General features: G+C 62.6%; 122 protein-coding genes, 2 tRNA genes, 2 pseudogenes and 1 riboswitch. Of the genes and pseudogenes, 68 read left to right on the forward strand and 58 right to left on the reverse strand.

What is annotated here, in order from left to right; all coding sequences use genetic code 11:
* The 6 genes and pseudogenes from AC0L2C_RS19450 to gmk all read left to right on the forward strand — a co-directional run.
* Positions 1 to 79, forward strand: a pseudogene (locus AC0L2C_RS19450) (beta-ketoacyl-ACP reductase); the annotation flags it as partial.
* Between the two features lie 189 nt (positions 80 to 268).
* Positions 269 to 505, forward strand: coding sequence for an acyl carrier protein (locus AC0L2C_RS19455; protein ID WP_006203723.1), 237 nt, complete (start codon positions 269 to 271; stop codon positions 503 to 505).
* 34 nt (positions 506 to 539) lie between these two features.
* Positions 540 to 1,802, forward strand: a complete 1,263-nt coding sequence (fabF, locus tag AC0L2C_RS19460) for a beta-ketoacyl-ACP synthase II (RefSeq protein ID WP_287214306.1) — start codon at positions 540 to 542, stop codon at positions 1,800 to 1,802.
* 102 nt (positions 1,803 to 1,904) lie between these two features.
* On the forward strand, positions 1,905 to 3,143 hold the full coding sequence (mltG, locus tag AC0L2C_RS19465; RefSeq protein WP_473524176.1) for an endolytic transglycosylase MltG: 1,239 nt from the start codon (positions 1,905 to 1,907) through the stop codon (positions 3,141 to 3,143).
* 178 nt (positions 3,144 to 3,321) lie between these two features.
* On the forward strand, positions 3,322 to 4,212 hold the full coding sequence (locus AC0L2C_RS19470; RefSeq protein WP_287053642.1) for a YicC/YloC family endoribonuclease: 891 nt from the start codon (positions 3,322 to 3,324) through the stop codon (positions 4,210 to 4,212).
* Positions 4,213 to 4,217: 5 nt separating this feature from the next.
* Positions 4,218 to 4,892 (forward strand): guanylate kinase, encoded by a 675-nt coding sequence (gene gmk / locus AC0L2C_RS19475; protein WP_027152668.1) that lies wholly within the window; start codon positions 4,218 to 4,220, stop codon positions 4,890 to 4,892.
* A 12-nt stretch (positions 4,893 to 4,904) separates the two neighbouring features.
* Here the strand turns inward: gmk and rsmA are convergent, their stop codons facing one another.
* The 7 genes from rsmA to AC0L2C_RS19510 all read right to left on the reverse strand — a co-directional run bounded on the left by rsmA (position 4,905) and on the right by AC0L2C_RS19510 (position 12,957).
* Positions 4,905 to 5,744: a 16S rRNA (adenine(1518)-N(6)/adenine(1519)-N(6))-dimethyltransferase RsmA gene (gene rsmA / locus AC0L2C_RS19480; RefSeq protein WP_473524177.1), complete on the reverse strand. Its 840-nt coding sequence runs from the start codon at positions 5,742 to 5,744 to the stop codon at positions 4,905 to 4,907.
* 22 nt (positions 5,745 to 5,766) lie between these two features.
* A complete protein-coding gene (gene pdxA / locus AC0L2C_RS19485; RefSeq protein WP_473524241.1) occupies positions 5,767 to 6,795 on the reverse strand; it encodes a 4-hydroxythreonine-4-phosphate dehydrogenase PdxA in 1,029 nt (342 codons plus the stop codon).
* Positions 6,792 to 7,724, reverse strand: coding sequence for a peptidylprolyl isomerase (locus tag AC0L2C_RS19490; RefSeq protein WP_027152665.1), 933 nt, complete (start codon positions 7,722 to 7,724; stop codon positions 6,792 to 6,794). The genes pdxA and AC0L2C_RS19490 overlap by 4 nt, the downstream gene beginning before the upstream one ends.
* 203 nt (positions 7,725 to 7,927) lie before the next feature.
* A complete protein-coding gene (locus AC0L2C_RS19495) occupies positions 7,928 to 10,216 on the reverse strand; it encodes an LPS-assembly protein LptD (RefSeq protein ID WP_473524178.1) in 2,289 nt (762 codons plus the stop codon).
* A 128-nt stretch (positions 10,217 to 10,344) separates the two neighbouring features.
* Positions 10,345 to 11,427 (reverse strand): LPS export ABC transporter permease LptG, encoded by a 1,083-nt coding sequence (gene lptG / locus AC0L2C_RS19500; protein ID WP_027152663.1) that lies wholly within the window; start codon positions 11,425 to 11,427, stop codon positions 10,345 to 10,347.
* A 16-nt stretch (positions 11,428 to 11,443) separates the two neighbouring features.
* Complete coding sequence (gene lptF, locus AC0L2C_RS19505; protein ID WP_473524179.1) at positions 11,444 to 12,646, reverse strand: LPS export ABC transporter permease LptF; 1,203 nt, start codon at positions 12,644 to 12,646, stop codon at positions 11,444 to 11,446.
* The gene (locus AC0L2C_RS19510) at positions 12,643 to 12,957 is read right to left on the reverse strand and encodes a hypothetical protein (RefSeq protein ID WP_473524180.1); all 315 of its coding nucleotides are present in this window, start codon (positions 12,955 to 12,957) and stop codon (positions 12,643 to 12,645) included. The genes lptF and AC0L2C_RS19510 overlap by 4 nt, the downstream gene beginning before the upstream one ends.
* Between AC0L2C_RS19510 and AC0L2C_RS19515 the strand changes: the two genes are divergently transcribed.
* The 3 genes from AC0L2C_RS19515 (at position 12,956) to AC0L2C_RS19525 (ending at position 15,188) form a co-directional block, all read left to right on the forward strand.
* Entirely contained in the window at positions 12,956 to 13,102 is a 147-nt protein-coding gene (locus AC0L2C_RS19515; protein WP_473524181.1) for a hypothetical protein, read from the forward strand. The genes AC0L2C_RS19510 and AC0L2C_RS19515 overlap by 2 nt on opposite strands.
* A gap of 105 nt (positions 13,103 to 13,207) precedes the next feature.
* Positions 13,208 to 14,719 carry a leucyl aminopeptidase gene (locus AC0L2C_RS19520; RefSeq protein WP_473524182.1) on the forward strand — a complete coding sequence of 504 codons (1,512 nt, stop codon included), beginning with the start codon at positions 13,208 to 13,210 and terminating at the stop codon, positions 14,717 to 14,719.
* Between the two features lie 19 nt (positions 14,720 to 14,738).
* Positions 14,739 to 15,188 (forward strand): DNA polymerase III subunit chi, encoded by a 450-nt coding sequence (locus AC0L2C_RS19525; RefSeq protein ID WP_091590560.1) that lies wholly within the window; start codon positions 14,739 to 14,741, stop codon positions 15,186 to 15,188.
* 38 nt (positions 15,189 to 15,226) lie between these two features.
* Here AC0L2C_RS19525 and AC0L2C_RS19530 read toward each other — a convergent pair whose 3' ends face one another.
* Both AC0L2C_RS19530 and AC0L2C_RS19535 read right to left on the reverse strand, forming a co-directional pair.
* Positions 15,227 to 15,973 (reverse strand): haloacid dehalogenase type II, encoded by a 747-nt coding sequence (locus AC0L2C_RS19530; protein ID WP_473524183.1) that lies wholly within the window; start codon positions 15,971 to 15,973, stop codon positions 15,227 to 15,229.
* A gap of 850 nt (positions 15,974 to 16,823) precedes the next feature.
* Positions 16,824 to 17,312: a RidA family protein gene (locus tag AC0L2C_RS19535; protein WP_473524184.1), complete on the reverse strand. Its 489-nt coding sequence runs from the start codon at positions 17,310 to 17,312 to the stop codon at positions 16,824 to 16,826.
* A 190-nt stretch (positions 17,313 to 17,502) separates the two neighbouring features.
* Between AC0L2C_RS19535 and AC0L2C_RS19540 the strand changes: the two genes are divergently transcribed.
* The 10 genes from AC0L2C_RS19540 (at position 17,503) to AC0L2C_RS19585 (ending at position 26,930) form a co-directional block, all read left to right on the forward strand.
* Positions 17,503 to 18,183 (forward strand): TetR/AcrR family transcriptional regulator, encoded by a 681-nt coding sequence (locus tag AC0L2C_RS19540; protein WP_473524185.1) that lies wholly within the window; start codon positions 17,503 to 17,505, stop codon positions 18,181 to 18,183.
* 230 nt (positions 18,184 to 18,413) lie between these two features.
* Positions 18,414 to 19,148 (forward strand): FadR/GntR family transcriptional regulator, encoded by a 735-nt coding sequence (locus AC0L2C_RS19545; RefSeq protein WP_091590567.1) that lies wholly within the window; start codon positions 18,414 to 18,416, stop codon positions 19,146 to 19,148.
* Positions 19,145 to 20,320, forward strand: coding sequence for a PLP-dependent transferase (locus AC0L2C_RS19550; RefSeq protein WP_473524186.1), 1,176 nt, complete (start codon positions 19,145 to 19,147; stop codon positions 20,318 to 20,320). The genes AC0L2C_RS19545 and AC0L2C_RS19550 overlap by 4 nt, the downstream gene beginning before the upstream one ends.
* A 27-nt stretch (positions 20,321 to 20,347) precedes the next feature.
* Positions 20,348 to 21,607: an ABC transporter substrate-binding protein gene (locus AC0L2C_RS19555; RefSeq protein ID WP_473524187.1), complete on the forward strand. Its 1,260-nt coding sequence runs from the start codon at positions 20,348 to 20,350 to the stop codon at positions 21,605 to 21,607.
* A gap of 118 nt (positions 21,608 to 21,725) precedes the next feature.
* Positions 21,726 to 22,661: a carbohydrate ABC transporter permease gene (locus tag AC0L2C_RS19560; protein ID WP_353682843.1), complete on the forward strand. Its 936-nt coding sequence runs from the start codon at positions 21,726 to 21,728 to the stop codon at positions 22,659 to 22,661.
* 13 nt (positions 22,662 to 22,674) lie between these two features.
* Positions 22,675 to 23,508: a carbohydrate ABC transporter permease gene (locus AC0L2C_RS19565; protein WP_287317005.1), complete on the forward strand. Its 834-nt coding sequence runs from the start codon at positions 22,675 to 22,677 to the stop codon at positions 23,506 to 23,508.
* A 10-nt stretch (positions 23,509 to 23,518) separates the two neighbouring features.
* On the forward strand, positions 23,519 to 24,619 hold the full coding sequence (locus AC0L2C_RS19570; RefSeq protein ID WP_473524188.1) for an ABC transporter ATP-binding protein: 1,101 nt from the start codon (positions 23,519 to 23,521) through the stop codon (positions 24,617 to 24,619).
* Between the two features lie 260 nt (positions 24,620 to 24,879).
* Positions 24,880 to 25,494: a hypothetical protein gene (locus AC0L2C_RS19575; RefSeq protein ID WP_473524189.1), complete on the forward strand. Its 615-nt coding sequence runs from the start codon at positions 24,880 to 24,882 to the stop codon at positions 25,492 to 25,494.
* A 3-nt stretch (positions 25,495 to 25,497) separates the two neighbouring features.
* Positions 25,498 to 26,343 carry a 23S rRNA (adenine(2030)-N(6))-methyltransferase RlmJ gene (locus AC0L2C_RS19580; protein ID WP_473524190.1) on the forward strand — a complete coding sequence of 282 codons (846 nt, stop codon included), beginning with the start codon at positions 25,498 to 25,500 and terminating at the stop codon, positions 26,341 to 26,343.
* 131 nt (positions 26,344 to 26,474) lie between these two features.
* Positions 26,475 to 26,930, forward strand: coding sequence for a hypothetical protein (locus tag AC0L2C_RS19585; RefSeq protein WP_473524191.1), 456 nt, complete (start codon positions 26,475 to 26,477; stop codon positions 26,928 to 26,930).
* Here the strand turns inward: AC0L2C_RS19585 and AC0L2C_RS19590 are convergent.
* Positions 26,900 to 27,238, reverse strand: coding sequence for a transcriptional regulator (locus AC0L2C_RS19590; RefSeq protein ID WP_473524192.1), 339 nt, complete (start codon positions 27,236 to 27,238; stop codon positions 26,900 to 26,902). The genes AC0L2C_RS19585 and AC0L2C_RS19590 overlap by 31 nt on opposite strands.
* Before the next feature lie 141 nt (positions 27,239 to 27,379).
* On the opposite strand from AC0L2C_RS19590, the gene AC0L2C_RS19595 reads away from it, so the two are divergent.
* On the forward strand, positions 27,380 to 27,511 hold the full coding sequence (locus tag AC0L2C_RS19595; RefSeq protein WP_268931698.1) for a hypothetical protein: 132 nt from the start codon (positions 27,380 to 27,382) through the stop codon (positions 27,509 to 27,511).
* Between the two features lie 149 nt (positions 27,512 to 27,660).
* Here AC0L2C_RS19595 and AC0L2C_RS19600 read toward each other — a convergent pair whose 3' ends face one another.
* A complete protein-coding gene (locus AC0L2C_RS19600) occupies positions 27,661 to 28,200 on the reverse strand; it encodes a hypothetical protein (RefSeq protein ID WP_473516027.1) in 540 nt (179 codons plus the stop codon).
* Positions 28,201 to 28,659: 459 nt separating this feature from the next.
* Between AC0L2C_RS19600 and AC0L2C_RS19605 the strand changes: the two genes are divergently transcribed.
* A complete protein-coding gene (locus tag AC0L2C_RS19605) occupies positions 28,660 to 29,256 on the forward strand; it encodes a glutathione S-transferase family protein (RefSeq protein ID WP_473524193.1) in 597 nt (198 codons plus the stop codon).
* A 74-nt stretch (positions 29,257 to 29,330) separates the two neighbouring features.
* Here the strand turns inward: AC0L2C_RS19605 and AC0L2C_RS19610 are convergent, their stop codons facing one another.
* The gene (locus tag AC0L2C_RS19610) at positions 29,331 to 29,981 is read right to left on the reverse strand and encodes an outer membrane protein (RefSeq protein ID WP_027152642.1); all 651 of its coding nucleotides are present in this window, start codon (positions 29,979 to 29,981) and stop codon (positions 29,331 to 29,333) included.
* A 408-nt stretch (positions 29,982 to 30,389) separates the two neighbouring features.
* On the opposite strand from AC0L2C_RS19610, the gene AC0L2C_RS19615 reads away from it, so the two are divergent.
* From AC0L2C_RS19615 to AC0L2C_RS19635, 5 genes are all read left to right on the forward strand, one after another.
* Positions 30,390 to 31,169, forward strand: coding sequence for an SDR family oxidoreductase (locus tag AC0L2C_RS19615; RefSeq protein WP_473524194.1), 780 nt, complete (start codon positions 30,390 to 30,392; stop codon positions 31,167 to 31,169).
* Positions 31,166 to 33,253, forward strand: a complete 2,088-nt coding sequence (uvrC, locus tag AC0L2C_RS19620; RefSeq protein WP_473524195.1) for an excinuclease ABC subunit UvrC — start codon at positions 31,166 to 31,168, stop codon at positions 33,251 to 33,253. Before AC0L2C_RS19615 ends, uvrC begins: the two co-directional genes overlap by 4 nt.
* A gap of 97 nt (positions 33,254 to 33,350) precedes the next feature.
* The gene (gene pgsA, locus AC0L2C_RS19625) at positions 33,351 to 33,947 is read left to right on the forward strand and encodes a CDP-diacylglycerol--glycerol-3-phosphate 3-phosphatidyltransferase (RefSeq protein WP_027152639.1); all 597 of its coding nucleotides are present in this window, start codon (positions 33,351 to 33,353) and stop codon (positions 33,945 to 33,947) included.
* Between the two features lies 1 nt (position 33,948).
* Positions 33,949 to 34,206: a molybdopterin converting factor subunit 1 gene (gene moaD / locus AC0L2C_RS19630; RefSeq protein ID WP_023800670.1), complete on the forward strand. Its 258-nt coding sequence runs from the start codon at positions 33,949 to 33,951 to the stop codon at positions 34,204 to 34,206.
* A 1-nt stretch (position 34,207) separates the two neighbouring features.
* On the forward strand, positions 34,208 to 34,696 hold the full coding sequence (locus tag AC0L2C_RS19635) for a molybdenum cofactor biosynthesis protein MoaE (protein WP_128169235.1): 489 nt from the start codon (positions 34,208 to 34,210) through the stop codon (positions 34,694 to 34,696).
* 62 nt (positions 34,697 to 34,758) lie between these two features.
* Here AC0L2C_RS19635 and AC0L2C_RS19640 read toward each other — a convergent pair whose 3' ends face one another.
* The 4 genes from AC0L2C_RS19640 to AC0L2C_RS19655 are packed head-to-tail and all read right to left on the reverse strand — an operon-like array spanning position 34,759 to position 37,326.
* Entirely contained in the window at positions 34,759 to 35,256 is a 498-nt protein-coding gene (locus AC0L2C_RS19640) for a DoxX family protein (RefSeq protein WP_473524196.1), read from the reverse strand.
* A 2-nt stretch (positions 35,257 to 35,258) separates the two neighbouring features.
* The gene (locus tag AC0L2C_RS19645; protein ID WP_473524197.1) at positions 35,259 to 36,059 is read right to left on the reverse strand and encodes an HvfC/BufC N-terminal domain-containing protein; all 801 of its coding nucleotides are present in this window, start codon (positions 36,057 to 36,059) and stop codon (positions 35,259 to 35,261) included.
* A complete protein-coding gene (gene bufB / locus AC0L2C_RS19650) occupies positions 36,046 to 36,975 on the reverse strand; it encodes an MNIO family bufferin maturase (RefSeq protein WP_473524198.1) in 930 nt (309 codons plus the stop codon). The genes AC0L2C_RS19645 and bufB overlap by 14 nt, the downstream gene beginning before the upstream one ends.
* Positions 36,976 to 37,002: 27 nt before the next feature.
* Positions 37,003 to 37,326 (reverse strand): BufA1 family periplasmic bufferin-type metallophore, encoded by a 324-nt coding sequence (locus AC0L2C_RS19655; protein ID WP_128172761.1) that lies wholly within the window; start codon positions 37,324 to 37,326, stop codon positions 37,003 to 37,005.
* Between the two features lie 282 nt (positions 37,327 to 37,608).
* Here AC0L2C_RS19655 and AC0L2C_RS19660 point away from each other — a divergent pair, with 282 nt between their 5' ends.
* Entirely contained in the window at positions 37,609 to 38,373 is a 765-nt protein-coding gene (locus tag AC0L2C_RS19660; RefSeq protein ID WP_473524199.1) for a YbaY family lipoprotein, read from the forward strand.
* 133 nt (positions 38,374 to 38,506) lie between these two features.
* Here the strand turns inward: AC0L2C_RS19660 and ndk are convergent, their stop codons facing one another.
* The 4 genes from ndk to AC0L2C_RS19680 form a co-directional block, all read right to left on the reverse strand.
* Positions 38,507 to 38,929: a nucleoside-diphosphate kinase gene (gene ndk / locus AC0L2C_RS19665; RefSeq protein ID WP_023800663.1), complete on the reverse strand. Its 423-nt coding sequence runs from the start codon at positions 38,927 to 38,929 to the stop codon at positions 38,507 to 38,509.
* 212 nt (positions 38,930 to 39,141) lie between these two features.
* Positions 39,142 to 39,438 (reverse strand): DUF1905 domain-containing protein, encoded by a 297-nt coding sequence (locus AC0L2C_RS19670; RefSeq protein ID WP_023800662.1) that lies wholly within the window; start codon positions 39,436 to 39,438, stop codon positions 39,142 to 39,144.
* A 133-nt stretch (positions 39,439 to 39,571) separates the two neighbouring features.
* Positions 39,572 to 40,207, reverse strand: coding sequence for a 5,6-dimethylbenzimidazole synthase (bluB, locus tag AC0L2C_RS19675; protein WP_023800661.1), 636 nt, complete (start codon positions 40,205 to 40,207; stop codon positions 39,572 to 39,574).
* 149 nt (positions 40,208 to 40,356) lie between these two features.
* Entirely contained in the window at positions 40,357 to 41,058 is a 702-nt protein-coding gene (locus AC0L2C_RS19680; RefSeq protein ID WP_473524200.1) for a glutathione S-transferase family protein, read from the reverse strand.
* Positions 41,059 to 41,149: 91 nt separating this feature from the next.
* Here AC0L2C_RS19680 and AC0L2C_RS19685 point away from each other — a divergent pair, with 91 nt between their 5' ends.
* The gene (locus AC0L2C_RS19685; protein WP_473524201.1) at positions 41,150 to 41,662 is read left to right on the forward strand and encodes a DinB family protein; all 513 of its coding nucleotides are present in this window, start codon (positions 41,150 to 41,152) and stop codon (positions 41,660 to 41,662) included.
* Between the two features lie 90 nt (positions 41,663 to 41,752).
* Here AC0L2C_RS19685 and AC0L2C_RS19690 read toward each other — a convergent pair whose 3' ends face one another.
* The 3 genes from AC0L2C_RS19690 to AC0L2C_RS19700 form a co-directional block, all read right to left on the reverse strand.
* Positions 41,753 to 42,055: a DUF982 domain-containing protein gene (locus AC0L2C_RS19690; RefSeq protein ID WP_473524202.1), complete on the reverse strand. Its 303-nt coding sequence runs from the start codon at positions 42,053 to 42,055 to the stop codon at positions 41,753 to 41,755.
* 158 nt (positions 42,056 to 42,213) lie between these two features.
* Positions 42,214 to 44,295, reverse strand: coding sequence for an ATP-dependent helicase (locus AC0L2C_RS19695; protein WP_473524203.1), 2,082 nt, complete (start codon positions 44,293 to 44,295; stop codon positions 42,214 to 42,216).
* Between the two features lie 94 nt (positions 44,296 to 44,389).
* Positions 44,390 to 44,560 carry a hypothetical protein gene (locus AC0L2C_RS19700; RefSeq protein WP_473524204.1) on the reverse strand — a complete coding sequence of 57 codons (171 nt, stop codon included), beginning with the start codon at positions 44,558 to 44,560 and terminating at the stop codon, positions 44,390 to 44,392.
* A 149-nt stretch (positions 44,561 to 44,709) separates the two neighbouring features.
* On the opposite strand from AC0L2C_RS19700, the gene AC0L2C_RS19705 reads away from it, so the two are divergent.
* The 5 genes from AC0L2C_RS19705 to AC0L2C_RS19725 all read left to right on the forward strand — a co-directional run bounded on the left by AC0L2C_RS19705 (position 44,710) and on the right by AC0L2C_RS19725 (position 50,746).
* A complete protein-coding gene (locus AC0L2C_RS19705; protein WP_287301617.1) occupies positions 44,710 to 44,895 on the forward strand; it encodes a hypothetical protein in 186 nt (61 codons plus the stop codon).
* A gap of 391 nt (positions 44,896 to 45,286) precedes the next feature.
* Positions 45,287 to 47,164: an ABC-F family ATP-binding cassette domain-containing protein gene (locus AC0L2C_RS19710; RefSeq protein WP_473524205.1), complete on the forward strand. Its 1,878-nt coding sequence runs from the start codon at positions 45,287 to 45,289 to the stop codon at positions 47,162 to 47,164.
* Positions 47,165 to 47,255: 91 nt separating this feature from the next.
* On the forward strand, positions 47,256 to 49,364 hold the full coding sequence (locus AC0L2C_RS19715) for a molybdopterin-containing oxidoreductase family protein (RefSeq protein WP_473524206.1): 2,109 nt from the start codon (positions 47,256 to 47,258) through the stop codon (positions 49,362 to 49,364).
* A 56-nt stretch (positions 49,365 to 49,420) separates the two neighbouring features.
* Positions 49,421 to 50,119, forward strand: coding sequence for a DUF2270 domain-containing protein (locus AC0L2C_RS19720; RefSeq protein WP_023800651.1), 699 nt, complete (start codon positions 49,421 to 49,423; stop codon positions 50,117 to 50,119).
* A 357-nt stretch (positions 50,120 to 50,476) separates the two neighbouring features.
* A complete protein-coding gene (locus tag AC0L2C_RS19725; RefSeq protein ID WP_473524207.1) occupies positions 50,477 to 50,746 on the forward strand; it encodes a DUF680 domain-containing protein in 270 nt (89 codons plus the stop codon).
* A gap of 77 nt (positions 50,747 to 50,823) precedes the next feature.
* Here the strand turns inward: AC0L2C_RS19725 and AC0L2C_RS19730 are convergent, their stop codons facing one another.
* The 6 genes from AC0L2C_RS19730 to purM are packed head-to-tail and all read right to left on the reverse strand — an operon-like array spanning position 50,824 to position 53,979.
* On the reverse strand, positions 50,824 to 51,339 hold the full coding sequence (locus AC0L2C_RS19730) for a SixA phosphatase family protein (RefSeq protein ID WP_473524208.1): 516 nt from the start codon (positions 51,337 to 51,339) through the stop codon (positions 50,824 to 50,826).
* Between the two features lie 9 nt (positions 51,340 to 51,348).
* Entirely contained in the window at positions 51,349 to 51,681 is a 333-nt protein-coding gene (locus tag AC0L2C_RS19735; protein ID WP_473524209.1) for a hypothetical protein, read from the reverse strand.
* A gap of 17 nt (positions 51,682 to 51,698) precedes the next feature.
* Positions 51,699 to 51,851, reverse strand: coding sequence for a type II toxin-antitoxin system RelE/ParE family toxin (locus AC0L2C_RS19740; protein WP_473524210.1), 153 nt, complete (start codon positions 51,849 to 51,851; stop codon positions 51,699 to 51,701).
* An 8-nt stretch (positions 51,852 to 51,859) separates the two neighbouring features.
* Positions 51,860 to 52,147 carry a type II toxin-antitoxin system ParD family antitoxin gene (locus tag AC0L2C_RS19745; protein ID WP_473524211.1) on the reverse strand — a complete coding sequence of 96 codons (288 nt, stop codon included), beginning with the start codon at positions 52,145 to 52,147 and terminating at the stop codon, positions 51,860 to 51,862.
* 60 nt (positions 52,148 to 52,207) lie between these two features.
* Positions 52,208 to 52,918, reverse strand: coding sequence for a phosphoribosylglycinamide formyltransferase (gene purN / locus AC0L2C_RS19750; RefSeq protein WP_287229910.1), 711 nt, complete (start codon positions 52,916 to 52,918; stop codon positions 52,208 to 52,210).
* The gene (purM, locus tag AC0L2C_RS19755; RefSeq protein WP_473524212.1) at positions 52,915 to 53,979 is read right to left on the reverse strand and encodes a phosphoribosylformylglycinamidine cyclo-ligase; all 1,065 of its coding nucleotides are present in this window, start codon (positions 53,977 to 53,979) and stop codon (positions 52,915 to 52,917) included. Before purM ends, purN begins: the two co-directional genes overlap by 4 nt.
* Positions 53,980 to 54,237: 258 nt before the next feature.
* Between purM and AC0L2C_RS19760 the strand changes: the two genes are divergently transcribed.
* The 3 genes from AC0L2C_RS19760 to hdaA are packed head-to-tail and all read left to right on the forward strand — an operon-like array spanning position 54,238 to position 56,676.
* Positions 54,238 to 54,795, forward strand: a complete 558-nt coding sequence (locus tag AC0L2C_RS19760; protein ID WP_023800643.1) for a CDP-alcohol phosphatidyltransferase family protein — start codon at positions 54,238 to 54,240, stop codon at positions 54,793 to 54,795.
* On the forward strand, positions 54,767 to 55,966 hold the full coding sequence (locus tag AC0L2C_RS19765) for an AI-2E family transporter (protein WP_128185526.1): 1,200 nt from the start codon (positions 54,767 to 54,769) through the stop codon (positions 55,964 to 55,966). Before AC0L2C_RS19760 ends, AC0L2C_RS19765 begins: the two co-directional genes overlap by 29 nt.
* 5 nt (positions 55,967 to 55,971) lie before the next feature.
* Positions 55,972 to 56,676, forward strand: a complete 705-nt coding sequence (gene hdaA / locus AC0L2C_RS19770) for a DnaA regulatory inactivator HdaA (RefSeq protein WP_473524213.1) — start codon at positions 55,972 to 55,974, stop codon at positions 56,674 to 56,676.
* 381 nt (positions 56,677 to 57,057) lie between these two features.
* Here hdaA and AC0L2C_RS19775 read toward each other — a convergent pair whose 3' ends face one another.
* On the reverse strand, positions 57,058 to 58,059 hold the full coding sequence (locus AC0L2C_RS19775) for a GlxA family transcriptional regulator (protein WP_473524214.1): 1,002 nt from the start codon (positions 58,057 to 58,059) through the stop codon (positions 57,058 to 57,060).
* Positions 58,060 to 58,187: 128 nt separating this feature from the next.
* On the opposite strand from AC0L2C_RS19775, the gene AC0L2C_RS19780 reads away from it, so the two are divergent.
* A complete protein-coding gene (locus AC0L2C_RS19780; protein WP_473524215.1) occupies positions 58,188 to 59,015 on the forward strand; it encodes an alpha/beta fold hydrolase in 828 nt (275 codons plus the stop codon).
* Between the two features lie 132 nt (positions 59,016 to 59,147).
* On the opposite strand, the gene AC0L2C_RS19785 is transcribed toward AC0L2C_RS19780, so the two are convergent.
* Positions 59,148 to 59,224: transfer RNA gene (locus AC0L2C_RS19785), tRNA-Pro, on the reverse strand.
* A 361-nt stretch (positions 59,225 to 59,585) separates the two neighbouring features.
* Between AC0L2C_RS19785 and AC0L2C_RS19790 the strand changes: the two genes are divergently transcribed.
* Positions 59,586 to 59,891: an ETC complex I subunit gene (locus AC0L2C_RS19790; protein ID WP_023800638.1), complete on the forward strand. Its 306-nt coding sequence runs from the start codon at positions 59,586 to 59,588 to the stop codon at positions 59,889 to 59,891.
* 60 nt (positions 59,892 to 59,951) lie between these two features.
* Positions 59,952 to 60,028 (forward strand) — tRNA-Arg (locus AC0L2C_RS19795).
* Positions 60,029 to 60,122: 94 nt separating this feature from the next.
* On the opposite strand, the gene AC0L2C_RS19800 is transcribed toward AC0L2C_RS19795, so the two are convergent.
* A complete protein-coding gene (locus AC0L2C_RS19800; RefSeq protein ID WP_023800637.1) occupies positions 60,123 to 60,545 on the reverse strand; it encodes a YidB family protein in 423 nt (140 codons plus the stop codon).
* Positions 60,546 to 60,822: 277 nt separating this feature from the next.
* On the opposite strand from AC0L2C_RS19800, the gene AC0L2C_RS19805 reads away from it, so the two are divergent.
* The 4 genes from AC0L2C_RS19805 to AC0L2C_RS19820 all read left to right on the forward strand — a co-directional run bounded on the left by AC0L2C_RS19805 (position 60,823) and on the right by AC0L2C_RS19820 (position 62,398).
* Positions 60,823 to 61,107: a DUF982 domain-containing protein gene (locus AC0L2C_RS19805; RefSeq protein ID WP_051407872.1), complete on the forward strand. Its 285-nt coding sequence runs from the start codon at positions 60,823 to 60,825 to the stop codon at positions 61,105 to 61,107.
* 498 nt (positions 61,108 to 61,605) lie between these two features.
* Positions 61,606 to 61,905, forward strand: coding sequence for a DUF1236 domain-containing protein (locus tag AC0L2C_RS19810; RefSeq protein ID WP_023800634.1), 300 nt, complete (start codon positions 61,606 to 61,608; stop codon positions 61,903 to 61,905).
* A gap of 68 nt (positions 61,906 to 61,973) precedes the next feature.
* Entirely contained in the window at positions 61,974 to 62,174 is a 201-nt protein-coding gene (locus tag AC0L2C_RS19815) for a hypothetical protein (protein WP_023800633.1), read from the forward strand.
* A gap of 14 nt (positions 62,175 to 62,188) precedes the next feature.
* Positions 62,189 to 62,398, forward strand: a complete 210-nt coding sequence (locus tag AC0L2C_RS19820; RefSeq protein ID WP_023800632.1) for a hypothetical protein — start codon at positions 62,189 to 62,191, stop codon at positions 62,396 to 62,398.
* A 93-nt stretch (positions 62,399 to 62,491) separates the two neighbouring features.
* Here AC0L2C_RS19820 and AC0L2C_RS19825 read toward each other — a convergent pair whose 3' ends face one another.
* A complete protein-coding gene (locus tag AC0L2C_RS19825) occupies positions 62,492 to 63,784 on the reverse strand; it encodes an Nramp family divalent metal transporter (protein WP_287363388.1) in 1,293 nt (430 codons plus the stop codon).
* A 455-nt stretch (positions 63,785 to 64,239) separates the two neighbouring features.
* Between AC0L2C_RS19825 and AC0L2C_RS19830 the strand changes: the two genes are divergently transcribed.
* Positions 64,240 to 65,466: an anion transporter gene (locus tag AC0L2C_RS19830; RefSeq protein WP_287363375.1), complete on the forward strand. Its 1,227-nt coding sequence runs from the start codon at positions 64,240 to 64,242 to the stop codon at positions 65,464 to 65,466.
* A 48-nt stretch (positions 65,467 to 65,514) separates the two neighbouring features.
* Here the strand turns inward: AC0L2C_RS19830 and AC0L2C_RS19835 are convergent, their stop codons facing one another.
* A complete protein-coding gene (locus AC0L2C_RS19835; protein WP_287053770.1) occupies positions 65,515 to 65,904 on the reverse strand; it encodes a YkvA family protein in 390 nt (129 codons plus the stop codon).
* A 110-nt stretch (positions 65,905 to 66,014) separates the two neighbouring features.
* Complete coding sequence (locus AC0L2C_RS19840) at positions 66,015 to 66,164, reverse strand: hypothetical protein (RefSeq protein WP_287053771.1); 150 nt, start codon at positions 66,162 to 66,164, stop codon at positions 66,015 to 66,017.
* Positions 66,165 to 66,214: 50 nt separating this feature from the next.
* On the opposite strand from AC0L2C_RS19840, the gene AC0L2C_RS19845 reads away from it, so the two are divergent.
* On the forward strand, positions 66,215 to 66,355 hold the full coding sequence (locus AC0L2C_RS19845) for a hypothetical protein (protein ID WP_287363376.1): 141 nt from the start codon (positions 66,215 to 66,217) through the stop codon (positions 66,353 to 66,355).
* A gap of 47 nt (positions 66,356 to 66,402) precedes the next feature.
* Here the strand turns inward: AC0L2C_RS19845 and AC0L2C_RS19850 are convergent, their stop codons facing one another.
* The 5 genes from AC0L2C_RS19850 to AC0L2C_RS19870 form a co-directional block, all read right to left on the reverse strand.
* Positions 66,403 to 66,732 (reverse strand): cupredoxin domain-containing protein, encoded by a 330-nt coding sequence (locus tag AC0L2C_RS19850; RefSeq protein ID WP_473524216.1) that lies wholly within the window; start codon positions 66,730 to 66,732, stop codon positions 66,403 to 66,405.
* Entirely contained in the window at positions 66,729 to 67,253 is a 525-nt protein-coding gene (locus tag AC0L2C_RS19855) for a DUF4142 domain-containing protein (RefSeq protein ID WP_287216651.1), read from the reverse strand. Before AC0L2C_RS19855 ends, AC0L2C_RS19850 begins: the two co-directional genes overlap by 4 nt.
* Positions 67,254 to 67,351: 98 nt before the next feature.
* Complete coding sequence (locus AC0L2C_RS19860; RefSeq protein WP_287053773.1) at positions 67,352 to 68,032, reverse strand: RNA polymerase sigma factor; 681 nt, start codon at positions 68,030 to 68,032, stop codon at positions 67,352 to 67,354.
* A 102-nt stretch (positions 68,033 to 68,134) separates the two neighbouring features.
* Complete coding sequence (locus tag AC0L2C_RS19865; RefSeq protein ID WP_287363378.1) at positions 68,135 to 69,223, reverse strand: HPP family protein; 1,089 nt, start codon at positions 69,221 to 69,223, stop codon at positions 68,135 to 68,137.
* Between the two features lie 264 nt (positions 69,224 to 69,487).
* Positions 69,488 to 70,654 carry a cystathionine beta-lyase gene (locus tag AC0L2C_RS19870; protein ID WP_473524217.1) on the reverse strand — a complete coding sequence of 389 codons (1,167 nt, stop codon included), beginning with the start codon at positions 70,652 to 70,654 and terminating at the stop codon, positions 69,488 to 69,490.
* Between the two features lie 429 nt (positions 70,655 to 71,083).
* Between AC0L2C_RS19870 and AC0L2C_RS19875 the strand changes: the two genes are divergently transcribed.
* The 5 genes from AC0L2C_RS19875 to AC0L2C_RS19895 all read left to right on the forward strand — a co-directional run bounded on the left by AC0L2C_RS19875 (position 71,084) and on the right by AC0L2C_RS19895 (position 76,140).
* Complete coding sequence (locus tag AC0L2C_RS19875; RefSeq protein ID WP_128169208.1) at positions 71,084 to 72,112, forward strand: amino acid ABC transporter substrate-binding protein; 1,029 nt, start codon at positions 71,084 to 71,086, stop codon at positions 72,110 to 72,112.
* Positions 72,113 to 72,175: 63 nt separating this feature from the next.
* Complete coding sequence (locus AC0L2C_RS19880) at positions 72,176 to 73,363, forward strand: amino acid ABC transporter permease (RefSeq protein ID WP_091590650.1); 1,188 nt, start codon at positions 72,176 to 72,178, stop codon at positions 73,361 to 73,363.
* Between the two features lie 4 nt (positions 73,364 to 73,367).
* Positions 73,368 to 74,525, forward strand: a complete 1,158-nt coding sequence (locus AC0L2C_RS19885) for an amino acid ABC transporter permease (RefSeq protein ID WP_128185496.1) — start codon at positions 73,368 to 73,370, stop codon at positions 74,523 to 74,525.
* Between the two features lie 21 nt (positions 74,526 to 74,546).
* Entirely contained in the window at positions 74,547 to 75,350 is an 804-nt protein-coding gene (locus AC0L2C_RS19890; protein ID WP_023800620.1) for an amino acid ABC transporter ATP-binding protein, read from the forward strand.
* A 103-nt stretch (positions 75,351 to 75,453) separates the two neighbouring features.
* Positions 75,454 to 76,140, forward strand: coding sequence for a TIGR02117 family protein (locus AC0L2C_RS19895; RefSeq protein WP_473524218.1), 687 nt, complete (start codon positions 75,454 to 75,456; stop codon positions 76,138 to 76,140).
* A gap of 238 nt (positions 76,141 to 76,378) precedes the next feature.
* Here the strand turns inward: AC0L2C_RS19895 and AC0L2C_RS19900 are convergent, their stop codons facing one another.
* The gene (locus AC0L2C_RS19900; RefSeq protein ID WP_473524219.1) at positions 76,379 to 77,605 is read right to left on the reverse strand and encodes an FAD-dependent monooxygenase; all 1,227 of its coding nucleotides are present in this window, start codon (positions 77,603 to 77,605) and stop codon (positions 76,379 to 76,381) included.
* Positions 77,606 to 77,620: 15 nt separating this feature from the next.
* Positions 77,621 to 77,866, reverse strand: a complete 246-nt coding sequence (locus AC0L2C_RS19905; protein WP_473524220.1) for a zinc-finger domain-containing protein — start codon at positions 77,864 to 77,866, stop codon at positions 77,621 to 77,623.
* A 317-nt stretch (positions 77,867 to 78,183) separates the two neighbouring features.
* Here AC0L2C_RS19905 and AC0L2C_RS19910 point away from each other — a divergent pair, with 317 nt between their 5' ends.
* Together AC0L2C_RS19910 and ppx are read left to right on the forward strand one after the other, a co-directional pair.
* Positions 78,184 to 80,385: an RNA degradosome polyphosphate kinase gene (locus AC0L2C_RS19910; protein ID WP_473524221.1), complete on the forward strand. Its 2,202-nt coding sequence runs from the start codon at positions 78,184 to 78,186 to the stop codon at positions 80,383 to 80,385.
* The gene (gene ppx, locus AC0L2C_RS19915) at positions 80,385 to 81,920 is read left to right on the forward strand and encodes an exopolyphosphatase (RefSeq protein WP_287241151.1); all 1,536 of its coding nucleotides are present in this window, start codon (positions 80,385 to 80,387) and stop codon (positions 81,918 to 81,920) included. Before AC0L2C_RS19910 ends, ppx begins: the two co-directional genes overlap by 1 nt.
* A gap of 63 nt (positions 81,921 to 81,983) precedes the next feature.
* On the opposite strand, the gene AC0L2C_RS19920 is transcribed toward ppx, so the two are convergent.
* The 4 genes from AC0L2C_RS19920 to AC0L2C_RS19935 form a co-directional block, all read right to left on the reverse strand.
* Positions 81,984 to 82,406 (reverse strand): DoxX family protein, encoded by a 423-nt coding sequence (locus AC0L2C_RS19920; protein WP_287241152.1) that lies wholly within the window; start codon positions 82,404 to 82,406, stop codon positions 81,984 to 81,986.
* Positions 82,407 to 82,557: 151 nt separating this feature from the next.
* Positions 82,558 to 82,992 (reverse strand): DoxX family protein, encoded by a 435-nt coding sequence (locus tag AC0L2C_RS19925; protein WP_287243980.1) that lies wholly within the window; start codon positions 82,990 to 82,992, stop codon positions 82,558 to 82,560.
* Positions 82,993 to 83,115: 123 nt separating this feature from the next.
* Positions 83,116 to 84,513: a class II fumarate hydratase gene (fumC, locus tag AC0L2C_RS19930; protein WP_287241154.1), complete on the reverse strand. Its 1,398-nt coding sequence runs from the start codon at positions 84,511 to 84,513 to the stop codon at positions 83,116 to 83,118.
* Between the two features lie 107 nt (positions 84,514 to 84,620).
* Entirely contained in the window at positions 84,621 to 85,391 is a 771-nt protein-coding gene (locus AC0L2C_RS19935; RefSeq protein WP_287241155.1) for an NIPSNAP family protein, read from the reverse strand.
* 95 nt (positions 85,392 to 85,486) lie between these two features.
* On the opposite strand from AC0L2C_RS19935, the gene AC0L2C_RS19940 reads away from it, so the two are divergent.
* Positions 85,487 to 86,152: a TetR/AcrR family transcriptional regulator gene (locus tag AC0L2C_RS19940; protein WP_287241156.1), complete on the forward strand. Its 666-nt coding sequence runs from the start codon at positions 85,487 to 85,489 to the stop codon at positions 86,150 to 86,152.
* A 37-nt stretch (positions 86,153 to 86,189) separates the two neighbouring features.
* On the opposite strand, the gene AC0L2C_RS19945 is transcribed toward AC0L2C_RS19940, so the two are convergent.
* Positions 86,190 to 86,777 (reverse strand): hypothetical protein, encoded by a 588-nt coding sequence (locus AC0L2C_RS19945; protein ID WP_287241158.1) that lies wholly within the window; start codon positions 86,775 to 86,777, stop codon positions 86,190 to 86,192.
* 120 nt (positions 86,778 to 86,897) lie between these two features.
* Here AC0L2C_RS19945 and AC0L2C_RS19950 point away from each other — a divergent pair, with 120 nt between their 5' ends.
* Positions 86,898 to 88,028: a metallophosphoesterase gene (locus AC0L2C_RS19950; RefSeq protein WP_287241159.1), complete on the forward strand. Its 1,131-nt coding sequence runs from the start codon at positions 86,898 to 86,900 to the stop codon at positions 88,026 to 88,028.
* Between the two features lie 69 nt (positions 88,029 to 88,097).
* On the opposite strand, the pseudogene AC0L2C_RS19955 reads toward AC0L2C_RS19950, so the two are convergent.
* Positions 88,098 to 88,276, reverse strand: a pseudogene (locus AC0L2C_RS19955) (CsbD family protein).
* Positions 88,277 to 88,502: 226 nt separating this feature from the next.
* A complete protein-coding gene (locus AC0L2C_RS19960; RefSeq protein WP_287363385.1) occupies positions 88,503 to 88,805 on the reverse strand; it encodes a hypothetical protein in 303 nt (100 codons plus the stop codon).
* Positions 88,806 to 88,848: 43 nt separating this feature from the next.
* On the opposite strand from AC0L2C_RS19960, the gene AC0L2C_RS19965 reads away from it, so the two are divergent.
* The 5 genes from AC0L2C_RS19965 (at position 88,849) to AC0L2C_RS19985 (ending at position 90,598) form a co-directional block, all read left to right on the forward strand.
* Positions 88,849 to 89,058 (forward strand): cold-shock protein, encoded by a 210-nt coding sequence (locus AC0L2C_RS19965; RefSeq protein ID WP_010915421.1) that lies wholly within the window; start codon positions 88,849 to 88,851, stop codon positions 89,056 to 89,058.
* Between the two features lie 347 nt (positions 89,059 to 89,405).
* Positions 89,406 to 89,633: a hypothetical protein gene (locus tag AC0L2C_RS19970; RefSeq protein ID WP_128248410.1), complete on the forward strand. Its 228-nt coding sequence runs from the start codon at positions 89,406 to 89,408 to the stop codon at positions 89,631 to 89,633.
* Positions 89,633 to 90,040, forward strand: coding sequence for a hypothetical protein (locus AC0L2C_RS19975; RefSeq protein ID WP_027155370.1), 408 nt, complete (start codon positions 89,633 to 89,635; stop codon positions 90,038 to 90,040). The genes AC0L2C_RS19970 and AC0L2C_RS19975 overlap by 1 nt, the downstream gene beginning before the upstream one ends.
* Position 90,041: 1 nt before the next feature.
* Entirely contained in the window at positions 90,042 to 90,209 is a 168-nt protein-coding gene (locus tag AC0L2C_RS19980) for a hypothetical protein (RefSeq protein ID WP_287120983.1), read from the forward strand.
* Between the two features lie 53 nt (positions 90,210 to 90,262).
* Positions 90,263 to 90,598 carry a YkgJ family cysteine cluster protein gene (locus AC0L2C_RS19985; protein WP_473524242.1) on the forward strand — a complete coding sequence of 112 codons (336 nt, stop codon included), beginning with the start codon at positions 90,263 to 90,265 and terminating at the stop codon, positions 90,596 to 90,598.
* Positions 90,599 to 90,738: 140 nt separating this feature from the next.
* Here the strand turns inward: AC0L2C_RS19985 and AC0L2C_RS19990 are convergent, their stop codons facing one another.
* A complete protein-coding gene (locus tag AC0L2C_RS19990) occupies positions 90,739 to 92,043 on the reverse strand; it encodes a metal-dependent hydrolase family protein (RefSeq protein ID WP_287241176.1) in 1,305 nt (434 codons plus the stop codon).
* Between the two features lie 482 nt (positions 92,044 to 92,525).
* On the opposite strand from AC0L2C_RS19990, the gene AC0L2C_RS19995 reads away from it, so the two are divergent.
* Positions 92,526 to 93,137: a LysE family translocator gene (locus AC0L2C_RS19995; protein WP_473524222.1), complete on the forward strand. Its 612-nt coding sequence runs from the start codon at positions 92,526 to 92,528 to the stop codon at positions 93,135 to 93,137.
* Between the two features lie 12 nt (positions 93,138 to 93,149).
* Here the strand turns inward: AC0L2C_RS19995 and AC0L2C_RS20000 are convergent, their stop codons facing one another.
* Both AC0L2C_RS20000 and AC0L2C_RS20005 read right to left on the reverse strand, forming a co-directional pair.
* A complete protein-coding gene (locus tag AC0L2C_RS20000) occupies positions 93,150 to 93,536 on the reverse strand; it encodes a nuclear transport factor 2 family protein (RefSeq protein WP_287321418.1) in 387 nt (128 codons plus the stop codon).
* Positions 93,537 to 93,553: 17 nt separating this feature from the next.
* Entirely contained in the window at positions 93,554 to 94,003 is a 450-nt protein-coding gene (locus tag AC0L2C_RS20005) for an OsmC family protein (protein WP_473524223.1), read from the reverse strand.
* A 115-nt stretch (positions 94,004 to 94,118) separates the two neighbouring features.
* On the opposite strand from AC0L2C_RS20005, the gene AC0L2C_RS20010 reads away from it, so the two are divergent.
* On the forward strand, positions 94,119 to 94,718 hold the full coding sequence (locus AC0L2C_RS20010; protein ID WP_287241166.1) for a TetR/AcrR family transcriptional regulator: 600 nt from the start codon (positions 94,119 to 94,121) through the stop codon (positions 94,716 to 94,718).
* Between the two features lie 56 nt (positions 94,719 to 94,774).
* Here AC0L2C_RS20010 and AC0L2C_RS20015 read toward each other — a convergent pair whose 3' ends face one another.
* From AC0L2C_RS20015 to groES, 4 genes are all read right to left on the reverse strand, one after another.
* Positions 94,775 to 95,176 (reverse strand): type II toxin-antitoxin system HicB family antitoxin, encoded by a 402-nt coding sequence (locus AC0L2C_RS20015; protein ID WP_287241168.1) that lies wholly within the window; start codon positions 95,174 to 95,176, stop codon positions 94,775 to 94,777.
* A gap of 4 nt (positions 95,177 to 95,180) precedes the next feature.
* A complete protein-coding gene (locus tag AC0L2C_RS20020; protein ID WP_287241170.1) occupies positions 95,181 to 95,381 on the reverse strand; it encodes a type II toxin-antitoxin system HicA family toxin in 201 nt (66 codons plus the stop codon).
* A 487-nt stretch (positions 95,382 to 95,868) separates the two neighbouring features.
* Complete coding sequence (groL, locus tag AC0L2C_RS20025) at positions 95,869 to 97,524, reverse strand: chaperonin GroEL (protein ID WP_473524224.1); 1,656 nt, start codon at positions 97,522 to 97,524, stop codon at positions 95,869 to 95,871.
* 61 nt (positions 97,525 to 97,585) lie between these two features.
* Positions 97,586 to 97,882, reverse strand: coding sequence for a co-chaperone GroES (gene groES, locus AC0L2C_RS20030; protein WP_006203049.1), 297 nt, complete (start codon positions 97,880 to 97,882; stop codon positions 97,586 to 97,588).
* Positions 97,883 to 98,132: 250 nt separating this feature from the next.
* Here groES and AC0L2C_RS20035 point away from each other — a divergent pair, with 250 nt between their 5' ends.
* Complete coding sequence (locus AC0L2C_RS20035; RefSeq protein WP_287241822.1) at positions 98,133 to 99,068, forward strand: bifunctional helix-turn-helix transcriptional regulator/GNAT family N-acetyltransferase; 936 nt, start codon at positions 98,133 to 98,135, stop codon at positions 99,066 to 99,068.
* Positions 99,069 to 99,167: 99 nt separating this feature from the next.
* Here the strand turns inward: AC0L2C_RS20035 and AC0L2C_RS20040 are convergent, their stop codons facing one another.
* The gene (locus AC0L2C_RS20040) at positions 99,168 to 100,001 is read right to left on the reverse strand and encodes an AraC family transcriptional regulator (protein ID WP_473524243.1); all 834 of its coding nucleotides are present in this window, start codon (positions 99,999 to 100,001) and stop codon (positions 99,168 to 99,170) included.
* 265 nt (positions 100,002 to 100,266) lie between these two features.
* A riboswitch (cobalamin riboswitch) is annotated at positions 100,267 to 100,470 on the forward strand.
* Positions 100,471 to 100,557: 87 nt separating this feature from the next.
* Between AC0L2C_RS20040 and AC0L2C_RS20045 the strand changes: the two genes are divergently transcribed.
* The 6 genes from AC0L2C_RS20045 (at position 100,558) to AC0L2C_RS20070 (ending at position 106,486) form a co-directional block, all read left to right on the forward strand.
* Positions 100,558 to 101,370: an ABC transporter ATP-binding protein gene (locus AC0L2C_RS20045; RefSeq protein WP_287068334.1), complete on the forward strand. Its 813-nt coding sequence runs from the start codon at positions 100,558 to 100,560 to the stop codon at positions 101,368 to 101,370.
* A complete protein-coding gene (locus tag AC0L2C_RS20050; RefSeq protein ID WP_128169749.1) occupies positions 101,367 to 102,314 on the forward strand; it encodes an ABC transporter substrate-binding protein in 948 nt (315 codons plus the stop codon). The genes AC0L2C_RS20045 and AC0L2C_RS20050 overlap by 4 nt, the downstream gene beginning before the upstream one ends.
* A 29-nt stretch (positions 102,315 to 102,343) precedes the next feature.
* Positions 102,344 to 103,360, forward strand: coding sequence for a FecCD family ABC transporter permease (locus AC0L2C_RS20055; protein ID WP_473524225.1), 1,017 nt, complete (start codon positions 102,344 to 102,346; stop codon positions 103,358 to 103,360).
* Between the two features lie 447 nt (positions 103,361 to 103,807).
* Complete coding sequence (locus AC0L2C_RS20060) at positions 103,808 to 104,245, forward strand: PAS-domain containing protein (protein WP_473524226.1); 438 nt, start codon at positions 103,808 to 103,810, stop codon at positions 104,243 to 104,245.
* Entirely contained in the window at positions 104,223 to 105,857 is a 1,635-nt protein-coding gene (locus tag AC0L2C_RS20065) for a putative bifunctional diguanylate cyclase/phosphodiesterase (RefSeq protein ID WP_473524244.1), read from the forward strand. Before AC0L2C_RS20060 ends, AC0L2C_RS20065 begins: the two co-directional genes overlap by 23 nt.
* On the forward strand, positions 105,854 to 106,486 hold the full coding sequence (locus tag AC0L2C_RS20070; protein ID WP_473524227.1) for a putative bifunctional diguanylate cyclase/phosphodiesterase: 633 nt from the start codon (positions 105,854 to 105,856) through the stop codon (positions 106,484 to 106,486). Before AC0L2C_RS20065 ends, AC0L2C_RS20070 begins: the two co-directional genes overlap by 4 nt.
* A gap of 69 nt (positions 106,487 to 106,555) precedes the next feature.
* Here the strand turns inward: AC0L2C_RS20070 and AC0L2C_RS20075 are convergent, their stop codons facing one another.
* Entirely contained in the window at positions 106,556 to 107,041 is a 486-nt protein-coding gene (locus AC0L2C_RS20075; RefSeq protein WP_473524245.1) for a CAP domain-containing protein, read from the reverse strand.
* Positions 107,042 to 107,059: the final 18 nt, after the last annotated feature.

A 107,059-nucleotide genomic window follows, 5' to 3' on the forward strand; every position in this document is an offset into this window, starting at 1 on the left:
CGCCTACCTCGCTTCCAACGAAGCCGCCTATGTCACCGGCCAGACCATTCACGTCAATGGCGGCATGGCGATGATTTGACAGTTGCGGGAAAACACCCCTTTTCACCTTGGAGCCCGGCCGATTTTCGTGTAATGCGGCCCGCAACCCGGCGGTTCGGGCAAAAACCGGTCCGGTGCCGTTGCGTTTCCGACAGGACCATCTTTCAGCTTGATTAGCGGCATTCTGCCCGCTAACGAAGACAGACAAACAAAAGACGAGGATGCCCAAATGAGTGACACCGCAGAGCGCGTCAAGAAGATCGTTATCGAGCACCTTGGCGTCGATGCCGACAAGGTGACGGAGCAGGCGAGCTTCATCGATGATCTGGGCGCGGACAGTCTCGACACGGTCGAACTCGTCATGGCGTTCGAAGAAGAATTCGGCGTCGAGATCCCGGACGATGCGGCCGAAACCATCCTGACTGTCGGCGATGCGGTGAAGTACATCGACAAGGCTTCGGCCTGACGCTATTTGCAGTCATCACCGAGGAGGACCTGCGATGAGGCGTGTCGTCGTCACGGGCCTTGGGCTGCTTTCGCCGTTCGGCGTAGGCTTTGAGCATGGCTGGAAGGAACTACTGACCGGCCGCAGCGCAGCCAAGCGCATCACCGAGTTCGAGGTGGAGGATCTTGCCTGCAAGGTCGCCCACGTCATCCCGCGCGGCAATGGTGAGAATGCCACCTTCAATCCCGAGACCGTTCTCGAGCCGAAGGAACTGCGCAAGATCGGCGACTTCATCCTCTACGGGATCGCGGCCGCCGACGAGGCGCTGAAGGATTCGGGGTGGGCGCCGAAGACGCATCAAGAGCAGTGCGCCACCGGCGTGCTGATCGGCTCCGGCATCGGCGGCATCGAAGGCATCGCCGAGAATGCGATGATCCTGAAGGAGCGCGGTCCGCGCCGCATCAGCCCGTTCTTCATCCCCGGCCAGATCATCAATCTTGTATCCGGCCAAGTTTCGATCCGGCATGGGCTGAAAGGCCCCAACCACGCCGTCGTCACCGCTTGCTCCACCGGTGCGCATGCCATCGGCGATGCCGCCCGGCTGATCATGTGGGGCGATGCCGACGTGATGGTCGCAGGCGGCACGGAAGCGCCGGTGACGCGGCTGTCGATCGCCGGCTTCGCCGCTTGCCGGGCACTGTCGACCGACCGCAACGACGCTCCGGAAACGGCCTCGCGTCCCTATGACCGCGACCGCGACGGCTTCGTGATGGGCGAGGGCGCCGGCGTCGTCATTCTGGAGGAACTGGAACACGCCAGGGCGCGTGGCGCCAAGATCTATGCCGAGGTCACCGGTTACGGCTTGACCGGCGATGCCTATCACATCACCGCGCCGGCCGAAGATGGTGACGGCGCCTTTCGTTGCATGGTGGCGGCGCTGAACCGGGCCAAGCTGACGCCCGCAGACGTCGACTACATCAATGCGCACGGCACCTCGACCATGGCTGACACGATCGAACTGGGCGCCGTCGAGCGGCTGGTCGGCAACGCCGCTTCGAAAATATCGATGTCGTCGACCAAGTCGTCGATAGGCCACCTTCTGGGTGCGGCGGGCGCCGCCGAGGCGATTTTTTCGATCCTCGCCATTCGCGACAACATCGCGCCGGCCACCATCAATCTCGACAACCCGGAGCGCGAAACGGCGATCGACCTGGTGCCGCACAAGCCGCGCGCCCGCCAAATCGATGTGGCGCTGTCCAATTCCTTCGGCTTCGGCGGCACCAACGCCTCGCTGGTCTTCCAGCGCTACAATGGCTGACCGGTCCGCCGACCGGCACGGTCTATGCGTGTCGTCAATTTTGCCATATTCGCCCCTACTGTGCCCAAGGGGATTCGTTGCAAGACCAAACGGTAGGGCGCCATGAGCACAAATTCGGCGGACAACGGGCAATTCGGGCAACGGTCCGCACCGTCGGGCCCGATCGTGCCGAAAACGGCCAGCGAGGCATTGCGGCCTGAAGCCGGCACGCCGCCGCCCAAGCGCTCGCGCGCCTCGCGCAGCCAGTTCGTGGTGTTCATGAACTTCGTCATCTCCCTGGTGATGCTGATGGTTCTGGCGGCTGGCTTTGCCTTGTATTTCGGCAAGCAGGAATTCAACGAGCCCGGCCCTTCGGCCAATGCCGACACCTTCCTGGTCAAGCCGAACACCGGCGTCCAGGAGATTGCAGAGCAGCTCGAGCGGCGCGGACTGATCAGCGACGCGCGCATCTTCCGCCTTGGCGTGCGCGCTTTTGGCAATGATTCCGCCCTGAAGGCCGGCGAATACGAGATCAAGCCGCAGGCCTCGATGCGCGACATCATGGAGTTGCTGAAGAGCGGCAAGTCGGTGATGTATTCGCTGACCGTCCCCGAGGGGCTGACGGTCGAGCAGGCGCTGCAGCGCATCGCCGATCAGGCAGCGCTCGACGGCGATATGCCGGGGACCATTCCACCCGAGGGCAGCCTTGCTACCGACACGCTGCGTTTCACCCGCGGCGCGACACGCCAGCAGATGGTCGAAAAGCTTTTGGCGGACCAGAAGAACCTTGTCGAGGAAGTCTGGCAGCGGCGCGCCCCCGATCTGCCTCTGGCCAGTGTCGAAGACTTCGTCACCCTGGCTTCGATCGTCGAGAAAGAGACGGGCAAGGGCGACGAACGCTCGCGGGTCGCGGCCGTCTTCCTCAACCGGTTGGCCAAGGGCATGCGGCTGCAGTCCGATCCGACCATTATCTACGGCCTGTTCGGCGGCAAGGGCAAACCCGCCGACCGCCCGATCTATCAGTCTGACATCAAGAAGCCGACGCCCTACAACACTTATCTGATCAACGGCTTGCCGCCGACGCCGATCGCCAATCCTGGCCGTGCGGCACTGGAAGCCGTCGCCAATCCGTCGAAGACCGACGACCTGTATTTCGTTGCCGACGGCACCGGCGGTCACGTCTTTGCCGCGACGCTGACCGAGCACAACGAGAACGTCGCCCGCTACCGGGCGCTGCAGAAGGAACTGGCCGATGAAGCCGCCAAGGCCGGTGCTGCCAAGGCCGACGCCGCCAAGGTGGAAGGTCAGACCGACGCGCCGGTTGACGACGGCGATGGCGACGCCGGAGCGGCGGCGCAGTAGCGCCGGATGGTTGTGAAGTCGTCCCTCCGATTCGTCTGACGGCCGGGACGTGCTGATTTTGTCATCAGGAGCGCCCTGCGTCCGATTCGACGCGAACAGGCGCTCCGGATTTTGAAGCCGCGCACGATCTGGCCCGGAACCGCTTCCGGGATCATGCGCCAGGGGAAGCAAGGGCATCATGAATTTGCAGAGCATGACCGGTTTTGCACGGGCCGTCGCCGAACATGACGGCACGTCGATCGCCTGGGAGGTGAAGTCGGTCAACGGCAAGAGCGTCGAGGTCAGGCTGCGGCTGCCGCAAGGCCTCGAGCGGCTTGAGCCGGCCGTCAGGCAGACGGTGCAGAAGCGCTTTGCGCGCGGCAATTTCCAGGCAACGCTGACCGTCGGCCGCGCAGCCGGCCAGCAGGCGCAGCCCGTGGTCAACGAGGCCTTCCTGAGAGATCTGGCGGGGCTGGCCAAGCGGCTGCAGGAGATGTTCGGCGCAGCGCCTGCGACAGCCGACGGGCTGCTTTCGCTGCGCGGCGTGCTCGACATTCCCGAAACCGCCGAAACCGAAGAGGCGCGGGCGGCGCTCGACAGCGCGATACTCTCGGCGCTCGAAGTGGCGCTGGGCGGGCTGGAGCAGGCGCGCCAGGGCGAGGGCGCCGCCCTGCGCTCGCTGCTGTCCGGTCATATCGACGCTATCGAGGCGCTGACGCTGCGCGCCGAGGCCGATCCGTCGCGTGAGCCGGCGGTGATCCGCGAACGGATTACCGAGCAGGTGCGGCTGCTGATGGATGCCTCGGCCAATCTCGATGCCAGCCGGTTGCATATGGAGGCGGCGTTCCTGGCCACCAAGGCCGACATTCGTGAGGAGATTGACCGGCTGAAGACGCATGTGGCATCCGGCCGGGTGCTGCTGGCAGGCGGCGGCGCCATCGGCCGCAAGCTCGATTTTCTGGCGCAGGAATTCAACCGCGAATCGAATACGCTGTGTTCGAAGTCGAACGCCGCTGCGATCACCGCCATAGGGCTGGAGCTGAAGGCGGTCGTCGACCAGTTTCGCGAACAGGTCCAGAATCTGGAGTAACCCTGATGGTCGCCAAGGAGCCTATGGTTGCCAGGGATTTGGGTTCCCGCATTCGCCGCCGGGGTTTGATGCTCGTGCTGTCGTCGCCGTCCGGCGCCGGCAAGTCGACGATCGCGCGCAATCTTCTGGAAAGCGATTCCAGTCTCGAACTGTCGGTCTCCGTCACCACGCGGCCGCGCCGCGGCAGCGAGATCGAAGGCGTCCACTATCATTTTCGCACCATGCGTGAGTTCGAGCGGCTGCGCGATTCGGACGAACTGCTTGAATGGGCCGAAGTGCATGGCAATTGCTATGCCACGCCGCGTGAGCCGGCCGAACTGGCGCTGGCACAGGGCCGCGACATGTTGTTCGACATCGACTGGCAGGGCGCCCAGCAGCTCAAGGAGAAGATGCGCGCCGACATCGTCTCGATCTTCATCCTGCCGCCCTCGATGAAAGAGTTGAAGGCGCGGCTGAAGCGCCGCGCCGAGGACCAGGAATCGGTGATCGAGACGCGTCTGAAGAACGCTCGCAACGAGATCGAGCACTGGAAGGAATATGATTTCGTCATCATCAACGACGATCTCGACCGTGCCTTCGCCGAGGTACGCGGCATAGTCATCGCCGAGCGGCTCAGACGCGACCGCCGGCCCGGGCTGTTCGATTTCGTCTCGGGGCTGCTCGACGAGAAGACGGACTAGGGGCCGGCGCAATCACACCGCGTTGGTCAGTCGCACGAATTCCTCGACGCTCAAGGTTTCCGCCCGCCGCGTCGGATTGATGCCGGCGCGGGTGAGCAGGGCTTCGCCGCCGAGGCTCTTGACGCTCTGCCGCAGCATTTTGCGGCGCTGGCCGAAGGCCGCTTCGGTAACGCGGCCGAGCTTCTTGACCTCGGCGGCCAGCGGATTTGCCCGCGGCACCAGATGCACCACCGACGACACCACCTTGGGCGGCGGCGTGAAGGCTTGCGGCGGCACGTCGAAAGCGATTTTTGCCTCCGTCCGCCAGCCTGCCAGCACGCCCAGCCGGCCATAGGCATCGCTGCCGGGGCGGGCGACGATGCGCTCGGCCACCTCGCGCTGGAACATAAGCGTCATCGATGCGTAAAAGGGCGGCCACTCGGCGACGGTCAGCCAGCGTATCAAAAGTTCGGTGCCGATATTGTAGGGCAGGTTGGCGACGATCCTCACAGATCCATTGCCTCCATGTGCGCCTTCGGCAAGCGCCGCAAAATCCGTCTTCAACGCGTCGCCGGCTATGATTTCCAAACGGCCCGGATAGTGATCTGACACCTCCGCCAGCGCTGCCAGGCAGCGCTCGTCGCGCTCGATGGCGATGACCCGAGCCGCGCCGTGGGAAAGCAGCGCCCGGGTCAGGCCACCTGGACCCGGACCGACCTCGATTACCGTGGCGTCGGTCAGGTCGCCGGCGGCACGCGCGACCTTGCCGGTAAGGTTGAGGTCGAGCAGGAAATTCTGGCCGAGCGCCTTTTTCGCCTGCAACCCATGGCGTTCGATCACCGCGCGTAACGGCGGCAGCCCGTCGATGCTCATGCGACCGCTCTCATGCAAAGCCTCATGCGGCGGCAGCCTTCGCCCCGATGTTGGCAAGCCTGCGGGCGAGCCTGAGCGCCGCGATCAGGCTGTCGGTCCGGGCTATGCCCTTGCCGGCGATATCGAAAGCGGTGCCGTGATCCGGTGAAGTGCGGATGAAGGGTAGGCCGAGCGTAACGTTGACCGCCTCGTCGAACGCCAGTGCCTTGGCCGGGATCAGCGCCTGATCGTGATACATGCACAGCGCCACATCGTAGCCAGCTCGGGCGCGGGCGTGGAACAGCGTGTCGGCCGGCAGCGGCCCGAAAGCGTCGATGCCCTCCGCCCTCAGCCTTTCGATCGCCGGGCGGATGATGCGCTCGTCCTCGGCGCCCATCGCGCCGCCTTCGCCGGCATGCGGATTGAGGCCGGCAACGGCAAGCCGCGGCTTGGCAATGCCGAAGCGGTATTCGAGGTCGGCGGCGGTGATGCGGGCGGTCGCGACGATCAATTCCGTCGTCAGCGCTTCCGGCACCTCGCGCAGCGCAATGTGGATGGTGACCGGAACCGTGCGCAACTCGGGACCGGCAAGCATCATCACCGGCATTGCTTGTGCGCCGGTGTGGAGCGTCGCCAGATGCGCCAGATACTCAGTGTGACCGGGAAAACGGAAGCCGGCATCGTAGAGCGGCTTCTTGGCGATCGGGCACGTAACGACCGCCGCCGCGCGACCGCCAAGGCAATCGTCAACAGCGCGGTCGATGGCCTCGATGATGCCGGCGGCGTTGGCCGGGTCCGGCCGGCCGGGGTCGTCGACGAAGCGGGCGGCAAGCGGCATGACGGGCAGGGCGCGCCCAAAGACGCGCTCCGCTTCGGCTGGCACTGTCTCCGTGATTGGCACATCGGCGCCGAGCAGGCGCGCCCGTGCGGCAATCAGCGCCGGATCGGCTATAAGGTAGAAGGGCGGCACACCAGCGCTGTCACGCGCCTGCCAGGCGGCAATGGCGATTTCCGGCCCGACGCCGGATGGATCGCCGGCGCTCAGCGCCAGCGCTGCCTCTGGCGACTTCAGCGCTCGACGATGCGGGCTTTCTTCCGCAACTCCTCGACATATTTCGTGGAGAGCTCGTCGGCGTCCTTGCCACTCGAGCCTTCGCTCTGGAACACCATCTGGGCGGCCTTGTCGTCGGACACTTCGCGCGACGAGCAGATGCCGATGAACTCGACGCCGCGGTCTGTTTCGCGCGTGGGGGTGGCGCCGCCGACCTTGGTGGCCTTGATCTGGTCGGCCCAGTCCGGCGGCAATTGCGGCGCCAGTATCCGGCCGAGATCGCGAACAGTGACGTCGATCAGGCCCTTGGCGAATTCGCGCGAGGTGTTGCAGCCGTTGAAGCGGGCGCGCATGGCGTCGGCCTCGCGCTTGCGCTTGGACAGCGTCGCGCTGCGCTCGGCCGCCGGCACGACGAAAATGACCTGCTGCAGCATGTACTCCATGGCGGTCGGCTTGTTGCCGCCCTTGTCGAGCATGCGCCTGACTGCGTCCTGCTCACTCAGGGAGCCGCCGCTCTCTGAGCGATGGCGCGCGGTCAGCGCCTGGTTCCAGGCCATCTGGGAGCGGATGAACTCCTTGAAATGCTCCTTGCCGACGCCGGACTGCGCCATGACGCCATCGAGTTGCTTGAGCTGCATCTTGTTGGTCGTGGCAAAGCGCTGATAGGCGGCCTCGACCTGGGCGTCGCTGATGCGGATGCCGAGACGCTTGGCTTCGGCGACGCGCAGCGTCTGCTCGATCATTTCCTCGGCGGCATTGCCCTTCTTGCGCTGCAGGCGCAGGAAGGCAGCCCGATGCTGGATGTCGCCAGTGGTGATCGGTACGTTGTTGACGACGTATTTGATCTGGCTGGCGAAAGCCGGCGGCGTCATCATGGTGATCGAGGCTGAGGTCGCCGCCACCAGCAGCGCGAACCCTGCCGAAAAGAGGTATTTCCTCATCGAAAGCATCCCAATCCTATCTCGGTTGCGGCCCAATTTTATCGCATTTTGAGGGAACTGGAACCCGTGCCTGCCCTATGCGGCGAAACGATGTCGTTAGCTGCGATGTGCGTCCACTTTGACGCACGAAGTACGCTCAAACACTTTGGATTTTTCGGCCTATGCGTTGGCCGGCCGCCCGTTCCGCCCGTCCGTTATTGGCCAGTGGTCTGCTACTGGACAGTGTTGAAGGAGCTTTGCGTCGAGCCGAAATCGCCGAGCGTGCGAAACGACAGGTTGAAACCGATATTCTGCGACACTTCCTTGGTGCTCAGGTCGCGGGATTCCGAGAACGTCATCAAGTAGGTGAAGCAATCATCACTATAGGCAAAGCCGACCCCGTCCTTGACGAGGACGCTTTGCTCGAGATCGTAGGTGCCGGTACCGAAGACACGCCAGTTCTCGGCAAGTTGCGCCGAGGCGCCGAGCGTGACCTCGTGACGATCGGTCGTAAAACCATAGAGCGGCTGAGCCTGTATGAAGGCGTATTTGGCGCTGAACGAAATCGGCAGGCCGGAATAGGCTGCCTTCACCTCGGCGCGGCGAATCTCGAAGCTCTGCTCGTCGAAGCGGCCGCTGACCGAGCCGGAAAGCCCGCTGGGGCTGTTGAAGCCGACAAGGCCGACATAATCGGAGCTCGCGGTCTCCAGGCCCGAATCCTCGCCGACGTTGACCAGGTCCGGCGCGTCGAAGGAGTTCTGGCCGTCAAGCTGGTAGGATTGGCCGAATAGCGCGTTGGTGCTCCAGCCATTGTCATAGGCGCCGGAGTAGCGCAGCCCGACATTGGCGCGCGTGCCGCCTTCCAAGCGGTCGTAGCCGGAGAACTTGTCGCGCTCGAACAATGTCGTGGCATCAAAGACGAAGCTCTGCGCGTCCTCGTTGGGAACAGCGAGGCCGCCGACATATTGCTCGTTCGGACGCACGAACACCTGCGCCATCGGCTCGAAGATGTGACTGGAACTGGTCGACGAGAACAGCACCGGCCAGCGCATTTCCAGTCCGGCGGTTGCCATGAAGCGGGCGAGCGACGATCGCGTATCGTCGTCGACGCCGAGGTTGGACGCCATCTGATTGATGGCATTGAGCGATCCCGAAGAGGCGTTGACATAGCCGGCGTCGCCGCGCAGCGCCAGCAGTGGCGTCAGCAGCAGCCCGCCATCGGTGGTGAAGGTGCGCTTCCATTCCGCTTCGGCAGTGAGACGGCCCGACTGGCCCTCGATGCCGCGTACACTGGTGACGGACGCAGCGTTGTTCGGATCGGCAAGGGCCCTATCCAGCCTGTCGCGGCTGATAGCCTGCGCGTTGACATTGAGCGACAGCTGCCCGCCACCCACCGCCATGTCGGGGATGTAGGCGTAGTCGAGCGAGGGCAGCACCCAGGGCTGTTTGCCGGCGCGCGCGGTCGGATCGTCAGGGAGTGCCTCTTCCTGGACCACAAAGCGCATGGCGCGCACGTCGAAATAGTTGCGGCCGTTGAGGCCGGTCAGGTAGATCGAGGAGCGATGCACGCTGTCGCCGAAGTCTTCGATGGCGTAGGTGCGCGAGAAGTTCTTGTCGGTCTGCAGCAGGACATCCCAGCCGAAGTCCCAGCGCGGATTGATAGCGAACTGGCCCTTGGTGCCCATCATGCCGCGGAACTCGTTCGGGTCGCCGGCCGCACCCGAATCGACATTGTGCCCATCGTCGTCGATGAACTCGTCGGGATCCTCTTGCCGGATGCCGGCGATCTTCAGACTGTACTGGCCGTTGTTGAAGCGCTGGCGCCACTCGGCTTCGCCGAGAAAGCCCTGCTTGGTATAGCCGCTGCCGGTGACGGTGAGGTCGTAGGTTGGTGAGAGCGCGAAATAATAGGGGACTTTGACGCCGAGGCCGAGGTCGCTCTTGTAAGCGATGCTGGGGATCAGGAAGCCGCTCTTGCGCTTGACGGTCGGGTCGGCAATCTCGAAGGCCGGCAGATAGGCGAGCGGAAAGCCGAAGAACTCGAAATTCGAATTCTCGAAGCGAACCGTCTTCTTTTCCCCGTTCCAGATGATCTTTCTGGCCTTGATGCGCCAAGTCGGCGCTTTGTCCGGCTTGTCCTCGCACGGCTCGCAGGCCGTGTAGACGCCGTTGTGGAACGTCGTCAGCACACCGCCCATGCGTTCCGCGCTTTCGGCGGCGAAATAGGTCTTGTCGACGGTTTCGACACGCAGCGCGTTGACGAAGCCGTCGGCGAAATCGTCGGTGATGTCGACATGCTGCGAATAGATCTTGGTGCCGTCGCTGTTGATGACCTCGACATTGCCGCTGGCGACGAGCCGCTTGGTGTTGCGATTGTATTCCACCCGCTGGGCGACGAGGCGGTTGCCGCCATAATCGATCTGCACGCCGCCGACGGCCGTTACGGTCTGGTTGTCATTGTCATAGACCAGCGTATCTGCCGCCAGCAGCATTTGCGAACCGGTGGGAACGTCGGCTGCCATGCCGCTGATATCCTGGGCAAAAGCCGGGATACTCGGAACGACGCAAGCGAGCAGGCACGCCAAGGCGCTCGCCCCATAGAGGCGCGCCGAATCGGCCTGCCTATGGATGCGCAAAACCGCCCCCCTCACTAGCCGTCTTCCTTGTACAGCAAGAAAGTCACCCCGAAGAACATAGCCACGACAACCGGAACCCATGCAGCGACGACTGTGGGCACGAATCCCGCCACGCCGAATGCCTTGACCAGCACTGTCACGACATAAAGCAGAAACCCGGCCAGGATGCCACCCAGAATCATCGTCGCGGATTGTCCCATCCTCGCAAATCGCATCGACACCGTTGCGGCGATCAAAGTCATGGCGACGAGAAGGAACGGCAACGCTACCAATGAATCAAACTGCATGGCAAAGGCATTTGCTTTGAGGCCGAAGGAGCGGGCAACCTCGATCTTGCCGGGCAGATCGTAGAAAGGGATGGTTTCCGGGCGCGCCAGCCGCTCTTGCACGAACTCGGGCTTGAGATCGGTCGGTATTCGGTCGGTTGCCACCGATTGGATGTTGCCGTCCCGGAAGACCTTGACGTCCTGCAGTTCCCAGTAGCCATCCCGCAAATAGGCGTGCGCTGCGTCCTTGCGTTCGACGATGTCGCCTTGCGGGTTGAGGACGAAGAAGGCGGCGTCGGCCATCTCCAGGCCCTGATTGAGGATGGCGCGCGCGCCGATGATGGTATCGCCGGAACTGGTTTTCTGCCGGATCCAGGGCTCGGCGTCAGCTGACACGGTGTTCGACTTGCCGGAGCGGAGCTGGGTTTCGATTTTTTCGGACCAGGAAAACGCATACGCGGCGATCGGATTGATGACGCCGACCGACAACACCCCGAACAGCAGCGCCCCGATGCAGCACGGCAGCAGGAATTGCCATGCGGATACGCCGGCGGAACGCGCGATGACCAGTTCATACCTGCGATTAAGCGAGACCAGCGTCGCCATCGCCGAGAACAGGCCGACGAACGGCACCGTCTGCAGCATGATCATCGGCATTCGCAACCCTGAGATGGCAAACGCCGTGCCGTAGGTAAAACCCGGCAAGCCGGTCGTGCGGCCGGAAAGCTCGGTGAAGTCGATCAGGAACACAAGCGCCAGGAGGCCGATGAAGAACCAGATGGTGATCGTCACGTAGCGGAAGAAGAAGTATCTGCCCAGAGTCCAGCCCATTAGCGTGTCCAGCCCATCAGCCGGCCTCTTGGCCAGAAGCGCCGCGCCTGGCGAAGCGGAGCTTCAGGGCGCTCCAGCCGTCACCGAAGCGGCCGGCGAAATTCGTCATCCAGTCGGCCCAGGCGACCGGCAGCTCCATGGTCCGGTTGGAGACGATGAACCATGTCGCGACTGCGGACGCCACAATAGGAACGCCGTAGACCATATAGGCGTATTGCGGAATGTTGTCGGCCTTCCCAGCGGCAAAGAAACCGAGCCAGCGCACGAAAAGAGCAATCGCGATAGACGTGATCAGCGGATGAATGCGCGCCTCGCGATGGGAGCGCGCGTCTCCCGCGACCGCAAGCGCGATCAGCGCGAAAACGAGTGAATAGGACCATTCGGAGAAACGCTGGTGGACCTCGGCCAGGTACTTGTTCGGCCTTTTCTGGAACATCTTGTCGTTCGGACTGGGATTGAGCAGGTACTGTGTCGTCCGGTCCTTCGGCAAGAGCAATACCTCCGATGAGGCCGACATGAAGGCCGACAGGTCGAAGGCATAGGAGGTGAACCGGATGACCGAAAGATCGCCGGCCAGCGTTTTGCGATGGATGACGCCGTCGTTCATCATCAGCACCCGCTCGTCGCCGCTTTCGATGATGGCGCCGCTCTTGGCGTAGTAGATGAGGTTGACGCCTTCTTCGCGTGAATCGGCGACAAAAATGCCGCCAAGGCGGTTGTCCGGAAGCCGCTCGCCGATCTGCAGGAACAGGCCGTCGTCGATCTTGCGGAAGGTGCCCTCCTGGATGATGAGCGACAGAAGATCGGCGCGCGACGACGCCACCAGCTCGCGGTTTTTCTGTCGTGCATAGGGGTCGACGCCGTTGTCGACGGCGAACGAAAAAACACTGGCCGCCAGTGCCAGGAGCATGATCGGCCTGACGATGGTCCAGCGCGAAGCGCCTGCGGCGTTCAAGACGGCAAGCTCAGAATCGGAATTCATCGAGCTCAGTGTCTGCGCGACCGCGACCACCACGGCGAAGGGCACGACGATCGGGACGATCGACGGAATGATCAGCGCAGCGACCTCGAAGAAGGTCAGCGCCGACTGCCCACTGTCGGTCACGAGATCGATGCGGGCGAGCACCTGCGTCGTCCACACGATCGCCAGCGTCCAGATGAGCGCTGCGAGGAAGACCGCCAACGCACGACGCATGATGTAGCGTTCAACGACCTTCATGAAGGCTTTTCTCGATTTTGCCGAACGGCATCATGCCTCCAGACAAGGTAGTCGCCCGGCGACGCCTGCACAACCGGTCCGTTGGCGGTTCGATCTGGTTCCCGTCCCACATCGTTGTTTCCGGTGGCCGGAGTGTCGGCGGCATTGGATAAGAAAGGGCGAACATCAATGGTTAACAACACGTTGCGGCAGTAAAGCGGGGCCGTGCCGCGACGAATCGCCATCGATTCCATCTGCCATATGGGATCGGATTCCGGCAAAGTCTTGCCAAATGCCGGAAAACGACCAAATGTCGCGCCGGTCACTGACATGGCCGCTGCGGCTGCGACAGGTACAGGCATGAAAGCAGAAGTAACAGAATTGCGCAGCCAAACCGGCCAGGAAGCGATTTTTCACGGTGCGATCGTGATCGGCGCCAACACAATCACGCAGCAGATCGCCAGGCAGGGGCGATGATTGAAAATGGGGGTGGTGCTTCCGGTCGGAAACAGCCAAATATCTAGTTTCGTCAAGGCACTCCCCCGAAAAAAACCCCAACGCCCTTCCCGAAAGCAGGACATGATGACTTCGAGACCTTCGATAGCCTTTGCCAGGTTCGCAGTGCCCAAAAAAGGCAGCGTCTTCGTGCTGGCGGCCAACGATGGCGGTCTTGGCGACGCGGCAAAGGCTTGCGATCCGGCAAAGACCCTGGAGCGGGCGTTTCCGGTGGCCGACTTTTCCGGCAAGTTCGCCGGCCTGGTCGAAGTGCTGGCGCCGGAGGGCACATCGCTCGACCGGCTGGTTGCGGTCGGCGCCGGCAAGGTCTCGGGGCTCGACGACTATGCCTGGCTCAAGCTTGGCGGCACGATCGCTGCATCCTTGCGCAAGGCGACGGAGGTGGCGGTCATGCTCGATCTGCAGGGTGCTGACGTCGGCGGCAGGCAAGCGGCACAGCTTGCCGCGGGCATTCTTCTGCGCAGCTATGCTTTCGACAAGTACAAGACGAAAAAGGACAATGGCGACGGCCAGCGCGACGGCAACAAGGCCGAGCCCAAAAAGCCGGTTAAGGTGACCATCCATACCGCCGATCCGGCGGCGGCGAAAAAGGCCTTCGCCGACGAGGTGGCGGTGATCGACGGGGTGCTCCTGGCGCGCGATCTGGTCAACGAACCGGCCAATATACTGGGGCCGGTGGAATTCGCCGCCCGCGTCAACGAACTGGAGGCGCTCGGCGTCGCGGTCGAGATCCTGGTCGAGAAGGACATGAAGAAGCTCGGCATGGGCGCGCTGCTCGGCGTCGCCCAAGGTTCGCCGCGTGGCGCGCGCCTGGCTGTCATGCGATGGAACGGCGGCAAGGCCAAGGACAGCCCGATTGCTTTCATCGGCAAAGGCGTCACTTTCGACACCGGCGGCAATTCGATAAAGACGGCCTCCGGCATGGAGGACATGAAGGGCGACATGGGCGGCGCGGCCGCGGTGACCGGGCTGATGCACGCGCTGGCCGCGCGCAAGGCCAAGGCCAATGTCGTCGGTGTCATCGGGCTGGTGGAAAATGCCGTCGACGGCCATGCGCAGCGCCCCGGTGACATCGTCACTTCGATGTCGGGCCAGACCATCGAGGTGCTCAACACCGACGCCGAAGGCCGCCTCGTTCTGGCCGATGCGCTGTGGTACTGCAGCGATCGCTTCCAGCCGAAATTCATGGTCAATCTGGCGACGCTGACCGGCGCCACCATGGTCGCGCTCGGCCAGCACTATGCCGGGCTGTTCTCCAACAATGACGAATTGGCGAACAGGCTGACGAGCGCCGGGCAGGCGACGCACGAACGAGTGTGGCGGATGCCGCTCGGCACCGAATACGACAAGCTGATCGATTCGAAAAATGCCGACATGAAGAACATCGGCGGCCGCTATGGCGGTGCCATCATCGCGGCGCAGTTCCTGCAGCGATTCGTCAGGGATACACCCTGGGCGCATCTCGACATCGCCGGCACCGCGATGGGCGCGCCGTCCAGCGAGATCAACCAGTCATGGGCCTCCGGCTTCGGCGTCAGGCTGCTCGACCGGCTGGTTCGCGACAACTACGAGGAGTGAGGCCCTTCAAGGCGCGATCATGGCCGACGTCCTGTTCTACCACCTGACCGAATCGACTCTGGAGGATGCGTTGCCCGGCCTGCTTGAGCGCAGTGTCGATCGCGGTTGGCGCGCCGTGGTACAGACCGGCTCCGAAGAACGGCGCGACGCGCTGGACCAGCATCTTTGGACCTTCAGGGACGATTCCTTCCTGGCGCATGCGACGGACCGCGAATCCTATCTGGCCGAGCAGCCGATCCTTTTGACAACCAGCCATGACAATCCGAACGAGGCCCAGATACGCTTCCTGGTTGACGGCGCGGTGCCGCCGAAGCTTGCCGGTTATGAGCGCGCCGTGTTCCTGTTCGACGGCCACGATGCGGCCCAGCTCGAGGCGGCGCGCACGCACTGGAAGACGATGAAGGAAGCCGGCCACGCAGTCACCTACTGGCAGCAGACCTCAGACCGGCGCTGGGAACGCAAGGCGTAGTAAAGCCTGCCGCCTGGGTGATCCGCGACCTGGGGTTGCTACAACTGAAGTCGTTCAGCCAAGTCAATGAAGTCGCTGGCCACCAGGTCCCAGGCTTGATCAGGGTGCATATCCGTGGTCTGCGCTACCCCGTGCTCGGTCGGACGCGGGACAAAGGCTGTTCGCAATCCGCATGCCCGAGCCGCTGCAAGGTCGCCATTGTGGGCGGCGACAAGACAGATCTCATCCGGCTTCATTGCCAGCACGTCAGCGGTGCGAAGATAGGCTTCCGGCGTAGGCTTGTACGCTTGCACGACTTCGGCGCCGAGGATCGCATCCCAGGGGATGCGACTACGCTTCGCCATGTTGAGCATGAGGACGATGTTGCCGTTCGAGAGCGGCGCGATGATATAGCGGGCCTTGAGCCGTGTAAGGCCGGCCACCGCGTCAGGCCATGGCTCCAATCGGTGCCATGCCAGGTTCAGCTCGTCCAGCTCGGGCGCCGGCACCGAAGCCGGGTCGATCCCGAATTCTGGCAAAATGGCTTCCAGATTCTCCCGATGCAGCACGTCGAGCCGTATAAAGGGCCGCCGGCCGCTGCGCACCTCCTCCATTGCTGGGGAGTAACGGCGACGCCACGCATCCGCGAAAGCGGTAGGGATAGCGAATCCTGCTCCATGCCGCTTCAGGAACGGCTCAGCATCGCGCGCCACGCCGCTGCGCCAATCGACGACAGTGCCGAACACGTCGAACACCAACGCACATACGCCATCCAATGCCATCACATTCGGCTCCTCGATCCCCACTATTTTTCCTTCGTCGCCTGCCTCGTTTCCCCTTTCTCGGCCTTGCCAATTTGCTCGGCGATGCGGTCGGGCTTACGCGCGATGACGGCTGTGCAAATTAGATTGCAAAATAGACAAAGGGCACTGTCACCGATATTCCAGTGGCCTGGGCGCCGGCAACAACCCGGTACCGGCATGAGCGGAAGGGTGGCGGGCGCCACCATCGCGCCCACCCTCCTTCATTCGTTTGCCTTGAGCCAGATCTTTTGCGGACCGTGACCCTTGAAGGGGTATTGTGGATCACTCGGATCGTAAACGAGTGATGGCCCGCTGGCGTCGAGGGGCGGGCACCAACGAAAGCTGAACCCGTCGTTTCTCAACGAGAGTTCAAGATCGCAGCCTCCAAATGCGAGGCCGACCCGGCGTCCCATTACCTTTTGATCACGCTGAAAGTACTCCCAGATCATCTTCTGGGCTCGGTCGCTGGGCATCGCCGCGTCCGTGAACTCCAAGTACATCGTCCAGGTCTTCGGTCTGATAAGGAGGCTCCTGATCGCATCCCCTCCAGGAGAATTATCGGCTCCGAAAGCGGAAACGGAGAGTAGGACGATTGCCAAGGTGGATCGGATTGCCCGCATCATGCAGACCCCGTTAAGCACCATCTGTGCCTTGTTGTAGCGCGGTCAGGGAGGCAAATCAGCAAAATGTCCGGTTATGGCATGATCTCGGAAATTCCGGTTGTCCGGTTTTGCTGTTGATGGCGTCTAATTACTGATCGCGGTAGGCACGCCCATTGCTGAGCGTCCCTACCGCGATCCTTAATTCGTAACTCCGCGAAGCTCATGACAATTGCGAAAGGCGAGCGGCACCACTATTCCAGAATGACGACGGCCTCCACCTCGAAGAGCATGGGGTCAATTGCAAGCTTGGGAACGGGAATTAGGGTCTGCGCCGGCAGCGCTTCACCGAACATTTTTTTGACGTTCCTGGTCAACACCTCGAGCTTGGACATATCGTGATCGACCACGAAGACGGTGAGCTTGGCGACCTGATCCGGCCTCGCACCGAGCGCATCGAGGGCGGTGCGCAAATTTGTGTAGGCCTGCTCAACCTGGACAGCGAAGTCGGGCGACAAGGCTCCCGTGCCGTCTTGCCCGCCCTGTCCGGAGATGTAGGCCACCCGGGCTCCGCGCGGCGTGATCACCGCCGTGCTGTAGCCATTTGGCGACGGGTCGTAGAGGTTTTGTGGATTGACTATGGTCAGCTTGAGATCCTTCTCATTGGCTGTCGTGGCAGTGGGAACTCCCATGGTCATGATGATTAGCCCTTCGATAAGCAGATGCTTGATTGCGCGTGACATGATTTTCTCTTGGCTATGCGAGCAACGTACCCTCGCGGCCGGCACTATTGAACTTTAACCGTATCGCCCATACGATGACTCGTGCGACGTACGAGTCATCGTATGGTACGCCGTACGAGTCAATCGTTCAGAGCGACATTCGTTCGCGTTTGCCGGTCAAAATCGACGTTCTGAACAGCGAGGAAGACGGATGGCTGCCAAACGCAGCGGCCGGAGCAAACGAGGGATAAATGAGCGGCTCCAGCCCTTGCAGGAGCCGCGCAGTGAACCGCCGCTCTCTCGGGAACGTATCGTGGCGACCGCGGTGGAACTGCTTGACGCTCAAGGAGTCGACGGATTGACGATGCGTCGGCTGGCCGATCGCCTCGGCTCGGGCGTGATGAGCCTATATTGGCACGTCGACAACAAAGAGGATGTCTTTGATCTGGCGCTCGACTCGGTGCTTGAATATCGCGGACCGCCGCAAATAGCTCAAGACTGGCGCGGAGAAGTCGTTCATGTGCTCGAAGACTGGCGCGCCAGCATGCTGCGCCACCCTTGGTCGGCATCGCTGTTGCCGCGCCGAGCGCTCGGCCCGAACATCCTCGGTCGCTTGGAACTGCTGAGCAAGACCTTGTCCAGGGCCGGTGTTGCGGACGCAGATGTGAACGTTGCGATATGGTCGCTCTGGAACTATGTGATGGGCGCCACCATCACCCGGGCGAGCTTCGACCTCTCGGACGACGACAGGACCGCTGCGCAGCAGCGCCTTACGCGTCTCAGCGAACGTTATCCGACAATCGAACGCTCTCGTCTGCTGTTGGACAATGATTGGGACGGCGCTTTCAGGAATGGCCTCGGCTTCCTGCTCGATGGCCTCTCTCCAAAATGAGGCTGAACGGTAGCTTTGGCTGAAAGCGACTGTCGCAAAATCGCTGATTAAAATCACAGTTTTGCAGCTGATTTTCGCAAGGTCGCAGAATACGCGGCAACGTCCAGGGTTCCGCAATGGGTGTGAGCCGAAATGCAACCTCTGCACTGCCGAAGCCACTTGACGAAAGGCCGGTGGCGCGCAAAACTGCTAAGATGTCAGACCAATTTTGGGCGTAGGTACCCATGCGTATGCGCGGCGAACTGCCCGGGGCACCTGCCACGCGTGTGGCAATCGCCACGCTCCCGCCATTGGACCGCGGCAAACAAGTCATGGAAGCGCTGGCAGACTATGTCGAGCGCGCTGCGCTGAAGAGCGGTGACCGGCTTCCGACCGAACGCGAATTGATGGCCGCGCTTTCCGTGGGGCGTTCGACGATTCGCGAGGCGATGGGGCGTTTCGAAGCGCTCGGCGTCACCGAAACCCGCAAAGGCAGCGGCACCTATCTGCTCAAGCCGATATCCGCCGGCACGATCCATCTGCCGCTATCGCTCAATACGGCTGAGCTGCGCGACGGTCTCTTGCATACCCTCGAGGTGCGCCGCGGCATCGAGGCCGAGGCAAGCATGGTTGCGGCGCGGCGGCGGACAGTCGACGATCTGCGGACGATCGAGGAGAAACTCATCGAGATGGAGCGCGTCCATCTCGCCACCGGCACGTCGGGGCCGGAAGACCTGGCCTTTCACCTGGCGGTCTACGATGCCACGCACAACCCGCTTTTCCGGCAGCTCCTGGGGCAGATGCGCGAAGCGTTCGAGCGCTTCTGGGACCATCCTTTCGACCGGCAGGATTTCGCGCGGCGATCATTCCCGTATCACCGTGAGCTGTTCGATGCCATCGTCGCCGGGGACGCGGAGCTGGCGCGCGGAAAAACGTTGAAGATCCTCGAGATCGTGGAAGAGGATATCGAGGAAATGTCGAAATGAATGGCCCGGATTTTTTCGACCAGGCCTCGCTGATCGCCGCCCATGACGAGGGCAACGCCTTCGATGCCGTCGTCCCGCCGATCGTGCAGACCTCGCTCTTCACCTTCTCGAATTATGACGAGATGCTCGAAACATACCGCGGCGAAAAAGTGCGGCCGACCTACACGCGCGGGCTGAACCCGACGGTGCGCATGTTCGAGGAAATGCTGGCAAAGCTGGAGGGCGCCGAGGACGCGATCGGTTTTGCAAGCGGCATGTCCGCCATCTCATCAGCCGTACTGAGTTTCGTCGAACCGGGCGACCGCATTGTCGCGGTCAGGCATATCTACCCGGACGCGTTCCGGCTGTTCGGGACGTTGCTCGCGCGCATGCGCATCGAGGTGACCTATGTTGACGGGCGCGACGAGGCGGCTGTCGCGAACGCCCTGCCTGGCGCCAGGCTGTTCTATATGGAAAGCCCCACCAGCTGGGTCATGGAAACGCATGACATCGGCGCGCTCGCTGCGCTGGCAAAGTCCCGCGGCATCCCGACCATCATCGATAACAGCTGGGCCAGCCCGGTCTTTCAGCGGCCGCTGTCGCTCGGCGTCGACGTTGTGGTCCACTCCGCATCCAAGTACCTGGGCGGCCACAGCGACGTGGTGGCCGGCGTGGTCGCGGGCTCGAAGGAATTGATCGGCCGCATCCGCGGCGAAGCCTATCCATATCTCGGCGGCAAGCTGTCGCCATTCGATGCCTGGCTCTTGATTCGCGGCTTGCGCACACTGCCGATCCGGATGCGCGCTCATCAGGCCTCCGGCCTCGAAATCGCACGGCGCCTGCGGGATCATCCAATCGTTGAGAGGGTCTGCCATCCAGGGTTGGCCAACCTGCTTCCCGCGGGGCTCACCGGCACGTCGGGCCTGTTCTCATTTGTCTTCCGCGACGGCATCGACATCCGCACCTTTGCCGACCGCCTCAAGCTGTTCAAGCTGGGCGTGTCGTGGGGCGGCCACGAAAGCCTCATTGTGCCCGGCGAGGTCGTGCTGCAGCAGAAGGCCCAACCCAATTCCGCGATGGCGTTCGGCGTCCATCCGCGGTCCGTGCGTCTCCATGTCGGCCTCGAGGGAACCGAGGCGCTGTGGAGTGACCTGGAAACGGCGATCGACGCCGCTTCCGAAGAAAAGACCTGAAGCAACCAGACAAGAAGGGAACGGAAAATGAAGAAGCTTCTTATCGCCGCATTCGCCACCGTACTGATGTCGGGTGCTGCACTCGCCGACACGACGCTGAAGCTCGTGGAGGTGATCACCAGCCCCGAGCGTACCGAAACCCTGAAGTCGATCGTCGCCAAGTTCGAGGCGGCCAACCCGGGCACCAAGGTCGAGGTGATCTCGCTGCCTTGGGGCGAGGCGTTCCAGAAATTCGCGACCATGGTGTCTGCCGGCGAAATCCCCGACGTCATGGAGATGCCGGACACCTGGCTGTCGCTCTATGCCAACAACGGCCTTCTCGAAAGCCTCGAACCCTATCTTGCCAAATGGGAGCACACCTCGGGCCTCACCGACCGCGCGCTCGAACTCGGCCGCGACGTGAACAACACCGCCTACATGCTGCCCTACGGCTTCTATCTGCGGGCGATGTTCTACAACAAGAAGCTGTTCAAGGAGGCTGGTGTCACCGAGCCGCCCAAGACGATGGACGAGTTCGTGGCGGCGTCGGAAAAAGTTTCCAAGCTCCCGGGCAAATATGGCTACTGCCTGCGCGGCGGGCCGGGTGGCCTCAACGGCTGGATCATGTTCGGCGCAACCATGGCCGGCTCCAACAAGTTCTTCAATGAGGACGGCACCTCGACCATGAACAGCGAGGGCTGGGTCAAGGGACTGACCTGGGTCGTCGATCTGTACAAGAAGGGATTGGCGCCGAAGGACAGCGTCAACTGGGGTTTTAACGAAATCGTCGCGGGATTCTACACCGGCACCTGCGCAATGCTTGATCAGGATCCAGACGCGCTGATCGCGATAGCCGAGCGGATGAAGCCGGAAGACTACGGCGTCACGACCATGCCGAAGGGGCCGAGCGGCAAGACGTTCCCGACCATCGGCTATGCCGGTTGGTCGATGATGGCGGCCAGCCAGAACAAGGACCTCTCCTGGAAGCTGATCGAAACGCTCGAAGGGCCCGAGGGCAATGTCGAATGGAACAAACGCACCGGAGCACTGCCGGTCCACAAGTCGGCCGAAAAGGATCCCTTCTACGCAAGCGAGCAGTTCAAGGGCTGGTTCACTGAACTCGAGGACAAGGATGCGGTGCCAACGGTTATGCCGACCTATCTCGAGGAGTTCGCCTTCTTCAAGGACTCGATGGTCATCAAGACCAGTCAACAGGCACTGCTTGGCGATATCACGCCAGAGGAAATGGCCAACCAGTGGGCCGACTATCTGACCAAGGCGCAGCAAAAATACCTGGCCAAGAAATAACGGCGGACGCCAGGCATCGGAGCCGCCCATCGCGGGTGGCTCCGATGGCTCTCGTCCAAGGTCGGTTGGAAGGATGGTCGATTGGGCGGATGGCCAATTGGAGCGAAAGCGTTAGCTGATGGTTTTTGACGCCACCGCCGGGTTCCCGGAATCGCGCCACCGGTCGCTGGTCGACCGGATCACGCGCCACGCCGAGCCATATCTTTACACCGCCCCGGCGTTGATTCTGATCGTCACCATCATGCTGGCGCCGCTGGTGTTAGGCCTGTCCTACGCCTTCCGCGACGTGCACTTGCTCAATCCCTTCTCCGGCGGGTATGTCGGGCTTGATCATTTTCGCACCCTTTATGACGACGACAATTTCTATCGGGCGCTGCGCAACACGCTGTGGTGGACCGGCGCGTCCGTCTTGCTGCAATTCGTGTTCGGCTTGATCCTGGCGCTGTTGCTCGACCGGCCGTTCGCCGGCCGCGCCATAGCGCAGGCGCTGGTGTTCCTGCCCTGGGCGGTGCCGACTTTCCTCACCGGGCTCAACTGGGCGTGGCTGTTCAACCCCGTCATCGGACCGCTGCCGCATTGGCTTTATGCGCTCGGCCTCATGAATGAGCCGGCCAACATCCTTTCCAATCCGCAGCTTGCCATGTGGGGACCGATCATCGCCAACGTCTGGTGGGGCATTCCCTTCTTCGCCATCACGCTTCTGGCCGCGCTCCAGGCCATCCCGCGCGACCTCTACGAGGCGGCGGCGATCGACGGCGCCGGGGCATTCAGGCGGTTCACGTCGATCACGTTGCCGTTCCTTGCGCCGACCATTGCGATCACCGTGCTGTTGCGCACCGTCTGGATCTCGAACTTCGCCGACCTGATCATCGTCATGACCAGCGGCGGGCCAGCCGACCGCACGCAGATCGTCGCGAGCTACATCTTCACGCAGGCCTTCAGGGCCCTGGATTTTGGCTATGCCTCGGCCATTGCGCTGGTTCTGCTCGTCCTGTTGCTCGCCTATTCGATGCTAATCGTCATGCTGCGGCAAGTCCTGATGGATCGGGCCTGATCGGGATGACCAGATGAACAGCTATTCGATCTTCGGCACCGCGCTGCACCGCCTGGCGATCCTTTGCTACGTCCTCTTTGCACTGTTCCCGCTGTTCTGGCTGTTGAAAGTATCGGTCACGCCGAACGACCTGCTCTATTCCGAGGGCGTCCGCATGTGGCCGTCGCGGATGAGCTTTGAACATTTTCGCTTCGTGCTGGCCCACAGCGCATTCCCGGTCTTCTTCAGGAACAGCATGATCGTTGCCGGCGCGACGGCCGTGATCGTGACGCTGCTTGCGTCTCTCTCCGGCTATGCGCTGTCGCGCTTCACCTTCCGCGGCAAATACTGGCTGGTCGCGCTGATGCTGCTCACCCAGATGTTTCCATTGGTGATGCTGGTCGCGCCGATCTTCAAGATGCTCTCGCCGCTCGGGCTGACCAACAGCCTGACCGGGCTGGTGGTCGTCTACACCGCCTTCAACATCCCCTTCGCGACGTTCCTGATGCAGTCGTTTTTCGACGGCATTCCCAAGGAGTTGGAGGAGGCGGCCAAGATCGATGGCGCCACGCAGTTCATGGCGTTTCGCCAGATCGTCCTGCCGCTGACGCTGCCCGGCATTGCGGCGACGCTGGGTTTTGTATTCACCGCCGCATGGAGCGAACTGCTGTTCGCGCTGATGCTGATTTCGGGCAACAGCGCCGCCACGTTTCCGGTCGGTCTGCTCACCTTCGTGTCGAAGTTTTCGGTCGATTTCGGGCAGATGATGGCGGCCGGCGTGCTGGCGCTGATCCCGGCCTGCCTCTTCTTCCTGTTCATCCAGCGCTATCTGGTCCAGGGCCTGACGGCCGGCGCGGTCAAGGGCTGAGTGAGGTTCCATGGCATCGATCGACATCCGCAACGTCCGCAAGAATTTCGGCGTCGTCTCCGTGCTGCATGGCGTCGACCTGTCGATAGAGAACGGCGAGTTCGTGGTGCTGGTGGGGCCGTCGGGCTGCGGCAAGAGCACGCTGCTCCGCATGATCGCCGGGCTCGAGGAGGTGACCGAAGGTGAGATCCGGATCGACGGCATGCGCGTCAATGAGCGGGCGCCCAAGGACCGCGACATCGCCATGGTGTTCCAGTCCTACGCGCTCTATCCGCACATGAATGTCGCCGAGAACATGAGCTACGGCCTGCGCATCCGGAAGGCTGCCCGCGAGAAGATCACGGCCGCCGTCAGCAATGCAGCAAGGAAGCTTGAGTTGCAGCCGCTGCTTGCGCGGCGGCCGAAGGCACTGTCGGGCGGTCAGCGTCAGCGCGTGGCGATGGGCCGCGCGATCGTGCGACAGCCCAAGGCATTCCTGTTCGACGAGCCGCTGTCCAATCTCGATGCGCGCTTGCGTGAGCAGATGCGGGCAGAGATCAAGAAGCTGCACCGCGATCTCGGCGCGACCTCGATTTATGTCACCCACGACCAGATCGAGGCGATGACACTGGCCGACCGGATCGTCGCCATGCATGAGGGCGTGGTGCAGCAGGTCGGTAGTCCGCTGGAGCTTTACGACCGCCCTGCCAACCTGTTCGTCGCCGGCTTCATCGGATCGCCGGCGATGAATTTTCTGTCGGCGCGCTATGAGGTCGGCGCAGGCACGGCCGGCGCACGATTGCCTGACGGAACGCTGATTGGGCTTTCGTCAGCCTATCAACTCGAGGAGGGCGCGGCGGTGACGCTCGGCATCCGGCCGGAGCATGTCGAGATGTCGCCGGCATCGGAGAGCAGCCTGAGGGCGACGGTCGACTTGATCGAGCCGACCGGCTTCGGCATCATCCTGCATCTCGGCCTGCATGGCCTGCCATTCAACGTTTTCACGCTGGACAGGGCGGCGCTGACGGCTGGCCCGACGGTGACGGTGGCTTTCCCGCCGCAACATCTGCATTTGTTCGACGAGACTGGAATGCGCGCATTGGAAACGAGCTTCCAGCAGGGGAAAGGCTGATCGTCCTTATCGGGCGCTCAGATCATTCGGATTCTCCCAAAACCGGTTCCCACCTTTGGGTCCGATGCTATTGTCTATCTTGGCACCGCCGAATTCGATACCGCATTTGATCTCTGCCTCGACATGGCTTTGGGACGGGATGGAACGCGCCACGGCGGCGCTAGACCATGATTCCGAACCGAATGTCAGCGAAGCAAAAGTGGGAACCGATTTTCGGACGAGATCATGGTCAAACAAAAGCAGGCAAGGTAGTCGAGCGCATGCGCTTTCTGTTTCTTCTGATCCTGCTCGCCGGCATCGGCATCGGCGTCGTCTATCCCTGGGCGATGACCAATTTCTCCGGCCGTGAGATCGGCACCTGGCGGGTTTACGAACAGGGCCGGTTCATGCCGGTGACGGTGCCGCTGGCTGCTCGCGACGCGCCGGTGCGGGTGCTGGTCGACCTCACCGCGAGAACCGAACGCATCGTCGTCTCGCAACAACGCACCGTGCTGACGCTGACCGCCGCCACCGGCGGCAGGACGGTGCTCGCCTCGACGCTGCGATTCAACCATTCGGAAAATCCGCGCCAGGTCAGCCCGCAACTGCCGGACAAGATCTTTCGCGACGAAGCCGGCCTGATCGCGAAGGTCAGCCCCGGCCCGTACCTCTTCACCATCGGCCCGGGCGACGCCGAAGGCATCGAGATGCGGGCGGTGGACCTCGTGCTGCGTTCCGGCGTCGGCGAGATCGATCGCCGGGCGCGGCCGGTCGGTTTCTCGCTGATAGCGGCCGGCCTGATCGGGCTGCTGTTTGCGTTGCGTTTCGGCGGCCGTCGGCCGCAAAATCCGAACTCGCAGCCGCCACCGCCACGCTGGGGCAGGGGCTCGAACTAGATCGTGAATTACCGCCACGCCTATCACGCCGGAAACTTCGCCGATGTCGTCAAGCATGTCGTGCTGAGCCGGCTCGTCGAATATCTGAAGCAGAAGGACAAGGCGTTTCGCGTCATCGACACCCATGCCGGCATCGGCCGCTACGACCTGTCGTCGACTGAAGCGCAAAAGACCGGCGAATGGCAAGGCGGCATCGGCCGACTGGTCGATGCCGCGCTTGACGCGCCAGCGGCAGCACTGCTGGCGCCTTATCTGGAAGCCGTCCGTTCGCTCAATCCTGAAGGTGGCGTGAAAAAATATCCGGGCTCGCCGCTGATCGCGCGTCATCTCATGCGCAAGCAGGACCGGCTGTCGGCGATCGAGTTGCATCGCCAGGACGCCGCGAAGCTGAGGGCGCTATTCGCTGGCGATTTCCAGACCCGGGTGATCGAGCTCGACGGCTGGCTGGCACTCGGCGCGCATCTGCCGCCGAAGGAAAAGCGCGGCCTCGTGCTGGTCGATCCGCCCTTCGAGGAGGAGGGCGAATTCGACCGCCTCGTCGACGGGCTGCGGAAAGCCCACAAGCGCTGGCCCGGCGGCGTCTATGCGTTGTGGTACCCGGTCAAGGACCGCAAGGCGGTCGCCGCCTTCCGCAAGGCGCTGGCGCAGTCAGGTGTCCCTAAGCTGCTCGACATCGGCTTCGAGATCAGGCCGCCGTCGGCCGAGCCCAGCCTTGACGGCAGCGGCATGGTGGTGGTCAACCCGCCGTTCACGCTGGAGGGCGAATTGCGCACACTGCTGCCGGCTTTGCACAATCTGCTCGTCATTGAAAAACCGGCGCACTGGACGCTGGACTGGCTGGCGGCGTAGGGCGGCAGAGCTATCCGCGCGCCTGTCCTGGTTGAAGGCGATTTCGAACTAGGAAACCATTGTCGCTACAACCGCTTGACCGCGCGCAAGCGAATCCGCACAGTGCGCGCAGTCGACCATAAGAGGCTGCCATGACTCGCTTCGCACAATCCGCCCTTGCCGCACTGATAGCGCTTTGCACGCCGCTCGGCACGTCCCTCGCTGTCATCCAGCCAGCAAAGGCGGCCGACCTTGCCGTCTTCTATACCGAAGAAGACAGCGGCGTTTGCGGTGACGCCTGGGTGCTGAACAAGATCACCAGCCGCTTCTCCTACCAGGTGCACCACGTGCCGAATCTGCCCGACGTCGAGATTGTCGATTTCCAGGGCATCCACCAGCATCGCTATCTGCCAGCCAACGAAACCTGGCCGATCGGCCGCCGCTATTGCGGCGCCACCGTCAGCCTGTCCGACGGCCACGCCCGCAACATCTGGTATCTGATCGAGGAAGGGCAGGGCTTTGCCTCGATCGGCGATAATGTCGAATTCTGCGTCGCGGGCTTCGACCGCTGGATGGTCTACAACGGCCGCTGCCGCGTCCTGCGCTGAACGCGTTTGCCGGGCTGCTCCGCCTCATCGAGGATGGCGCGAAGGAAGGCGGCGTGACCGCGAAAGGCGCGTCGTCCGACTGACGTCGCCTTGACCCGCGTCTGCGGTCGACGTCCGACAAACAGCTTTTCGACATCGACATAGCCCGCCGTGGCAAGCGTATCGATATGCGAGCCGAGATTGCCGTCGGTCGCATTGACGATGAGCTTCAATCGGGTGAATTCCAGCGCTTCGCGCCGTTCCAGAGAATTCAGCGCCGCCATGATCCTGAGCCGCACACTCTGGTGGATGATTTCGTCGGCAGCCATTATCGGGCCTGCTGTGGTGTCCGGCGTTCAGTCTCACTGATCTGGGACAGCGCCGCCCGATATTGCGCGAATGACATGCGCTCTTCCAGATGATTCAGAATACTCTGCCAAATAGAGTAATCTGTCAACCGCGGACAAATCATGGCAGCGGAATTGCCGCGCTTTGCTTTTGCAGCTTGTGTAGATCGCCTGCTAGAACAAGAAGATGAGATCGATGAAGCAGCCGTCATGGTGGTGTCGGTCGACGATCAACGAACAAAAAAGGCTTGCTAAGCTTCAGCGCCTTGAAGTGGGATTGGTTCCGGCAATGCGCGCAGAATGTCTGTCGCAAACGGTCGGCAAAGCTCGAAGAGTAGCGCCGGCATTTTGCGAAATCAGCACGAGCGTAGTGTCGCGTGTAACCGAAACTTAAACTTCGAAGATCATGCTGATGCTTCGCTGGCTAGACAAGCGCGAGTCAGATATGCATTACGCGCCGGGTCATTAACGGCCGTCGGCACAACTAAGGGGCATGATATGGCTAAACAGTCATCCAAAGCGCCGGCATCCAAGTCACCGGCAAAGCAGGCACCGGCAAAGAAAGCACCAGTAAAGGCAGTGGCGGCAAAGGCCGCAGCCGCTGTGAAGAAAGCAGCACCTGCTGCCAAGCCGAAGGCCGCCGCGGCCAAGGCAAAAGCAGCGCCCGCCAAAAAGCCGGCTGCGAAGGCTGCGGCAAAACCGGCAGTGAAGAAGGCAGCACCGGCCAAGGCTGCGCCCGCCAAGGCAAAAGCAGCGCCGGCCAAGAAGCCGGCTGCAAAGGCCGCGGCCAAGCCCGCAGCGAAGAAAGCTGCGCCTGCCAAGACTGCACCCGCAAAGAAGGCTGCGCCGGCAAAGAAAGCGGCTGCAGCGAAGTCTTCGGTAGCGGTGAAGAAAGCAGCGCCTGCGGCCAAGCCAAAGGCGAAGGCCGCGACCGCGAAGGCCAAGAAGTAATCGCGTTTCTTCGCTCGCGGAGGACAGTGCTGAAGACGGTTGAGGGCGGGTGCCGGATAGGCGCCTCGCTCGCAGGGTCAGTGCTCGGGCAGCAACAGAGGCCAGGGAAGACAACTTTTCGCAGCTCCCCGGACTTCGCCTTACGGCGAAGTCCGGTAGGGCATTTCTCTGTGCCCGGAGAGAAATTCTTGGTGCAAGACCGAGTTGGCTCGGTTTCGAACCCGTCTGACCTGTTCAGATGCTCTCAGGCTGGAACTGTACCGCTCATCTGCCTGCGGATCGTGGAAGAGGACGGTCGTTCGCCGTGGCGCCCGGTTTTTCCGCCTGTGGGCTGTTGATCATGCCGGGATGTCCGGCCAACAGTGTCGCGGAAATGGATCACACGCAAATTCAAAGTGCTACAGCGTCATTTGCGCGTCCATGCTCTGTACTCGGCAAACAGGAACCCGATCATGCCCAGACTGCTCTACGCGTCCACGTCACCCTATAGTTCCAAAGTGCGCATGGCCGCGCTTTATGCCGGCATCGCCGTCGATCTCGTGCCGATAAAAACCGAAGACAAACCGGCTGATCTGATCGACGCCAATCCACTCGGCAAGATCCCGGTGCTGGTGCTCGACGACGGCCGCTCGATCCACGATAGCCGCGCCATTACCCAGCATCTCAACCGCATGTCGAAGAACGCGCTGTTTCCGCGCAATCCCGACAAGCGCCTCGAGGCGGAAGTGCTTGAGGCACTGGCCGACGGCATCTGCGACTGCGCGCTGTCGATGGTCTATGAGCGGCGCACGCGCCCTGAGGATATGGTCTATCAGCCGTGGCTTGACCGCCAGTGGGCGAAGATCACCAGCGCGCTCGATCTGCTCAACGCCAATCCGCCAAAACTGCCAAAGAAGATCACCGCCGGCCAGCTGGCGCTGCGCGCCTGCCTTGGCTATCTCTCACTGCGCTTTGCCGGAAAATGGGAAAAGGGCCGCAATCGGCTGATCCGCTGGGCGGCGCGATTTGACGAGAAGTTTCCGGCGCTGAAACCCTGCGTCCCGGCGTGAGCGGCTGCCAGAGAAGGGGGCATAAAAAAGCCGGGCACGAGGCCCGGCTTTTTCGTGTCGTGGCTTGGACGATTTTAGAACTTCATACCGACGCCGAAGGTCACGCGGTTGTCGGTCGACTTGACCTTGCCGATACCGTCAAAGTCCTTGTCGCCGAAGTCGGTGTAGCGATACTCGACACGGCCGAACACATTGTCGGTGATCTTGATGTCGGTACCGACGCCGGCCGTCCAGCCGAGCATGGTGTTTTCGTCGCTGGCGCCGGCCGCTTCGATCTCCTGGTTCTTGAGCGCGCCACCGGCGGTGCCGTAGAGCAGGATTTCCGGGGTGACGGCGTAGCCGAGGCGGGCGCGCAGCGAGCCTTCGAAGCCGCCCTTGGCCTCGACGCCGCCATCGTCGCCCTCGATGCCGCTATAGCCGATATCGGCTTCAGCACCGTAGACGAAGTTCTCTTGCTGCCACTGATAGCCGCCGAAGACGCCGCCGACAAAACCATCGGTGTCGACGTCGGTGCCGATATCCTCGGCATCGGCGTGACCGCTGAAGCCGTAGCCGACGCTCACACCGGCATAGGGACCGGCCCAGGAAGCGACCGGAAGTTCGGCGATCGGGGCGGGGGCCGGCGGCTCTTCCGCGATGACGTCAGCAGCATAGGCGGTTCCGCCGAGGGCGAAGAGCCCGAAGGCCACCGCCAGCGGTCGCGCAAATTTAAGATTGGCTTGCATTGTTCTTTACTCCTTAAGCCACAGGCACAGGCTTGCTTTTCACAAGCGCCCTCAACCCGCCGGGGGGAAAAACGGGTCTGGCGCTCAACGGTTCCGAATGTCGTGTCAAAATACGGCTGAAGCGAACCTGAACTTGGGTCATTACCTGGCACGAATAAGGCTGAACTTTGACGTTGCATCTGCGCAACAGATGGTGTCAGGAGGCTTAGCCGTGCCGCGCTGAACGACGCTTGGAGCAAGGGGTCCGTAGTCCTATATTGCGGCTGGCAGGCCGAGTCCCGGCCACAGTCGAAAGACCGATCCGGCCGCTTTGCCACAATGCTGCCCAAGGTCCGAACGGCATTTAACGCTTCGCCGGCCATATTTTGCCGGCAGGCTCAAAATCGAGCCCCATTGAGGATTGACAGGATGAGCAAGGCCGCTGGAACGGCGCTGGTGACGGGCGGGGGCCAGCGGATCGGCAAGGCGATCGTCGAGGATCTCGCCGCGAACGGTTTTGCCGTCGCCATCCATTGCAACCGCTCGCGGGCCGAGGCGGAAGCATTGGCCGCGCGGATCAACAGCGGTCACTTTGGCCAGGGGGGTGGCCGCGTTGCTGTGGTCGCCGCCGACCTGACCGACATGGCCGCGGTCGAGGACCTCGTTGGCCGCGCCGAAGCCGCGCTCGGGCCTGTTACACTGCTGGTCAACAATGCGTCGCTGTTCGTGGATGATACGGTTCAGGACGTCGACTGGCGTGCCTGGGACCGTCACTTCGCCATCCACGTGAAGGCGCCGGCATTTTTGGCGCAACAATTCGCCCGCGCGCTGCCGGAAGGCGAGGAAGGGCTGATCGTCAATATGATCGACCAGCGCGTCTGGCGCCCGACGCCCCGCTATTTCTCCTATGCGCTGTCGAAATCGACATTGTGGACGCAGACGCAGATGATGGCGCAGGCGCTAGCACCCCGCATTCGCGTCAATGCCATCGGTCCCGGCCCGACGCTGAAGAGCGCGCGTCAGCAAGACAGCGACTTTGCCGCGCAGGTCGACGGCCTGATCCTGAAGCGCGGCCCGGAATTGCCTGAATTCGGCGCCACCATCCGCTATCTCTGGGGCGCAAGCTCGGTCACCGGCCAGATGATCGCGCTCGACGGCGGCCAGCACCTTGCATGGCAGACGCCGGATGTGACAGGCATTGTCGAATGAGTCCCATGGACCAGAATCACAAACGCGGCGGCGCCGCCGACGACCTGCCCCCTGATGTCGACCTCGAGGACGAGGTGGCGGAGGAGATCGTCGAACCGTCAACGCCCGGTCCCGGTGGCCCTGACGTCGCCTTCACCGCCATCGATTGGACGCCGCATGCCGGCGATGCCGACGGCATGGTCGGCGCCGAAGTCATCCAGACGCTGGTCAAACGGCTGCCCAACGCGCCCGGCGTTTACCGCATGATGAATGCCGCAGGCGACGTGCTCTATGTCGGCAAGGCGCGCAGCCTGAAGAAGCGGGTGACCAATTACGCACAAGGCCGCTTCCACACCAGCCGCATCGGCCGCATGGTGCGCGAGACGGCGACGATGGAGTTCGTCGTCACCCGCACCGAGATCGAAGCGCTGCTGCTGGAAGCAAATCTTATCAAGCGCTTGCGGCCGCGTTTCAATGTGCTGATGCGGGACGACAAGTCGTTTCCCTACATCCTTTTGACCGGCGATCATGTCTCGCCCGGCATCTACAAGCATCGCGGCGCGCGCTCGCGCAAGGGCGACTATTTCGGCCCCTTCGCCTCGGCCGGCGCCGTCGGCCGCACCATCAACTCGCTGCAGCGCGCCTTCCTGCTCAGGAGTTGCACCAACTCCTTCTACGAGAACCGCACCCGGCCGTGCCTGCTGTTCCAGATCAAGCGATGCGCCGGCCCGTGCACCGGCGAAATCTCGCATAGTGACTATGCCAGGCTGGTCGCCGAGGCGAAGGACTTCCTGTCCGGCCGCAGCCAGAAGGTGAAGACCGACATCTCCGCCGCCATGCAGCAGGCCGCGGAGAATCTCGATTTCGAGCGCGCCGCAATCTATCGCGACCGGCTGGCGGCGTTGTCGCATGTGCAGAGCCATCAGGGCATCAACCCGCAGACCGTCGACGAGGCCGATGTCTTCGCCATCCATCAGGAAGGCGGCCAGGTCTGCATCCAGGTCTTCTTCTTCCGCACCGGCCAGAACTGGGGCAACCGCGCCTATTTCCCCAAGGCCGATCCGGCGATGGAGGCGGCCGAGGTGCTGGGCTCGTTCCTGGCGCAATTCTATGACGACAAGCCGACGCCGCGCGCCATCCTGTTGTCGCATGGCGTCGAGGACCAGGAATTGCTGGCTGAGGCGCTCTCCACCCGCGCGGGTCGCAAGGTGGCGATCTCGGTGCCGCAGCGCGGCGAGAAGAAGGATTTGACCGACAACGCCCTGCAGAATGCCCGTGAGGCGCTCGGCCGCCGGCTGGCCGAGACCTCGACGCAAGGGCGGTTGCTCACCGGTTTCGCCGAGACTTTCGGCCTGAAGAAACCGCCGGTGCGCATCGAGGTCTACGACAACTCCCACATCATGGGCACCAACGCCGTCGGCGCCATGGTGGTCGCCGGGCCGGAAGGCTTCGTGAAGAACCAGTACCGGAAATTCAACATCCGCTCGACCGAGATCACGCCGGGAGACGATTTCGGCATGATGCGCGAGGTGATGGAGCGGCGTTTCTCCCGCCTCCTGAAGGAACATGGCGATGTGCCGCGGAGCGAACAGGCGGCGGACGACATCCTGGCCGAACAGGGCGACGATATCGAGGATGCAGGCGGCTTCCCGGCCTGGCCAGACGTCATCCTCATCGATGGCGGCCAGGGCCAGATGACGGCGGTACGACAAATCCTCGCCGACCTCGGCATCGAGGACCGCGTCCAGGCCATCGGCATCGCCAAGGGCCAGGACCGTGACGCCGGCCGCGAACGCTTCTTCGTCAGGGGCAAGCCACCGTTTTCGCTCCCCGTGCGCGACCCCGTGCTCTATTTCGTTCAGCGGCTGCGCGACGAGGTCCATCGCTTCGCCATCGGCTCGCACCGCGCCCGCCGCAAGAAGGAGATGGTCAAGAGCCCGCTTGACGAGATCAGCGGCATTGGTCCCGGTCGCAAGCGCGCGCTGCTCATGCATTTCGGCACCGCTAAGGCGGTCAGTCGAGCCGCGATCGAGGATCTGGTCAAGGTCGATGGCATATCCGAGCAGGTCGCCAAGCTGGTCTACAACCATTTTCACGAGAGCTGATGATTCGGCTATTTTCGGCTGGTCCATCGACTATCATCTGTTGACCCCCCACATTCGCTTCTGATTTGAGTAGGCAGGTAGAAAGAGTTCCAAAGAAATGGCCCAGCGCGCATTCAACCTGCCCAACATGCTCACTTACGTCCGCATCCTCGCGGTGCCGCTGGTTGTGCTGTGTTTTTTTCTCGAAGGGCATCTGAAGTCGAGCGACTTCGCCCGCTGGTCGGCGCTGGTCATTTTCCTGCTCGCCTCGATCACCGATTATTTCGACGGCTATCTGGCGCGCGCCTGGCAGCAGACCTCGAATATCGGCAAGATGCTCGATCCGATCGCCGACAAGTTGCTGGTCGCCACGTGCCTGCTGCTGCTGGCGGCTGATACCGATAGGCATGCCGGCATCGCCGGCTGGTCGCTGTGGGCGGCAATCATCATCCTGTGCCGCGAGATCCTGGTCTCGGGCCTGCGCGAATATCTGGCGGCGCTGAAGGTCTCGGTACCGGTGACGCAGCTGGCGAAGTGGAAGACCACCATCCAGATGATCGCCATCGCCTTCCTGCTCGCCGGACCTGCCGGCGACAAGATCTTCCCGCTGACCACGCAGGTCGGGCTGGTGCTGTTGTGGATCGCCGCGCTGGTGACGCTTTACACCGGCTACGACTATTTCCGCGCCGGCCTCAAGCACATCATGGACGAGTAGCATGTCGACGAGGCTCATCTATTTCGCCTGGGTGCGCGAGCGGATCGGCAAGCCGCAAGAGGACGTCGAATTGCCCGCCGGCATCGAGACGGTGGCCGACCTGCTGCGCTGGCTGAAATCGCGCGGCGAGGAGTACGAGCACGCGCTGCAATATCCTGACGTGATCCGCGTCGCCATCAACCAGGAACATGTCGAGCACCGCGAGAAGATATCAGGCGCGCGCGAGATCGCGCTGTTCCCGCCGATGACGGGTGGCTGAAATGCCCGGCGCGGTGGTGCCGACGGTGCGCATCCAGGCGGAGGATTTCGATGTCGCCGCCGAGATCGCCAAGATGACGCAAGGCCGCGCCGACATCGGCGCCGTGGTTACTTTCTCGGGTCTCTGCCGCGACGAGGGAGGCAGGCTCGCGGCACTCGAGCTCGAACATTATCCCGGCATGGCCGAGGCCGAGATCGGCCGCATCGCCACCGAGGCGGTTCACCGCTGGCCGCTGCAGGGGCTCACCGCCATCCATCGCCACGGCAGGATCGCGCCCGGTGAGAACATCGTGCTGGTGGTCGCTGCCTCCGCGCACCGGCAGGCGGCGTTCGAGGCGGCGAACTTCCTGATGGATTATCTCAAATCGCGCGCGCCGTTCTGGAAGAAGGAACACCACACCGACGGCTCGGAAGGCGGCTGGGTCGACGCCAAGGAGGCCGACGACGAGGCCGCCAGCCGCTGGAAGCAGGCCATGCCGAAACGAAATTGATGCTTCGCGTCACCGCCGGAGGGCGAGATTCACATCAACCCCGATCCGCCCTCGGCCTACCATCAGCCCTTGTCAGTGCCGATCCAGTGATCGAGCGCAATCCGGCCGGGTCCCCACGCCACGATGCCGAGCGCCATCGCCGCCCAGGTGATGTGCAGCGGCCAGCCGTCCGGCACGGTGAGTTGTATGACCAGCGTCATCACGAGCAGGCCGAATGCCGCCAGGCGTGTCGCCAGGCCGAGAACGAGGAGAATTGGCAGCAAGATTTCCGCCGATCCTGAGACGAAGGCCACCAGCCCAGGCGCGGGAAAATCGTAGGGGCCGCCGGGCAGATGCAGCTTGAGCTCCGAACTGAAAAGCAGCACGGCCACATCGTTCAGCTGCAAAAAACCGTCCCATTTGTTGACGCCGGACCGCCAGAACGGGACAGCGAGGGCGCAGCGCAGGACGAGTTGCGTCAGCGAAGGTGTGGCACTCGTGCGCAGCGCGGCATTCACCCTCTCGACGAGGGTGGCAGCCCCTCGCGGCTCGGTGCTGGCGTTCCATCCATGGTTCGTCATGCTCACCCTCCCTGGTCTGCCGCTGTGAAGGCGCCTGCTTGCAGCAGGCCGGCAATGTTGGCGGCAAGATCGAATTCGGCAGTTTCCGCAAATGCTGCCGCGGCCGCCGCGCCGAGCGGCTCGCCCGCCATCAGACGATCCAGAAAAGCTGCGCCGCCGGGCGGCAGGTGGCGAACAAAGACTTCGAGCCCGGGCCGCGTGACCAACGCATCTTCAGGGCCGTCCGCCTCGATCCGCCCGACAGGGCGGTCGCGCTGGTTCGCCGCAAAGATCGTCACGACCGGATAGCGCGAGCGTATCGCACGCGTTGCCGGGTGTGGCACGAACACGGTATCGGCCAGCCGTTCGGGCGGGATCGAGCCCAGTGCTACGCAAGCCAGCGGTTCCGCGTCGGCGGCATGATAGGCGTCGAGCCAGGCCCGCTCCAGGCGCGCCACGTCAGCCAACCATGGCATCGGCCGCGCATAGTCGTAGCGCTCGATGAAGTCGGGAAAGTCGTGGCCGTATTCGAACAGAAGCGGCGAAGTGGGTGGCGTTTCGCGGACATGGAAGCGCGCCATCGCCCGAAAGAAGTCCGGGCCGGTGATGCGCAGCGTCGCTGGAAAGCTGGCGGCCAGCGCATCGATCAGGCTGACCGTGACGTTGTTGCGGTAGACGGCGTATCGTTTAACCGCTGCCTTGCCGTTCGGCCCCGAGACAGCGTCGGGCGGGACACGGTCAGGATCGAGCAAACCGGCGGTGAATGCCGCGGCATAGTCGAACCGGTGGCCAAGATCGCCCGACTGGAGTTCATCCTGCGGCATGGGCTTTTCCGAACACTTGGTGGCTGTCGGCGTGATGGTCGAGAATCGCTTGGGCGGCGGCGGCCTCCGCCTTGAGCACCGGCCAGTCGGGAATGTTGCTGTCCCACTCGATCAGCGTCGGCAGCGGTCCGCATCGGCCGATGACGATATCGAAGAGCTTCCAGACCGCGTCGGCGACCGGCCCGTCATGGCTGTCGATGAGCAGCAGGTCGCCCTCGTCATCCTCCTGCTCGGCGTGCCCGGCCAGATGGATTTCGCCGACATGATCGAGCGGGAAATCCGCGAGGTAGGAAACGGCTGAATAGCCGTGATTGGTGGCCGAAACGAAGACATTGTTGACGTCGAGCAGCAGGCCGCAACCGGTGCGCTGCACCAGCGCGCCGATGAAATCCGTCTCGCTCATCGTCGATTCCGCGAAAAGGACGTAGGTCGAGGGGTTCTCGAGCAGGATCGGGCGGCCGATCGTCTCCTGCATTTCATCGATGTGATCCGCCACGCGTGAAACCGTTGCCGGCGTATAGGGCAGGGGAAGCAGGTCGTTGTAATAGGTGGTGTCGTGGGTCGACCAGGCGAGATGCTCGGAAACGAGCGCCGGCTCATAGCGGTCGACGAGCGCCTTGAAGCGGCCGAGATGCACTTTGTCGAGCGGCCGCGGTCCGCCGATCGACATGCACACCCCGTGCAGCGAAACGGGATAGTCGCGGCGAATCCTGGTCAGCGCATCGTGCGGCGGACCGCCGGTGCCCATGTAGTTTTCGGCGTGGACCTCGAAGAAGCCGTCCTTTGGGCCGTCGCCAAGGATCGCGTGCAGATGCCCGTGCTTGAAACTGGTGCCGGCAAGGCCGGCGATCGGGTGCGCCGGAAAGCGCGAGGTTTTCGATATGCGGGATGCCGGGGCCAGTCCGTTCATCTTCATCTCCGCTTTCCGGGCAGCTTGCATTGCTTAGGACGGGACGTCGCGGGTCAGCGCCGTGGGCGAGCCCTTGCGGTCGCCGGGCAGGTCCATCGTCGTACAGGTGCCGCCGTCGACGAACTTCCAGGCGTTGCCCTGGTAATCGACCGTCGAGGTGCCTTGGCAGGTGGTGCCTGGTCCTGCCGCGCAGTCGTTCTGCCCCTTCAGGGCGACGCCAAAGCACTTCTCCTTGCCGGCATCCATCGCTGCCTTGGCCTCTGCCTCGGACAGCGGCGCGGCCGTCGCAAAAGAAGCAAGGGCCGTGGCAACGGCGCCGGCCAGAAAGGCCGTGCTCACGGTTGATCTTGTTGACATGATTTCACCTCCGCTTGGGTTGTTGCGCGCGCCGTTCCTCAAGCGCGCATGGTTAGTTCGGTTCGGAGGTTCCCTGCGTTACATCTTTTTGGAACACGACTTCGTGATCGCATGGGGACCTGGCGTGAGCAATATTTCGCCTGTCACGCCAAGGAGGCCGACCACAGGGCAACGAGCCGCCGGAAGGCACCGCCGTGTGAACAGCCCGTGTGGGGCGCCACGGAACCACCGCAATCCTGCGAGACCTTCCGACCAGTTTGGCGCATTATGGGGAGCAGGATCATGCTGGGCAGGATCACCGAGTTCTTCATCTTCGGTGTCGTGCCGCTGGTCGGAATACTGGTGGTGCCTGAGCTGTCAGTCGCTGCCGAGAAGACCCTGAAGGGCGAGGTGATGTATCGCGAGCGCATCGCTCTGCCGCCGAAAGCCGTGCTTTCCGTGCAGCTTGCCGATGTCTCGCTGGCCGACGCGACGGCCGCTGTCATCGGCGAGCGCAAGGTGGCGCCGGCCGGCCAGGTGCCGATCAAGTTCGAGATCAGCTGTGATCCCCAGGTGATCCGGCCTCATATGACCTATGCGCTGCAGGCGCGCATCACCGTCGACGACAGGCTGTTGTTCATCTCCGATATGCGCCACCAGGTCGATCCACTGAGCGACGCGCCGCAGACCATCATGCTGAAGATGGTGACGTCGAGCGAGCAGCCGGCGTCGGCCCCGGTGGTCGGGCAGAGCTGGCTGATCGAGTATATCGACGGCATTGGTGTGATCGCCGAGCCGCAGGCGACGTTCAGGATCGACGAGGCCGGCAAGGCCGGAGGCAGCGGGCCTTGCAACGTCTACTTCGCCACCGCCAAAGTCGATGGTTCGACGATTGCCATCAGTGACATCGGTTCGACGTTCAAGGCCTGCGCGCCCGAGACTATGGCCGAGGAAAAGGCGCTGTTCGAGGCGCTGGCCAAGGCGGCATCGTATCACGTCGACGCCGGCAAGCTCATCATCGTCGACAAAGACGACCGCGTCATCCTGCGCTTCAACGCCGCGAGCTGATAACCGGTTTCGGTTTTTGAGCATCACGCGCAGTTGGCGGGTGTCGGCGCCCGGCGTCCGGTGCCGGATCGCCGCAACGAAAAAGGCCGGCATTGCGCCGGCCTTTTTGCATATGACGTGGTGACTTATCGGCTCAGCCGACGATCTCGGTGTCCGAGAACCAGTATTTGATCTCCTGCGCGGCGGTCTCCGGCGCGTCGGAGCCGTGCACGGAATTCTCGCCGATCGACAGCGCGTGCACTTTGCGGATGGTGCCTTCGGCGGCGTTGGCCGGGTTGGTGGCGCCCATCACGTCGCGGTTTTTGGCAATGGCGTTCTCGCCTTCCAGCACCTGCACGACCGTTGGGCCCGACGACATCGACTCGACCAGTTCGCCGAAGAACGGACGATCCTTGTGCACAGCATAAAAACCTTCCGCCTCGCGGCGGCTCATCCACACCCGGCGCGAGGCGACGACGCGCAGGCCGGCTTCTTCGAGCATCTGGGTAATGGCGCCGGTGAGATTGCGCCGGGTTGCGTCCGGCTTGATCATGGAAAAGGTGCGTTCGAGCGCCATGGGGTCGTCCTTGTGATGGAGAGTGGAATTCACGGTGGCGGGCTCTATACAAGCCGCCCGCCGGCTTGCCAAGGGGCTGGCGCTAATGCATGTCGCGCAAGAGTGCGCAGCGGTTTTGCGATCACGACATGCATAAAAACAAGAACTTAAGCGCGTCTCCGACGTGCTTTAGCCGCCGCATAGCGTGTCGCCGTCAGCCAAAACCAATGTTGTCATAACTTCATCTCGATCGTCAGCTTGGCCGTGTCGCCAGCCCGAAGGCCTTCGCGGACCCGCACCGCCGTCTTGATCGGCAACAGCAGGCTGCCGGATTTCTTGTCGGGAAACAGCGATGTTCGCCATCTGGTCTGGCCGATAACGGCTTCCACGCCAAGCGAGCCCCAGGGTCGTGCCATCCCCGCCATTGCCGTCTTGATCCGTGCCCCAAGCTCCGGCGGCAGCGTCACGAAATGCCAGCCGCCCTTGCCTGGATAGACCCAGATCTCGGCCTGCACGTCGTAGCGAAACATTTGTGCCCTTCCTCAGATCAAGGCCGTCACGGCTGGCTTTCCCGTGGTGTCTTGTCGGCAACGCCGGCGATCGGCGAAATCATCCTGATATCCATTCTCCCCTGCAAGGGAGGATGGCAGCGTTGCCGTTGCACTACCGCCTTATCACCATCGAAGCGCGCCGGACTTCCCAGCCTTCCCGCTCCAGTTCCGGCACGCTGTGGTTCTCGCAGGGGTAGCCGACGCAGAAGTAACCGATCAGCGTCCACTCCGGCGGCGCGTCCAGGATCGTCGCCATTTCGGCCGGGTCGAGGATCGAGACCCAGCCCATGCCTATTCCTTCGGCGCGCGCCGCCAGCCAAAAAGTATGGATCGCCATCACCGCCGAATATTCGATGGTCGCGGGCATGGTCAGGCGGCCGAGCCCATGTCCCTGTTGCGTCCCGCGGTCGGCGAAGACAGCGAATTGACAAGGCGCCTCGTTCAGGCCGGCAAGCTTCAGGCGCGCATAGAGCGCGGCGCGTTCGCCGCCGAACGACGCGAGCGCCTCCGCATTGCAGCGCTCGAAGCATGCCTTGACGGCGGCGCGGCATTCCGCGCTCTCGACCATGACGAAACGCCAAGGCTGGCTCAGCCCGACCGAGGGCGCAAGGCTGGCGACGTCAAGCAGCCGCTCCAGCGCGCCTTCGGGGAGCGGCGTCGGCCTGAATCGCCTGACATCCCGCCGCCACAGGAAGAGATTGGCCAGATCGGCGCGAAAATCGTCCGGGAATTCCGGGTCTGACGTCATGGTGTTCGTACTGTCTTTGCCAAAGGAGTAGGGCAGTAAGGAAGTAGGGCAGTAGGGCAGTAGGGCAGTAGGGCAGTAGGGGAGTAGGGGAGTAGGGGAGTAGGAATGCGCGCCCCCGCTACTTCCTTAGTCCCTACTGCCCTACTGCCCTATGCCGCGGCGGCGGCCGCCGGCACCTTGCGGCCGAGGCCATCATGCAGGCCGAGGCAGCGCTCGAACCACTGCGCCACCACATCGCTGTCGTCGAGCAACCGGTAGGGCGAGGCGATGCGCGCCCATTGCAGCGCGCCGAAGACGATGTAGTCGGCAAACAGCGGTGATTGGCCGCCGATGAACGGCTGATAGGCAAGCATCGAGCGCAACGGCTCCAGCGAGGCATGGAAGGCACCAAGGCCGGCGTCCCGCGCCGCCACCACCTCTTCCAGTCTCTGGCCGAAGCGCTGCTCGCGGTTTTGGCGAAAATAGGCGGCGTTGGCCTCGTCCTGCATGGCGTGCAGGTCCATGATCGCTGCAGTGGTGACATAGGGGTGGATGGTCAGTTGCGACCAGCGTTCGACGAAGCGCGCCATCGCCTTGCCGCCGTCGCCGCAAAACAATGTCGGTCGCTCTGGATAGGCCTCGTCGAGATAGAGCGCGATGGCGAAAGAATCGGCGACCACCTTCTCGCCGTCGCGGATCACCGGAACGAGTTTTGAAACGCCGCCTTCAACTGTGGGCACTTCGAGAAAGCGTGTCGGCACGGTTGAGATATCGAGGCCCTTGTGGGCAAGCGCCATCGTCGCCTTCCAGCAATGCGGGCTGAACGGACGGGCGCCATCGCGTCCGACGAGATCATAGAGCAGAATGGTCATTGGCGGCAGCTTCCCTGCGGTCTACTAGAGCGAGGTTGCGGGCCTTGCGGTAAGCACCCGGAACGGGGTCTCGCGGGCCGGAGAAAAAACGATGAAACAGCACTTCATGATGTTTGCGGCCTACAATCAATGGGCCAATAGCCGCATCTACGATGCCGCCGCCGATCTCGACGAGGAAGATTTTCACCGCAACGTCGGGGTCTTCTTCGGCTCGATGATGGGCACGCTCAACCATATTCTGACTGCCGATCGCATCTGGATGAGGCGCTTTACCGGCGAGGGCGACGCGCCGGCCAGGCTCGACACGGTCCTGCACCGCGCCCTGCCGGGCTTGCGGCTGGCGCGCGAGGCCGAAGACAAAAGGATCGTCGACTGGGTTGGGGCGTTAAGCGACAAGGCTTTGTCCGGCCGCTTCTCCTACATGACCGTCTCCGACATGCGCACCGTCTCGCAGCGATTGGCGCCGGCGCTTGATCATTTCTTCAATCACCAGACACATCATCGCGGCCAGGCGCACGCGATCCTGACCATTCTCGGCCGGCCTTCGGTGCCGCTCGACCTGACGCTGTTCCAGCGCAGCGAAGAGGGCCGCGCCTACGCCTGATTTCGGATCATCCGGATCGAATTGACAGGAAAGCCCGTCGAAGACGAACAGCAACTTCGACGGCTATAGTCGCAAAAGAGGCCTGGCCAGTCAGGCGGCGTATCCGCCCTGGTCGCGGGAGATCGGCTTGACCGAGACTGCCGGCTGCGCCGAAGGCCAGAGAATGCCTGCCGCCGCCGCGAAGCTGATCAAGGCATCGCGCGCGGCCTCGGGCGAGATCTCGCCGGCGCGTGCCGCCTCGCAGGCCTTCACCGCCGCGCCATAGCTCAGGCGTCGCCGCGATGGCGGGAACTCGGTCAGGAACTCATGCATGTCGAACAGCGAAGCGATCATGCGCTTATGGCCGGCGCCGACGGTTACGGCGACCGGGGTGAAAAATGTCTTATCGTGCATTCTGGCCTCTCGAATTGGGCGGAGGTGACGGGCGGACGCCGCTCTCCGACCGGGGGTAGGACGCCCAGAAACGCGGATCGCGGCATCAGGTTCCATGTTGCCGAAATTTGATTTTCGCCACCAGGCTCCGTGGCATGAGCGTCGTGCCGAAGAGCGGCCTATTTCCACATGTCGCGCATGCGGGCGCCAAGGTCGACGCGCAATTGCGGCTGGCGGCGCGGATCATCCTTGGCCTGGACGCTCGCCCACGATGTCTGTTCGAAGGCGCCGAGGATCGAGGCCGGGATGAAGCGGGTGCGCGAGGCGTAAACATGGCGATCGCCGCGCGCCGCCTGGCCGTGGACGAAAATGCGCTGCGGCATGACCAGGTGCAGGCCGTCCTTGGCCCGCGTCATCGCCACGTAGAGCAGGCGGCGCTCCTCGTCGATATCCTCCTTCGAGCCGACGGCGAGATCGATCGGGATGCAGCCGTCGACGGTGTTGAGCACGAAGACGTTCTTCCATTCCTGGCCCTTGGCCGAATGGATGGTCGACAGGATCAGATAGTCCTCGTCGCGATGCGGCGGCCCGGCCTCGTCGCTGGTTGCATCCGGCGGATCGAGGGTCAGCTCGGTGAGGAAACGCTCGCGCGAGGCATAGCCCGAGGCGATCTGTTCGAGCTGCAGAATATCGGCCCTGCGTGTCGTTGCGTCCTCGTGGATGCGGTCGAGATGCGGCTCATACCAGAGCCTGACCTGTTCGAGGTCAACAGGCCATTTCCCCGACCCGGCGCGAAGCTGCGAGAACAGCGCGACGAAACCCGGCCAGTCGTCGGCGGCGCGTTGCGGCGGCCGGTAGCGCGCCAGCCCCATCGCTTCGTCGAGCGACGTCGCCATGGTGTCGACGATCTGCGAAGCCGCCGAAGGGCCGATGCCGGGCAAAAGCTGCAGCACGCGAAAACCGGCGACGCGGTCGCGCGGGTTCTCGGCGAAGCGCAGCACCGCCAGCACGTCCTTGACATGGGCGGCGTCGAGGAACTTCAGCCCGCCGAACTTGACGAACGGGATGTTGCGGCGCGTCAGCTCGATCTCCAGCGGCCCGCTGTGGTGCGAAGCGCGAAACAGCACGGCCTGCGCCTTCAGCGCCGTGCCGGCCTCGCGCTCGGTCAGGATCGCCTGACAGACGTAACCCGCCTGCTCGGCCTCGTCGCGGACGCTGACCAGCTTCGGCTTTTCCGTCGATTTGCGCTCCGACCAGAGGTTTTTGGTAAAGCGCTCCGAGGCCTCGCCGATCACCGCATTGGCGGCGGCCAGGATGGTCTCGGTCGAGCGGTAGTTGCGCTCCAGCATGACGATCTCGGCCGGCCGGGCGAACTGTTTTGGAAAGTCGAGGATGTTGCGCACTTCGGCGGCGCGAAACGAATAGATCGACTGCGCATCGTCGCCGACCACCGTCAGCCCGGATCCGTCCGGCTTGAGCGCCGCGAGGATCGAGGCCTGCAGCCGGTTGGTGTCCTGGTATTCATCGACCAGCACATGGTCGAAACGCCCACCCAGATGCGCCGATATCTCCGGCTCGCCGGCCATCTGCGCCCAGTAGAGCAGCAGGTCGTCGTAATCGAGCACGTTCTGCGCCTGCTTGGCCTCGACATATCGGGCGAACAGCGCCTTAAGCTGTTCTGCCCACGCCGCGCACCAGGGGAACACCGAACCCAAAACTTCGCCTAGCGGCGCCTGCGCGTTGACGGCACGCGAATAGATCGCCAGGCACGTGCCCTTGGTCGGAAAACGGCCTTCGGTTTTCGAGAAGCCGAGTTCGTGCCGGGCGAGGTTCATCAGGTCGGCCGAATCCTCGCGGTCATGGATGGTGAAGGCCGGATCGAGGCCGATCTCCAGCGCATAGTCGCGCAGCAGCCTGGCGCCGATGCCGTGAAACGTGCCGGCCCAGGTGAGAGCATCGGTGATGACGGAAGCGTCGCGGCCGAGCACCTCGCCGGCGATGCGCTCGACGCGCTTGGCCAATTCCGATGCGGCGCGACGCGAAAACGTCATCAAAAGGATGCGCCTCGGGTCGGCGCCCCTGACGATCAGATGCGCGACGCGATGCGCCAGCGTACTGGTCTTGCCGGAGCCGGCCCCGGCGATCACCAGCAGCGGCCCGGCGACCTTGCCGTCGCCATGCTCGACGGCAACGCACTGCTCGGCATTCAGCTTTGCGAGATAGGCAGGCCGGAAGGTCGAATCACGGGCAGCGAGGTTCATTGCCCATCAAGCATCGTTTCTGCTTTGTTCGCAACGCTTTCGTACGTGCGACCGATGCGTCCGATCCAGCTGGCGCCCGACCGACGAACCGAAACTAGCGCTGCGGCTCGACGCCCATCGTCGCAGACTGCCGCGGCAGCGACTTGTCGTCATCGGGAGGCGGCAGCAACAGCGGATCGAAGTCGTCGGGCACCTCGTCGATGATTTCCCTGACGATGCGGTAGGCCACATCGACGGCGCCCCCGGCTATGAGCAGACGGATCATGAATTTCTCCATTGGTGTGGACCAACCGAGGAGCCCGCGTTTTGTTCCCCTCTCTCGTTTTGTTCCCCGGGTTCCAAAACGTTCCAAGCTCTTGCCCGAGCGTGCAACCAAATCGGCACCGTCTCGTTTGCCCGGTGACGGAGGTTGCGATGAACAAGCTCTCAACTTTGCTGGCCCCGACCTGGTTCGTTTTGGCCGCAGCGCTGGCTGTCGCGGCCTGCGACAACAACATTCCACCGACAAAGGCTCCCGGCGCCGATCAAAACCCGCAGGTCGACCCTGCGCCCAACTCGACGCCAGGCGATGATCAACCCGGCACGCCGCCGGCGCAGTGATGAAAGCCTGTAGGAAAGATGGCCGGCGCCGCTTGGGAGGGGAGCGATGACGCCGGCCAGGCGGGTATCAGGTCCGCCGCACACCTAGACATAGCTGAGTCTTGCCTTTGCGTCATGACGACGACGGCCTTGCACCGGCAATTAACTGACAAATGCGCAGTTTTCGACTGCGAGAAGCCGATGCTCGCCAGGCGCCACGCCATCGCAGCGGTTGCCGGCTCAGCCCGGAGCTGGTCCGTTGATCCGTTGAGGCCGGCGATCGGGTCGATCGTCTTCTTTCTCCGCCCGCGGCACCGGGCAACCTGCCGCTGGCGGCCATTTTCATGCGTTATGCGGCCAACCGCCGCTCGAGGTCTTGCGAAGCGCTGACGTCCCGTGCAAAAGCGCGGCCATGCTGATCATCAACGACCTTTCGCTCCGCATGGCCGGACGCCTGCTTCTTGACCATGCCTCGCTGACTTTGCCGGCCGGCAGCAAGGCAGGGCTTGTCGGCCGCAACGGCACCGGCAAGACCACTTTGTTCAAGGCGATCACCGGCGACCTCGCCTCCGAGACCGGCTCGATTAGCCTGCCGAAGAACACGCGCATCGGCCAGGTGGCGCAGGAGGCTCCCGGCACCGAGGAGCCGCTGATCGAGATCGTGCTCAAGGCCGACCTCGAACGCTCCGCATTGCTCGATGAGGAAACGACGGCGACCGATCCGCACCGCATCGCCGACATCCACATGCGGCTGGCCGATATCGACGCCCATTCGGCCGAGTCTCGTGCCGCCACCATCCTCGCCGGCCTCGGCTTCGACGACGCCGCCCAGCGGCGGCCGGCCTCGTCGTTCTCCGGCGGCTGGCGCATGCGCGTCGCACTCGCCGCGGTGCTGTTTGCCGAGCCCGATCTGCTGCTGCTCGACGAGCCGACCAACTATCTCGACCTCGAAGGCACGCTGTGGCTGGAAAACTACGTGTCGAAATATCCGCACACAGTGCTCCTGATCTCGCACGACCGCGACCTGCTCAACCGCGCCGTCAACTCGATCGTCCATCTCGACCAGAAGAAGCTGACCTTTTGGCGCGGCGGCTACGACCAGTTCGAGCTCCAATTCACCGAGCAGCGCGAATTGCAGGAGAAGGGCAGGGTCAAGCAGGAAGCCGCACGCAAGCACATGGAGTCCTTCGTCGAGCGCTTCCGCGCCAAGGCTTCCAAGGCGAGACAGGCCCAGTCGCGCATCAAGGCGCTGGAGAAGATGAAGCCGATCGCCGCGATTGTGAACGACAACGTGCGGCCGTTCTCCTTTCCCGAGCCGATGAAGACGGTGGCCTCGCCGATCATTGCGCTCAACAACGTCAATGTCGGCTATGTCGAGGGTGAGCCGATCCTGAAGAAGATGACGCTGCGCATCGATGCCGATGACCGTATCGCGCTGCTCGGCGCCAACGGCAACGGCAAGTCGACCTTCGCCAAATTGCTGTCCGGCCGCCTGAAGCAGGAGACCGGCACCATGACGGTGGCGCCCGGCCTGAAGGTGGCGATCTTTGCCCAGCATCAGCTCGACGATCTCCGACCGAGTGAAAACGCCTATGAGCATGTCCGCCGGCTGATGCCGGAAGCACCGGAATCGAAAGTGCGCGGCCGCGTCGCCCAGTTCGGACTGACCACCGAGAAGATGAACACCGCCGCCAGGGACCTGTCGGGCGGCGAGAAGGCGCGGCTGTTGATGGGCCTGTCGGCGTTCGAGGGGCCAAACCTGTTCATCCTCGACGAACCGACCAACCATCTCGATATCGACAGCCGTGAATCGTTGATCCATGCGCTGAACGAGTTTCCCGGCGCCGTCATTCTGATCTCGCACGACCGCCATCTGCTCGAGGCAACGGCCGACCGGCTGTGGCTGGTCAAGGACGGGACGGTCAATCCTTTTGACGGCGACCTCGATGACTACAAGACGCTGGTCACCGGCGTGGCCGGCGACCGCCGCGGCAAGCGCGAGGCCGAAAAGGCCTCGAAGGCCGACCGCCGCCGTGACGCGGCAGCGCGCCGCGCCGCCTTCGAGCCGCTGGCCAAGGAGATCCGCGCCACCGAAGCGCTGATGGACCGCATTCGCAAGCGCATCGACTTGATCGAGGACGAACTCGCCAATCCGGCGGTCTACGAAAAGGACCCGTCGACGGCGACACGGCTGGCCAAGGAGCGCTCGCAACTGGCCCAGACACTGGCCGGCCATGAGGAAAAATGGCTGTCGATGTCGGCGGAATACGAGGAAGGCACGGCGGAGTAGCGCGACGCCCCTCTGCCTTCTCCCACAAGGGGAGAAGGGAAGACGCGATCTGGCCCTACACGCGGTCCTTACAACCCGCTAATCTCGCCCCATGAATCAGCACGCCAAGCTCAGGATCGGCCATTCGGCCTGTCCGCATGATTGCCCGTCGACCTGTGCGCTCGAGGTCGAGCTGCTCGACAGCAAGCGCATCGGCCGCGTCCATGGCGCCAAGGCCAACAGCTACACGGCTGGCGTCATCTGCGCCAAGGTCGCCCGTTATGCCGACCGCGTCCATCATCCCGACCGCTTGCTGAAGCCGCTGATCCGGGCGGGCGCCAAGGATGAGGGCCTTTGGAAGGACGCGAGCTGGGAGGCCGCACTCGACTTGGTCGCCGAAAAATTCATCGCGGCCGAGGCAAGATACGGCTCGGAGACGGTCTGGCCCTATTACTATGCCGGCACGATGGGACTGGTGCAGCGCGACGGCATCGAGCGGCTGCGCCACGCGAAAAAATATTCCGGCTTTTTCGGTTCGATCTGCACCAATCTGGCCTGGACCGGCTGGATGATGGGGGCCGGCGCGCTACGCGGTCCCGACCCGCGCGAGATGGCCAAATCCGACTGCGTGGTGGTCTGGGGCACCAATGCCGTGGTCACCCAGGTCAATGTCATGGCCCACGCGATCAAGGCGCGCAAGGAGCGCGGCGCCAAGATCGTCGTCATCGACGTCTACGAGAACGCGACGATGAAGCAGGCCGATCTCGGCCTGGTGCTGAAGCCCGGCACAGACGGTGCGCTGGCCTGCGCGGTGATGCATGTGCTGTTCCGTGACGGCATGGCCGACCGCGCCTATCTGGAAAAATACACCGACGATCCGCACGGTCTGGAAGCGCATCTTCAGACGAGGACGCCGCAATGGGCGGCTGATGTCACCGGGCTTTCCGTCGATGAGATCGAGGCCTTCGCCCGTCTCGTCGGCACGACCAAGAAAACCTATTTCCGCCTCGGCTACGGTTTTTCGCGGCAGCGCAACGGCTCGGTCAACATGCATGCCGCGGCCTCGATCGCCGCGGTCACCGGCTGCTGGCAATATGAGGGCGGCGGCGCCTTCCATTCCAATTCGGGCATCTTCAAGCTGAACCAGGAACTGCTGGAAGGCACGCGGATGCGCGACCCGGCGATCCGCCATCTCGACCATTCGCGCATCGGCCCGGTGCTGACCGGCGCTGAGGATGCGCTCTATGGCGGCCCGCCGGTGACGGCGCTGCTGATCCAGAACACCAATCCGGTCAATGTCGCGCCGGAGCAGCGGCTGGTGAAGCAGGGTTTTCTGCGCGACGACCTGTTTTCCTGCGTGCACGAACAGTTCATGACCGACACCGCAAAACTCGGAGATGTCGTGCTGCCGGCGACGATGTTTCTAGAGCATGACGATGTCTACAAGGGCGGCGGCAACCAGCACATCACGCTCGGTCCGAAGCTGATCGACCCGCCGGAAGGGCCGCGCAGCAACCATTTCGTCATCGAGGAACTCGGCAAAAGGCTCGGTGTTGGCGACAGGCCTGGCTTCGGCATGACCGAGCAGCAGCATATCGACATCATTTTGGGCAAGCGCGGGCTGGGCAGTTTTTCGAGCCTCAAGGAACAAAAGTGGCTCGATTTGCAGCCGGCTTTCGAAGCGGCGCATTTTATCGACGGCTTCGGCCACGCGGACGGAAAATTCCGCTTTCGCGCCGACTGGACCGGGCAGGCGGCGCCCAACCGGCCGCCGAAAAGCATGGGCCTGTTCGGGCCGGTGGCAAGCCTGCCGGAATTTCCCGACCACGTCGATCTGATCGAGGTGGCGGATGCTGCGCATCCGTTCCGGCTGGCCACCTCGCCGGCGCGCAATTTCCTCAACTCGACTTTTTCCGAGACGCCGGTGTCGATGGCCAAGGAGGGTCGGCCGGAACTGCTTTTGCATCCGGACGATGCGGCAGCCTATGGGCTGGCCAATGGCGACCGCGTCGAGATCGGCAATGCGCGCGGCGAAGTTGTGCTGCACGCAAGATTGTTCGATGGCGTCAAGCGCGGCGTCGTGGTCGCCGAAGGCATCTGGCCCAACAGCGCCCACGAGCGCGGCGAGGGCATCAACGTCCTGACCGGCGCCGACGCGCCGGCGCCCTATGGCGGTGCGGCGTTCCACGACAACAAGGTGTGGCTGCGCCCGGCAAAGTGAAGCGTCGGAACGATATGCCCAACCAGCCGTTTTTGCGTGGCGGTGGAGACATGGTGATGGCAGAAGCGTTGGCAGCACCGGCCCCCGTTGGAAGGACGCTTTCGCCCGGCGAACTCGTGACCACGATGGCGCATTTTCATCGCGCCGAGATTCTGCGCATGACGGGGTGGCGCGACCGCCTCGACCGGACGAGCAATTGGGCGATAACGGTCGTCGCGGCAATGTTGTCCATCTCGCTTTCGACGGCCAGCGCGCATCACGGCGTGCTGCTTTTTGCCATGCTGCTTGTCCTGTTGCTGCTGTGGATAGAAGCGCGGCGATATCGCTTCTTCGACGTTTACCGGGCCCGCGTGCGCCAGTTCGAACGGCACTATTTCGCGCAGATATTCTCGCCGCAGCCGGACTTCGCGTCCGATTGGCTGTTGGTCGTCGGCGAAAGTCTGCGCACTCCAAAATTCCTCATTTCGCAACGAGCGGCGTTGGCGCGCCGTCTGCGTCGAAACTACATCCACATGCTGCTGATCCTGCTGTTGGCCTGGATCCTGAAACTGTCGACCCCCAGTCTTCTAACCGAAGGAGTCCGCATCGACTTCGTCAGTTCGGTGCGCGAGGCGGTTGCCGGCGCTGCTCTGGGGCCCATTCCCGGCCTGGTCATCGTCGTGCTGGTCGCCGCCTTCTATGCCGGTCTGCTGGTCACGGCGTTCCTGACCGCCAGCGACGACGGCGAACTCTCCTTTGGCGACGTGCACGTCTAGGGCGGCAGCGCAAAACCGGTCGATCTGCGATTTCATTTGTGCAGGAAATCGAACCGATCGGTTCGTTTTTGTTGACGCATTGTGCAAGACCAAGTGAACGTCGGCTCAGCAACTGGCCGGGCCACGCGGCAAAAATATTCGCCTAACGCATCGAGAAGAAAGACAAGATTGTGGCGAAGGAAGCCTTTTGGCGGATTTCAAGCACCCGGTTCAGGGCGTAGCCGGAACATCTTTGTGATTGGAAACCGCTGCATGGCCAACCCACCTCGGGGTGCTCCGAGCGACGCGAAATCCTCCCAAGGCACGCCACGAGACGGACAACAACACTGAAAGTATGAAAGTACTGGAGTACCTGAAATGACCAAGATTGCTCTTACCGCTGCCGCCATCCTCATTGCCACAGGCAGCACCTTTGCCGGCAGCGACCACTATGGTTCGGACGGCGTCAACCAGCCGGCCGCGCCTGTTGGCAATGCGGCTGTTGGAAATATCGACAGCACGTTCACGGGTTCGATTCGCAAGCCGTTTACGGCGGAGCACAATACCGTCAATACCAACGCGACGACCCAGCCCGGCACGACTGAACCGGTCGTGCCTCAGTCCGGCCGGGGCAACTGGGGCCGCTAATCTCAAGCTGCGGAACGCAAAGAGCGGCGGGCTTGGCCCGCCGTTCTTGCTTTTGCATATCAAGTCACAGCCCTCGTTTAGCGCAGATCCTTCGGCCAAACGCAGTGTGTCAGCCGCGCATCGCCGAGGGCCAGCCGCGCCCAGTCACCGTCGAAAACGAAGCGGGCGAGGGCTGCCGTCGGGAATTTTTCTTCAAGCTTATTGAGTGCCGCGGCATCCGACCCGTCGCCGGCAAGTCGGCGCGCGAATTCCTCCAGGCCGGGATTATGGCCGAGCACCAAGAGACTGCTCGTTGCCGCATTTGCCTGCCGTACCTTGGCGAGAACGTCTGCCGCACTGGCCTCGTAGAGCGCCTGGACGAATTTGGCCGGCGTTTTCGCGGGCAGTTCCGCCGAGACCAGCCGCCATGTGTCGCGGCTGCGCAGCGCCGGCGATACCAGCGCCAGATCGGGCAGCCAGCCCTGGCTGGCCAGTTCGCGACCGACCAGCGGGGCGGCCTTCAGCCCGCGCCCGGAAAGCGGCCGGTCGAAGTCGATGAGGTCAGGATCGTCCCAGCTCGACTTGGCGTGACGCAGAACAAGGAGTTGCTTCATGAGTTCAATTTAAGACCAAGGAATGTCGGGCTGAAAGTCTTTCCCATATCCGCCGCCATTTTTTGTGCCCATGGCGGTATCAAAGGTCGCCCAAAGCGCACCAAAGATGAACAAACCTACGCGCCGTTCATCCCTATCCCACCTGACCGAAATGTCTGCTTCAGCAATGGCCCAATCGCCCGATCGAATATGAATTGCATCGATGACAGAACCTGTTCGCCCGTCCTCGGATCGATACAGATAGAAGTATGCCGTGGCATTGGTAGGATCATCCGCCTCATCATACTCAAAGGCACCGGCCAGATCACCTTTTGCCCGCATAGCGCTGTCGAAGAGATCCATTTGCCTGTCTGCATCTGTCAAAATAATGTTGAGACTTCGCGTGCGCCATGCACCACGCGCACGATCTCGACGCGCTGTTCGGCCAGGCGATAAAGCATGAGATAATTGCCGATCGTCAATGCTCGCACTTCGGCACCGATGTTGGGTTTTTGGCGCCGGATTCCGGGCAATGAGGACGTCAGCCATTCCGCTGTTTTTTGCTGGCGTCGCTGAACCGGCTGTGCGCCTTCAGTTTGATGTCCTCGATGTCGAAAGGCGCGAACGGGGCGCTCCCCAGCCCTTCCGTCCAGGCTTTCCGCAGCCGTTCCGCTTCCGCCTCGCGCAAGGGCTGGCGAAGGCGCCATTCGCGGAGCGCCTCGCGGATCACGTCGCTTGCCGAACCGTATTGCCCGCTGGCCACCGCGCCCTTGACCATGTCCAGCAGTTCCGGCGAAAGCGCCACGCTGACCTTTTCGACTGTCGCCATCAACCTGTCTTCTTGCCAGCATGGTAGCAACATTTGCTACCATGTTGGCAAGGATGGTTCTCAGGGAGTGATGCGCGCCAGATGCTCGAGGTCGGTCTCCTCGCGCAGCGGATCGGGCGCCATGATCACGGAGGTGCTGTTGTCGGCATCATCGGCGAAGTGGGCAAGCACGGTGCGGCCGCCTTCCATCCGCGCCTTGCCTTCGGCGACCAGCCCGAGCGCCAGCGGATAAAGCCGGTGCTCGGCCTTCAGCACGCGTGCGGCGAGCATGTCCTCATTGTCGCCGACCATCACCGGCACGGCGGCCTGGGCGATGATCGGGCCGTCATCCATGTCGAGCGTGACGAAATGCACCGTGCAGCCATGGATGCGCATGCCCGCGCGCAAGGCGCGCGCATGCGTATCCAGCCCCTTGAAGGCGGGCAGCAGGGCAGGGTGGATGTTGATCATCCGGCCCAGCCATTTCTCGACGAAGCGCGCGCCGAGAATGCGCATATAACCGGCCAGCGCCACGATCTCGGCGCCGAACGAGACAAGTGCGGCGTCGATCGCCCCGTCATGCGCTTCCTTGCTGCTATAGTCGGCCCGCGAAATCACCTTGGTGGCGATGCCGCGCGCCGCCGCAATGCCGAGACCGGCGGCATTGGCCCGGTCGGAAATGACGCCGACGATCTCAGCCGGATAACCCGGATAGGTGGCCGCGGCGATCAGCGCCGTCATGTTGGAGCCGCGTCCCGAAATCAGCACCACGGTGCGTTTGCGCATGCTCATAGGCCGATCGCGCCCCGATAGATCACGCCGGCGTCGCGGCGCGGCACGATGCGGCCGATCGGCGTCACGCTCTCGCCGGCCTCCTGCAGCACGGCCGCAACCTGTGCCGCCTGGCCGGAGGCGACGGCGAGGATCATGCCGACGCCGCAGTTGAAGGTGCGCATCATCTCGTCGGGCGCCACGCCGCCGGTCTTGGCCAGCCATGAGAACACCGCCGGCACTTCGATGGCGCCGAGGTCGAGCTCGGCCGAAAAATCCTTCGGCAGGACGCGCGGGATGTTTTCCGGGAAACCGCCGCCGGTAATATGGGCCAGCGCCTTGATGCCATGCGTGTTACGGATCGCCTTGAGGATCGACTTGACGTAGATGCGGGTCGGCTCGAGCAGCGCCTCGGCCAGCGTGGCTTCATCGTTGAAGGGCGCTGGATCGGTCCACGCAAGGCCGCTGGTGGCGACGATGCGGCGGACCAGCGAAAAGCCATTTGAATGCACGCCCGACGAGGCCAGCCCCAACAGCACGTCGCCCTCGACGATATCGTCGGTCGGCAGCAACTGGCCGCGTTCGGCCGCGCCCACGGCAAAGCCGGCGAGGTCGTAGTCCTTGCCGTGATACATGCCGGGCATTTCCGCCGTCTCGCCGCCGATCAGTGCGCATCCGGCCTGCCGGCAGCCCTCGGCGATGCCGCCGACGATCGCCGCACCCTGGTCGGGGTCGAGCTTGCCGGTGGCGAAATAGTCGAGGAAGAACAATGGCTCGGCGCCCTGCACGACGATGTCGTTGACGCACATGGCGACGAGGTCGATGCCGATCGTGTCGTGCTTGCCGGCATCGATGGCGATCTTCAGCTTGGTGCCGACGCCGTCATTGGCGGCGACCAGCACCGGGTCGGTGAAGCCGGCGGCCTTGAGGTCGAACAGGCCGCCAAAGCCGCCGATCTCGCCGTCGGCGCCCGGCCGGCGCGTCGCGCGCACCAGCGGCTTGATCTTCTCGACCATGAGGTTGCCGGCATCGATGTCGACACCCGCCTCGGCATAGGTGAGCCCGTTCTTGCGCTTGCTCATCACTCTTTCCTGCTTTCCGGGGCTCTTCGCATGAACGGCTGCGCCTCGCAAGGATAACGGCTGGCTCAGGCATTTTCGGCATCACAAAATCGTGGACAGAGGCCTCAGGCAAATCTCCAACATTGGCGATGGCGAAGGCCCTGAAGATAGCCAATCTCTCCCCACGAGCGGAGATTGGCAGCATCTGCGTCGCTCTCACTTGCCGTAGCCTCTCATCTCTATCATGTATCATCAAAACAGAAGCGACGGGACATGCGTTTGACCATCCCCAACATGATCACGATCATGCGTTTCGTGCTGGTGCCGGGCGTGGTGCTGGCCATGCTGCAGGGGCGCTGGGACTGGGCTTTCGCCGGCTTCCTGATCGCCGGCATTTCCGACGGCGTCGACGGCTTCATCGCCCGCCATTTCAACCAGTTTTCGCAGCTTGGCGCCTATCTCGATCCGATGGCCGACAAATTGCTGCTGGTCTCGGTGTTCGTGGTGCTGGGTTTCATCGGTGAATTGCCGCTGTGGCTGGTCGTCACCATGGTGTCGCGCGATGCGCTGATCGTCTGCGCCGTCGTTTTGTCCACCGTCATGGCCCACCCGGTCGAGATGAAGCCGCTGTTCGTGTCGAAGGCCAACACCGCCGTCCAGATCGGGCTGGCGGCGGTGGTGCTGGGCGAACTGGCCCTCGCCATCGATCTCGATCCGCTCAGGCCGGTGCTCATATTGCTGTCCGGGGTCTTGACCGTGGCTTCGGCCGCGGCCTATCTCGTGGCTTGGCTGAGGCATATGAGCGGCTATGGCGAAGGCTCCAAACCGGATACCTGACCAGAACATCGACGCGGCAGCCGAAGCTGCCGCTGCCGATGCGGCCGCGTCTGGCGTGTTTCGGCGCCAAATCCGCTTCTGGCTGATCAGCGCCATCATCCTCGCGATCTTCCTTTATGTCTTCAGCGGCATCCTGCTGCCGTTCGTCGCCGGCATGGTGCTCGCCTACTTCCTCGACCCGGTCGCCGACCGGCTGCAGCGGCTCGGCCTGTCCAGGCTGATGGCGACGATTGTCATCCTGTTTGCCTTCATCGTCGTTCTGGTGCTGGCCTTCGTCATCCTCATTCCGGTGCTGGCTTCGCAGATGGCCGATTTTGCCAGCAAGCTGCCGGAATACCTGACCCGGCTGCAGAGCCTGATCACCAGCTTCGATCCGAGATGGCTGGAAGAGCAATTCGGCGTCGACGCCAATGGCCTGCGCGAAGGGTTGAACTCGCTGCTGACCTCCGGCTTCGGCCTGCTGACCACGGTGTTCACCTCGATCTGGAGTTCCGGCGTGGCGCTGGTCTCGGTGGTCAGCCTGTTCGTCGTCACGCCCGTCGTCGCCTTCTACATGCTGCTCGACTGGGATCGCATGGTGACGATTGTCGACAGCTGGGTGCCGCGCGATTATGTCCAGACCGTCAGGGCGATCGCCAACGACATCAACACCGCCACCGCCGGCTTTGTGCGCGGCCAGGGCACGCTGTGCCTGGTACTAGGCGCCATGTACGCCACCGGGCTGACCTTGACCGGCCTGAATTTCGGCATCCTCATCGGGCTGTTCGCCGGGCTGATCTCCTTCATCCCCTATGTCGGCTCGCTGACCGGGCTGGTGCTGGCCGTCGGCGTCGCCTTCGTCCAGTTCTGGCCGGACTGGACCATGGTCGCGGCGGTGGCCGGCGTGTTCTTCGTCGGCCAGTTCATCGAGGGCAACATCCTGCAGCCGAGGCTGGTCGGAAAAAGCGTCGGCCTGCATCCGGTGTGGCTGATGTTTTCGCTGTTTGCCTTCGGCGCGCTGTTCGGCTTCGTCGGCCTGCTGATCGCCGTGCCGGCCTCGGCCGCCGTTGCCGTCCTGGTGCGCTTTGCCATCGCCCGCTATCTCGAGTCGCCGCTCTACAAGGGCCACAACACCGAACCTGTGCCGCCGCTGCCGGCGCGTCGCCGCGGGAGCGGTGGGCCGCGCAGTTGAGCCAGATGCCGGACAACAAGATCGACCCGCCGCGCCAGTTACCGCTCGATCTCGGCCACGGCACCGGCTATTCCCGCGACGAACTCGTCGTCTCAGGCACCAACAGCCAGGCGGTGGCGCTTTTCGATCGCTGGCCGGACTGGCCGTCGCCGGTGGTCGTGCTCGCCGGCCCCGCAGGCTGTGGAAAAACCCATCTGGCGTCGATCTGGCGCGCCCGCGCCGGCGCAGTGAAGGTCGACGCCGGGCGGATCGGCGACTGCATGGCGAGCCTCGGCGCGCGGCCGGCCCTGATCGACGATGTCGATGCCGGTCCGGTCGATGAAGAGGGGCTGTTCCATCTGATCAACGCGGTGCGCGCGGCCAGCTCGACCTTGCTCTTGACCGCGCGGCGCTTTCCGTCCGCCTGGGGTGTCAGGCTCCCCGACCTCGCATCGCGGCTGAAGGCGGCGGCGATGGTCGAGATCCACGAGCCCGACGATCTCTTGCTGGCCGGTGTCATCACCAAACTGTTCGCCGACCGCCAGGTCGAGGTCGAGCCGCACGTCGTGCAATATCTGGTGCGCCGCATCGAGCGCTCGCTGGCCACCTCGATGCGCGTGGTCGAGCGGCTCGACCGCACGGCACTGGAACGCAAGACGCCGATCACAAGGGCGCTCGCCGCCGAAACCGTCAGCGCCATGGATGAGGGGCAGGGCGAGTTCGAGATTTAGGCGGTGGGAGAACTTCCATTCTCCTCTTATTGTGGGAGAAAGTGGCCGAGCGAAGCTCGGTCGGATGAGGGTGTTCCAGCTTGGCGAACACCCTCGTCCAAATCGGGCGCACTGCGACAGGATCGCCAGCGCCTCATTTCTTCCAGCACCCCTCATCCGGCTCGGCGCGACGCGCCGATCCACCTTCTACTACAAGGAGAGAAGGAAAAAGCTCCGGTCGGTGTCCCATTTCGGGAAACATTGACTGGCATCTCTCTTGCACATGCAAGCTTGCCGGCTAACCCCGGTCCTGATGCGTATCAAATCAGGTTGTAGGCTCGCCGGGAGATGAGGCGGTTGGGGTTCTCTTCCCGGCGAGCTTGCCTTCAACGAGATGATAACTCAACTCCCTACGCCCACCACCGCCGCTCGTTCCGCGCCAAAGCGCCTGCGGTAATCGCCCGGCGCCAGGCCGGTTATCCTGGCGAACACTTTGCGGAAGGAGCCGGGATCGTCATAGCCGACATCCCAGGCGATCTGGTCGATGGATCGGGTCGTCGCTTGCAGCATCTCACGCGCCTTGCCGACGCGCAGGTGCTGGCAATACTCGGTCGGCTTGAGGCCGGTGGCGTTGCGAAAGCGGCGCAAAAAAGTCCGCTCCTCCAAGGCCGCATGCTCCGCCATGGTGGCAAGCGTTACATCGCGAGCGCCTCTCGCCTGGAGCCAGTGCTGCACCTTGAGGATGGCCTCGTCGCCATGGTTCAGCCTGGGTGCAAAGGGGCTGTAGAAGCGTTGCTCGCGTCCCGGCGGGTCGACCAGCATGAAACGGGCGGTGTCCATCATCACGGTCGGCCCAAGCACCCGGTCGACGAGCTTCAGGCCAAGGTCGGTCCAGACCGTATAGCCGCCGGCGGTGATGATGTCGCCGTCATCGATGACCAGCTTGTCGGCATCGAGTAGGATGTCGGGAAAGCGCATCGCCAGCGCGTCGCGATAGGCCCAGTGCGTGGTCGCCGCACGACCCGACAGCAGACCGGCCTCGGCAAGCACGAAGGCGCCGGCGCAGACCGAGCCGAGCGTCGCGCCGGCAGCGTGGCGGGCCCTGAGCCAGTCGGCATAGGGCGCGGCCGCCTCGCGAGCGATCGGATCGCCCAGGGTCGGAGGCAAGATGACCATGGCAGGTCCATTGTCGGGGCCGGGCTCGCTGTCGAAGCTGCGGATGACGGTTTGGCTCGCTTCCTGCCACTGCCAATGGCTGACGCGAAGCCTCAGCGCGTCCGGCGAACGGTCGGCAGCCAGCCGGTTGGCCAGCTGGAACAGGTCGGTCAGACCGAGAACTGCCGCTTGCTGAACGCCGGGATACACCACAAGCCCGATTTCGACCCGATCACGCCCCGCATGCATCTGTCAGTTTTGCCACGTTCAATGTCTGTTTTGCCAATACTCACCATTACTCCGTTGCAATAGCTTGTCCACAGAAGGAACGAACCTTCCCCCCACCAAGCCAGCCAACTGCAGCAAGGAGCACGACGATGAGCACATTCACCACCCAGGACGGCACCGAGATTTTCTACAAGGATTGGGGCACAGGCCAGCCAATCGTGTTCCATCACGGCTGGCCTCTGAGCGCCGACGACTGGGACAACCAGATGCTGTTCTTCCTCGACAAGGGCTATCGCGTCATCGCGCATGACCGGCGCGGGCACGGCCGCTCGACACAGACCGCGACCGGCAACGAGATGGACACCTATGCCGCCGACGTCGCGGCTCTGGTCGCGCATCTTGATCTCAAGAACGCCGTCCATATCGGCCATTCGACCGGCGGCGGCGAGGTGGCGCGTTACGTGGCCCGCTACGGTGGCGAAGGGCGCGTCGCCAAGGCGGTGCTGATCGGCGCGGTGCCGCCGATCATGCTTAAGACCGACAGCAACCCCGGCGGCCTGCCGATCGAGGTCTTCGACGGCTTCCGTGCCGCTTTGGTCGCCAACCGCGCCCAGTTCTACAGGGATGTGCCGGCCGGCCCGTTCTATGGCTTCAATCGCGAGGGCGCCAAGGTTTCGCAAGGGGCCGTCGACAATTGGTGGCGCCAGGGCATGATGGGCGGAGCCAAGGCCCACTACGACTGCATCGAGGTTTTTTCCGAGACCGACTTCACGGAAGACCTGACGAAGATCGACGTGCCCGTCCTGATCATGCACGGCGATGATGACCAGATCGTGCCGATTGCCGACTCAGCCCTGCTTGCCGCCGAGCTCGTGAGGCACGGCACGCTCAAGGTCTACAAGGGCCTGCCGCACGGCATGTGCACCACCCACCCGGAGATCATCAATCCGGATCTCCTGGCGTTCATCCAGGACTGACGCTTCGCAAGCTTCAGGCGGGCACCCCGGGAAGTCCGGGCTGCCCGTTGGTCGCTTGGGTGCTTCGTCAGTCGCAGATGCTGTCCGGCGCAGGTGCGCCGGCAGCACGGCCGGTGATTTCCGGTGAATGGATGGTCGGAGTGGAGAGATTCGAACTCCCGACCCTCTGGTCCCAAACCAGATGCGCTACCAGGCTGCGCTACACTCCGAGTCCTTGGCGGCGTATAGGGTTACGGGCTTGGCTGCGCAACCCCTAAAAGACGAAAACGCAACAAACGGCAGGCCCGGGTCGAGAGCGGAGTCGAAAATGCCGGCCGGCGCAACGGTTTCGCGGCAGCGCCACCTCAGGTCCAGCGGCACGCTGCCGTTAACCCGGATAAAACGTCCCCGCCGGGAAGAAAACGCCCGGCGCGATCTCGGTCGTCCTGTCCACGGCCGTCACATCGCGCAATTATCGTCGGTGGCCCGCCGTGAAGGGGTACGGCAGGCTCGGCCTTGCCGCCGGCAGCATTGCGCAGTAATGACGGGAATACAGCGGCGGTGCCGCTTGCACGTAGTAACGAGGTGTTCATGTCCGCGCGCATTTTCAGCCCAGCCAAAACCGCGATGCAGTCCGGCAAGGCCAAGACCGGCCACTGGGTGCTGGAATTCGATCCCGAGATGCGCAAGAAAATCGATCCGCTGATGGGCTACACCACGTCGGCTGACATGCGGAGCCAGATCAGGCTCACCTTCGACACAAGGGAAGAGGCGGTGGCCTATGCGGAGAAAGAGGGGCTGGCCTATCGCGTCGAGGAGCCGAAGGAATCCAAGCGCCGCCAGATTTCCTATGCGGAGAATTTCCGCTATGACCGCAGGACGCCCTGGACGCATTGACCGGCAAATGCCGGGCAGCCGTCCCAGCGCATAAATTAGCCGGCCTTGGCGTCGGCCAGCGGTCCCGTAGCTCAGCTGGATAGAGCACCGGCCTTCTAAGCCGATGGTCACAGGTTCGAATCCTGTCGGGATCGCCAGCATTTTCAGGGTCCATTCTGGGCTAGTATCGGCGATGCGCTGATCGGCCCGCGTCCTCGCCGGGAGGCGCGGGCTTTCATTTTCAGCCTGGTGCTAAGTGCGACTAGCTCCAGGTGCCTCGTCGAGGAGATTTGGACCTTTACTCACAGGCATCTGGCCGTCGGGAGTAAGCTTGTCCACTGCGTCGGGCAGTTCACTTGTGAGCCGGTCGAGAAGTTCCTCGCGGGACAATCCGGTTTGCTCGGCGAGATCGCTCAACGTTTGCGGGTCGATCGCTTTCTCGACTTGGTCGCGCTGAACGGGGCGATTCGATCCTGTACCAACCCAAGAATCGACTTGATCGCCCGCACCCGCATTCCTGAGACGCTCCAGGATGTCGCCGAGCCCGCCGGTGGAGCCAGCGTTTTTGGCATCTGTCGAGTTCCTACCGGCGATTAACTCGCCGATCTTGTCCCTATTCTTGTAGGCAAGCAGGCCAAGCAAGGCTATGGCGACTTTTCCTATGTCAAGGCTCATTTCGCACCTCCTTCCATGAAGAACGGACAAGGCATGCGGCTTTGAAAGGTTCCACGGTATTTGCTGCTGGGCTGGTTTTCAGTTCGGTTAAGGACGATGGGGCTTCCCGGTCGAATCCAGGCAGGACTTCAGCGCGGGCGCCGCCGAAACGATCAAGGCTATCGGACGTGCGTGTTCAGCCTCGATCGTTTCGGACAGCGGCGCTCTGAATTCACAACCATGCAACCACTGCCTTGTCTTTGCGTTTAGCCGCCTTCAATCCCGGCGAGCTTTAAAAATGACGGCGTTCACCCCGATTTCAATCACCTTGAATGGCAAAGCGATGGCGATCGCGTCGATAGCCGACGCTGCGAAAGCGCTGAAGCAACCATGGCCATCCATGGATAAGCCGTCCCGACTTGAAGCGATCCGAATGTTCGAGGAGTGCCTGGCCGGACATTGCAGTCATCAAGCTGCGTTCGCTGCTTTCGAGGCGGCCGCATCTGAACAGGGCCTTCTTGAGCAAAAGCCTCCAAGCGCAGGCCTCAGGAAATTCGACGGGGTTGCCGAAGACCTGATGTGAGGTGATGCTGCCCTCGCGACCTTGAACCGCTGACAGGCCTCGCTCGGGTGGACTTGGGCGTGATTGTGGACCACCCGCCAAATGAGGAATGGCGGGTGGTCCTTATCAGCGCAGGAAGGGACGTAGCTGCGCAGATCTCAGTTCGTTCTTGGTCCAATCGTCAAAGTCCGGCCGGTTCCCTGGCCAACGACCGTTTGCCAGGAACGTGATGGAGACGGCGAAGACCGCGGCGAGTAACCAGCGGGCTTGGTGGACGCCATTCTCCATCGGCTTGCGTGAGCTGACAGCTAGCAACTGCTACGAGCAGCCGCAGTTACAGGTGGCGCGGTGTCCGGGCTATTACGCGAAACAGGTGAGACTTAGGTCCCGTCTCGAATCAGACCGAAGCCCAACCAAGGAACGTTTGCGGCTGCCTGAGGTTTGGTGAACCTGGCGCGAAGACGATGCCGTTCAGCGCAATAGAGCTCACATAATAGAGCTCACATAAAGGAGGCACTTATGAGTATGCGTCTTTCCACTGCAGCCGCTGGGTTTCTGTTGCTGGCCGGTATCGGCGCCGCTGCCGCTCAGGACGTAGTCATCGAGCCTGAACAGGAGACCGTCATCAGGGAATATGTCAAAAAGCAGCCGCTGGCATCGGTGAAAATCCCTGGAGTGGAGCTCAATATCGGCTCAACCTTGCCCGAAACCGTCGAACTTCATGAAGTCCCCGACACAAAATACCGTTACGTGGTGGTCGACAACCGGACCGTTGTGGTTGACCCGGGCACGCGCAAGATCATCAAAGTCATCGAATGAGCTAAGCGACTGGACCCGCCGTGCCGAAAGGTGCGGCGGGAAGTCGAGCGACGAGGAATGTGATCACCATGTCGAACCGTGAGATTGGAGCGTCGCAGGCGCTGCGAATACGCGTGGCTGACCTCGCTGAGAGGATGCGCGGCGCCCGGATTACCGAAAACGAACTGAAGACCTTTCGAAAGGTCGCAGCAGTCCTGGAGGACGGCAAGGGCAGAATCGATGCCGACGATTTGATTGCCGCATCCTTCGTCGTCGATCCGCCGGACTGACAAGAAGTGCTGCAATGTCCCTGTCTCCCAGCCTATTCTCTGTTGGCCTGACTTTCCAATGCCCGCAGTGCAACTTCACCGTCATCAAGAACGGCAGGTGGTTTCAGGTCGTTTCCCATTACAAGTGCGAGGGATGCGGACGCGAGATCCGCATCACCTATCCCGACAAGATCGCGATCTTCCAGAAGCACGCGCACTTGGCCATGCCGCCGGGAGCGCGGTAGCTGTGGCAGATGTGCAGACCAACTTCTTCATTGCCAACCCCACATTGAAAGTGAGCTCGAATTGCCGGGCATGAGCGCGAGCGTAATGGTGACCTAGATAAACCAGGTCGCCACCAGCCCCATAGACGCGGAAAAGATTGCGATCGTAGTAGCCCACCCCAGGGCGTTGGTTGTCCGGCTGTTGACCTTGTCTCCCATGATCCGCGGGTTGTTCGTCATCAGCATGATGAGAAGAAGCAGTGGCGGCGTGGAAAAGCCCTGCACGATACCGGACCAGACGAGCGCCTTCATTGGGTTGAAACCCAGGAAATTCAGGCCAACAGCAATCAGCGTGAAGGCGCCGATCGCGATATAGAACTTTGGCGCCTCACGCGGCTTGGCATGAAGGCTGTGCTCCCACCCGACCGCCTGCGCCAGATCGTATGCGGCACCTGTCGTCATGACCGGAACGGCAAGGAACCCGACCCCGATCACGCCGGCAGCGAACAGTACGCCGGCGGCTGCACCAGCGAGCGGCTTGAGAGCTTCGGCTGCTTGAGCGGCGGTCTCGACGTCGTGCTCACCGGCTTCATAGAGCGTAGACCCTGTCGACAGGATGATGAAGTACATGATGAGGTTGGAAAAAATCATGCCGATCAGGATATCGCGGCGGGAACGGCGCAGTTCACCGTCCGTGGCGCCCTTGCGCTTCCTCAGCGTCGTTCTCCCCTCGGCAATCTCTTCCTCCACCTCCTCATTCGACTGCCAGGTGTAGAGATAGGCTGAAAGGGTGGTGCCGATGATGGCCACCAGAATGGACAGGAACTCGCGGCTGAACTGGATTTTTGGAACAAGGGTTCCCCACAGCACGGCTGCCGCATCCGGCTTCGCCATGATGGCCGAGCCGACATAGGCAAGCAGGGCCAGCGCGAGCCAGCGGAAGATGTTGCGTATGAGCTTGTAAGAGCCCCAAAGCTGGAGAGCAAAGATAGCGGCCGCGACTACAACCACAATGAGGGGAATCGGAACAGGAAGGAAGATGTTGATGGATGCAGCCATGCCGCCGAGATCGGCGGCTGCTTCGATCGTGTTGCCGATCAGCACGCCCACCAGGACAGCCCAGAGCAGCCATCGGGGATAGAAGTCCTTGATCGCATGAAAGAGGCCGCAGCCCGAAACCTGTCCAAGCTTCGACGAGAGATACACGACCGTGTACATCATCGGCAGCGTTACAGGAGCGGTCCAAAGCAGGTCCGGGCCAAAGCGCGCGCCGGCACTTGCATAGGTGCCGATCGCCGAGCAATCGTCGTCGGCGGCGCCGGTGATAAGGCCGAGTCCAAGTGCTCGCCCTATGCCGTCCTTCTTGTCTTCCCGTGGTGAAGTGGAGTTACGATCGCGCTGCGTCATTGCGGCCACGCCGCGCAAAGAGCGTCACGCGCAAGCACGAGAAAAACGTCGCGAGCAATTATCCTATAAATGTACTGCAGCACGGGAGTGGGTCTCATACCGGCAAACCTCTACCGCCGTTCCAACTCCGCAATCGGCTGCTTGTTCCCCGCGTCAGCCGAGTGTTCAGGGCATGATAGAGCCCACGATTTCGATGAGCTTGGGCGTCTTCCAAACCTTTCATCTTTTGACGGAACCCTACCCGGCGTTTTACGAGATATTCTGCCCGTGTGATTGTCTGTTGGCCGATGTGCGCCAATGGTTCGACGGCGCGCGCGTCACATCAATCTTTGATGTTGCCAAAAGGCTCGCTCGATCGGATTGAGTTCGGGTGAGTATGGCGGCAGGAATCACAGCTTGCGCCGGCTGCCCTTAGGGCGTGGGGCAGGGCGGATCTGAACGGGGCTTTTCCACGAATGACTTTGATGGGCGCGGCGGCACTGCTGATCCTGATCCTGACCTATGCCGGCGTCGCCGTCGGCAGGTTCCCCGGCTTGCGCCTCGACCGGGCAGGCATCGCGCTGCTCGGCGGTGCGGCGATGATCGCCATCGGCGCGCTCAGCCTGGAGGATGCCTACCGTGCCATCAGTTTCGACACCATTACGCTGCTGCTCGGCATGATGATCGTCGTGGCGCATCTGAAGGTCTCGGGCGCCTTCCGTGCGCTCGGCGCCATTGCCATCGAGCATGCGCACGCGCCGTTCATGCTGCTGGCGATGGTGACGCTGCTGACCGGCGTTCTGTCGGCGTTTCTGGTCAACGACGCGATCTGCCTGGTCATGGCGCCGATCGTCGTCCACGTCACCCGCGTCATCAACCGAAACCCTGTCCCCTATCTGATCGCCACCGCTACAGCGTCGAATTGCGGCAGTGTCGCCACCATCACCGGCAACCCGCAGAATATGGTCATCGGCGCGCTGTCGGGGATTTCCTATCCGGCCTTTTCGGCGGCCCTGGCGCCGGTCGCGCTGTTCGGCCTCGTCGCCGTCGTCGTCATCGTGCGCATCGTCTATCGCGCCGAGTTCGCGCGCAAGGCCGAACTCAGCCCCGAAGTCTATCGCGGCCGCATGTTGCCGGGCCAGGTACTCAAGGCGGTGGTGGTCTGCATCGGACTGGCGATCGCCTTCTTTGCCGGCGTTCCGGTCGCCAAGGCGGCGCTCATCGGCGGGGCCATTCTTCTCGTGACCCGTGCCATAAAGCCGGCGCGCATCTACCGCGAGATCGACGGGCCGTTGCTGTTCATGTTCGCCGGCCTGTTCATCGTCGTCGCCGGCGCCGAGAAGACGCTGCTCACGCCCGACATCATAGCCTCGGCAAAAGGCCTCGGGCTGGACGACGTCTGGCGGCTGTCCGGCTTCACCGCGGTGCTGTCCAACATCATGAGCAATGTTCCGGCTGTGCTGGCGCTGCGGCCGTGCATACCCGGCCTGGAAGACCCCGAGCGCGCCTGGCTGGTCGTCGCCATGAGCTCGACGCTGGCCGGCAATTTCACGCTGCTCGGTTCAGTCGCCAATCTGATCGTCGCCGAGTACGCGCGGGTCTCCGGCACGCCTCTGTCGTTCGCCGCCTTCTTCAAGGTCGGGCTGCCGCTGACGCTGGTTACGCTGCTTGCCGGGACGGCGTGGCTGGCGCTAGGGTCTTAGGCCGCCGGCGCAGCAGGCAAGGCGATTTCAAGTGCAAGCCTGATCGGGCTATTTGGCGTGGGTGGGCCAAAAAACCCAGATCAGCAAAGCTGCCAAAGCCAGCCAGAGTGCCACGATGAAGAACATTCCCGTCCTGCTTTGCGGGCGTGTTTCGAGCGCGGCAGCCTGCGCTCTAAACTCGTCCATCAGCGACGGCGGAACAAGCCTTATGGCCAGGATTACGCCGAGCGGTACTATGACTAGGTCGTCGACATAGCCGAGCACCGGAATAAAATCCGGGATCAGGTCGATTGGCGAAAGCGCATAGGCGGCCACCATCCCCGCCACGAGTTTCGCGGACCAGGGCACCCGAGGATCGCGTGCGGCGAACCACAAGGCGACGACATCGAGCTTGATGTCGCGCGCCCGGCTCTTTGCCGCTTCCAGCCATGCTTTCATAGGGTTACTTTAGCACAGATTGTCGTCCGCCTGCATTCGAGCGGCGGTCGCTGGTCGTAGAAAGACTAGACCAGACCGTCCGTGGCGCGTCCCAGAGGATGCGCGGCGCTCTAACGCTCCGACGATTCGGTGCTGCCCGCCGGCTTCGAAACATAGGCGTCGAGAAAGTCCTGCGAGGCGACATCGTCGGCGAGGCTCCTCAGCTTTTCGGCCGCGGCCGCCCCCAAAATCGCCTCGACGCGCCGGTTGGCCTCGACCACACGACATATGCCTGCTGGTATCGCGCTTTTCCGAGTGGCGTCAGCACAGCATGTTTCGTTCGCCGATCATGGGCATCCTGGCGGACCTCGACCAGACCGTCGCGCTGTCGGAAACCTACGACGCCGCCCCCACCGCCCTGTTCGCCGCGACGCAGACCGGCGAGCCGGCGCCTCGCTACCAGGCGGCTTGACGCGGCCCGACCGCCCTGCGCGCGCAGGGCGGTCTCCGCTGGCACGGCTAGGGCGACGTCACCGTCAGATGGCCTTTCATGTTGGGGTGGAAGCGGCAGAAATAGTCGAACGCTTCCGCCTTCTGAAGGGCCATGCCCGCTGATGTGTTCGGCGGGATAACCACCTCCCAGCCGCCTTTGACGGTCGCCGTGTGGGCGAACACGTCCTTGTTGACCCACTCTATCGTATCGCCGACCTGCGCCTCGATGCTCGCGGGCGAAAATACAAGCTTCTCGATCGTCACCTCAATCGTTTCGGCCTTGGCTGGTGCGGCAGCAATACTCAACGCCATTGCAATCCACAGATGCCGTTTCGACACCGTCGGTGCTGTTCTCATTTCAGCATGCCGGCGACATGTTCGGCATGCTGTTCATGGCCCTGGAATAGCTTCAGGCCGGTCTCCAGCAGGCTCTTCAGTTCGGCATTCTCAGCCGAGGGGATCAGCAGGGTTTCGAGCGCGCCGTTGACCTGCTTGTGATAGGCAACCTCGTTGTCGACATAGGCCTTGTCGAACGCGGTGCCGTCGAGCTTGGCGAGCTTCGCCCGTTCCTCGGCCGCCGCCTTGGTTAGCGCCTTGCTGGTGGCGTTGTCCTCTGGCGTGACGTTGAGCTTCTTGACCAGGTCAAGCGCCTGTTTGTTCACGGCTTCATGGTCTCGCACCATGTCTTTGGCGAAATCGAGAATCTCCTTGTTCTTCGATTTCTTCAGTGCTTGCATGGCCGCCTCGACGTCAAGCACGCCGGCTGTGTAGGCGATGTGCGCGATCTGCGGGTCGCTCGGCTTGTCGGAGGCTTGCGCCGACGTCGCTGCGCTGAGCAGGAAAAGCGCGGCCAGTGCGGTGGTCGATCGAATAAACATGACGTTCTCCTTCGCCGGATGCGGTTGGCTCCGGGCATTTTCAGTTGACGATGATTGGATGCCGGAAGGGAGCAAACGTTCCCGGGAATTCGGGAAAATCAGTCTGTAAAGCCAAGCCGCTGCATCACCGCGGCGGTCAGCCGTTCACACCGGCGGCCGGCGAAGGGGAAGGCATCGAGCAGCACCGGGCCGATCTGATCGGCCAGCGCCTTGCGCACGAGGGCGCGGGCGCGGTGCAGCCGGGTCTTGACGGTTTCGGGCCGCACATCAAGCAATTCGGCGGTCTCGTCTATGCTGAGACCTTCGATCACCCGCGCCACGAATACTGTCCGGTAGACATCGGGAAGGCGATCGGTCGCCCGTTCGACAAGCTCGAGGATCTGCCGTTGCGCCATCATCCGCTCCGGATCGTCGCTGGGATTGAGGGGGAACTTGATGATTTCGGCTTGTAGATTTTGCGGCATCGCTACCGTTCGCCGCCTTTTGCGCAAACGCCCAAGCGCCTCGTTGATGACGATGCGCGACAGCCATGTGGCGAGAGAGGATTCGCCGCGAAAATCCCCGAGCTGGGCAAAGGCCCTGACATAGGCCTCCTGCACGATGTCTTCAGCCTCGCTGTCGTTGCGGACGACGCTGCGGGCGATACGATAGAGTCGCTGGTTGTGCATTTTGATAATCGTGTGGAAGGCTCCGCCCTCGCGCGCCAGCGCACGGCCGACAAGCTGCATCTCGCCAGATGCGGCGGGCATGACGGTCGCAGATATGGCCGGTTTCCTCATCGCGAGCCAATCTCATGACCGGAAGCAAATCCTCCGATCGAAACATTGGACGGGCTAACCGCGAAAAGGTTCCCGAACATTTTTCCCGGCGGCCGGCACCGCTTACGCTGCCGCTTCCGCCAACGCCTTGTCGCCAGCTTGCGCGCGTGCCGTTGCGGCCAGCAGATCGGTCTGCGTGATGAGGCCGAGGATGTGCTGGTTGTCGTCTACGATGACGACGGCGTGGCTGCGGCCGTCGGTAAGCACCGGCAGGAGGCCCATGGCCGGCGCGCTCGCCGAGGCAGTCGCCACGGCCTTTGTCACGCTTTTCACCGCTTGCGCCGCCCGCGCCAGTTCGCGCAGTCCGACGGCGCCGATAAGCTTGGCCTCCGCGTCGACGACCGGCAGCATCCGGATATTGTGATCGAGCAGCAGATGACGCGCCTCGTCGGCATCAGCATGCTCGTCCACGGCAACCACGTCGCGCGACATGATATCCTCGCACAGCAAGGTCCGGTGCGTGCGCACCATCGCCTGTAACTCCACCTGCCGCAGTAGCCGTTCGAGATCGTTGCGGTCGATGTCGAACGTCTCCTCCAAAGCGCCGAGCGCAGCATCGATGTCCTCGGGCCGGAAGCCGATACGCTCCTGCGCCGGTGGATCGATGGTGCCGTGGCTGTTCCTTGACGCAGCGGTGGTACCATGCGGGTAGGTCCGTCGCGTCAGCTTGTGAAAACCGTATCCGAGCGCCACCAGCACGATCGAGTTCAATGCCACCGGCACGAACGGAAACAGGAAGCCGGCGTCGATGACGGCCGGGCCGCCGAACACCGCCGTCAGAGCCGCCGCGCCGCCTGGTGGATGCAGGCAGCGTGTGAACGACATCGCGGCGATGGCCAACGATACCGCAATGCCCACCACAAGGACGGGCTCATGTATGAAACGCGCCACAATCACGCCGACGAGCGCCGATATGGTGTTGCCGCCGATGATCGACCAGGGTTGCGCCAACGGGCTCGCCGGCACTGCGAACAAAAGCACGGCCGAGGCACCCATCGGCGCCACGAGCAGCGGCACATGCGGGCCGCTGCCGAGCACGAGGCCACCGATCGCGCCGGTCAGCGCAATGCCGATCGTCGCACCGAAACAGGCGATCATGCGCTCGCGCAGTGTCGCGCCGGCCAGTATGGGAGAAAAAAGACGAAAGGCCATGGGTGCTCTGGGGTTTATCCCACTCTGGGGTTGATCCCCGAGGAGTGTTGAACTTTGAAACGCCTTGCAATGACGCCAGACTGCTGAATTCGAAAGCCAAACCAATCCGAGAAATAGCGGATTTGGGAAATATTGTTGCGCGACGCGGGTAGATCAGGCGAGGTCCGGCCGCCAGCCGGAGCAGCTACACAGCGTGATCCGGCTAGTCTTTTCAAGAGGTTGAGCGCGTTTTCTGAATCGGTTTTGGAAGCTCGCTACCGTAGCTCAACCCGCCGCCGCAGTGAGGCCGCGCGCCAGATCGGCCTTCAAATCCTCGACATCCTCAAGCCCGATCTGCAGGCGGATGAGCGGGCCATCATAAGGACCCTTGGCGACGACGCGGTCGCCGAGGAAGACCGGCACAGCAAGGCTCTCGTAACCGCCCCAGGAATAGCCGAGGCCGAATATCCTGAGCGCGTCGAGGAAGGCATGCTGCTGTTTCTGGCCGCCGCCCTTGAGCACGATCGAAAAAATGCCGCTCGAGCCGCAGAAGTCCCGTTTCCAGAGATCGTGATCGGGGTGGCTGGCAAGCGCTGGATGCAGCACACGCGCCACGCCCGGCTGGCCCTCCAGCCAGCCCGCGATGGCCAGAGCGCTGCGCTGATGGTGGTCGAGGCGCACACCCATGGTGCGCAGGCCGCGCAGCACCTGATAGACATCGTCCGGCCCGGCGCAGCAGCCCATCGTGTAAAACGTCTCGCAAAGCTGTTTCCAGCAGGCCTTGTTGGCCGACGCGGTGCCGAGCAGCACGTCGGAATGGCCAGCCGGATATTTCGTCGCCGCATGGATCGAGATGTCGACGCCATAGTCGAGCGGGCGGAAGTAGAGCGGCGTTGCCCAGGTGTTGTCCATCATGACGATCGCACCTGCGGCGTGTGCCGCGCTGGCGATGGCCGGTATGTCCTGCACCTCAAAAGTGTTGGAGGCCGGCGATTCGGTGAACACGACCTTGGTGTTGGATTTGATCAACGCCGCTATACCGGCGCCGACGTGCGGATCGTAATATTCGACCTCGACGCCTAGCCGTTTCAGCATCGTGTCGGCGAAATTGCGGGTTGGGTAATAGACGGAATCGACAATCAGGACATGGTCGCCCGCCGACAGGAAGGCGAGCAGCGGCACTGTCACCGCCACCAGGCCGGAGGGCACCACAATCGTGCCGGCCGATCCTTCCAGTCCGTCGATGGCGCGGGCAAGCGCGTCGGTGGTCGGCGTGCCGCGCGTGCCGTAGGTGTATTTCTGGCCGCGTGCCGCCATCGTCGCCGCGTTGGGAAAGAGCACGGTCGAGGCATGCACCACCGGCGGGTTGATGAAGCCGAAATAGTCATGCGGATTGTTGCCCGAGTGGGCAAGCCGCGTGTTGATGCCCATTTCATTGCCGTCTTTTGCCATTGCGCTTCGCCTCTGATGAAGCGCCAGCCATAGTGCGGCGGCATTGGCCGCGCAACCGTTCGTCAACCGCCAGCCGGCGGACTGGTTGTGCCAATCGTTCCGATGGCTTTCCGGCGCGGCGCTGCCTCCCCGAAGACGGATTTTAGAAGCCAGCTCCGATTCGCGTTGGCCGGACCTCGCAGTTGCTGGCTAATTTTCGGGCGCGTTTGACTGCAATTCAGGCATTTGCGGCAAATGGTTTGAAACTCTTTGGGTTTCGGTCATTTTCCTTGACCTCACTGTGATAATCGCCTTCGATGCAGTTCGTGAATGGGAGGCAGCGCGTCGGTTGCGATGCGGGTTCCGGTAATGGGCCGGAACGGGAAGCTGCGTTCACACGGAAAAAAAAGTCAGGTTCGCCTGAAAAAAACAGAAAAGGGTCTGTGGGTTATGAAACACATTGCAATCGGCATTCTGGGCGCCGCCGCGCTTGGATTGGTGGCTTCGGCCGCGTCGGCGGCCACGCTCGACGACGTCAAGGCCAAGGGCTTCATCCAATGCGGCGTGTCGACCGGTCTGGCCGGCTTCTCGGCGCCGGACGACAAGGGCGACTGGCAAGGCATCGATGCGGACTTCTGCCGCGCTGTCGCGGCCGCCGTGTTCGGCGATGGCACCAAGGTCAAGTTCACGCCGCTCAGTGCCAAGGAACGCTTCACCGCACTGCAGTCAGGCGAGATCGACGTTCTGTCGCGCAACACCACCTGGACCATCAACCGCGATACGGCGCTTGGTCTGAACTTCGTCGGTGTCACCTATTATGACGGACAGGGCTTCATGATCAACGCCAAGAAGCTGCCGGGGGTGAATTCCGCGCTGCAGCTTTCGGGCGCGGCGGTCTGCGTGCAGAGCGGCACCACGACCGAACTCAACCTCGCCGACTACTTCAAGACGAACAAGATGGAGTACAGTCCCGTCGTCTTCGAACAGCTGTCAGAGGTCGACGCGGCCTATGACGCCGGCCGTTGCGATGTCTACACCACCGACCAATCAGGTCTCTACGGCATCCGGCTGACGCTGGGCGCGCCCGCCGATCACGTCGTGCTGCCTGAGATCATCTCCAAGGAACCGCTCGGACCGGCCGTGCGCCAGGGCGACGACCAGTGGTACCACATCGTCAAGTGGACCTATTTTGCGCTACTGCAGGCAGAGGAACTCGGCATCACCAAGGCCAATGTCGAGGAAATGAAGGCCTCGGAAAATCCCGAGATCAAGCGCGTGCTCGGCCAGGAGGCCGATACCAAGATCGGCACCGATCTCGGCGTCTCCAACGACTGGGTCGTCAACATCGTCAAGGCCGTCGGCAATTACGGCGAAATGTTCGAACGCAATGTCGGGTCGGGCAGCCCGCTGAAGATCGCGCGCGGCATCAACGCGCTGTGGACCAAGGGCGGTCTGCAATACTCTCCGCCGATCCGCTGATCGAAATGTGATCCGGGAGGCAGATCGTCTGCCTCCCGGTTTCTCTTTCCAGGGGATGGTCGAATGGCATCGCAGGAAATTCTTCGCGAGGAGCCAAGCCGCGGCTCCTTCATCAATGATCCAAAGGTCCGCGGCATAGTCTTCCAGGCGGTGGTCGTCATCGTGCTGGTTGCGTTGGTCTGGTGGATCGTCCAAAACACCATAGACAATCTGACGCGCCTGCGCATTGCGTCAGGCTTCGGCTTCCTCAGGGGCCGCGCCGGCTTCGACATCAGTGACAGCGCCATCGCCTATTCGTCGGATTCGACCTATGGCCGCGCCATTGTGGTCGGCTTCGTCAACACCCTCATCGTCGCCGCCGCCGGCATCGTCACCGCCACCATCATCGGCTTTATCCTCGGCGTCGGCCGGCTTTCGCACAATTGGCTGATCCGCAAGATCTGCATGGTCTATGTCGAGGTCTTTCGCAACATCCCGCCGCTGCTGGTCATCTTCTTCTGGTATTCCGGCGTGCTTTCGGTGCTGCCGCCGCCGCGCGAAAGCATCAATTTGCCGTTCAGCTCCTTTCTCAACCAACGCGGCTTTTATTTTCCACGAGCCGTGTGGGGCGAAGGCTCCTGGCTGATCCTGGTCGCTTTGCTTCTCGGCATCGCCATGGCGTGGTTCGTCGCCCGCAAGGCGCGTCAGCGGCAGATGGCGACCGGCCAGCAATTCCCTGTGTTCTGGACATCGGCGGCTTTGATCATCGGCTTGCCGTTGCTGGCCTACGCGCTCAGCGGCTTCCCGCTGAGCTTCGATTATCCAAAGCAATCGACCTTCAACCTGACTGGCGGCTTTCAGGTCAAGCCGGAGTTCCTGTCGCTCTACCTGGCGCTGTCCTTCTATACGGCGGCCTTCATCGCCGAAATCGTGCGGGCCGGCATCATGGGCGTCAATAAGGGTCAGACCGAAGCAGCCGGTGCGCTCGGGCTGCGGCCGGGATCGATCCTGCGGCTTGTCGTCATTCCGCAAGCCATGCGGATCGTCATTCCGCCGCTGACCAGCCAATATCTGAACCTGACCAAGAACTCGTCGCTGGCCATCGCCATCGGCTACCCGGATCTGACTGCGACGACCGGCACGGTGCTGAACCAGACCGGCCAGGCTATCGAGTGCGTGCTGATCATGATGGTGGTCTATCTCGCACTCAGCCTGTTGACGTCGGCGGTCATGAACGTGGTCAACGCCAGAATGGCGCTGGTGGAGAGGTAGAGACATGCAGGAGCACGATCTTTCCTTCGTCCGCGTCGAAATGGCGCTGGCACAGTCGGCGCCTGCAAGCGAGCGCGGCCTGGGCGCCTGGATACGCAAGAACCTGATTGCGTCGACCGGTGACACGATCCTGACCATCATCGGCATCGTGCTGGTCGCGATGATCCTGCCGCAACTGCTCAGCTGGGCCTTCATCAACGCCCAATGGACCGGCGCGGACCGTACCTTTTGCGCCACGGCGGCACAGGGCGGCATCCAGCCGGACGGCTGGTCCGGCGCCTGTTGGGCCTTCGTCAACGCCAAGTTCGGCCAGTTCATGTTCGGCCGCTATCCGATCGATGAGCGCTGGCGACCGATCCTGGTCGCCATCCTGTTCGTGGCGCTTCTGGTGCCGCTGCTCATCCCGAAGGTGCCGCGCAAGGGGCTGAACGCCATCTTGTTCTTCGGGGCGCTGCCGATCTTTGCCTTCATCCTGCTGGTTGGTGGCGTGTTCGGCCTGCCGCATGTCGAAACCCCGCTATGGGGAGGGCTGCTGGTGACGCTCACCCTGTCCTTCGTCGGTATTGCTGTGTCGCTGCCGCTCGGCATCGTGCTGGCGCTCGGCCGGCGCTCGAAGATGCCGATCGTCAAGATGCTGTGCGTCATCTTCATTGAGACGGTGCGCGGCATCCCGCTGATCACCGTGCTGTTCATGGCCAGCGTCATGCTGCCGCTGTTCCTGCCGGCCGGCGTCAGCTTCGACAAGTTCCTGCGCGCGCTGATCGGTGTTTCGCTGTTTGCCGCTGCCTATATGGCCGAAGTGGTGCGGGGCGGCCTGCAGGCGATCCCCAAGGGCCAGTATGAGGGTGCGGATTCGCTCGGCCTCGGTTACTGGCAGAAAATGGGCCTGATCGTGCTGCCGCAGGCGCTGAAGCTTGTTATTCCCGGCATCGTCAATACCTTCATTGGCATGTTCAAGGACACCAGCCTGGTCTCGATCATCTCGATGTTCGACCTGCTCGGCGTCGTCAAACAGAATTTTAACGACCCCAACTGGGCAACGCCGCAAACGGCCAGGTCCGGCCTGGTGTTCGCTGCCTTCGTCTTCTGGCTGTTCTGTTTCGGCATGTCGCGCTATTCGATGTTCACGGAACGCCGGCTCGACACCGGCCACAAGCGCTAAGAACAAAAAAGGGAACCTTCCATGACAATAGAAAATGCAGTCAGCGCGGAAGAGATCAAGGTCAATGCCGCCAAGATGCAGGTTTCCACCACCGATGTCGCCATCGACATCATCGCCATGCACAAATGGTACGGCGAATTCCATGTGCTGAAGGACATCAACCTGAAGGTGATGCGCGGCGAGCGCATCGTCATTTGCGGCCCTTCGGGCTCGGGCAAATCGACCATGATCCGCTGCATCAACCGGCTGGAAGAGCACCAGAAGGGCAAGATCATCGTCGACGGCAAGGAATTGACCAACGATCTCAAGAAGATCGACGAGGTGCGCCGCGAGGTCGGCATGGTGTTCCAGCATTTCAACCTGTTCCCGCATTTGACCATCCTGGAAAACTGCACGCTGGCGCCGATCTGGGTGCGCAAGACGCCGAAGAAGCAGGCCGAGGAAATCGCCATGCACTTCCTCACGCGCGTCAAGATTCCGGAACAGGCCAACAAATATCCAGGCCAGCTTTCCGGCGGCCAGCAGCAGCGCGTCGCCATCGCCCGCTCGTTGTGCATGAATCCGCGCATCATGCTGTTCGACGAGCCGACCTCGGCGCTCGATCCCGAAATGATCAAGGAAGTGCTGGAGACGATGGTTGGCCTCGCCGAAGAGGGTATGACCATGCTCTGCGTCACCCACGAGATGGGCTTTGCACGCAAGGTCGCCAACCGGGTGATCTTCATGGACCAGGGCCAGATCGTCGAGCAGAACACGCCAGCCGAGTTCTTCGACAATCCGCGCCACGAGCGCACAAAACTGTTCCTGTCGCAAATCCTGCACTGATTGCTCTCACGCGAATCAAAAGAGCCCGGCCGAAACCCTGCCGGGCTCTTTTGCGTCTGAGCCGTCAGCAGGCGATTGCGCCCCGATTGCGAGGCCGTTCCTCATGAAAAAGCCGTCCCTCGTGAAAAAGCTTGGGCGTTTTCTCGCCATTCTGGTGGTGGCAATCGTGCTTGCCGTGGTTCTGGGCACATTCATTCCACGGCCGCTCTTGCCGGCGGCCGCCGCCGATCCCGCCGCCACCAGGCACGTCCTGGTGCTGAAAAATCCGATCCACACTGATATCGCCATCCCGGTCGATGACGACGTGCGCAAGCGCTTCCATTTCCTGGTCGGTGGCGGCATTCCGGCCGACATGGCTGGGGTCCGCTACATCGTCTTCGGCTGGGGAGGCCGCGCCTTCTATCTGGAGACGCCGACCTGGTCGGAACTGAAGGCGGCGCCGGTGATGAAGGTGCTGACATTGGACGCATCGGTGATGCATGTCGATGTCGCCGGCAACATTGTCGAGCCGCACCCCGACGTCGCCGGCTTCGACATCAGCGAGCAGCGTTTTGCAGCGCTGCTCGACTTCATCGGGGCGAGTTTCCAGCAAGGGCCTAACGGTCCGATCCTGATCGAGAATGCCGCTTGTTCCAAGTTCGACCGCTTCTACGAAGCCAACGGCCATTTCAATGCGCTGGTTGGCTGCAACACCTGGACAGCGGCGGCTCTGCGTATCGCCGGCCTGCGGACAGGCTGGTGGAATCCGCTGCCGGCCTCACTCGACCTGTCGATGCGGATTTATAATTGATGCTCCGGGTAATCAGCGCCTCATTCCGGCGCGCCCCCTCTGTCCTGCCGGACATCTCCCCCACAAGGAGGCACAAGGAGGGAGATATTCAGTTTCGGCGCCGCGCTTCATCCTGCAACGTTGGAGATTGGCAAAAGCCGAGGTGACGGCCGATCTCCCCCCAAGTGGGGGAGATGCCAAGTTTTTGGCAAAGAGGGCAGGACAGAGGGGGGCGCTGTCCCGCCAACCGGTCGAGCTTTCATTGCCGATTGCTATCCGGCAGCCGCCAGCCATAAAGCCAGTCGAGATCGGCCGCGAGCTTTTCCGGCGAGCGCCACTTCAGGAACAGGTTGCGCGCGACGGCCACCGGCCCCGCTGCATGCCAGGTGAGCCGGTTGACCGCACCGCGGCGGGAGACCTTGGCGATGCGCGGGCGGCGCATCTTCTCCCAGGCGGCAAGCGCGCCCCACGGATCGGCGGGCGTGGCAGCGACAAAGCCGGCAAGGGTTGCGGCGTCCTCGATCGCCATCGCCGCCCCCTGCGCCGCGAACGGCGTCATTGCATGCGCCGCATCACCGATCAGGGCGATGCCGGCGGGCGTCGTCCATGGCTGTGCCTGGTCGACCGTATGGATCGGCCACGCGGTCCACGGGCCGGCATCCTCGGCAAGCCGGGCCAGCGCTGCCGCCGTGCCACGCATGGCGCCGAGGAGGATATTGGCGTCGGCGTGGCCCGACCAGCGCTCGGCGATGATCTCGCCCCTGGTGAAGGCAGCCAGGTTGAACGCCATGCCGTTGCTGACTGGATAGGCGACGAGGTGGAAGCCGGGATGCAGGAAGGTAGTCACGCAATTGGCGGCGCCGACCTCCGCGAGGGCTTCTCCTGCGACACTGTCTGCACTGATCGTAGCGCGCCAGGCAAGCTCGCCCGAAAACCGGCTTTTGGCCGCAAACCCGCCAAAAGCTCGAATCGCCGACCAGACGCCGTCGGCGCCGATCAGCAGAAAGCTGCCGGCTTCGACTGTCTTGCCGGCAATCTCGACTGTAGCCGTGGCATGGCGCGGTCCTGTGGCGATGCCGCCGACGCGCGCGCCGGTGACGAGACTGATGTCCGGCTGTTCGGCAAGGCGCGCCATCAGTGCGTCTTGCAGATCAGCCCGATGAGCGACGAGATAAGGCGCCTGCCAGCGCCTTTCGGCCGCTTCGCCAAGCGGCACCCGCGCCAGCTCACGCAGCGTGGCGGCGTCCTTGAGCACGACCGCTTCCGGCCGCACCGCCGCCGGCAACAGCCGGTCGAGCACGCCGAGCTGGCGAAGGATGCGCGTCGCGTTGGGTGAGAGCTGGATGCCGGCGCCGGCCGCTTCGAGGCGCGGCGCCTGTTCGAACAGCCGCACCAGATAGCCGCGCTCTGAAAACGCCAGTGCCGCGGTCAGTCCGGCGACGCCGGCTCCGGCGATAACGACCTGCCCGGACCGGGTGTCGTCCATCGGATGGTGTGCGCGTCAGGCGGCCTGGTGGATATAGAGGCATCCGGCAGGCTGCGTTTCCGTCGCCTTCAGCTTTGGCAAATAGCGATAAAGCGTCGAGCAATAGGGGCAGACCTTTTCATTGTCGTCGCCCATGTCGAGAAACACATGCGGATGGTCGAAAGGCGGGTTGGCGCCGGTGCACATGAATTCCTTGACGCCGATGTCAATCGCCGCATAACCCGCATCGTTCTGGAAATGGGGAATGGAACCGCCTGCCATCGTCGTCTCCTATATTTGCCGCATGACCCCGGATCATGTGCAAAATCAAAATTCCACCGCGTCCTTTGCGCGTCCACAGGACGCGCCGCGCTGTACCTGGATTGCATCTGGATCATAAGCAGTCTCTTTGCAAGATCGATGAAATCAAACTGTCGTAAAAGCCTGTCACAGGATAAGCTAAGCCGGTTAAGGCATGGCCCCCAAACCGAATTCGGTTTTGCTGGGGATCATGCGTAGCTTAAGTGGCGGGAGCGTCCTTTTGCGCGTCCGCAAAGACGCGCGACGCTGTGGCCAACGGGTGCGAAACGAGCAGGACCATGAACGAACTAAAGCCGGTGCAGAGCGAATTCACCACTGTCGAGGTGGCGACCCCAGAGGGCGGCAACCCGGACCGGTTCGTCAACCGCGAGTTTTCCTGGCTGCAATTCAACCGCCGCGTCCTCGAGGAATCGCTGAACGCCAACCATCCGCTGCTCGAGCGGGTCCGCTTCCTGTCGATTTCGGCCGCCAATCTCGACGAGTTCTTCATGGTCCGTGTCGCCGGTCTCGCCGGCCAGGTTCGCGAAGGCATCACGCTGAAGAGCGCGGACGGCCGCACCCCCGAACAACAGCTGGAACAATTGCTGCGCGAGGTCGAGCGCCTGCAGGAGGACCAGCAGAACAGCCTTTCCGCTCTGATGCTGCTGCTCGACAAGGAAGGCATCGAGAGCATCAGCCGCGATGGGCTGACCAAGGACGAGAAGACCTGGCTCGAGGATCATTTCCAGGAGCAGGTGTTTCCGGTGCTCACACCGCTGTCGATCGACCCGGCGCATCCGTTCCCGTTCATTCCCAATCTCGGCTTCTCGATGGCGCTGCAACTGCGCCACCGCAGGAATGGCGAGGAGATGAGCGCGCTGTTGCGTCTGCCCGTGGCGCTGAAGCGCTTCATCCGCTTGCCTGACCGCAAGCATCATGTCCGCTTCATTCCGCTGGAAGAAGCGGTCGGCCTCTATATCGGCAAGCTGTTCCCCGGCTACGAGGTCAAGGGCTCCGGTACGTTCCGCATCATCCGCGACAGTGACATCGAGGTCGAGGAGGAGTCGGAGGATCTCGTGCGCCTGTTCGAGACGGCGCTGAAACGTCGTCGTCGCGGCTCGGTCATCCGCATCGAATTCGACAAGCTGATGCCGGCCGAACTGCGCGAGTTCGTCGCCGGCGAGCTTGGCGTCTCGTCGAGCCGGATCAGCGTGCTCACTGGTCCGCTGGCGCTCAGCCAGATTTCCGAGATCGTCGCCATCGCCCGCGACGATCTCAAATTCAAGCCTTACAATCCGCGCTTTCCCGAACGCATCCGCGAGCACGGCGGCGACTGTTTCGCCGCCATCCGCGAGAAGGACATCATCGTTCATCACCCCTACGAATCCTTCGACGTGGTGGTGCAGTTCCTGCGCCAGGCGATGGCCGATCCGGAAGTGGTGGCGATCAAGCAGACGCTCTATCGCACCTCGAACGACAGCCCGATCGTGCGCGCTTTGGTCGACGCGGCGGAGGCCGGCAAGTCGGTGACCGCGCTGGTCGAGCTCAAGGCGCGTTTCGACGAGGAAGCCAACATCCGCTGGGCGCGCGACCTCGAGCGCGCCGGCGTTCAGGTCGTGTTCGGCTTCCTCGAACTGAAGACCCACGCGAAAATGTCGCTGGTGGTGCGGCGCGAGGACGGCAAGCTGCGCAACTATGTGCATCTCGGCACCGGCAACTACCATCCGGTCACCGCGCGCATCTACACCGACCTGTCCTTCTTCACCACCGCTCCGACAATCGCCCGCGATGTCGCCCAACTGTTCAATTTTATCACCGGCTACGCCGAGCCGACCGAGGAGATGCGGCTGGCCATCTCGCCGTTCACGCTGCGCAAGCGCATCCTCAAGCACATTTCGGACGAGATTGGCCATGCGCTGGAGGGCAGGCCGGCCCGCATCTGGATGAAGATGAATTCGCTGGTCGACCCGATCATCATCGACGCGCTCTATGACGCCAGCCGCGCCGGCGTCGAGATCGATCTCGTCGTGCGCGGCATCTGCTGCCTGAGGCCTCAAGTGCCGGGCCTGTCGGAAAACATAAGGGTAAAGTCGATCGTCGGCCGCTTCCTCGAGCACAGCCGAATCTATTGTTTCGGCAACGGCCATGGACTGCCGTCGGACGGGGCGATCGTCTACATCTCATCGGCCGATTTGATGCCGCGCAATCTCGACCGCCGCGTCGAAACCATGGTGCCGATCACCAATCCAACAGTGCATGAACAAGTCCTCGGCCAGATCATGCTGGGCAACATCATGGACAACCAGCAAAGTTTCGACGTATTGGCTGACGGAACCTCCCGGCGCGCCACGCTCGAGGAGGGCGAGGAACCGTTCAACGCGCAGGAATATTTCATGACCAATCCGAGTCTTTCCGGACGCGGCGATGCGCTGAAATCGCATGCGCCCAAGCGCATCGCGCAGTTCAAGCGCCGCAAGAAAAACGCCACAGCGACCGGCTGATGATTTCAACGTCCCAGGGCCGGCTTCAGGACCGCCGACCGCTGTCCATCATCGACATCGGGTCGAACTCGATCCGGCTTGTCGTCTATGAGGGGCTGGCGCGCTCGCCGACCACGCTGTTCAACGAAAAGATGCTGGCCGGCCTCGGTCGCGGCATCGTCTCGACGGGAAAGCTCGATCCGGAGGCGGTGACCCGTTCGATGGAGGAGTTTCGGCGTTTCCGCGCGCTGTCCGAGCAGGCCGGCGCCGAGCATATGTATGTGCTGGCGACTGCCGCCGCCCGCGAGGCGGTCAACGGCCCCGATTTCATCCACCGCGCCGAAGATGTGCTCAAGACCGAGGTCCAGGTGCTGAGCGGGCGCCAGGAAGCCCACTATTCCGCGCTTGGCGTCATTTCCGGCTTCCACCCGGCCAACGGCATAGCCGGCGACCTCGGCGGCGGCAGCCTCGAACTGGTCGACGTCGATGGCGAGGCAATCGGCGACGGCATCACGCTGCCGCTGGGCGGCCTGCGCCTGCAGGACATGGCCAAGAACTCGCTGGCCCAGGCGGCAAAGATAGCGCGCGACGAGCTCGCGAAGGCAAAGCTGCTGAAAGGCGGGCAGGGCAGGCCGTTCTATGCCGTCGGCGGCACCTGGCGAAACCTCGCCCGGCTGTACATGGAAATGACCAGCTATCCGCTGAGTGTCATGCATCACTACGAGATCGGCATCGACAGCGCTGCGAATTTCCTCAAGCAGGTCGCCAAGGGTGACATCGAGAAAGTAAAGGGCATCGAAGGAGTCTCGAAGAACCGCCGCTCGCTGCTGCCTTATGGCGCCATCGTGCTGCAGGAGATCATGGCGGCGATGCAGCCGTCCAAGATCATCGTCTCGGCACTTGGCGTGCGCGAGGGCTTTCTCTATTCGCTGCTCGACAAAGCCGAGCAGAAGGCGGATCCGCTGATCTCGGCCTCGGAGGAACTCGCCCGGCTGCGTTCGCGCTCGGTTACCCACGCGCATGAGCTTGTCGAGTGGACGGGCAAGACCTTCGCCGCCTTCGGCATCGAAGAGACGGTCGACGAGGCGCGCTACCGCCAGGCCGCCTGCCTGCTTGCCGACATCGGCTGGCGCGCGCATCCCGAATATCGCGGCAAGCAATCGCTCAACATCATTGCCCACGCCTCCTTCATCGGCGTCGACCATCCCGGCCGCGCCTTCCTGGCGTTGGCCAACGCCTACCGTCATGATGGCGTCTTCAACGAATCGATCGCGCCAGAAATCAAGGCACTGGCAACGCCGCGCTATATCGAGCGCGCCCGTGTGCTGGCCGCGGTCATGCGCGTCGTCTACCTGCTGACGGCGGCAATGCCGGGCGTCATGCCGCGGTTGAAATGGGAGAGGCGCGGCAATGGCGTGCTGGCGCTGGTGCTGCCGGCGTCGCTGGCCGATCTTTACGGCGAGCGGCCGGCCGGGCGACTGGCGCAACTGGCGAGGGTCACCAATCGCCGGCTGGTGCTGGCGGTCGACGGCGGCCCCACTATGCCAGCCAAGTAGTCTGGCTCAGTCAAGTAGTTCGGCTCGGTCAAATAATTCGGCTCAGTCCGGCAGTTGTGTCGGTCAAGTCGTTTCAGCGCCGATCCGAAGCATCCGCCCGTCGATCGAGTAGGCGCCGGCGCCTGCCATTGCCAGTGCCAGAAAACCGCCCGATATCGCGATGTCCTTCATCAGCATCTGCGAATGCATGAAGGTCAGCGTTGGATCGTCGCCGCCCTGGCCATAGTGGCCGATGAAGCCTGCCGCGATGCAGAAAGCGGCAAGCAGGAGCGCCACGACAGGCGTCTTGAGGCCGACGAGGATGAGCAGTCCGGCGATCAGCTCGAACAGGCCCGTCGCCCAGGCTGCGAGTGTCGGCAGCGGCAGGCCAAGGCCGGAAAAATAGCCCGATGTGCCGGCAATGTCGGTAAGCGCGTGAAAGCCGGACGGAACGAATAGAGCGGCGAGCAGCAGCCGCGAAAGCAGAAGCAGCGCATCGCGCGGCATTGGTCACCTCCGACGTCGGCGGCGGTTGGCTTCACCCCGACACCTCATCCTAGCAGAAAGTCCGGCCGGCTGATCGACGGGCATAAACCGACAACGAAAAAGGGACGCGGAAAATTCCGCGCCCCTTGCTGCAAGTGGTTCCTGGACCGCTTCAGCCGCGCTTGGCGTCGACCGAATAGGCGCCGGCCCCCGAGGAAGCCAGCACGAGGAAGCCGCCGGCAATCGCCAGGTTCTTCATGAAGCTGATCATCTGCATCTGATCGGCCCAGCCGGTGTGGGCGACCAATCCGGTGGCGACGGTGAAGATTGCCAGCACCCAGGCGGTGATCCGGGTCTGAAAGCCGATGAGGATGGCGAGGCCGCCGAGCAGCTCGAGCAGACCGACGACAATCGCCGTCACGGTCGGCATCGGCAGACCCATGCTGCCGAAGTAACCGGCGGTGCCGGCGATCGCAGTGAGCTTGCCGAAACCGGAAAGCACGAAGATGACCGAAAGCAGGATACGGCCGAGCAGGATGCTGCCTGAGGCGTTGGAAGCGGCGTTGGAAACGGTGCCGGAACCGGCAACGGACGTGTTGGTGGACATGATGGGCTCTCTCCGGAAGGGGTTGTGGTGCCCATCCACATAGAGTAGCGCGACTGTTCACCAAAGATGCAGATTTGGTTACAGATTGTTCACCGCAGTAAAGTTTTTGCGATCAGCGCAAGATCATCCCGGATGCGTCATCTCCTCCGGCCGAACCAGGCGGTCGTAGTCGGCTTCGCTGACCAGCCCGGTGGCAAGCGCTTCCTCACGCAAGGTTGTGCCGTTCTTGTGAGCGGTCTTGGCGATCTTGGCGGCGTTGTCGTAGCCGATGGTCGGCGCCAGTGCTGTCACCAGCATCAGCGAACGGTCGAGGGCGGCCTTGATATTGTCTTCCCGCGCCTCGATGCCGACGACGCAATTGTCGGTGAACGAGATGGAGGCGTCGGCGAGCAGTTGCACCGACTGCAGGAAATTGTAGGCCATCAGCGGGTTGTACACGTTGAGCTCGAAATGGCCCTGGCTGCCGGCGAAGGTCACGGCCGCATTGTTGCCGAACACCTGGATGCAGACCTGGGTCATCGCCTCGCACTGGGTGGGATTGACCTTGCCCGGCATGATCGACGAACCCGGCTCGTTTTCCGGCAGCGACAGTTCACCAAGGCCGGAGCGCGGGCCGGAGCCGAGCAGACGAATGTCGTTGGCAATCTTGAACAGGGCGCCGGCGCAGGCGTTGATGGCGCCATGCGAGAACACCATGGAATCATGCGCCGCCAGCGCCTCGAACTTGTTTGGCGCGGTGACGAAGGCGATGCCGGTGATCGCGGCGATGCGATCCGCCACTCTCTCGGCAAAGCCGACCGGCGCGTTGAGGCCGGTGCCGACGGCGGTGCCGCCTTGCGCCAGTTCCTGCAGGCCAGGCAGCGTCATCTCGATGCGTTTGATCGAGGAGGCGACCTGCGCGGCATAGCCTGAGAATTCCTGGCCAAGAGTGAGGGGCGTCGCGTCCTGCGTGTGGGTGCGGCCGATCTTGACGATGTGGGCGAATGCTTTGGTCTTGGCCTCCAGCGCGGCGTGCAAATGCCTGAGCGCCGGCAACAAATCGTGCACGATGCGCTCGGCGCAGGCGATATGCATGGCCGTCGGATAGGTATCGTTCGACGACTGGCTCATATTGACATGGTCGTTGGGATGCACCGGTTTCTTCGACCCCATGACACCGCCCAGCAGTTCGATCGCTCGGTTGGAGATCACCTCGTTGGCATTCATGTTGGATTGCGTGCCCGAGCCGGTCTGCCAGACGACCAGCGGGAAATGATCGTTCAGCTTGCCGTCGATGACTTCCTGAGAGGCTTCGATGATCGCGTTGCCGATGGCCGGGTCGAGCCGCTTCAGCTTCATATTGGTTTCGGCCGCCGCCTGCTTGACGATGCCCAGCGCGCGAACGATCGACGCCGGCTGCTTTTCCCAGCCGATTTTGAAATTGCCCAGCGAACGCTGCGCCTGCGCGCCCCAGTAACGATCGGCGGCGACCTCGATGGGACCGAACGTGTCGGTTTCGGTTCTGGTCTCTGGCGCGCTCACATGTCTCTCCGGTCTGTCGAGTTCGGCACCGGCCTATCGCGTTGCACAAATGGCTTCAAGCGAAGATTGCGGGCGACAAGGATGCAAATCGGTTGAAGTAGCGCCTCTCACCGCGCAAGCAGCGATCGTGAGGTTGGAGATAGGCGCACCGTTTCCGTCGGTCTGGCCAGGCCCGATTGCAATGCCTGCCACTCCGGGGAACCGGCAAGGACTGCCTCGTGGCGGGCATGGGCGTCCGCGCTGTCGAAGGCGGCGACGCTGATGAAGACATTTTCGCCTGATCGTACCGGCAGGCGGGGAAAGCTGTTTTCGGCATGTTCGGAGACAAACGCAGCAAGCGGCCGCGCGCCATGTGCCGCCAACACGGCAATCGCGTCGGTTTCGAAGCGGCTGGCGAATCCGGCTTCGGCGCCGGGCCGCAGATGATGAATCTTGATAGCAACAATATCCGACAAGCGATTGCCTCTGCTTGGCTTTTCGTGACCCGGCAACGCCGCCCGTTGTGCGCCCGACAGATCGAAGCCGGCGCCGGGCCATGCCGGTTTCAGCAACAGCACGTCGTCGGAGGAGATCATCGTGGCGTTGGCGGCGTCGCGCCAGGCAGCCCAGATGGGCCCCTCATAGAACGCGGTCAGTGCATTTTTCCGCGCTTCCATACCCTCGAAGCCGCGCAGCCAGATGAACATGTCAGGCCGGTCGAGATCGCGAAACTGACCGATGATGGTCATGTCAGCCGCTTCCTGACCCTCGATGAGGTGACCGTCGAAGATTCCGATCAGCGTGTCGCGCCGGCCAGGTTTCAGCGTGTATTGCCTGAGCTCGACGACCGGCGAAGCGTTGAGGCCGGATTTGGACCGGGCATTCAGGGGCAGGCTCATCGCGCAATCTCCAAAACAGGGCGTTCATCCTGTTTTATAAACAGACCGGTTGTCCTGTTTTGTCAATCTGCTATCGTTAAAAAATGTCAGCAGAGATGACCGCTCGCCCAAAGGCGCAGCCCGGCAAACGCACCAACGACCCGGAAGGCCTGCGCAAACGCGTGCTTGATGTCGCCGAAGCCTCGTTTCAGGCGCGCGGCTACCATGCCTCCAGCCTCGGCGACCTGATGGCCGCGGCAGGCGTCACCGGTGGCGCGCTGCATCATCACTTCCCGACCAAGAAGGCGCTGGCCCTGGCGGTGATCGAGGAGCGGGTCGCCGCAGCCGTCGAAGCAACATGGATCGCGCCGGTGCAGGCGGCAGGCTCGGCGCGTGAGGGCGTGCGCAGCGTGTTCGAGGCCGTGGCCGCGGAACTGGAGCAACAGGGTTTCGTGCGCGGCTGCCCGCTCAACAACCTGGCGCATGAATTGTCGCTTGCCGATCCGGATTTCCGCACCGCTCTTGCCGGCATCTTTTCGGCGTGGCGCCAGGCGATCGCCGCCAAGGTCGGGGCCGACCAGCAAGCGGGCAGGGAGCAGGACACCGATCCGCAGCGTTTCGCGGCACTCGCGGTCGCCACCTATTCCGGCGCCATGTCGATGGCCAAGACGACGCAGGATTCTGCTGTGCTGCGCGATTGCCTGAACGCGCTGGAGCAGGGAGTTTCCTCAGCAAGAGCGAAGCGACGTCGCAGGGTGCTGCGGCAGTACAAAGCCTTTTGATGCCGGAGCGCCAGTCGGCTCTCTGCCCTGCCGGGACTTAATTCGGCAGCGGTTTGATGGTCTCATAGCCAACCACGCTTTCGGCGTTGGTGCCCTCGTCATAGCGCCTGGCCAGAACCGCCTGCAGGTCGGGAGCGTAGAGCGCGGTGAATTCATCCTGGGTCTTGCCGGCCTCGTTCTTGATCGTCTGCCTGACCGCAAGCACGTTGTATTTGCAGTCGCCCAGGCTGAACGTCTCCTTGCCTTTGACGCTGATCTCGAGCGTCTCGGTGCCCTTCGGCTGTTTGTTTGCAGCGAGGCGGACGAAAACGGTCGTGCTCTTCGCCCCGGCCTTGAGCGGGAACAGCTTTCTGAGATCGGAAAACGGGATCATCGCAAGCTGACCGGTCTCGCTGTCGCGAAACACCTCGATCAGACCGCCGAACAGAAACTGCGTCTGCGGCGATTGGGACTGGTATTCGTTGGCAACCGACACCATTCCACCCGCCGCCGGTCGAAACTCGCTTTGGATACCGGGCCTTTCGAGAATGAATCCGGCCTTGGCGGCTTTGGCGTCGATGCACTCGGCACCATGAGCGGCGCTCGCCAGGATGGTAAGTGCCGTCGCGATGGATATAGTCTTCATAGCGTTTGCCCGCGCAAGTTGAGTCCTGACCTGAAAGCAATGCCAGACCTGCGGCAGCGTGTCGACATACCGTTCGCGGCAACTGGACGAAGAGGCTCCGGCTGTGCTGAATCTCATGCCATGAATCGCATCTCGGCAGGATCACTCTCCCGGCGCCGCTTCCTGGCTAAGGCGGCTGGGTTTGCTGCGGCCGGCGTCCTTGCGCGACCGGCGCTCGGACAGACCGGGCAGCGCATTGCGCCTGTCGACGCCACCTTCCTGTTCGTCGCCGATGTCCATGCCTGCCGTACGGCCAACGGGCTGAGCCCTAATTGCCAGCAGGAAGGCAAGACCGATGCCGCCTTGCTGCGCAGCGTCGCCGCGTTGAACGCCATTGGCGAGAAGCATTGGCCGGCCGAAATCAACGGCATCGCCACCGGCCTGCGCTCAGCCGGCAGCCGCATCGGCACACCGCTTGGCCTCGTCGTCGGCGGCGACATGACCGATGACGGCGGCGGCCAGGTCATCCAGCCCAGCGAGGGCACGCAGCTGCTCCAGTTCAGCCAGCGTTACCAGCAGGGCATCGGCCCCGATCGCGTGCATGTGCCGGTCTATGTTGGCCTCGGCAACCACGATCTCGACCAGAACGGCCCGCCAAACCACGTCGACTGGTACCGCCGCGAAATGCGCGATTATGTCGAGGTCAACCATCGTGCCGGCGTGTTCTTCAAGCCGCCGGTGCCGGTGACCAGTTACGATGTCGACACCGACTGCTACTCGTGGGACTGGGGTGGCCTGCATCTCGTCCAGACGCACCGTTTCGCCGGCGACACCGGCCACGGCGCGGTCTCCGGCCTGCCATGGCTGAAGCAGGATCTGGCGACCTATGCAACGGACGGCCGCCCCGTCATCCTGTTCCAGCACTATGGTTGGGATGTTTTCTCGATCGAACGGTGGGATGCCGCCAAAGGAACCTTCGACGATGAAGGCACTGGTGCGCCGCACTGGTGGAGCGAAGCGGACCGGCAGGCACTGCTGGCGACGGTGAGGGGCTACAACGTCATCGGCATCTTTCATGGCCACCAGCACGAGACAGCGATGATCTATCGCGGCGATGGGCTCGACCTGTTCAAGCCGAAGGCCGCTTATATGGGCGGCTTCGCGCTGGCGCGGGTGAGCGGCGACAGCATGGACGTGGTGCTTGGCGAAGCCGTTGGCGACCATGGCGAGGTCGCCTTCACCAACGCTTTCTCAAAGAGCCTGAATTTCTAACGGCAATGGAAACGGCCAGCAGGCCGCGTAACCCGCTTCCTCATCGCTATCGAAACAGCAGCGCAGGGGTCAGATCACCTTCCTGAACTTGTCCTTGATGTCGCCATAGGCCTTCTGCATTTTGCCGGCGATCTTGTCGGCCACGCCTTCAGCCTGGACGCGCCTGTTGCCGGTGGCCTTGCCGGCGGCTTTCTTCACCGAGCCCATGAGCTGCTTGGCTAGGCCGCAATCTGACTCTTGTTCACCATGGCCGCATCTCCCGGAATCAATCTGCTGGCTGGGAAACGGGTGGCTGGGGTTTTCGGTTCGGAGCCCTGCCTCGTCGGTCAATCAACAGGCCACGGCCTTTGGCCCTGACCGCCATGGCGATTGCTACTCGGCATAAAAAGAACGCCCCTCGCGCGTTTTATTGCACGGGACGCGTCCTTTGTGTCAGCCTTTCCTGAGATTGCTCTCATGAACTGCTGGCGATATTTAAAATGCACGGATGCCAAGATGGTTCCCGGCATGGCGCGATTTTCTTTTACATTTTAACAGCTGGCGCTGGGCCCGGTTTTCGGCGTCAGATCCGCCGTCGAATTGCCTGCGCAGCCAGCGTGCCGCCATCGACCCGCCGACGACGAAAGCACACGGCGAAAGCAAAAAATTGACACGGCGCCAAAAGAAGTCTAAAAGCAATTCGTCGATATTTGTTTGACCGACTTTTGTTATCCGCGTGTCCAGGCGCGCCTTTGACGAACTTCCCCCATCAAAATCGAGACAAACGCTGTTGTGCATTCGCATGACGGTGAACGAATATTTGCCACGGAAAGGGTTCGTTATGAGCACAGGCACAGTTAAATGGTTCAATGCCACCAAGGGTTTCGGTTTTATTCAGCCTGACGACGGCTCGGCCGACGTTTTTGTCCACATCTCGGCCGTAGAGCGCGCCGGAATGCGCGACATCGTCGAGGGCCAGAAGCTCGGCTACGAGATGGTCCGCGACAACAAGTCGGGCAAGATGTCCGCCGATCAGTTGAAGGCGGCCTAAAACGGAATTCAGCCTCGCCGGTGACCACGGATGTACTGGCACCGGTGAACGGCAAATTCCAGCGCATGACCCCGAAAACATCAGTTTCCGGAAAGGATCATGCGCAGAATGAGCAAGTGCACGCGCGTTCAACCGGACGCGCGGCGCTCCAGCGGAGGTCAGGCAATGCCTGGCCTTTTGCGTTTCGGGCGCCGCAAAAGTTCGAAAAGAGCACCGCGCGTTCGCTTGAACGTGCTAAGGATGCTCCAGCAATTTGAAATCGACTGCCGTATTGCTTTGTGCGTGGTCCTGGTCGAAAGACCGGTCTCGCCATTTTCGGCATTACGCTCCGAACCGGGAGAAAGACCTTGACCGCCACTTCGAAGAAATCCCGCGACCACGCCGAATCCATCTTCAGCAAGACCCAGACCCAGTCCATGTCGCTCAACCGCATTATTTCCGAGCAGGATGCTGTCAGCCAGGCCCGGGAAGCCAAGACCGCGCGGCTGCGCGAACTGCGCCTGGAGAAAGAAGCCGACGAGCTGGCTGCAGCCGCCGCGCTCGCTGCCGCGCCGAAGCGCGTGGGCAAACGCTGATGGCCACCAAGCGCGTCCCGCAAGAGGCGATCGCCGCCGATTCGACCATCGCCGATGTCGTGGGAGCCCTCGACAAGCCGGTCGAGTATGTCCGGCGCGTGCTCGAAAAGCTCGAGCGCTGCAAGCGCGCCCATGGCGATGCCCAGGTCAGGCTCGGCGTGCGTGGCCGCTCCGAATGCCCGAACTATCTGATCGAGTATGTCCGCGAAAATGCCAAGACCCATGAGCGCGTCACCCATCAGGATGCCGCCTATAGCGGCAGCACGCATCGCGAACTGGCACCCCGGCACATCGAGGAGGCCAGGAACTGGTCGCCCGAGGAAATGAACATCACGGCGGTCTCGGCGCTGATCGGCCGGCTTCGCAACCCGAATGCGCCATCATCGCGTTTCTCCGACGAGGATTGATATGGCCATAAAATTTTCCGCCAAGGATCAGCCGGCAGCAGCCGCTGCCACCGCAAAGCTGGCCAAGCCGGCCGCCGCGCCGAAAGCCGATGTTGCCGCCGAGGCAGCGACCGACCTGTTCAAGTCGCCGGCGGACGTGGCGTCGCGCAAGACCAGGAAGAAAAAATAGCGCCCTTGCCGCGAAGCGCCGACCTGAATCCCGTTGCCTCAGGGCTGCTCGCCCTGGCGAGCGCCGGGGACTTTTCATCACTGGAGGAGCGCGCCGCGCCTCTCTTCGACTGCCAGAGCTGTGGCGCCTGCTGTTCCTATTCGGCCGAATGGCCGCGCTTCTCGACCGAAGATGACGCGCAGCTCGACCGGATCCCGCAAGACTATGTGGCTGCTGACGAGGCCGGCATGCGCTGCGAAGGCGTGCGCTGCTCGGCACTTTCCGGCGAGGTCGGCAAGTCGACCATTTGTGGCATCTACGACGTCAGACCGGACGTCTGCCGCGCCTGCATGCCCGGTGGCGACGACTGCCTGATGGCGCGCAAGGCACATGGTCTGCCCGCGCCCTGATAACGGGCCTCGATAGGTCTCAGTTTGAATTTCCACCTCGGGTGGGAAGCGGCCATTCCTGTCGCTGGGCTGTGGAATTCCAGCGCTCTGCGGCCAGGCCATCGGATGCGTCGAGTAGAGACGGGCGGCTCAGTCGTTCCTCACTGAGTCAGCGTGTTTTTGTAGATCAGGCCGTCCTTCATTATGATTTTGAAGTTGTTGGCAGGATCGGCCACCAGGTCGAGGTTCTCCAGCGGATTGCCTTCGACGAGCAGGAGGTCGGCGAGCGCGCCCTCTTCGATCACGCCGAGCTTTCCTGGATAGGGATTGCGAAGGCCCGACAGCGCGAGCAGCTCGGCATTGGTCCCGGTCGCCATGACGAGCGCTTCGGCAGGCGTGTACCAACGCACAAGCGACGCCAGGATTGCTCCCTGCTGCTTCGCCAGCGCGCGGGAGAACAGGACATCGGTGCCCCATGCCGTCTTGATCTTGTATTTCTTCGCGAGTTCGTAGGTCCTGCCGATGCCCGGCCACACCTCATCGGCCTTGGCTCGCTCGACCGAACCCTCTCGGAGGCCTGTCCTCATCAATTCGGGAAGCGGCTGCAAGCTCAGCCAAACGTCCTTTTCGGCGATCAGCTTGGCGGTTGCCTCGTCCATGAGGAAGCCGTGTTCGATGCACTTGACGCCAGCCGCGACAGCCTTCCGGATCGCATCCGAGGTGAAGGCGTGCGCGGCGACGTAGGTGCCCCAATTCTCGGCAATTTCAACGGCGGCCCGCAGTTCGGGCTCGGTGAAGGTGGTGACGTCGAGCGGGCTGTGGGGCGACGACACTCCACCGCCCGCTGTCAGCTTCAGCAGCGCGGCCCCCTGCATGAATTGCTCGCGGGCACGCAAACGCACCTCATCGGGGCTGTCCACGACTATGCTGCCGCCGTTCCTCTCCATGGGGGTGAACAAGCCGCCGATCGTCCGAGGCAAGTCGCTGAGCTGGCGGAAATCCCCATGCCCGCTGGTCACGGTGATCATGGCTCCGGACGGATAGATGCGCGGTCCCGCGATGATGCCTTGATCTATCGCGCGCTTGAGGCCGAACGCCGGCCCGCCCACGTCGCGAACGGTGGTGAAGCCGCGCATCAGCGTATCCATCGCCTCGTCGCCGGCCGCAAGATTGGCGAAGCCGATGTCGCCCATCGCCTCTGCCGGGGTGGATGCAATCAGCATTGCGTGCCAATGCGCATCAATCAGCCCCGGCATCAGCGTTCGCCCGTTGCCGGCAATGCGCTGCGCGCCCTCGGCCGCGATGGGACTTGTCGAAATCCGCGCGATCAGGTTGCCCTGCACCAGCACACTCGACGGAGCCGAAAGTGCGGCGCCCTTCCCGTCGAAGATGCGGACGTTTTCGAAAAGCACGTCATCGGCGCTCGCGCTGGCGCAAAGTCCAAGCAGGAGAGCCGCCGCAAGCATTTCTCTGCCAGAGCGAAGCATCGTGAAAACCGGGCGCGCAACAAAGAACAACACAGTGGCGCAGGACAGGGCATGCGCCACAACCTTGCCTTTCGTCAGCTCCTGCGATCCAAAGGATTGGTGACACATGACGATTATCCCGCTTCAGGAGAGGTGGCCACGGCGCAAGGACAAGTTTGTAGCTTACACGGCATCGGGTCAAGAAGTGTTCCGGACTGGCACCGGACCGGCCTCGTTCGCAGCGAAGGTGGTGTCCAAAGTCAGGCCAATGCGATGATGGCAGGGCCAGCAGTGCAAGGTTTGCCTCAGGAAACGAGCTTACGAAACGTCGCCCACGGGAGTTGGATTAAAATCCCGCCGAGGGATTCCGCCTTGGATCGTGACCCGAAATTCGAAATGAGGCACTACCGGTCCTCGGGCTGGCTTGTGCCCGCGCGTTTCGCTGGCTACCTTGCTGGCGGCAGGTCACCGGAGGACGCATCGTGAGCATCGAATTCTTGTTGACGTCGCTGATCGTAGTGGCTTCGCCCGGCACCGGCGTTCTCTATACGCTGAGCGCCGGACTTTCGCGTGGCGCGCGCGCCAGCATCATCGCGGCTTTTGGTTGCACGCTCGGCATTATTCCGCACATGGCGGCCGCCATCACCGGTCTGGCGGCGCTGCTGCACACCAGCGCGCTCGCCTTCGAGACGCTGAAATATCTGGGCGTCGCCTATCTGCTCTACATGGCATGGAACACGCTGAAGGAGAGCGGCAGCTTGAACGTCGGGCAGGATGTCGCGCCGCGCTCGGCCAGCAAGGTGATTACCTCTGGCATCCTCATCAACATCCTCAACCCGAAGCTGTCGATCTTCTTCTTCGCCTTCCTGCCGCAGTTCGTCAGCACCACCGAACCGCATGCGCTGTCGAAGATGCTGGAGCTCAGCTCCGTCTTCATGCTTTTGACCTTCATCGTCTTTGTCGGCTACGGCATCTTCGCCGCCTCGATCCGCAGCCATGTCGTGTCGCGGCCGATGGTGCTCACCTGGATGCGCCGCACCTTCGCCGGCGCCTTCGTCATGCTCGGCGCAAAACTGGCGCTGGCCGAGCGGTAGCGCCTGTTGGCGCTACCCCTTGACGTATCCCATCGCATCGACGATCTGCCCGTCCGTTACGCGCATCAGATTGATGCCACGGATGGAGTCGCCGTCGGCAGGCCAGTAGCGCCAGCGGATTGTCGCCCGCTCACCGGCGACGAACGTTTCTTCAACGTCGAAGCGGGTGCCGGGTTCGCTGGCGATCGCCGACCACAGCCGCACGCATGCCTCCCGGCCGGCATGGCGGGCGCCATCCGGCGCCGGCACGGTGTTTTCGATGACGCAGTCTTCGGCCACCAGCTCGCCGAGTGCCGACGGATCATGAAGTTGGAACACGTCGTTGAAGCGCCGCATGATCTCGGCCGTCTGTCTGGATTGGTCGTCGGGATGGACAACAATGATGCTATCCCGTTTCATCTCGGTACCTCCTGATTTCATTTTTCCGCAGCGGCGGCCGTGACGAGGTCGGCCTTGAGCCTGATATCCGCCACGCCCGCCAAAGCCCGGGAGACGAGGCATGTTGCTTTCGCCGATTGGGCAAGGCGCTGGAATTCCTGGGGCGCCAGGCCCGGGACCTCGGCTTCCGTTTCGAGGTCGATGCGGGTGAGCGTCGGTCCGGCCGTGCTCGTGCCGAGATGCACCTTGGCGACGGTGCGAATCCCTACGGGGACATGGCCGCCGCTGCCCAGTATGGCGCTCAACGCCATTGAAAAGCAGCCGGCATGTGCCGCCGCAATCAGTTCCTCGGGATTGGTGCCGGGACCGTTTTCGAAGCGCGACGGGAAGGAATAGGCGCCTTCGAAGACGCCGCTGCCGAGCCGCAGACGGCCCGAGCCTTCTTTCAACGAACCCTGCCATTGGGCCTCTGCTTCACGGATGGTCATTTTGTCATGCTCCTCTTCGATGAAACGCCGAATATATAGACTGATCTATATACTATATAGACCGATTGTCATATTCGGCGCAAGGCTATAAAGCTCACTCCTGACAGAGGTTGACATGGCGAACGACACCCGCATCCGCATGATCGAGGCGACAGCGCTGCTGCTGAGGCAGCGCGGCTATCACGGCACCTCGCTCAACGACATTTTGAGCGCCTCCGGTGCGCCGAGAGGATCGCTCTACTTTCATTTTCCGGGCGGCAAGGACCAATTGGTCATCGAGGTGACGCGCGACAGCGTGGACAAGGTGTCTCGATGGCTTGGCGAAGAGCTTGCTGCCGAAAAAGATCCGGCGGTGGCTGTCCACCACATCTACCAGTCGGTCGCACGCATGCTGGAGGACAACCAGTTCACGCTTGGCTGTCCGATTGCACCCGTGGTGCTGGACTCGCCGGCCGACGTGCCGGAGTTGGCCGAACTGTGCCGGTCGGCTTTCGAGCAATGGGTAGGCCTGCTGCAAGCGGCCTTCGTCAGGGCAGGGGTGCCCGAGCGCCGCGCCCGCGCCCTGGCGCTGCTTGTCGAATCATCGCTGGAAGGGCTGATGGTGATCGCGCGCGCCACCCGCGACCGCGCCCCGGTGCTGGCGGTGGCCGATGAAGTCGCCGCGCTGATAGAGAGTGCTTTGCCGGCCAAAGAAGTCGCTGTCACGGCGAACTGATACTGCTTGTCTGAGCTTGACAGGCTCGGCCCTCGCCAGCGCCCACGTCTGCACAATTAGTCAACAATCTCTTTGCGTGCGGCGGAAGCAAGGAAGGCGGAGCGGGTTTGTCCCCGTTCACGCGCCGCGGCATCGATAGCTTCAAGCAGGCCGAGATCGAAGGATACATTGATACGCGTTGTGGAACCACGGTCACGGATCAGCGGAACGACCGTCGTCATAGCGCCTTCGCGTTCCTCCGCAAGTTCTGGATCATTTGCAATCGCATCGAAATCGCGAGGGGAAGGCACCGGATCGCCGTCGGCCTCCAGCATTCGCACATGACCGGAAAGCGCCTCGACAGCGTTGCGCACAGCCTCGTCTATCGTGTCGCCAGCCGAAATGCAGCCGGGCATATCGGGAAATTCGACGCCATAGACGCTATCAGGATCTTTGCGAATAAAGGCGATGTAGCGCATTTTCTTATCTTGCTTTGTTGAGCAGCCCCGCGTGCTTCATCAGCGCCTGAACCGTGCCAATCGGTATATCTTTACGAGGGTGGGGGATTGTCACTTTTCCAGGTTTCGTTGGATGCTTGAAATGATGATGCGAGCCGGTGATGCCGATCTCAAACCACCCGTCCTCCTCAAGCAGTTTGATCAGCTTCCGGCTGTCGCGTTCCATAAGAGCGCTCCGTGTAACATAATACACATTTCGTAGGGATTCAACGCCACTTTCTGCAAGTGGACCAGTTTGAAATTAGCCGGAGCAAAATTCCAGCATCAGCTTTACACGCCTATCTCATATCCAGTACGGTTTGCGACGTTGGCTCTGGGGTGCTCTATCACTTCGGCCATGGTTTGGGCTTCAGCACTTTTTCTTGCTTACTTTCTCGGCACGCTATCGCGCAATCAGCAAATCGCCAGCGCTGAAGATTAGCCGAAACGACATTGCCTTCCTCATCCAACGGCGGAGCAGGAGCGAAGCGACGTTGCGGAGACCCTAGAATCCATGCCGGGACAGTGGTCGAAGGAACGCGCCCGTGTAGAATGCGCACTTGCTAGTGATCAAGCTCCTTATCCGACACGTCACCTCTGACCATAATCGCCACGGTAACGAAAAAGGGCGACCTCTCGGCCGCCCTTTCCCTATCAGAAGGCTTATGGACTTCTTAGAAGTCCATGCCGCCCATGCCGCCCATGCCGCCGCCGCCCATGCCGCCTGGCATGCCGCCGCCAGCCGACTCCTTCTTCGGAGCCTCCGCGATCATGGCTTCGGTGGTGACCAGCAGGCCGGCGACCGAGGCCGCGTCCTGGAGTGCCGTGCGCACGACCTTGACCGGATCGACGATACCCATGGCGATCATGTCGCCATATTCGCCGGTCTGGGCGTTGAAGCCGAAGGTCGGGCCCTTGTTCTCGAGGATCTTGCCGGCAACGATCGATGCTTCCGCACCGGCGTTGGCCGCGATCTGACGGGCCGGAGCCTGCAGCGCGCGACGCACGATGGCGATGCCAGCGGTCTGGTCTGAGTTGGCGCCGACAGCCTTGATGCTCAGCGAAGCGCGCAGCAGTGCGACGCCGCCGCCGGGAACGATGCCTTCTTCGACGGCCGCACGGGTCGCGTTGAGGGCGTCATCGACGCGGTCCTTCTTTTCCTTGACTTCGATCTCGGTCGCACCGCCGACGCGGATGACGGCAACGCCGCCCGCCAGCTTGGCGAGACGTTCCTGCAGCTTCTCCTTGTCGTAGTCCGAGGTGGTCTCCTCGATCTGCTGCTTGATCTGGGCGACGCGGCCCTGGATCTCGGCCTTCTTGCCGGCACCATCGACGATGGTGGTGTTCTCCTTGGAGATAGACACCTTCTTGGCGCGGCCGAGCATGTTGAGGCCAACATTCTCGAGCTTGATGCCGAGGTCTTCGGAAATGACCTGGCCACCGGTGAGGATGGCGATGTCTTCCAGCATGGCCTTGCGGCGATCACCGAAGCCCGGCGCCTTGACTGCGGCGATCTTCAGGCCGCCACGCAGCTTGTTGACGACCAGCGTGGCCAGGGCCTCGCCTTCGACGTCTTCCGAAATGATGACCAGCGGCTTCGAGGTCTGCACGACAGCCTCGAGGATCGGCAGCATGGCCTGCAGGTTGGAGAGCTTCTTCTCGTGGAGAAGGATGTAGGCATCTTCCAGATCCGCAACCATCTTGTCGGCGTTGGTGACGAAGTAGGGCGAGAGATAGCCGCGGTCGAACTGCATGCCTTCGACGACTTCGAGTTCGGTCTCGGCGGTCTTGGCTTCCTCGACCGTGATGACGCCCTCGTTGCCGACCTTCTGCATCGCTTCGGCGATCATCGAGCCGACCGAAACATCGCCATTGCCGGCGATGGTGCCGACCTGGGCAACCTCTTCCGAGGTCTTGATCTTCTTGGCGTTCTTGATCAGCGTCGAGACGACGTCGCCAACCGCGAGGTCGATGCCGCGCTTCAGGTCCATCGGGTTCATGCCGGCGGCAACCGCCTTGTGGCCTTCCTGGACGATCGACTGCGCCAGAACGGTCGCGGTCGTGGTGCCGTCGCCGGCGATGTCGTTGGTCTTCGAAGCAACTTCGCGGACCATCTGCGCGCCCATGTTCTCGAACTTGTCTTCAAGCTCGATTTCCTTGGCGACGGTGACGCCGTCCTTGGTGATGCGCGGTGCGCCGAACGACTTGTCGATGACGACGTTGCGGCCCTTGGGGCCGAGCGTGACCTTCACTGCGTCGGCGAGGATGTTGACGCCGCGCAGCATGCGCTCACGGGCATCGCGAGAAAATTTTACGTCTTTGGCAGCCATTTTTAGCTCCTGGCAGGGGCTTGAATTGAGCCCTAGGATTAAGTGATGGTGAGGCCGATAATCAGCCGATGATGCCCATGATGTCGGATTCCTTCATGATCAGAAGGTCTTCGCCATTGAGCTTGACTTCGGTGCCCGACCACTTGCCGAACAGGATGCGATCGCCGGCCTTGACGTCCAGCGGGACGAGCTTGCCGGCTTCGTCGCGGGCGCCGGAGCCAACGGCGATGATCTCGCCTTCCTGCGGCTTTTCCTTCGCCGTGTCGGGGATGATGATCCCGCCGGCAGTCTTGGATTCGGATTCAACCCGGCGTACGACCACGCGGTCATGAAGCGGGCGGAACTTCGACTTTGCCATTTTTTATTCCTCGGTGAGAATGGTGAGAATAGTTCCTCCGTCCGGCGGCGCCGGACAAACCTATAAGCCCGGCGGCGCCGGACCTACGCTTAGCACTCACCAATGGCGAGTGCTAACGTGGCGGTGAGATAAGCCGGTGGCTGGCGAGAGTCAAGGCGCTGAGTGAGCTGATCGACAGCCGCAGCCTGCTTCGAACTGATACTTGACTGAGTCAACTAAATGGTTGATCTTGTGCGGGCAGGAGGATGCCATGACGATTCATCATCAACCCGGCAGGGAGCGGATCGATGCAGTGCGGGGCTTCAACCGCTTTTACACCCGCCAGATCGGGCTGCTCGACGAAGGGCTGCTGAAAAGCGCCTTCTCGCTGACCGAGGCTCGGGTGCTCTATGAACTGGCGCTTCGCGATGGCCTGACCGCCACCGATCTTGCGCGCGATCTCGGTCTCGACCCCGGCTATCTCAGCCGGTTGCTGAAAAAGTTCGAAGAGCGTGGCCTGGTCGAGCGCGTGGCGACGCAAGCCGATGCTCGGCGCTCGTCGATTGCGCTGACGCCGGCGGGAAGAGCGGCGTTCGCCCCGCTGAACCAGGGTTCGCACGATCAGGTCGCGGCCCTGCTCGACCGGCTTTCCGCACCGGAACAGGACCGGCTGGTCAAGGCGATGCAGACGGTGCAGCGCCTGCTGGGCGAGAGTGCAGAGCCCAAGGTCCCTTACATGCTGCGGTCTTTGCAGGTCGGCGACATCGGCTGGATCATCCATCGCCAGGGCCTGCTCTACGCGCAGGAATATGGCTGGGACGAAACTTATGAGGCGCTGGTCGCCGAAATCCTCGGCGCCTTCGTCAAATCCTACGATCCGAAATGGGAACGCAGCTGGATCGCCGAGCGGGAAGGGGAAGTCGTCGGCTCGGTCTTTCTCGTGCGCCAGTCGGACGCGGTGGCGAAGCTGCGCCTGCTCTATGTCGAACCCTCGGCGCGCGGTCTCGGCATCGGCAGGCGGCTGGTCGAGGAATGCACCGGCCTTGCCCGTGCCAAGGGCTACAAGAAATTGACGCTGTGGACCAACGACGTGCTCACCTCAGCGCGCCGCATCTACGAGGCGGCCGGGTTCAAGCTGGCCAATCAGGAACGCCACCACGCCTTCGGCAAGGATCTGGTCGGCCAGAACTGGAACCTGGAGTTGTAGCGTCTTTCCCCTCTCCCCTTGTGGGACAAGGGGAGAAGGCAAGATAAGGCGGAGCGCCGCGACACTAGTCTCCAACACAAGTTGAAAACTGGGCCATTCTCACCCTTTGACCGGTATCCAGATTTCCAGCCCGCCATTGCCGCTGCGCGGATCGAATTCGGGACCGTAGCGCTCGAATTCGGGCGCGTCGGCAATCTTGTGCCCGGAGGCCGGCAGCCATTTGTTCCAGATCGTGTTGACCGTGCGGCGGATGGTCGAGATGTGGTCACGATGGGCGAACACGGCGTATTCCTGCTCCGGCACGCGTACGCGCGAAAACTCCTTCGGCAGGTCCGAAAAGTCGGACACCTCGACGCCGGCGATATAGTCGAAATTGCCTGCATCGTCGCCGTTGACGCAGACGCCATAGGCGACGTCGCCGACCTCGCCTGCAATGTTGCCGATATAGGGGCCGAACCGCTGCCACTGCATCGGGATGCCGGCGCTGGTTTCGCAGCTGTAGCGCTCGCCGAGACCGGCGATGAGGAACGGCCGGCTGGTTTCGAAACGCGGCGGCTCGAGATTGGTGAGGAAGGACTGGTCCATCAGGATCGGCTCCACGAGATCGAGGTTTTTGAGTGAGCCTTGCGCGCGCACCAGTTCCGGCGTGGTGCCGAACTGGTCGCGGAAGGCGCGGGTGAAAGCCTCATGCGAGGCATAGCCGGCGTCGAGCGCGACCGAGAGAATGTCCGGTGCGCCGGCGGCGAGCCTGCGCGCCGCCTCGGTCAGGCGGCGAGAACGCAGGTAGCCCATCACCGAACGGCCTGTCGCCGCACCGAAAGCCCGCCTCACGTGAAAGCGCGACACGCCGCTGCTGTTGGCGACATCGTCGAGCGAGATGGCTTCCGGCAGATGGCTTTCGACGAACCACAGCGCTTTCTCGGTCGGGTTCATATGGCTCCTTGCTGTGGGACTGCGCATTGGCCAGGTCATGGTATCGCTTCCTGGTGGAGGCAGTTTGATCGAAATTGCGCACCGCGCAATGCGACGGTGGTCGGCAAGTCGAAGGCGTTGGGCGAAGCGCTTGACGGGAGCAGGCGTTGTCTTTTAAGTAGTAACGTTATTACATTACAAGATTCGGTATGCTCGTTCTGACAAGACCATTGCTCGCGGGGCACTCCGAACCCCGGAAACTTATTGCGCTGGGATTGGCGGAAAACTAGGGTGGCTGACTGATGGTCCCCAAGCCGAAAGGCGAGGGTGAAAAGGGAACACGGTGAGATCTTCGGATCGAGGCCGTGGCTGCCCCCGCAACTGTAAGCGGCGAGCAAAATCCGAAAATGCCACTGGCCGGCAAGGCTGGGAAGGCAGGATGGCGCAAGGACCCGCGAGCCAGGAGACCTGCCATCGCACGAGTTGACCGGACGGGGTGTGCCGGGAGGAGACGTGGACATCGGTCTTGTCGGCCGGTCCAGCTTCCTTCCGTCGCCATTGAGAAAGTGACGGTAAGTTGGACGCCTGCCAGCCTCTTCTTGAAGCGCGTGAACTGAGCGCCACGGCGAATGGCCAGCGCCTGGTCAGTGCGGTCAGCCTTTCGGTCGCGGCGGGAGACCGCCTCGCTATCATCGGTCCCAACGGCGCCGGCAAGACGACGCTGCTGCGCATGCTATGCGGCACGCTGCGTCCGAGCGCGGGAGATGTGAGATTTTCCGGACGCCGGCTGGAGACGTTTCCGGCCGCCGAGCGGGCGCTGCACATGGCAGTCGTCGGCCAGACCGATCAGCCCGATCCGCGGCTTGCCGTGATCGACTACGTCGGACTTGGGCGGGTCCCGCATGCCTGCTGGCGACGCAGGAGCGAGCAACGCGACATCGTCGTCGAAGCGCTTCGCAGAACCGGCCTGCTGCCGCTGCTCGGCCGCACGATCGGCTCGCTGTCGGGTGGTGAGCGGCAACGCGCCCAGCTGGCGCGCGCCATCGCCCAGGAGCCGAAAATCCTGTTCCTCGATGAACCGACCAATCATCTCGATCCGCGCGCCCGCAGCGAACTTCTCGAACTCGTATCGCAGCTTGGCATGACCGTCGTGGCGGTGCTGCATGATCTGTCGCTGGTCACGCCATTTGCCACCAGGGTCGCGGTGATGAACGAGGCCCGGCTGCAGGCACTCGCCGGTCCGCGCGAGGCGCTGACCAAGCAGTTGATCCGCGAGATTTTCGGCGTCGACGTGCTTCGGCTGCGCCATCCGACCGAAGACCGCGAACTCACGGTGTTCGAAGTCCCGAACCGTGCCTCTTCTGATCTAACCAAGGAGCAACATCCGTGAAACGCCTCGCACTGTCTTTTGCCTCTCTGCTGCTTGCCCAGACCGCCTTCGCTTTCCCGGTAACAGTCGACAGCTGCGGTACGCCGCTGACGTTCGACGCCGCGCCGAAGCGTGCCGTCATCCAGGATATGAACATGGCCGAGATGGCCTTCGCGCTGGGGCTGCAACCGTCGATCGTCGGCCTGACCGGCATCACCGGATGGTACAAGGTCGGTCCGGAATTCAAGGCCAAGCAGGGCGCGATCCCTGAACTTGCGCCGAAATACCCGGCGCTCGAAAACCTGGTCGCGGTCGAGCCCGATTTCTTCTTCGCCGGCTGGTATTACGGTATGAAGCCGGGCGGCGAGGTAACGCCAGATACGCTGGCGCCGCACGGCGTCAAGACGCTGGTGCTGACGGAAAGCTGCGTCCATCTCGACAACAACCGCCCCGCCGCCTCGATGGACCTGCTCTACGGCGACATCGAAAAGCTGGGCAGGATTTTCGGCAAGCAAGCCAAGGCGGAAAAACTCGTTTCAGGCTGGAAAGCGCAACTCGCCGATATCACGGCAAAGGCCGGCGACCGCGAGCGGACGCGGGTGTTTCTCTACGACTCCGGCGAAGACAAACCCTTCACATCAGGCAAGTTCGCGATCCCCAGCGCCATGATCGCCGCTGCCGGCGGCGACAACATCATGGCCGACATGCAGACGAACTGGGGCAACACGGACTGGGAAACGGTCGCTTCCCGCAATCCGCAGTTCCTGATCCTGCTCGACTACCAGGACGGCGGCGGTTACAGGAAACTGCTCGACTTCCTCAAAGTCCATCCGGCAATGAAGGAGACCGATGCGGTCAGGAGCGAGCGCTTCGTCGCGCTGCGCTATGCCGAGCTGACGCCCGGACCTGCTAACATCGAGGCGATCGGCAAGATCGCCAGCGCGATGCACCCGGAAGCCTTCTGAGCTTGCGCCACAGGGCGTTCGAATTGGCCATGGCAGCAGGAGCGGCAGCAATCGCCGCTCTTGCTCTGCTGTCGATCGCCTATGGATCGACAGTCATAGCGTTGAGCGACGTGATTGCTGCGCTCGGACATGCGGCCGGGCTGGACGGAGACCTCGTGCCCGGCTCAGTCGGCAATATCCCGGTCGCCAAGATCCCGGTTGCCAAGATTGTCGTCGATCTCAGGCTGCCGCGCACCATCATGGCGATCTGTGTCGGCGCAGGGCTGGGCGTCATCGGCGCGCTGCTGCAGACGGTAACCCGAAACGATCTCGCCGATCCATTCCTGTTCGGGCTGTCCTCCGGTGCCGCGGCCGGCGCTGTTTCCGTCATCACCATTTTTGGCGACCGTTTCGGCATCTGGACGTTGCCGGTTGCCGCCTTCACCGGCGGCATTTTGGCCGCCGGCATCGTGCTTTTGCTGGTTTCGCGGGTGAGGGGGCAAGGCCCCGAACGGCTGATACTGGCCGGGCTTGCCGTCTCGTTCATGTTCATCGCCCTGACCAACTATCTCGTCTTCGCCGGAGACCAGCGCGCCGCTCGCTCGGTTTTGTTCTGGACCATGGGCGGGCTCGGCCTAGCGCGATGGGACAATGTCGGGCTGGCTGCTCTTGGCGCGTGCACCATTCTTGCTTATGGCCTGTGGAACCATCGCAAGCTCGACGCCTTCCTGGCCGGCGAGAATGCTGCCGAAAGCCTCGGCGTGCCGGTTGTGCGGATGCGCAGGACGGCGTTTCTCGTCGCTGCCTTCTCGACGGCGATCCTGGTCTCGGTCGTAGGTGTCATCGGTTTCGTCGGGCTGATGATCCCGCATCTGTCCCGGCCCCTGGCCGGCCCGTTGCATCTGCGCCTGATTGCAAGCTGCGCCCTCTTCGGAGCGGTGCTGCTGCTAGCAAGTGACCTTCTGGCGCGCACGCTGCTGTCGCCGCAGGAACTGCCGATCGGCATCATCACCAGTTCGGTCGGCGCTTTCTTCGTGGTCACCATGCTCATTCGCAATCGTTCATGATGGGCTGCCATGCACACTTGCCGGCTTCTGGCACAATGCCGAGTCTTTGGACTGACCTCTGGGACCGGCGCAGCGCGCCGAACCGCCCGTCGAGATTTTCACCGGCAGGATCGGCCATCATGTGCGATGGGCCTGCACGAGATTGGCTCCACCTTCTCCCCTTGTGGGCCCCCTTGTGGGCCCCCTTGTGGGAGAAGGTGGCCGCGAAGCGGCCGGATGAGGGGTGCTCCAGCTTGGAACCGACAGCGCTCCGGCCAGCACCCTCAACCGTCTCGGCGCTGCGCGCCGATCCACCTTCTCCCACAAGGGGAGAAGGCAAGAACTGCGCCATGCCCCGGCATCGACCCGGTTCACATGCCATTAGTATATCTGGACCACTATGCGGTCGCTTAGCTTGCAGCGAGCTTTCCTTGCTTTGCGCCAGGCGCCGAACCGGAGGAACTGTGTTTGGTCACGAAATCATCGAGGCAAGCCGCCCAGGCGCCCGAATCGACCGAGCTTGCCACGCTGGCGAAACTGGCGGGCTCCTCGTACGAGACGCTCGAGCGCGAACTCAGGGCTACGATCGCAACACTCGAGCAACAGGCGCTGCGATTCGAGACGGCGATCGACAACATCTCGCAAGGCATCTGCTTTTTCGACGCCGCTGAACGGCTGATCCTGTGCAACCGCCGCTATGCGGAAATTTACCGCATCGCGCCCGAACACTTGCGCCCCGGCCGGACGCTGGGCGAAATCGTCGAACGCCGCATCGCTGCCGGGACATCCGCGATGGCCAGCGACGCTTATCTCGCATTCGCCCGAGCGGTCAATTCGGGCACGACCCTGGACCGCCAATCTCACCGACGGCCGGACAATTCAGATCTGCCATCAGCCGATGCCTGACGGCGGATGGGTGGCCACGCATGAGGACATAACGGAACTCACCGCCAATCGCCTGATCGTCGACGAGCGCATCTCGCTGCAAACGCTGATCGACTGGGTGCCCGACTACCTGTGGGTGAAGGACACCGAAAGCCGCTTCGTCGTCGCCAACAGGGCCATTGCTTCCGACAGCGGCAAGGCCAAAACCAGTGACATGATCGGTTTGACCGATTCCGATCTTCATGCCCCCGACCTTGCGCAGAAGTTTCGCGCCATCGAGCAAGGCGTGCTGCGCAGCGGACAGCCGATGATCGATGAGGAAGAGTTCGTTGTCGATGCGTCAGGCGCCGGCAAATGGTTTTCGTCGACGAAGGTGCCGTTGCGCAATGTTCAAAACGATATCTTCGGTCTGGTCGGCATCGCCCACGACATCACCGCCCGCAAGCAAGCGGACACCCTTCGAGACGGGCAGGCGCAGATACTGGAAATGATCGCGACGAGCGCCCCGCTCGAAGATGTGCTCGACTGCCTCATGCGCCTCGCCGAGTCTCAGTTGACTGGGATATTCGGTTCCGTCCTGTTGCTCGACAAGGATGGCAGCCACTTGCGGCACGGCGCCGCCCCGAGCTTGGCAAAGGCCTATACGAGCGCCATCGACGGGATCGCCGTCGGCCCCAAAATGGGATCCTGCGGAACCGCTGCCTACCGGCGCGAGCCAGTCATTGTCGCGGACATCATGCACGACCCGCTTTGGCACGATCACTGCGAATTGGCGGCGGCCTATGGCTACCGTTCGTGCTGGTCGACCCCGATCCTGTCGCACCAGGGCGCTGTGCTGGGCGCCTTTGCCATGTACTCGATGACCGTGCGCGAGCCGACCGCGGCCGAGACCCGGCTCATCGATTTCACGACGCGTATTGCCGGGATCGCCATCGAGCGCAAGCTGGCCGAAGATCGGATCCACTTCATGGCCAACCATGATGTGCTGACCGGACTGCCCAATCGCGCTCTGCTCGAGGACCGGCTTTCGCAGGCGATCCTCTACGCGCAGCGATACGATCGCTGGGTGACGGTGGTGTTCATCGATCTGGACAATTTCAAACTCGTCAATGACACGCTTGGCCACAATGCCGGGGACGAGCTGTTGAAGACCGTAGCCGGCCGTATCGTCGAGCGCGTAAGGGCGACCGATACGGTCGTGCGGCTTGGTGGCGACGAATTCGTCGTCGTTCTGTTCGATCAACCGACGAATGTCGATCTCATCTCCGAGACCCTGCAAACAATTCGGGCGGCGATTGCAGAGCCGGTTCAGCTCGGAGCACATCGGCTGAGGGCGACGGCCAGTATCGGCATCGCCAGCTACCCTAAGGATGGGACCAACCCCGACACGCTGCTGGCCAATGCCGATGCGGCCATGTATCGCGCCAAGGAATTCGGCCGCGACAATTTCCAGTTCTACGCTCCCGAATTCAACACCAGAGCGCATGAGAAATTCGTGCTTCAGGAGGACTTGCGTAACGCCCTGGCCCGTTCGGAATTCGCGCTGTTTTATCAGCCGCAGGTCGACCTTCGGTCGGGCCTCGTCTTGCCGTCGAAGCGTTGCTTCGCTGGAATCATCCGACGCGGGGCATGATGGCACCGAACGCCTTCATTCCGACGGCCGAGGAGACAAGTCTGATCGTGCCGATCGGCGATTGGGTCCTGCACGAGGCCTGTCGGCAGAACAAGGCATGGCAGGATGCCGGCCTGCCGCCGATGACCGTCTGCGTGAATGTGTCGACGCGGCAATTCAGGGAAAAGAACCTGATCGGCCGCGTCGCCGATGCCCTGAAAGTCAGCGGTCTGGAGGCCAGATATCTCGAGCTGGAGGTGACCGAAAGCCTGATCATGCGGGATATCGACCTGGCGGTCGCAACGATGAACCAGCTGCAAAACCTGGGCGTTCAGATCTCGATCGACGATTTCGGAACAGGCTACTCCAGCCTCAGTGCGCTCAAGACCTTTCCAGTGGCGCGGCTGAAAATCGACAAGTCGTTCATCAACGATATCGCTGCTGACGAAAACGACCAGGCTGTCGCCAGCGCCGTAATATCATTGGGTCAAAATTTGAATCTGAGGGTCATTGCCGAGGGCGTCGAGACGGACGATCAGGTGGCCTTCTTGCGCAAGAACAACTGCGATGAAATGCAGGGCTATCATTTCAGCGAGCCGGTTTCGGCCCCTGACATTGAGAAAATGCTCAGTGGCGAACCCATGGATTGACGGGTCGACCATGATCTCCTCAGCCAAGGCGGCATTGCCGCCAGCGCGGATTGCCCTGTGCCCGCGTTGCTATTTGCCCAGGACAAGGCTCCAGTAACGCCGCGAGCTGTCGCGGCCGTCCCGCACATAGGCCAGGCCGAAGCGGGTGAAGCGCGGGTCGAGCATGTTGCGGCGGTGGCCGGCCGAATGCATCCAGATGTCGAACAGCTTCTGCTGATCGAAACGGCCCTCGGCGATGTTTTCGGCGGCAGCACCGGCAATGCCGTTGCCCTTGACGCGCAAAGCAAATCCCTTGCCCGAGCCGGTCGAGTGGGTCATGCGGCCGCCGCGCGCCATATAGCCGGACTGCTGCAGGGCTGCCTGTTCGAGCTGACGGTCGGGAACAAGCGGTTCGAGGCCGGCTGAGGCGCGGATGCCCGCCAGCGTGCCGACAGCGGAGGCCGAGACCCCGGCGCCTTCGCCGGTGGGCAGCACAGTGGCGCAAGCGGCAAGCCCGGCCAGCGCGGCAAGGCCGGCAGCTCTAAGCAGCATTCGCCTGTTTGGCGTCGGGCGCATTTCGTCAGGGCGGGGTTC

It is taken from the genome of Mesorhizobium sp. WSM4845 (assembly GCF_055811455.1).

Bases quoted from the DNA above. Each gene is read 5' to 3' on its own strand.
- AC0L2C_RS19870 (WP_473524217.1), bottom strand. From the start codon at position 70,654: ATGGCAAAAGACGGCAATGAAATGGGCATCAACACGCGGCTTGCCCAC.
- AC0L2C_RS19715 (WP_473524206.1), top strand. From the start codon at position 47,256: ATGAATCAGCACGCCAAGCTCAGGATCGGCCATTCGGCCTGTCCGCAT.
- AC0L2C_RS19685 (WP_473524201.1), top strand. From the start codon at position 41,150: ATGAAACAGCACTTCATGATGTTTGCGGCCTACAATCAATGGGCCAAT.
- AC0L2C_RS19880 (WP_091590650.1), top strand. From the start codon at position 72,176: ATGGCATCGCAGGAAATTCTTCGCGAGGAGCCAAGCCGCGGCTCCTTC.
- ppx (WP_287241151.1), top strand. From the start codon at position 80,385: ATGATTTCAACGTCCCAGGGCCGGCTTCAGGACCGCCGACCGCTGTCC.
- AC0L2C_RS19810 (WP_023800634.1), top strand. From the start codon at position 61,606: ATGAGTATGCGTCTTTCCACTGCAGCCGCTGGGTTTCTGTTGCTGGCC.
- AC0L2C_RS19455 (WP_006203723.1), top strand. From the start codon at position 269: ATGAGTGACACCGCAGAGCGCGTCAAGAAGATCGTTATCGAGCACCTT.
- groL (WP_473524224.1), bottom strand. From the start codon at position 97,524: ATGGCTGCCAAAGACGTAAAATTTTCTCGCGATGCCCGTGAGCGCATG.
- bufB (WP_473524198.1), bottom strand. From the start codon at position 36,975: ATGAAGATGAACGGACTGGCCCCGGCATCCCGCATATCGAAAACCTCG.
- AC0L2C_RS20020 (WP_287241170.1), bottom strand. From the start codon at position 95,381: ATGGAACGCGACAGCCGGAAGCTGATCAAACTGCTTGAGGAGGACGGG.
- AC0L2C_RS19535 (WP_473524184.1), bottom strand. From the start codon at position 17,312: ATGTCACGCGCAATCAAGCATCTGCTTATCGAAGGGCTAATCATCATG.
- bluB (WP_023800661.1), bottom strand. From the start codon at position 40,207: ATGACGTCAGACCCGGAATTCCCGGACGATTTTCGCGCCGATCTGGCC.
- AC0L2C_RS19935 (WP_287241155.1), bottom strand. From the start codon at position 85,391: ATGAGCCTGCCCCTGAATGCCCGGTCCAAATCCGGCCTCAACGCTTCG.
- AC0L2C_RS19655 (WP_128172761.1), bottom strand. From the start codon at position 37,326: ATGTCAACAAGATCAACCGTGAGCACGGCCTTTCTGGCCGGCGCCGTT.
- AC0L2C_RS19645 (WP_473524197.1), bottom strand. From the start codon at position 36,059: ATGCCGCAGGATGAACTCCAGTCGGGCGATCTTGGCCACCGGTTCGAC.
- AC0L2C_RS19885 (WP_128185496.1), top strand. From the start codon at position 73,368: ATGCAGGAGCACGATCTTTCCTTCGTCCGCGTCGAAATGGCGCTGGCA.
- AC0L2C_RS19640 (WP_473524196.1), bottom strand. From the start codon at position 35,256: ATGACGAACCATGGATGGAACGCCAGCACCGAGCCGCGAGGGGCTGCC.
- AC0L2C_RS19670 (WP_023800662.1), bottom strand. From the start codon at position 39,438: ATGTTTCGCTACGACGTGCAGGCCGAGATCTGGGTCTATCCAGGCAAG.
- AC0L2C_RS19875 (WP_128169208.1), top strand. From the start codon at position 71,084: ATGAAACACATTGCAATCGGCATTCTGGGCGCCGCCGCGCTTGGATTG.
- AC0L2C_RS19490 (WP_027152665.1), bottom strand. From the start codon at position 7,724: ATGCTTTCGATGAGGAAATACCTCTTTTCGGCAGGGTTCGCGCTGCTG.
- AC0L2C_RS20070 (WP_473524227.1), top strand. From the start codon at position 105,854: ATGATGGCACCGAACGCCTTCATTCCGACGGCCGAGGAGACAAGTCTG.
- fabF (WP_287214306.1), top strand. From the start codon at position 540: ATGAGGCGTGTCGTCGTCACGGGCCTTGGGCTGCTTTCGCCGTTCGGC.
- gmk (WP_027152668.1), top strand. From the start codon at position 4,218: ATGGTCGCCAAGGAGCCTATGGTTGCCAGGGATTTGGGTTCCCGCATT.
- AC0L2C_RS19585 (WP_473524191.1), top strand. From the start codon at position 26,475: ATGACTCGCTTCGCACAATCCGCCCTTGCCGCACTGATAGCGCTTTGC.
- AC0L2C_RS19515 (WP_473524181.1), top strand. From the start codon at position 12,956: ATGGCCGCTGCGGCTGCGACAGGTACAGGCATGAAAGCAGAAGTAACA.
- AC0L2C_RS20000 (WP_287321418.1), bottom strand. From the start codon at position 93,536: ATGAAACGGGATAGCATCATTGTTGTCCATCCCGACGACCAATCCAGA.
- AC0L2C_RS20055 (WP_473524225.1), top strand. From the start codon at position 102,344: ATGGCAGCAGGAGCGGCAGCAATCGCCGCTCTTGCTCTGCTGTCGATC.
- AC0L2C_RS19800 (WP_023800637.1), bottom strand. From the start codon at position 60,545: ATGAGCCTTGACATAGGAAAAGTCGCCATAGCCTTGCTTGGCCTGCTT.
- AC0L2C_RS19775 (WP_473524214.1), bottom strand. From the start codon at position 58,059: ATGCATGCGGGGCGTGATCGGGTCGAAATCGGGCTTGTGGTGTATCCC.
- AC0L2C_RS19850 (WP_473524216.1), bottom strand. From the start codon at position 66,732: ATGAGAACAGCACCGACGGTGTCGAAACGGCATCTGTGGATTGCAATG.
- AC0L2C_RS20005 (WP_473524223.1), bottom strand. From the start codon at position 94,003: ATGACCATCCGTGAAGCAGAGGCCCAATGGCAGGGTTCGTTGAAAGAA.
- AC0L2C_RS19700 (WP_473524204.1), bottom strand. From the start codon at position 44,560: ATGATCCGTCTGCTCATAGCCGGGGGCGCCGTCGATGTGGCCTACCGC.
- AC0L2C_RS19525 (WP_091590560.1), top strand. From the start codon at position 14,739: ATGGCCGACGTCCTGTTCTACCACCTGACCGAATCGACTCTGGAGGAT.
- AC0L2C_RS19495 (WP_473524178.1), bottom strand. From the start codon at position 10,216: ATGGCAGCCGACGTTCCCACCGGTTCGCAAATGCTGCTGGCGGCAGAT.
- AC0L2C_RS19695 (WP_473524203.1), bottom strand. From the start codon at position 44,295: ATGAACCTCGCTGCCCGTGATTCGACCTTCCGGCCTGCCTATCTCGCA.
- AC0L2C_RS19565 (WP_287317005.1), top strand. From the start codon at position 22,675: ATGAACAGCTATTCGATCTTCGGCACCGCGCTGCACCGCCTGGCGATC.
- AC0L2C_RS20015 (WP_287241168.1), bottom strand. From the start codon at position 95,176: ATGCGCTACATCGCCTTTATTCGCAAAGATCCTGATAGCGTCTATGGC.
- AC0L2C_RS19730 (WP_473524208.1), bottom strand. From the start codon at position 51,339: ATGAAGCAACTCCTTGTTCTGCGTCACGCCAAGTCGAGCTGGGACGAT.
- AC0L2C_RS19890 (WP_023800620.1), top strand. From the start codon at position 74,547: ATGACAATAGAAAATGCAGTCAGCGCGGAAGAGATCAAGGTCAATGCC.
- AC0L2C_RS19965 (WP_010915421.1), top strand. From the start codon at position 88,849: ATGAGCACAGGCACAGTTAAATGGTTCAATGCCACCAAGGGTTTCGGT.
- AC0L2C_RS19855 (WP_287216651.1), bottom strand. From the start codon at position 67,253: ATGTTTATTCGATCGACCACCGCACTGGCCGCGCTTTTCCTGCTCAGC.
- AC0L2C_RS19805 (WP_051407872.1), top strand. From the start codon at position 60,823: ATGACGGCGTTCACCCCGATTTCAATCACCTTGAATGGCAAAGCGATG.
- AC0L2C_RS19975 (WP_027155370.1), top strand. From the start codon at position 89,633: ATGGCCACCAAGCGCGTCCCGCAAGAGGCGATCGCCGCCGATTCGACC.
- AC0L2C_RS19590 (WP_473524192.1), bottom strand. From the start codon at position 27,238: ATGGCTGCCGACGAAATCATCCACCAGAGTGTGCGGCTCAGGATCATG.
- AC0L2C_RS19660 (WP_473524199.1), top strand. From the start codon at position 37,609: ATGCTGGGCAGGATCACCGAGTTCTTCATCTTCGGTGTCGTGCCGCTG.
- AC0L2C_RS20040 (WP_473524243.1), bottom strand. From the start codon at position 100,001: ATGAACCCGACCGAGAAAGCGCTGTGGTTCGTCGAAAGCCATCTGCCG.
- AC0L2C_RS19555 (WP_473524187.1), top strand. From the start codon at position 20,348: ATGAAGAAGCTTCTTATCGCCGCATTCGCCACCGTACTGATGTCGGGT.
- AC0L2C_RS19900 (WP_473524219.1), bottom strand. From the start codon at position 77,605: ATGGACGACACCCGGTCCGGGCAGGTCGTTATCGCCGGAGCCGGCGTC.
- AC0L2C_RS19520 (WP_473524182.1), top strand. From the start codon at position 13,208: ATGACTTCGAGACCTTCGATAGCCTTTGCCAGGTTCGCAGTGCCCAAA.
- moaD (WP_023800670.1), top strand. From the start codon at position 33,949: ATGTCGACGAGGCTCATCTATTTCGCCTGGGTGCGCGAGCGGATCGGC.
- AC0L2C_RS19835 (WP_287053770.1), bottom strand. From the start codon at position 65,904: ATGAAAGCATGGCTGGAAGCGGCAAAGAGCCGGGCGCGCGACATCAAG.
- AC0L2C_RS19945 (WP_287241158.1), bottom strand. From the start codon at position 86,777: ATGAAGACTATATCCATCGCGACGGCACTTACCATCCTGGCGAGCGCC.
- AC0L2C_RS19720 (WP_023800651.1), top strand. From the start codon at position 49,421: ATGGCAGAAGCGTTGGCAGCACCGGCCCCCGTTGGAAGGACGCTTTCG.
- AC0L2C_RS19905 (WP_473524220.1), bottom strand. From the start codon at position 77,866: ATGGCAGGCGGTTCCATTCCCCATTTCCAGAACGATGCGGGTTATGCG.
- purM (WP_473524212.1), bottom strand. From the start codon at position 53,979: ATGAGCAAGCGCAAGAACGGGCTCACCTATGCCGAGGCGGGTGTCGAC.
- AC0L2C_RS19610 (WP_027152642.1), bottom strand. From the start codon at position 29,981: ATGCAAGCCAATCTTAAATTTGCGCGACCGCTGGCGGTGGCCTTCGGG.
- AC0L2C_RS19990 (WP_287241176.1), bottom strand. From the start codon at position 92,043: ATGCTTGCGGCGGCTCTCCTGCTTGGACTTTGCGCCAGCGCGAGCGCC.
- AC0L2C_RS19575 (WP_473524189.1), top strand. From the start codon at position 24,880: ATGCGCTTTCTGTTTCTTCTGATCCTGCTCGCCGGCATCGGCATCGGC.
- AC0L2C_RS19710 (WP_473524205.1), top strand. From the start codon at position 45,287: ATGCTGATCATCAACGACCTTTCGCTCCGCATGGCCGGACGCCTGCTT.
- AC0L2C_RS19830 (WP_287363375.1), top strand. From the start codon at position 64,240: ATGACTTTGATGGGCGCGGCGGCACTGCTGATCCTGATCCTGACCTAT.
- groES (WP_006203049.1), bottom strand. From the start codon at position 97,882: ATGGCAAAGTCGAAGTTCCGCCCGCTTCATGACCGCGTGGTCGTACGC.
- purN (WP_287229910.1), bottom strand. From the start codon at position 52,918: ATGAGCATGCGCAAACGCACCGTGGTGCTGATTTCGGGACGCGGCTCC.
- AC0L2C_RS19560 (WP_353682843.1), top strand. From the start codon at position 21,726: ATGGTTTTTGACGCCACCGCCGGGTTCCCGGAATCGCGCCACCGGTCG.
- AC0L2C_RS19895 (WP_473524218.1), top strand. From the start codon at position 75,454: ATGAAAAAGCCGTCCCTCGTGAAAAAGCTTGGGCGTTTTCTCGCCATT.
- AC0L2C_RS19550 (WP_473524186.1), top strand. From the start codon at position 19,145: ATGAATGGCCCGGATTTTTTCGACCAGGCCTCGCTGATCGCCGCCCAT.
- hdaA (WP_473524213.1), top strand. From the start codon at position 55,972: ATGCCGGACAACAAGATCGACCCGCCGCGCCAGTTACCGCTCGATCTC.
- AC0L2C_RS19735 (WP_473524209.1), bottom strand. From the start codon at position 51,681: ATGGATCTCTTCGACAGCGCTATGCGGGCAAAAGGTGATCTGGCCGGT.
- AC0L2C_RS19825 (WP_287363388.1), bottom strand. From the start codon at position 63,784: ATGACGCAGCGCGATCGTAACTCCACTTCACCACGGGAAGACAAGAAG.
- AC0L2C_RS19745 (WP_473524211.1), bottom strand. From the start codon at position 52,147: ATGGCGACAGTCGAAAAGGTCAGCGTGGCGCTTTCGCCGGAACTGCTG.
- AC0L2C_RS19540 (WP_473524185.1), top strand. From the start codon at position 17,503: ATGGCTGCCAAACGCAGCGGCCGGAGCAAACGAGGGATAAATGAGCGG.
- AC0L2C_RS19545 (WP_091590567.1), top strand. From the start codon at position 18,414: ATGCGCGGCGAACTGCCCGGGGCACCTGCCACGCGTGTGGCAATCGCC.
- lptF (WP_473524179.1), bottom strand. From the start codon at position 12,646: ATGAAGGTCGTTGAACGCTACATCATGCGTCGTGCGTTGGCGGTCTTC.
- AC0L2C_RS19940 (WP_287241156.1), top strand. From the start codon at position 85,487: ATGACCGCTCGCCCAAAGGCGCAGCCCGGCAAACGCACCAACGACCCG.
- AC0L2C_RS19790 (WP_023800638.1), top strand. From the start codon at position 59,586: ATGTCCGCGCGCATTTTCAGCCCAGCCAAAACCGCGATGCAGTCCGGC.
- AC0L2C_RS19470 (WP_287053642.1), top strand. From the start codon at position 3,322: ATGAATTTGCAGAGCATGACCGGTTTTGCACGGGCCGTCGCCGAACAT.
- AC0L2C_RS19865 (WP_287363378.1), bottom strand. From the start codon at position 69,223: ATGGCCTTTCGTCTTTTTTCTCCCATACTGGCCGGCGCGACACTGCGC.
- AC0L2C_RS19725 (WP_473524207.1), top strand. From the start codon at position 50,477: ATGACCAAGATTGCTCTTACCGCTGCCGCCATCCTCATTGCCACAGGC.
- AC0L2C_RS19780 (WP_473524215.1), top strand. From the start codon at position 58,188: ATGAGCACATTCACCACCCAGGACGGCACCGAGATTTTCTACAAGGAT.
- AC0L2C_RS20010 (WP_287241166.1), top strand. From the start codon at position 94,119: ATGGCGAACGACACCCGCATCCGCATGATCGAGGCGACAGCGCTGCTG.
- AC0L2C_RS19925 (WP_287243980.1), bottom strand. From the start codon at position 82,992: ATGTCCACCAACACGTCCGTTGCCGGTTCCGGCACCGTTTCCAACGCC.
- AC0L2C_RS19920 (WP_287241152.1), bottom strand. From the start codon at position 82,406: ATGCCGCGCGATGCGCTGCTTCTGCTTTCGCGGCTGCTGCTCGCCGCT.
- rsmA (WP_473524177.1), bottom strand. From the start codon at position 5,744: ATGAGCATCGACGGGCTGCCGCCGTTACGCGCGGTGATCGAACGCCAT.
- AC0L2C_RS19615 (WP_473524194.1), top strand. From the start codon at position 30,390: ATGAGCAAGGCCGCTGGAACGGCGCTGGTGACGGGCGGGGGCCAGCGG.
- AC0L2C_RS20035 (WP_287241822.1), top strand. From the start codon at position 98,133: ATGACGATTCATCATCAACCCGGCAGGGAGCGGATCGATGCAGTGCGG.
- AC0L2C_RS19765 (WP_128185526.1), top strand. From the start codon at position 54,767: ATGGCGAAGGCTCCAAACCGGATACCTGACCAGAACATCGACGCGGCA.
- mltG (WP_473524176.1), top strand. From the start codon at position 1,905: ATGAGCACAAATTCGGCGGACAACGGGCAATTCGGGCAACGGTCCGCA.
- AC0L2C_RS19860 (WP_287053773.1), bottom strand. From the start codon at position 68,032: ATGAGGAAACCGGCCATATCTGCGACCGTCATGCCCGCCGCATCTGGC.
- uvrC (WP_473524195.1), top strand. From the start codon at position 31,166: ATGAGTCCCATGGACCAGAATCACAAACGCGGCGGCGCCGCCGACGAC.
- lptG (WP_027152663.1), bottom strand. From the start codon at position 11,427: ATGGGCTGGACTCTGGGCAGATACTTCTTCTTCCGCTACGTGACGATC.
- AC0L2C_RS20075 (WP_473524245.1), bottom strand. From the start codon at position 107,041: ATGCGCCCGACGCCAAACAGGCGAATGCTGCTTAGAGCTGCCGGCCTT.
- AC0L2C_RS19980 (WP_287120983.1), top strand. From the start codon at position 90,042: ATGGCCATAAAATTTTCCGCCAAGGATCAGCCGGCAGCAGCCGCTGCC.
- AC0L2C_RS19815 (WP_023800633.1), top strand. From the start codon at position 61,974: ATGTCGAACCGTGAGATTGGAGCGTCGCAGGCGCTGCGAATACGCGTG.
- AC0L2C_RS19605 (WP_473524193.1), top strand. From the start codon at position 28,660: ATGCCCAGACTGCTCTACGCGTCCACGTCACCCTATAGTTCCAAAGTG.
- AC0L2C_RS19705 (WP_287301617.1), top strand. From the start codon at position 44,710: ATGAACAAGCTCTCAACTTTGCTGGCCCCGACCTGGTTCGTTTTGGCC.
- AC0L2C_RS19570 (WP_473524188.1), top strand. From the start codon at position 23,519: ATGGCATCGATCGACATCCGCAACGTCCGCAAGAATTTCGGCGTCGTC.
- AC0L2C_RS19845 (WP_287363376.1), top strand. From the start codon at position 66,215: ATGTTTCGTTCGCCGATCATGGGCATCCTGGCGGACCTCGACCAGACC.
- AC0L2C_RS19960 (WP_287363385.1), bottom strand. From the start codon at position 88,805: ATGCACAACAGCGTTTGTCTCGATTTTGATGGGGGAAGTTCGTCAAAG.
- AC0L2C_RS19950 (WP_287241159.1), top strand. From the start codon at position 86,898: ATGAATCGCATCTCGGCAGGATCACTCTCCCGGCGCCGCTTCCTGGCT.
- AC0L2C_RS19510 (WP_473524180.1), bottom strand. From the start codon at position 12,957: ATGTCAGTGACCGGCGCGACATTTGGTCGTTTTCCGGCATTTGGCAAG.
- ndk (WP_023800663.1), bottom strand. From the start codon at position 38,929: ATGGCGCTCGAACGCACCTTTTCCATGATCAAGCCGGACGCAACCCGG.
- AC0L2C_RS19820 (WP_023800632.1), top strand. From the start codon at position 62,189: ATGTCCCTGTCTCCCAGCCTATTCTCTGTTGGCCTGACTTTCCAATGC.
- pgsA (WP_027152639.1), top strand. From the start codon at position 33,351: ATGGCCCAGCGCGCATTCAACCTGCCCAACATGCTCACTTACGTCCGC.
- AC0L2C_RS19595 (WP_268931698.1), top strand. From the start codon at position 27,380: ATGGCAGCGGAATTGCCGCGCTTTGCTTTTGCAGCTTGTGTAGATCGC.
- AC0L2C_RS19680 (WP_473524200.1), bottom strand. From the start codon at position 41,058: ATGACCATTCTGCTCTATGATCTCGTCGGACGCGATGGCGCCCGTCCG.
- AC0L2C_RS19635 (WP_128169235.1), top strand. From the start codon at position 34,208: ATGCCCGGCGCGGTGGTGCCGACGGTGCGCATCCAGGCGGAGGATTTC.
- AC0L2C_RS19690 (WP_473524202.1), bottom strand. From the start codon at position 42,055: ATGCACGATAAGACATTTTTCACCCCGGTCGCCGTAACCGTCGGCGCC.
- AC0L2C_RS19910 (WP_473524221.1), top strand. From the start codon at position 78,184: ATGAACGAACTAAAGCCGGTGCAGAGCGAATTCACCACTGTCGAGGTG.